This window comes from Acinetobacter sp. ANC 4470, assembly GCF_002135335.1.
Taxonomy (GTDB): Bacteria; Pseudomonadota; Gammaproteobacteria; order Pseudomonadales; family Moraxellaceae; genus Acinetobacter.
The window spans coordinates 1-115,343 of the sequence record NZ_NEGC01000007.1 but is presented as its reverse complement, the minus strand read 5'-3'; the positions used below and the strand labels follow the sequence as shown (position 1 = coordinate 115,343).

General features: G+C 39.6%; 115 protein-coding genes and 2 pseudogenes (1 of these 117 running past the window's edge). 85 read left to right on the top strand and 32 right to left on the bottom strand.

The window, feature by feature from the left end; all coding sequences use genetic code 11:
- Positions 1-662, top strand: the end of a protein-coding gene (locus tag B9T25_RS11560) for a hypothetical protein (protein ID WP_086188570.1). The gene continues 1,285 nt to the left of window position 1, outside the view; 662 of the gene's 1,947 nt are visible here — the last part of the coding sequence; its start codon lies beyond the left edge, outside the window; its stop codon occupies positions 660-662.
- Between the two features lie 81 nt (positions 663-743).
- On the opposite strand, the gene B9T25_RS11555 is transcribed toward B9T25_RS11560, so the two are convergent.
- Positions 744-1,292, bottom strand: coding sequence for an NUDIX hydrolase (locus tag B9T25_RS11555; RefSeq protein ID WP_086188569.1), 549 nt, complete (start codon positions 1,290-1,292; stop codon positions 744-746).
- Between the two features lie 125 nt (positions 1,293-1,417).
- Between B9T25_RS11555 and B9T25_RS11550 the strand changes: the two genes are divergently transcribed.
- From B9T25_RS11550 to fghA, 7 genes are all read left to right on the top strand, one after another.
- Positions 1,418-2,035, top strand: a complete 618-nt coding sequence (locus B9T25_RS11550; protein WP_086188568.1) for an NUDIX hydrolase — start codon at positions 1,418-1,420, stop codon at positions 2,033-2,035.
- Positions 2,036-2,052: 17 nt separating this feature from the next.
- On the top strand, positions 2,053-2,583 hold the full coding sequence (locus B9T25_RS11545; RefSeq protein ID WP_086188567.1) for a gamma carbonic anhydrase family protein: 531 nt from the start codon (positions 2,053-2,055) through the stop codon (positions 2,581-2,583).
- A 131-nt stretch (positions 2,584-2,714) separates the two neighbouring features.
- Positions 2,715-3,383 (top strand): tRNA (adenosine(37)-N6)-threonylcarbamoyltransferase complex dimerization subunit type 1 TsaB, encoded by a 669-nt coding sequence (tsaB, locus tag B9T25_RS11540; RefSeq protein WP_086188566.1) that lies wholly within the window; start codon positions 2,715-2,717, stop codon positions 3,381-3,383.
- A gap of 8 nt (positions 3,384-3,391) precedes the next feature.
- The gene (locus tag B9T25_RS11535; RefSeq protein WP_086188565.1) at positions 3,392-4,216 is read left to right on the top strand and encodes an undecaprenyl-diphosphate phosphatase; all 825 of its coding nucleotides are present in this window, start codon (positions 3,392-3,394) and stop codon (positions 4,214-4,216) included.
- Positions 4,210-5,028 carry a class I SAM-dependent methyltransferase gene (locus tag B9T25_RS11530; protein ID WP_086188564.1) on the top strand — a complete coding sequence of 273 codons (819 nt, stop codon included), beginning with the start codon at positions 4,210-4,212 and terminating at the stop codon, positions 5,026-5,028. The genes B9T25_RS11535 and B9T25_RS11530 overlap by 7 nt, the downstream gene beginning before the upstream one ends.
- Positions 5,029-5,150: 122 nt before the next feature.
- Positions 5,151-6,566 carry a C13 family peptidase gene (locus B9T25_RS11525; protein ID WP_086188563.1) on the top strand — a complete coding sequence of 472 codons (1,416 nt, stop codon included), beginning with the start codon at positions 5,151-5,153 and terminating at the stop codon, positions 6,564-6,566.
- A 13-nt stretch (positions 6,567-6,579) separates the two neighbouring features.
- The gene (fghA, locus tag B9T25_RS11520; RefSeq protein ID WP_086188562.1) at positions 6,580-7,416 is read left to right on the top strand and encodes an S-formylglutathione hydrolase; all 837 of its coding nucleotides are present in this window, start codon (positions 6,580-6,582) and stop codon (positions 7,414-7,416) included.
- Between the two features lie 68 nt (positions 7,417-7,484).
- Here fghA and B9T25_RS11515 read toward each other — a convergent pair whose 3' ends face one another.
- Positions 7,485-7,760: a DUF2218 domain-containing protein gene (locus B9T25_RS11515; RefSeq protein ID WP_086188561.1), complete on the bottom strand. Its 276-nt coding sequence runs from the start codon at positions 7,758-7,760 to the stop codon at positions 7,485-7,487.
- A gap of 189 nt (positions 7,761-7,949) precedes the next feature.
- On the opposite strand from B9T25_RS11515, the gene rpe reads away from it, so the two are divergent.
- The 7 genes from rpe to B9T25_RS11480 all read left to right on the top strand — a co-directional run bounded on the left by rpe (position 7,950) and on the right by B9T25_RS11480 (position 14,357).
- A complete protein-coding gene (gene rpe / locus B9T25_RS11510; RefSeq protein WP_086188560.1) occupies positions 7,950-8,636 on the top strand; it encodes a ribulose-phosphate 3-epimerase in 687 nt (228 codons plus the stop codon).
- A gap of 388 nt (positions 8,637-9,024) precedes the next feature.
- Positions 9,025-9,480, top strand: a complete 456-nt coding sequence (locus B9T25_RS11505; protein WP_086188559.1) for a hypothetical protein — start codon at positions 9,025-9,027, stop codon at positions 9,478-9,480.
- Positions 9,481-9,525: 45 nt separating this feature from the next.
- On the top strand, positions 9,526-11,337 hold the full coding sequence (locus B9T25_RS11500) for a copper resistance system multicopper oxidase (RefSeq protein WP_086188558.1): 1,812 nt from the start codon (positions 9,526-9,528) through the stop codon (positions 11,335-11,337).
- Complete coding sequence (locus B9T25_RS11495; RefSeq protein WP_086188557.1) at positions 11,324-12,250, top strand: copper resistance protein B; 927 nt, start codon at positions 11,324-11,326, stop codon at positions 12,248-12,250. Before B9T25_RS11500 ends, B9T25_RS11495 begins: the two co-directional genes overlap by 14 nt.
- A 231-nt stretch (positions 12,251-12,481) precedes the next feature.
- Positions 12,482-12,799 carry a quaternary ammonium compound efflux SMR transporter SugE gene (gene sugE, locus B9T25_RS11490; RefSeq protein ID WP_086188556.1) on the top strand — a complete coding sequence of 106 codons (318 nt, stop codon included), beginning with the start codon at positions 12,482-12,484 and terminating at the stop codon, positions 12,797-12,799.
- Between the two features lie 35 nt (positions 12,800-12,834).
- Positions 12,835-13,317, top strand: a complete 483-nt coding sequence (locus tag B9T25_RS11485) for a methylated-DNA--[protein]-cysteine S-methyltransferase (protein WP_086188555.1) — start codon at positions 12,835-12,837, stop codon at positions 13,315-13,317.
- A gap of 389 nt (positions 13,318-13,706) precedes the next feature.
- Entirely contained in the window at positions 13,707-14,357 is a 651-nt protein-coding gene (locus B9T25_RS11480) for a nuclease-related domain-containing protein (protein WP_086188554.1), read from the top strand.
- 63 nt (positions 14,358-14,420) lie between these two features.
- On the opposite strand, the gene B9T25_RS11475 is transcribed toward B9T25_RS11480, so the two are convergent.
- Positions 14,421-15,356 (bottom strand): tRNA dihydrouridine synthase, encoded by a 936-nt coding sequence (locus B9T25_RS11475; protein WP_213032995.1) that lies wholly within the window; start codon positions 15,354-15,356, stop codon positions 14,421-14,423.
- A gap of 232 nt (positions 15,357-15,588) precedes the next feature.
- On the opposite strand from B9T25_RS11475, the gene B9T25_RS11470 reads away from it, so the two are divergent.
- A complete protein-coding gene (locus tag B9T25_RS11470) occupies positions 15,589-16,269 on the top strand; it encodes a hypothetical protein (RefSeq protein WP_143222473.1) in 681 nt (226 codons plus the stop codon).
- 30 nt (positions 16,270-16,299) lie between these two features.
- Here B9T25_RS11470 and B9T25_RS11465 read toward each other — a convergent pair whose 3' ends face one another.
- Together B9T25_RS11465 and B9T25_RS11460 are read right to left on the bottom strand one after the other, a co-directional pair.
- Positions 16,300-16,611, bottom strand: coding sequence for a BrnA antitoxin family protein (locus tag B9T25_RS11465; RefSeq protein ID WP_086188552.1), 312 nt, complete (start codon positions 16,609-16,611; stop codon positions 16,300-16,302).
- Positions 16,598-16,886: pseudogene (locus tag B9T25_RS11460) on the bottom strand (BrnT family toxin). The gene B9T25_RS11465 and the pseudogene B9T25_RS11460 overlap by 14 nt, the downstream one beginning before the upstream one ends.
- A gap of 309 nt (positions 16,887-17,195) precedes the next feature.
- On the opposite strand from B9T25_RS11460, the gene B9T25_RS11455 reads away from it, so the two are divergent.
- Complete coding sequence (locus tag B9T25_RS11455; protein ID WP_086188589.1) at positions 17,196-17,507, top strand: 3-hydroxybutyryl-CoA dehydrogenase; 312 nt, start codon at positions 17,196-17,198, stop codon at positions 17,505-17,507.
- Between the two features lie 222 nt (positions 17,508-17,729).
- Positions 17,730-18,176 (top strand): hypothetical protein, encoded by a 447-nt coding sequence (locus tag B9T25_RS11450; RefSeq protein ID WP_086188550.1) that lies wholly within the window; start codon positions 17,730-17,732, stop codon positions 18,174-18,176.
- A 210-nt stretch (positions 18,177-18,386) separates the two neighbouring features.
- Here B9T25_RS11450 and B9T25_RS11445 read toward each other — a convergent pair whose 3' ends face one another.
- Positions 18,387-19,196: a cytochrome C assembly family protein gene (locus tag B9T25_RS11445; protein ID WP_086188549.1), complete on the bottom strand. Its 810-nt coding sequence runs from the start codon at positions 19,194-19,196 to the stop codon at positions 18,387-18,389.
- A gap of 138 nt (positions 19,197-19,334) precedes the next feature.
- Between B9T25_RS11445 and ffh the strand changes: the two genes are divergently transcribed.
- Positions 19,335-20,744 carry a signal recognition particle protein gene (gene ffh, locus B9T25_RS11440; protein WP_086188548.1) on the top strand — a complete coding sequence of 470 codons (1,410 nt, stop codon included), beginning with the start codon at positions 19,335-19,337 and terminating at the stop codon, positions 20,742-20,744.
- Positions 20,745-21,409: 665 nt separating this feature from the next.
- The gene (locus tag B9T25_RS14570) at positions 21,410-21,637 is read left to right on the top strand and encodes a hypothetical protein (protein WP_086188547.1); all 228 of its coding nucleotides are present in this window, start codon (positions 21,410-21,412) and stop codon (positions 21,635-21,637) included.
- A gap of 102 nt (positions 21,638-21,739) precedes the next feature.
- Here B9T25_RS14570 and B9T25_RS11430 read toward each other — a convergent pair whose 3' ends face one another.
- A complete protein-coding gene (locus tag B9T25_RS11430; RefSeq protein ID WP_086188546.1) occupies positions 21,740-22,486 on the bottom strand; it encodes a type III pantothenate kinase in 747 nt (248 codons plus the stop codon).
- 9 nt (positions 22,487-22,495) lie between these two features.
- A complete protein-coding gene (locus B9T25_RS11425) occupies positions 22,496-23,254 on the bottom strand; it encodes a biotin--[acetyl-CoA-carboxylase] ligase (protein ID WP_086188545.1) in 759 nt (252 codons plus the stop codon).
- Positions 23,255-23,284: 30 nt separating this feature from the next.
- Here B9T25_RS11425 and B9T25_RS11420 point away from each other — a divergent pair, with 30 nt between their 5' ends.
- The 5 genes from B9T25_RS11420 to ligA all read left to right on the top strand — a co-directional run bounded on the left by B9T25_RS11420 (position 23,285) and on the right by ligA (position 31,645).
- The gene (locus B9T25_RS11420) at positions 23,285-24,094 is read left to right on the top strand and encodes a sulfite exporter TauE/SafE family protein (protein WP_086188544.1); all 810 of its coding nucleotides are present in this window, start codon (positions 23,285-23,287) and stop codon (positions 24,092-24,094) included.
- 352 nt (positions 24,095-24,446) lie between these two features.
- Positions 24,447-25,142, top strand: a complete 696-nt coding sequence (locus tag B9T25_RS11415; RefSeq protein WP_086188543.1) for a GntR family transcriptional regulator — start codon at positions 24,447-24,449, stop codon at positions 25,140-25,142.
- Between the two features lie 10 nt (positions 25,143-25,152).
- Positions 25,153-28,605: a chromosome segregation protein SMC gene (gene smc / locus B9T25_RS11410; RefSeq protein WP_086188542.1), complete on the top strand. Its 3,453-nt coding sequence runs from the start codon at positions 25,153-25,155 to the stop codon at positions 28,603-28,605.
- Position 28,606: 1 nt separating this feature from the next.
- Complete coding sequence (locus B9T25_RS11405; RefSeq protein WP_086188541.1) at positions 28,607-29,521, top strand: cell division protein ZipA C-terminal FtsZ-binding domain-containing protein; 915 nt, start codon at positions 28,607-28,609, stop codon at positions 29,519-29,521.
- A 90-nt stretch (positions 29,522-29,611) separates the two neighbouring features.
- On the top strand, positions 29,612-31,645 hold the full coding sequence (gene ligA, locus B9T25_RS11400) for an NAD-dependent DNA ligase LigA (RefSeq protein WP_086188540.1): 2,034 nt from the start codon (positions 29,612-29,614) through the stop codon (positions 31,643-31,645).
- Between the two features lie 395 nt (positions 31,646-32,040).
- On the opposite strand, the gene B9T25_RS11395 is transcribed toward ligA, so the two are convergent.
- Entirely contained in the window at positions 32,041-33,105 is a 1,065-nt protein-coding gene (locus B9T25_RS11395; RefSeq protein ID WP_086188539.1) for an SDR family oxidoreductase, read from the bottom strand.
- A 337-nt stretch (positions 33,106-33,442) separates the two neighbouring features.
- On the opposite strand from B9T25_RS11395, the gene ftn reads away from it, so the two are divergent.
- Positions 33,443-33,907: a heteropolymeric bacterioferritin subunit Ftn gene (gene ftn, locus B9T25_RS11390; RefSeq protein ID WP_086188588.1), complete on the top strand. Its 465-nt coding sequence runs from the start codon at positions 33,443-33,445 to the stop codon at positions 33,905-33,907.
- Positions 33,908-34,041: 134 nt separating this feature from the next.
- Here ftn and B9T25_RS11385 read toward each other — a convergent pair whose 3' ends face one another.
- Complete coding sequence (locus B9T25_RS11385) at positions 34,042-34,614, bottom strand: peroxiredoxin (RefSeq protein ID WP_086188538.1); 573 nt, start codon at positions 34,612-34,614, stop codon at positions 34,042-34,044.
- Positions 34,615-34,748: 134 nt separating this feature from the next.
- On the opposite strand from B9T25_RS11385, the gene B9T25_RS11380 reads away from it, so the two are divergent.
- The 6 genes from B9T25_RS11380 to bioD all read left to right on the top strand — a co-directional run bounded on the left by B9T25_RS11380 (position 34,749) and on the right by bioD (position 39,815).
- Positions 34,749-35,072: a DUF6176 family protein gene (locus tag B9T25_RS11380; protein ID WP_086188537.1), complete on the top strand. Its 324-nt coding sequence runs from the start codon at positions 34,749-34,751 to the stop codon at positions 35,070-35,072.
- Between the two features lie 27 nt (positions 35,073-35,099).
- A complete protein-coding gene (locus B9T25_RS11375; protein WP_086188536.1) occupies positions 35,100-35,819 on the top strand; it encodes a hydrolase in 720 nt (239 codons plus the stop codon).
- A 95-nt stretch (positions 35,820-35,914) separates the two neighbouring features.
- On the top strand, positions 35,915-37,207 hold the full coding sequence (gene bioA / locus B9T25_RS11370) for an adenosylmethionine--8-amino-7-oxononanoate transaminase (RefSeq protein WP_086188535.1): 1,293 nt from the start codon (positions 35,915-35,917) through the stop codon (positions 37,205-37,207).
- Positions 37,204-38,373, top strand: coding sequence for an 8-amino-7-oxononanoate synthase (locus B9T25_RS11365; RefSeq protein ID WP_086188534.1), 1,170 nt, complete (start codon positions 37,204-37,206; stop codon positions 38,371-38,373). The genes bioA and B9T25_RS11365 overlap by 4 nt, the downstream gene beginning before the upstream one ends.
- A gap of 24 nt (positions 38,374-38,397) precedes the next feature.
- Positions 38,398-39,177, top strand: a complete 780-nt coding sequence (gene bioC / locus B9T25_RS11360; RefSeq protein WP_086188533.1) for a malonyl-ACP O-methyltransferase BioC — start codon at positions 38,398-38,400, stop codon at positions 39,175-39,177.
- On the top strand, positions 39,174-39,815 hold the full coding sequence (bioD, locus tag B9T25_RS11355) for a dethiobiotin synthase (protein ID WP_086188532.1): 642 nt from the start codon (positions 39,174-39,176) through the stop codon (positions 39,813-39,815). The genes bioC and bioD overlap by 4 nt, the downstream gene beginning before the upstream one ends.
- 731 nt (positions 39,816-40,546) lie before the next feature.
- Here the strand turns inward: bioD and rluB are convergent.
- From rluB to B9T25_RS11340, 3 genes and pseudogenes are all read right to left on the bottom strand, one after another.
- Positions 40,547-41,428, bottom strand: a pseudogene (gene rluB / locus B9T25_RS11350) (23S rRNA pseudouridine(2605) synthase RluB); the annotation flags it as partial.
- A gap of 41 nt (positions 41,429-41,469) precedes the next feature.
- Positions 41,470-42,060, bottom strand: a complete 591-nt coding sequence (gene scpB / locus B9T25_RS11345; RefSeq protein WP_086188530.1) for an SMC-Scp complex subunit ScpB — start codon at positions 42,058-42,060, stop codon at positions 41,470-41,472.
- Entirely contained in the window at positions 42,057-42,851 is a 795-nt protein-coding gene (locus B9T25_RS11340; protein WP_086188529.1) for a segregation and condensation protein A, read from the bottom strand. Before B9T25_RS11340 ends, scpB begins: the two co-directional genes overlap by 4 nt.
- A gap of 294 nt (positions 42,852-43,145) precedes the next feature.
- On the opposite strand from B9T25_RS11340, the gene B9T25_RS11335 reads away from it, so the two are divergent.
- Positions 43,146-43,874 carry a GNAT family N-acetyltransferase gene (locus tag B9T25_RS11335; RefSeq protein ID WP_086188528.1) on the top strand — a complete coding sequence of 243 codons (729 nt, stop codon included), beginning with the start codon at positions 43,146-43,148 and terminating at the stop codon, positions 43,872-43,874.
- Between the two features lie 458 nt (positions 43,875-44,332).
- Here B9T25_RS11335 and B9T25_RS11330 read toward each other — a convergent pair whose 3' ends face one another.
- From B9T25_RS11330 to B9T25_RS11320, 3 genes are all read right to left on the bottom strand, one after another.
- Complete coding sequence (locus B9T25_RS11330) at positions 44,333-44,599, bottom strand: hypothetical protein (protein WP_086188527.1); 267 nt, start codon at positions 44,597-44,599, stop codon at positions 44,333-44,335.
- A 34-nt stretch (positions 44,600-44,633) separates the two neighbouring features.
- The gene (locus B9T25_RS11325; protein WP_086188526.1) at positions 44,634-45,251 is read right to left on the bottom strand and encodes an L-threonylcarbamoyladenylate synthase; all 618 of its coding nucleotides are present in this window, start codon (positions 45,249-45,251) and stop codon (positions 44,634-44,636) included.
- An 84-nt stretch (positions 45,252-45,335) separates the two neighbouring features.
- Positions 45,336-45,998: an elongation factor P hydroxylase gene (locus tag B9T25_RS11320; RefSeq protein ID WP_086188525.1), complete on the bottom strand. Its 663-nt coding sequence runs from the start codon at positions 45,996-45,998 to the stop codon at positions 45,336-45,338.
- Between the two features lie 97 nt (positions 45,999-46,095).
- Between B9T25_RS11320 and B9T25_RS11315 the strand changes: the two genes are divergently transcribed.
- The 14 genes from B9T25_RS11315 (at position 46,096) to B9T25_RS14465 (ending at position 57,244) form a co-directional block, all read left to right on the top strand.
- Positions 46,096-46,653 (top strand): YceD family protein, encoded by a 558-nt coding sequence (locus B9T25_RS11315; RefSeq protein WP_086188524.1) that lies wholly within the window; start codon positions 46,096-46,098, stop codon positions 46,651-46,653.
- 77 nt (positions 46,654-46,730) lie between these two features.
- Positions 46,731-46,913 carry a 50S ribosomal protein L32 gene (gene rpmF / locus B9T25_RS11310; protein ID WP_086188523.1) on the top strand — a complete coding sequence of 61 codons (183 nt, stop codon included), beginning with the start codon at positions 46,731-46,733 and terminating at the stop codon, positions 46,911-46,913.
- A gap of 158 nt (positions 46,914-47,071) precedes the next feature.
- Positions 47,072-48,058 (top strand): ACP S-malonyltransferase, encoded by a 987-nt coding sequence (fabD, locus tag B9T25_RS11305; protein WP_086188522.1) that lies wholly within the window; start codon positions 47,072-47,074, stop codon positions 48,056-48,058.
- Positions 48,055-48,789 carry a 3-oxoacyl-ACP reductase FabG gene (gene fabG / locus B9T25_RS11300; protein WP_086188521.1) on the top strand — a complete coding sequence of 245 codons (735 nt, stop codon included), beginning with the start codon at positions 48,055-48,057 and terminating at the stop codon, positions 48,787-48,789. The genes fabD and fabG overlap by 4 nt, the downstream gene beginning before the upstream one ends.
- An 83-nt stretch (positions 48,790-48,872) precedes the next feature.
- Positions 48,873-49,109, top strand: a complete 237-nt coding sequence (acpP, locus tag B9T25_RS11295; protein WP_004651013.1) for an acyl carrier protein — start codon at positions 48,873-48,875, stop codon at positions 49,107-49,109.
- A gap of 202 nt (positions 49,110-49,311) precedes the next feature.
- Entirely contained in the window at positions 49,312-49,785 is a 474-nt protein-coding gene (lysM, locus tag B9T25_RS11290; protein WP_086188520.1) for a peptidoglycan-binding protein LysM, read from the top strand.
- 405 nt (positions 49,786-50,190) lie between these two features.
- Entirely contained in the window at positions 50,191-51,006 is an 816-nt protein-coding gene (rutD, locus tag B9T25_RS11285; protein WP_086188519.1) for a pyrimidine utilization protein D, read from the top strand.
- A gap of 373 nt (positions 51,007-51,379) precedes the next feature.
- A complete protein-coding gene (gene rutA, locus B9T25_RS11280; RefSeq protein WP_086188518.1) occupies positions 51,380-52,495 on the top strand; it encodes a pyrimidine utilization protein A in 1,116 nt (371 codons plus the stop codon).
- Entirely contained in the window at positions 52,492-53,253 is a 762-nt protein-coding gene (gene rutB / locus B9T25_RS11275) for a pyrimidine utilization protein B (protein WP_086188517.1), read from the top strand. The genes rutA and rutB overlap by 4 nt, the downstream gene beginning before the upstream one ends.
- A gap of 37 nt (positions 53,254-53,290) precedes the next feature.
- Positions 53,291-53,671: a pyrimidine utilization protein C gene (rutC, locus tag B9T25_RS11270; protein WP_086188516.1), complete on the top strand. Its 381-nt coding sequence runs from the start codon at positions 53,291-53,293 to the stop codon at positions 53,669-53,671.
- A gap of 107 nt (positions 53,672-53,778) precedes the next feature.
- Positions 53,779-54,354, top strand: coding sequence for an NADH-dependent FMN reductase RutF (rutF, locus tag B9T25_RS11265; RefSeq protein ID WP_143222472.1), 576 nt, complete (start codon positions 53,779-53,781; stop codon positions 54,352-54,354).
- A 33-nt stretch (positions 54,355-54,387) separates the two neighbouring features.
- Positions 54,388-55,743: a pyrimidine utilization transport protein G gene (gene rutG, locus B9T25_RS11260; protein WP_086188515.1), complete on the top strand. Its 1,356-nt coding sequence runs from the start codon at positions 54,388-54,390 to the stop codon at positions 55,741-55,743.
- A 9-nt stretch (positions 55,744-55,752) separates the two neighbouring features.
- Entirely contained in the window at positions 55,753-56,625 is an 873-nt protein-coding gene (locus B9T25_RS11255) for an NAD(P)-dependent oxidoreductase (protein ID WP_086188514.1), read from the top strand.
- A 205-nt stretch (positions 56,626-56,830) separates the two neighbouring features.
- Entirely contained in the window at positions 56,831-57,244 is a 414-nt protein-coding gene (locus B9T25_RS14465; protein ID WP_143222471.1) for a TM2 domain-containing protein, read from the top strand.
- Positions 57,245-57,299: 55 nt separating this feature from the next.
- Here the strand turns inward: B9T25_RS14465 and B9T25_RS11245 are convergent, their stop codons facing one another.
- The 4 genes from B9T25_RS11245 to B9T25_RS11230 all read right to left on the bottom strand — a co-directional run bounded on the left by B9T25_RS11245 (position 57,300) and on the right by B9T25_RS11230 (position 61,891).
- Complete coding sequence (locus tag B9T25_RS11245; RefSeq protein WP_086188513.1) at positions 57,300-57,908, bottom strand: DUF805 domain-containing protein; 609 nt, start codon at positions 57,906-57,908, stop codon at positions 57,300-57,302.
- A 464-nt stretch (positions 57,909-58,372) separates the two neighbouring features.
- Positions 58,373-59,323: an NAD(P)-dependent oxidoreductase gene (locus B9T25_RS11240; protein WP_086188512.1), complete on the bottom strand. Its 951-nt coding sequence runs from the start codon at positions 59,321-59,323 to the stop codon at positions 58,373-58,375.
- Between the two features lie 38 nt (positions 59,324-59,361).
- A complete protein-coding gene (locus tag B9T25_RS11235; RefSeq protein ID WP_086188511.1) occupies positions 59,362-60,078 on the bottom strand; it encodes a FadR/GntR family transcriptional regulator in 717 nt (238 codons plus the stop codon).
- 79 nt (positions 60,079-60,157) lie between these two features.
- Positions 60,158-61,891: an IlvD/Edd family dehydratase gene (locus B9T25_RS11230; RefSeq protein ID WP_086188510.1), complete on the bottom strand. Its 1,734-nt coding sequence runs from the start codon at positions 61,889-61,891 to the stop codon at positions 60,158-60,160.
- Positions 61,892-62,060: 169 nt separating this feature from the next.
- Between B9T25_RS11230 and B9T25_RS11225 the strand changes: the two genes are divergently transcribed.
- The 4 genes from B9T25_RS11225 to B9T25_RS11210 all read left to right on the top strand — a co-directional run bounded on the left by B9T25_RS11225 (position 62,061) and on the right by B9T25_RS11210 (position 66,476).
- Positions 62,061-63,365 carry an MFS transporter gene (locus tag B9T25_RS11225; protein WP_213032994.1) on the top strand — a complete coding sequence of 435 codons (1,305 nt, stop codon included), beginning with the start codon at positions 62,061-62,063 and terminating at the stop codon, positions 63,363-63,365.
- Between the two features lie 12 nt (positions 63,366-63,377).
- The gene (araD1, locus tag B9T25_RS11220; protein ID WP_086188509.1) at positions 63,378-64,376 is read left to right on the top strand and encodes an AraD1 family protein; all 999 of its coding nucleotides are present in this window, start codon (positions 63,378-63,380) and stop codon (positions 64,374-64,376) included.
- Between the two features lie 10 nt (positions 64,377-64,386).
- Complete coding sequence (locus tag B9T25_RS11215; protein ID WP_086188508.1) at positions 64,387-65,961, top strand: aldehyde dehydrogenase (NADP(+)); 1,575 nt, start codon at positions 64,387-64,389, stop codon at positions 65,959-65,961.
- A 224-nt stretch (positions 65,962-66,185) separates the two neighbouring features.
- Positions 66,186-66,476 carry a hypothetical protein gene (locus tag B9T25_RS11210; RefSeq protein WP_086188507.1) on the top strand — a complete coding sequence of 97 codons (291 nt, stop codon included), beginning with the start codon at positions 66,186-66,188 and terminating at the stop codon, positions 66,474-66,476.
- 117 nt (positions 66,477-66,593) lie between these two features.
- On the opposite strand, the gene B9T25_RS11205 is transcribed toward B9T25_RS11210, so the two are convergent.
- From B9T25_RS11205 to B9T25_RS11195, 3 genes are all read right to left on the bottom strand, one after another.
- A complete protein-coding gene (locus B9T25_RS11205; RefSeq protein WP_086188506.1) occupies positions 66,594-67,877 on the bottom strand; it encodes a ribonucleotide-diphosphate reductase subunit beta in 1,284 nt (427 codons plus the stop codon).
- A 141-nt stretch (positions 67,878-68,018) separates the two neighbouring features.
- Positions 68,019-68,147 (bottom strand): preprotein translocase subunit YajC, encoded by a 129-nt coding sequence (locus B9T25_RS11200; RefSeq protein WP_004651025.1) that lies wholly within the window; start codon positions 68,145-68,147, stop codon positions 68,019-68,021.
- A gap of 135 nt (positions 68,148-68,282) precedes the next feature.
- Positions 68,283-71,117 (bottom strand): ribonucleoside-diphosphate reductase subunit alpha, encoded by a 2,835-nt coding sequence (locus B9T25_RS11195; RefSeq protein WP_086188505.1) that lies wholly within the window; start codon positions 71,115-71,117, stop codon positions 68,283-68,285.
- A gap of 620 nt (positions 71,118-71,737) precedes the next feature.
- On the opposite strand from B9T25_RS11195, the gene bfmR reads away from it, so the two are divergent.
- Together bfmR and bfmS are read left to right on the top strand one after the other, a co-directional pair.
- Positions 71,738-72,454 carry a response regulator transcription factor BfmR gene (gene bfmR, locus B9T25_RS11190; RefSeq protein WP_086188504.1) on the top strand — a complete coding sequence of 239 codons (717 nt, stop codon included), beginning with the start codon at positions 71,738-71,740 and terminating at the stop codon, positions 72,452-72,454.
- A gap of 30 nt (positions 72,455-72,484) precedes the next feature.
- Entirely contained in the window at positions 72,485-74,143 is a 1,659-nt protein-coding gene (gene bfmS, locus B9T25_RS11185) for a sensor histidine kinase BfmS (RefSeq protein ID WP_086188503.1), read from the top strand.
- A 55-nt stretch (positions 74,144-74,198) separates the two neighbouring features.
- Here bfmS and B9T25_RS11180 read toward each other — a convergent pair whose 3' ends face one another.
- Positions 74,199-74,555: a hypothetical protein gene (locus B9T25_RS11180; protein ID WP_086188502.1), complete on the bottom strand. Its 357-nt coding sequence runs from the start codon at positions 74,553-74,555 to the stop codon at positions 74,199-74,201.
- Between the two features lie 622 nt (positions 74,556-75,177).
- Here B9T25_RS11180 and ndhC point away from each other — a divergent pair.
- From ndhC to B9T25_RS11100, 16 genes are all read left to right on the top strand, one after another.
- Positions 75,178-75,726, top strand: coding sequence for an NADH-quinone oxidoreductase subunit A (ndhC, locus tag B9T25_RS11175; protein ID WP_086188501.1), 549 nt, complete (start codon positions 75,178-75,180; stop codon positions 75,724-75,726).
- A 6-nt stretch (positions 75,727-75,732) separates the two neighbouring features.
- Complete coding sequence (locus B9T25_RS11170; RefSeq protein ID WP_086188500.1) at positions 75,733-76,410, top strand: NuoB/complex I 20 kDa subunit family protein; 678 nt, start codon at positions 75,733-75,735, stop codon at positions 76,408-76,410.
- An 87-nt stretch (positions 76,411-76,497) separates the two neighbouring features.
- Entirely contained in the window at positions 76,498-78,285 is a 1,788-nt protein-coding gene (nuoC, locus tag B9T25_RS11165; protein ID WP_086188499.1) for an NADH-quinone oxidoreductase subunit C/D, read from the top strand.
- A 12-nt stretch (positions 78,286-78,297) separates the two neighbouring features.
- Positions 78,298-78,807 carry an NADH-quinone oxidoreductase subunit NuoE gene (nuoE, locus tag B9T25_RS11160; RefSeq protein WP_086188498.1) on the top strand — a complete coding sequence of 170 codons (510 nt, stop codon included), beginning with the start codon at positions 78,298-78,300 and terminating at the stop codon, positions 78,805-78,807.
- Positions 78,804-80,132: an NADH-quinone oxidoreductase subunit NuoF gene (gene nuoF / locus B9T25_RS11155; RefSeq protein ID WP_086188497.1), complete on the top strand. Its 1,329-nt coding sequence runs from the start codon at positions 78,804-78,806 to the stop codon at positions 80,130-80,132. The genes nuoE and nuoF overlap by 4 nt, the downstream gene beginning before the upstream one ends.
- A gap of 11 nt (positions 80,133-80,143) precedes the next feature.
- On the top strand, positions 80,144-82,825 hold the full coding sequence (nuoG, locus tag B9T25_RS11150; RefSeq protein ID WP_086188496.1) for an NADH-quinone oxidoreductase subunit NuoG: 2,682 nt from the start codon (positions 80,144-80,146) through the stop codon (positions 82,823-82,825).
- 3 nt (positions 82,826-82,828) lie between these two features.
- Positions 82,829-83,845, top strand: a complete 1,017-nt coding sequence (gene nuoH / locus B9T25_RS11145; RefSeq protein WP_004651037.1) for an NADH-quinone oxidoreductase subunit NuoH — start codon at positions 82,829-82,831, stop codon at positions 83,843-83,845.
- Between the two features lie 18 nt (positions 83,846-83,863).
- Positions 83,864-84,406, top strand: coding sequence for an NADH-quinone oxidoreductase subunit NuoI (nuoI, locus tag B9T25_RS11140; RefSeq protein ID WP_086188495.1), 543 nt, complete (start codon positions 83,864-83,866; stop codon positions 84,404-84,406).
- Positions 84,406-84,924, top strand: coding sequence for an NADH-quinone oxidoreductase subunit J (nuoJ, locus tag B9T25_RS11135; protein ID WP_171262772.1), 519 nt, complete (start codon positions 84,406-84,408; stop codon positions 84,922-84,924). The genes nuoI and nuoJ overlap by 1 nt, the downstream gene beginning before the upstream one ends.
- Positions 84,924-85,232 carry an NADH-quinone oxidoreductase subunit NuoK gene (gene nuoK / locus B9T25_RS11130; protein WP_067726428.1) on the top strand — a complete coding sequence of 103 codons (309 nt, stop codon included), beginning with the start codon at positions 84,924-84,926 and terminating at the stop codon, positions 85,230-85,232. Before nuoJ ends, nuoK begins: the two co-directional genes overlap by 1 nt.
- Positions 85,229-87,118, top strand: coding sequence for an NADH-quinone oxidoreductase subunit L (gene nuoL, locus B9T25_RS11125; RefSeq protein WP_086188493.1), 1,890 nt, complete (start codon positions 85,229-85,231; stop codon positions 87,116-87,118). Before nuoK ends, nuoL begins: the two co-directional genes overlap by 4 nt.
- Before the next feature lie 7 nt (positions 87,119-87,125).
- Positions 87,126-88,733 (top strand): NADH-quinone oxidoreductase subunit M, encoded by a 1,608-nt coding sequence (nuoM, locus tag B9T25_RS11120; RefSeq protein WP_171262771.1) that lies wholly within the window; start codon positions 87,126-87,128, stop codon positions 88,731-88,733.
- 3 nt (positions 88,734-88,736) lie between these two features.
- Positions 88,737-90,233, top strand: a complete 1,497-nt coding sequence (gene nuoN / locus B9T25_RS11115) for an NADH-quinone oxidoreductase subunit NuoN (RefSeq protein ID WP_086188491.1) — start codon at positions 88,737-88,739, stop codon at positions 90,231-90,233.
- Between the two features lie 119 nt (positions 90,234-90,352).
- The gene (upp, locus tag B9T25_RS11110; RefSeq protein ID WP_086188490.1) at positions 90,353-90,988 is read left to right on the top strand and encodes a uracil phosphoribosyltransferase; all 636 of its coding nucleotides are present in this window, start codon (positions 90,353-90,355) and stop codon (positions 90,986-90,988) included.
- Between the two features lie 83 nt (positions 90,989-91,071).
- The gene (locus B9T25_RS11105; RefSeq protein ID WP_086188489.1) at positions 91,072-91,368 is read left to right on the top strand and encodes a cold shock domain-containing protein; all 297 of its coding nucleotides are present in this window, start codon (positions 91,072-91,074) and stop codon (positions 91,366-91,368) included.
- Positions 91,369-91,496: 128 nt separating this feature from the next.
- On the top strand, positions 91,497-92,219 hold the full coding sequence (locus B9T25_RS11100) for a cold shock domain-containing protein (protein WP_086188488.1): 723 nt from the start codon (positions 91,497-91,499) through the stop codon (positions 92,217-92,219).
- A 39-nt stretch (positions 92,220-92,258) separates the two neighbouring features.
- Here the strand turns inward: B9T25_RS11100 and gigC are convergent, their stop codons facing one another.
- Entirely contained in the window at positions 92,259-93,143 is an 885-nt protein-coding gene (gigC, locus tag B9T25_RS11095; protein ID WP_086188487.1) for a LysR family transcriptional regulator GigC, read from the bottom strand.
- Positions 93,144-93,228: 85 nt separating this feature from the next.
- On the opposite strand from gigC, the gene B9T25_RS11090 reads away from it, so the two are divergent.
- Positions 93,229-93,990, top strand: coding sequence for a ferredoxin--NADP reductase (locus B9T25_RS11090; RefSeq protein WP_086188486.1), 762 nt, complete (start codon positions 93,229-93,231; stop codon positions 93,988-93,990).
- Between the two features lie 50 nt (positions 93,991-94,040).
- Here B9T25_RS11090 and B9T25_RS11085 read toward each other — a convergent pair whose 3' ends face one another.
- Entirely contained in the window at positions 94,041-94,463 is a 423-nt protein-coding gene (locus B9T25_RS11085) for a hypothetical protein (RefSeq protein WP_086188584.1), read from the bottom strand.
- 306 nt (positions 94,464-94,769) lie between these two features.
- Here B9T25_RS11085 and B9T25_RS11080 point away from each other — a divergent pair, with 306 nt between their 5' ends.
- The 4 genes from B9T25_RS11080 (at position 94,770) to B9T25_RS14565 (ending at position 97,518) form a co-directional block, all read left to right on the top strand.
- Complete coding sequence (locus B9T25_RS11080) at positions 94,770-95,042, top strand: hypothetical protein (RefSeq protein ID WP_086188485.1); 273 nt, start codon at positions 94,770-94,772, stop codon at positions 95,040-95,042.
- A gap of 231 nt (positions 95,043-95,273) precedes the next feature.
- Entirely contained in the window at positions 95,274-96,971 is a 1,698-nt protein-coding gene (locus tag B9T25_RS11075; protein WP_086188484.1) for a mechanosensitive ion channel, read from the top strand.
- A gap of 74 nt (positions 96,972-97,045) precedes the next feature.
- A complete protein-coding gene (locus B9T25_RS11070) occupies positions 97,046-97,231 on the top strand; it encodes a hypothetical protein (RefSeq protein ID WP_086188583.1) in 186 nt (61 codons plus the stop codon).
- Positions 97,232-97,362: 131 nt separating this feature from the next.
- On the top strand, positions 97,363-97,518 hold the full coding sequence (locus B9T25_RS14565; RefSeq protein ID WP_171262767.1) for a hypothetical protein: 156 nt from the start codon (positions 97,363-97,365) through the stop codon (positions 97,516-97,518).
- Between the two features lie 11 nt (positions 97,519-97,529).
- Here B9T25_RS14565 and B9T25_RS11065 read toward each other — a convergent pair whose 3' ends face one another.
- The 3 genes from B9T25_RS11065 to B9T25_RS11055 form a co-directional block, all read right to left on the bottom strand.
- Positions 97,530-98,729 (bottom strand): NAD(P)/FAD-dependent oxidoreductase, encoded by a 1,200-nt coding sequence (locus tag B9T25_RS11065; RefSeq protein WP_086188483.1) that lies wholly within the window; start codon positions 98,727-98,729, stop codon positions 97,530-97,532.
- A 66-nt stretch (positions 98,730-98,795) separates the two neighbouring features.
- Positions 98,796-99,665, bottom strand: coding sequence for a 1-aminocyclopropane-1-carboxylate deaminase/D-cysteine desulfhydrase (locus B9T25_RS11060; RefSeq protein WP_086188482.1), 870 nt, complete (start codon positions 99,663-99,665; stop codon positions 98,796-98,798).
- A 441-nt stretch (positions 99,666-100,106) separates the two neighbouring features.
- Positions 100,107-100,874: a hydroxymethylpyrimidine/phosphomethylpyrimidine kinase gene (locus tag B9T25_RS11055; protein WP_086188582.1), complete on the bottom strand. Its 768-nt coding sequence runs from the start codon at positions 100,872-100,874 to the stop codon at positions 100,107-100,109.
- Positions 100,875-100,975: 101 nt separating this feature from the next.
- On the opposite strand from B9T25_RS11055, the gene B9T25_RS11050 reads away from it, so the two are divergent.
- Positions 100,976-101,626: an HAD-IA family hydrolase gene (locus tag B9T25_RS11050; RefSeq protein WP_086188481.1), complete on the top strand. Its 651-nt coding sequence runs from the start codon at positions 100,976-100,978 to the stop codon at positions 101,624-101,626.
- Between the two features lie 105 nt (positions 101,627-101,731).
- Here B9T25_RS11050 and B9T25_RS11045 read toward each other — a convergent pair whose 3' ends face one another.
- Positions 101,732-102,196 (bottom strand): Lrp/AsnC ligand binding domain-containing protein, encoded by a 465-nt coding sequence (locus B9T25_RS11045; RefSeq protein ID WP_086188480.1) that lies wholly within the window; start codon positions 102,194-102,196, stop codon positions 101,732-101,734.
- A gap of 138 nt (positions 102,197-102,334) precedes the next feature.
- Here B9T25_RS11045 and B9T25_RS11040 point away from each other — a divergent pair, with 138 nt between their 5' ends.
- The 5 genes from B9T25_RS11040 to B9T25_RS11020 all read left to right on the top strand — a co-directional run bounded on the left by B9T25_RS11040 (position 102,335) and on the right by B9T25_RS11020 (position 107,964).
- Positions 102,335-103,594, top strand: a complete 1,260-nt coding sequence (locus B9T25_RS11040) for a D-amino acid dehydrogenase (RefSeq protein WP_086188479.1) — start codon at positions 102,335-102,337, stop codon at positions 103,592-103,594.
- 35 nt (positions 103,595-103,629) lie between these two features.
- Positions 103,630-104,730: an alanine racemase gene (alr, locus tag B9T25_RS11035; RefSeq protein WP_086188478.1), complete on the top strand. Its 1,101-nt coding sequence runs from the start codon at positions 103,630-103,632 to the stop codon at positions 104,728-104,730.
- Positions 104,731-104,740: 10 nt separating this feature from the next.
- The gene (locus tag B9T25_RS11030) at positions 104,741-105,100 is read left to right on the top strand and encodes a RidA family protein (RefSeq protein WP_086188477.1); all 360 of its coding nucleotides are present in this window, start codon (positions 104,741-104,743) and stop codon (positions 105,098-105,100) included.
- 155 nt (positions 105,101-105,255) lie between these two features.
- Positions 105,256-106,686 (top strand): amino acid permease, encoded by a 1,431-nt coding sequence (locus B9T25_RS11025; RefSeq protein WP_086188476.1) that lies wholly within the window; start codon positions 105,256-105,258, stop codon positions 106,684-106,686.
- Positions 106,687-106,848: 162 nt separating this feature from the next.
- Entirely contained in the window at positions 106,849-107,964 is a 1,116-nt protein-coding gene (locus B9T25_RS11020; protein WP_086188475.1) for an acyltransferase family protein, read from the top strand.
- Between the two features lie 130 nt (positions 107,965-108,094).
- Here the strand turns inward: B9T25_RS11020 and B9T25_RS11015 are convergent, their stop codons facing one another.
- Positions 108,095-108,547: a CopD family protein gene (locus B9T25_RS11015; RefSeq protein ID WP_086188474.1), complete on the bottom strand. Its 453-nt coding sequence runs from the start codon at positions 108,545-108,547 to the stop codon at positions 108,095-108,097.
- Positions 108,548-108,566: 19 nt separating this feature from the next.
- Positions 108,567-109,796: a beta-ketoacyl synthase N-terminal-like domain-containing protein gene (locus B9T25_RS11010; protein WP_086188473.1), complete on the bottom strand. Its 1,230-nt coding sequence runs from the start codon at positions 109,794-109,796 to the stop codon at positions 108,567-108,569.
- 278 nt (positions 109,797-110,074) lie between these two features.
- On the opposite strand from B9T25_RS11010, the gene B9T25_RS11005 reads away from it, so the two are divergent.
- The 5 genes from B9T25_RS11005 to B9T25_RS10985 form a co-directional block, all read left to right on the top strand.
- Positions 110,075-111,508 (top strand): EcsC family protein, encoded by a 1,434-nt coding sequence (locus B9T25_RS11005; RefSeq protein WP_086188472.1) that lies wholly within the window; start codon positions 110,075-110,077, stop codon positions 111,506-111,508.
- A gap of 170 nt (positions 111,509-111,678) precedes the next feature.
- Positions 111,679-112,053 carry a 30S ribosomal protein S12 gene (gene rpsL, locus B9T25_RS11000; RefSeq protein ID WP_002050319.1) on the top strand — a complete coding sequence of 125 codons (375 nt, stop codon included), beginning with the start codon at positions 111,679-111,681 and terminating at the stop codon, positions 112,051-112,053.
- 177 nt (positions 112,054-112,230) lie between these two features.
- Positions 112,231-112,701 carry a 30S ribosomal protein S7 gene (gene rpsG, locus B9T25_RS10995; protein ID WP_086188471.1) on the top strand — a complete coding sequence of 157 codons (471 nt, stop codon included), beginning with the start codon at positions 112,231-112,233 and terminating at the stop codon, positions 112,699-112,701.
- A 127-nt stretch (positions 112,702-112,828) separates the two neighbouring features.
- Positions 112,829-114,967, top strand: a complete 2,139-nt coding sequence (gene fusA, locus B9T25_RS10990) for an elongation factor G (protein ID WP_086188470.1) — start codon at positions 112,829-112,831, stop codon at positions 114,965-114,967.
- 92 nt (positions 114,968-115,059) lie between these two features.
- Positions 115,060-115,343 (top strand): GTP-binding protein (locus B9T25_RS10985; protein WP_086188469.1); only part of this gene is annotated, 284 nt, incomplete at its 3' end.

Here is a 115,343-nt window from a genome sequence, read left to right as displayed (position 1 = left end):
AGGTTTTTAAATCTGTCAGTAATGTGAAATCTGGGGAAAAGTATATTTTTCCCATGTATGCAGATTTAACCTTTAAATTTACAGATACTTCCGTGCCTGCTGTTAAGTTAGGGATTGTGATCGATCAAAATGGTGATATTCGTTCTAATATCAAAGCAGGTTCTACTGAGACGGATATGTCTACATCAGATAATGCTTGTACTGAGGATTCATTTGATCCGAATACCTTTATTGATCAGCATGGTGTACAACAATATCGTTTAGGTACAATTTCACGTGCATTTACTGCGAATAAATTACTTTCTATACGTATGGTTTTAAGTCATGACAAATTTGTAAAAATTAATGGTGCTTTAGTTGGAATGAACTCTACCATTAAAACATCATCTGATTCATCGACGGAAAGCGTAGTCGTTGGTGGGGCACTGTTAGATGTAGCAAGTTTATTGGATCCAGCCGTAATAAGTGGACAAGCGCGTGTGACATTTACAGATTCAGCTAAGCAACCTGTAAGATGGGGGAACAGTTTAGCGAGTTTTCAACATGTTTATAATTTAGCGAACGCCAGTGCAGCAACTGATGCAGACAAAGCACTTGCTAAGTTAGCGGGGGGAACGCTAGATTTCACTTTAGCTCCATGTTATAGCGTTGCGATTAAGTAAAAATTACCATTAGAATAAAAACAGCCCATCGAGAGATGGGCTATTTTTATTTCTTAATTATTTAAAAATTATTTAGAAAAATTAGCCAGTATGATCTAAACGTGAACCCAAAGTTTCTAAATGCATATTGAATGAAGCGGTTTTACGATCTTCAAAATAATGTCTTAATGTTCGTTCTACGCTCGGGAAAGCCAGTTCAGACCAAGGGATTTCGTGTTCTTCAAATAAACGGGATTCAATGGTTTCTTCACCCGCACCGAACACGCCATTGACTAAATGGGCTTTGAATAAAACGTAAATCTGACCGATTCGAGGAATGTTATACATACAATAGAGCTGATCAATTTCAATTTCAGCCTCGGCTTCTTCGCGTGTTTCTCTTGCCGCACCTTGTTCCATAGTTTCAAACAATTCCATATAACCTGCTGGAAGTGTCCATAACCCATAACGTGGTTCAATTGCGCGTCGACAAAGTAAAACTTTATTTTCCCAGAGTACCAGCGCCCCACAAATGACCTTGGGATTGATGTAATGAATATTGCCACAATCTGTACAAACACGACGTAATTGATGATCGCCGAGTGGGATTTTTTCCGCTGTTTTATGTCCACAAATTACACAAAAATTCATATTCATCGTCAATGATCAAGGTGTGATCAGCATAACTGAAAAATTTAACTTTGGCATCATTTCTATCTTTTTGAATAAAAACTCAGCTATGATGAAACGAAGAAGAAATAAAGAGAGAGTCAAGTATGGATGACCATTCGTTAATTCACTCACTACAGCAAAGATTACGGTTTTCCACACGGGTAAAATCTGCACAAGCTGCTGTATTAATTGCGATTACAAATGAGTCTAATCCCAAAGTTTTGCTTACTCGCCGTTCACTTTATTTATCAAATCATGCTGGAGAGGTTTCCTTTCCTGGTGGCAAAAGAGATCCACAAGATACCAGTAATATTGTGGTGGCATTACGCGAAGCCTATGAAGAGACCGCATTAAATCCATTTGATGTGCAATTGATTGGTGATTTGCCGATGCAAAAAGCGCGCAATGGTATGCTGGTTAAACCTGTGGTTGGATTGATTCCGCCAGAAGTAAACTTGATTGCTCAACCGAGTGAAATTGATCGTATTTTTTTTGCATCACTGGATAGTTTAATTCATGCGCCACCTATCCCTTATGAAGTGCGTTATGCACATCAGTCTTTATATTTTCCTAGTATGCGGGTGGAAAATGAAATCGTCTGGGGTTTGACTGCACGTATGTTGGTTTCATTATTTCAGTATGGTTTGAATTATCAGAAAGAATGGCCTTTTTTATTAAATTCACCCGCTTTTTATGGCAGTAAGATTAAACGTGGTAAATAGTTCAAGGAAGATAAAACATGATGTATAAATTTAATGGCTATGCACCGCAAGCAATGCATCAACCTTGGGATGGTTGGGTGGCTGAAAATGCAACCGTGATTGGTCAAGTTGAAATGGGTAAGCAGGTCAGTGTTTGGTTTGGTGCGGTCATCCGTGGCGATAACAGTAAAATCAGTTTGGGTGATTTTACCAATGTTCAGGAAAATGCCGTTTTGCATACCGATGCTGGCATTGAGATGCATATTGGCAGCTATGTCACGATTGGACATCAAGCGATGTTGCATGGCTGTACGATTGGTGACAACAGCTTAATTGGGATTAATTCCGTTATTTTAAATCATGCTGTGATTGGTAAAAACTGCATCATTGGCGCGAATGCTTTAATCCCTGAAGGCAAGATCATTCCGGATAATTCGGTTGTGATGGGTTCACCGGGGAAAATTGTCAAGACTTTAGATCAGGCTGCTGAAGTTAAGCTCAAAATGAGCGCTTTACATTACGCTGAACATTTTAAGCATTTTCAAAATTTGGAAGCAGTTGAATTTTAATTTGCACAGATGTATTGAGCCAAGTTGTTACTTGGCTTTTTTGTATCCCTCAGATGTAACATCTCGCCTAGAGTGCATGAGTGGAGTATGATAGCACTCGTTTTTTATCGCCAAATAAATTAAGGTTGCGCATGAAATTGCTGGCATTGGAAACTGCCAATGAGCAGTGTTCCGTCTGTATTGTAGATGAAACCCAAGAATTATTTTTCCAATTAGATGCGCGAGCAAAAGCACAAACGCAAACGATTCTCCCAATGATAGATCAAGCATTTACTCAGCTTGCTCTATCGGCATCAGAATTAACTGCAATCGCATTTAGCCGTGGTCCAGGTTCTTTTAGTGGCGTGCGAATTAATGCCGCTGTCACTCAGGCATTGGCATGGGCAAATGATCTGCCAGTTGTTCCTGTTTCTAGCTTACAAGCTTTAGCGCAGGCAGCCTATCGTATTCACGGTTTAACCGCAGTTACTGCGGTACTCGATGCCCGGATGAAGGAAGTGTATATTGCGAGTTTTCAGCTGGATCAACAGGGCATTATGCAAGCTGTTGATGCAGAGCAATTGTTAAACTATAGCGAAGCCACTGAAATCGTTAAATTTGAATTGGTCGGTTCGGGTTCAGCTTTAATTCAGCCAGAACAAATACAATACCAAGACTTAAGTGCGACTGCACAAGATATTGCGACCATTGCGCGCGCAGAGGTTGAGCAAAAAAAATGGGTCAGTGCTGAACAGGCATTACCCGTGTATTTACGTGATAACGCTTGGAAAAAAATTCCAGAACAAGGCAAATCTAACTAGGATTTTCTATGGATCTTTTACTGCTGCTAAAAGCGGCAATTATGGGTATTGTTGAAGGTGTTACCGAATTTCTACCTATTTCCAGTACTGGGCATTTAATTCTTGCTTCAGAATTAATGAATTTCTGGACCAAAGAAAAAAGTGATGTATTTGTCATCGCCATTCAAATGGGCGCAATTGCCGCAGTCATCTATGAATATTGGGCTCGGCTTTGGGGGGCTGCCACTGGTATGTTTACGGGTGAGGAAAAAGGTCGTCATCTTGGTTTTAGCCTGATTATGGCCTCAATTCCAATTATACTGATTGGTCTCACCTTTGGACAAACGGTAAAAGCATTCTTATTTAATGATATTGCTGTGGCGATTGGTTTAATTGTCGGTGGTTTGATTATTATCTGGATTGAAAAGAATCCACGTAAAGTGAACGCTGAAGAAGTCGAGAATATGAGTTATAAAGAAGCCATTTGGATTGGTTTAATTCAAGTTCTGTCTTTAATTCCGGGTACTTCACGTTCTGGTGCAACCATTATTGGTGCCATGTTTTTGGGCATATCACGTAAAGCGGCGACTGAATTTTCTTTCTTCTTAGGAATTCCCGTGATTGTTGGTGCAGGCCTGTTAGACCTTTATCAAAGTTATGATGTATTTCAAGGCACTGAAGATTGGACTGTGCTTGCAACAGGGATTATTGTTTCCTTTGTTTCTGCATTGATTTTAATTCGTGTGTTAGTGGCTTATGTTGCAAAACGTGATTTCATGGTCTTTGCTTGGTATCGTATTGCTTCTGGTCTTTTAATTTTACTCTTTGCATTTACAGGCTGGAAATTATGGTAAGCGACATCCGCTTATTTGTAGAAGCAGAATTTCAACAGAAAGCACAGCAGTATTCTGCTGTGCTTTCTTCTCGTGGGGTTCAGGTAAATTTAGAAATTATTGAAAAACTCAATGCTCGCTTTTTGCGTTTGCATCCAGAGTTGGCGTTGTGTGTAGATGAATTGGGTCTTTGGCTGTGTGCCAATGGCATGAAGATGCAACCCGATTGGAAGGCTGAAGTTCCACGGCTAAAAAGAGCTTCACTCAAATCTGAAATGATTGCCCGAGCGTGTAATCTAGGCGAAAAACCTAGATTGATTGATGCCACAGCAGGCTTAGGTCATGATAGTTTACTGATGGCACATTTAGGTGCTGAAGTCACTTTGCTTGAACGACATCCTATTTTATTTACTTTGCTTGAAGACAGTAAACACAATGCTGAACATGATCCTTTTTTAAGTTCGGTCGTGGCACGGATTGATTTGATTTTTTCTGATTCTGCTGATTATTTAATCCAGCAAGCGGAACAGCATCATACGGTAGATGTGGTTTATTTAGACCCAATGTTTCCGCAACGTGATCAAAATCAGCAAGCCATTAAAAAACAAGCCCAAGTCAAAAAACAGATGCAATTATTACACATGTTATTACCTGAAGATGGTGAAATGGATTTGGGTGATAATTTACTAATTTTGGCACAAGAACTAGCAAAACGAGTGGTAGTGAAGCGCCCTCGTCTGGCGATCTATTTGGCAAATCAAGAACCTAATCATCAATGGCAAGGCGATGCTTGTCGTTTTGATGCTTACTTTCAGTATCATCTTATAGAGTAGATGGGTAATTGCTTCAATATTGTGCATTAATCTGTTATATAGTTAAAAACAGCATTGATAAAACTCTCATCAAGCATACACTTAGACTGTAAATCAGCGAGCTATAGCCAACCCGAAATCCTATGATCGACTTCAAACCCTCCATCAATTTTTGGCATGATTTTAAAAGTAACCAAACTGCAGGGATGTGGCTTTTTTTAGGGTCGCGTCGGTCTTTACAAATTGTTCACCCCTCAATTTTGCAATTGATCTTTTGGGGGATTTTAGGTGGCAGTGCCAATAGTTTATTTAGCTGGTTAAGTTCAGGTGAAGTAGGAGAGTTTAATCCTCAAGGTTTGATTAGTTATGCTTTATGGCCTTTTATTGCGCTAATTGTTGGGATTTTCCTTTCACAACGGATTAATAACCCACGCTTGATGTTAGTGCCAGCATTATTGTGGTTGGTACTTGACACGCATATCGCCTTATTACAAAGTTTTATTCAGTATTTAGGTTATATCGATATATTGCCTTATGTCTTCTATGACTATTTACCCATGGTATTCATGGTGCTGTTTGTTTGGCAAAGTTTGGCCGTTGTTTGGGTGTTCTCGCGTGAATTAAAGTGGCCATGGTGGGAGCGGGCACTGATTGTTGCTGCAACCTTGTTTACTCTTGTGGTTTGGCAAATGTCAGTCAAAAGCGAACCGATTTGGAAAGTAGAAGAAATAGCCCCTACTTTTGCTGAAGATGCCTTTTATGCTCAAAGTCAGGTACTGAATAAATCTCTAGATGCTGTGCAATATGGTGAATTTGCGCAATCTCATTGGTATTTTTTAGGCGTGGCAGGCGCAGGCTATCAAGACGTGTTTAAGTCGGAAGTTGAACGTATTAAAGAGCAGTTTGATACCCGTTTTGGAACTTTTGGTCGCTCAGTGGCCTTAATTAATAATCCAACAACACGAACTAAAGCTCCCATAGCGTCACGCACCAGTATGGATTTAGCGTTGCGTAGAATTGGACAGCAAATGAACCGAGAAAGTGATGTATTATTTTTATACATGACCTCTCATGGTTTGCCGAATCAGTTTGAAATGGAAAATGCACCAATAGATTTAAATGATGTTGATCCCAAATGGTTAAAAGATGCTTTAGATAAGTCTGGGATTCGCTGGCGTGTGATTGTCATTTCTGCATGTTATTCAGGCAGTTTTGTTCCAGCATTACAAGATGATAATACTTTAATTATTACTGCATCTGCTGCAGATCGCGCCTCTTTTGGTTGTTCAAATGAAGCGGATTATACTTATTTTGGACGTGCTTTTTTTGATCAGGCCATGCGAGAGCAGACCTCTGTAAGTGCAGCGTTTGAGCAAGCGAAAGCAACAGTGGCGCAGTGGGAGTCGGCTCAAGGTTTTGACGCTTCTGAACCACAATGGTCGATTGGTAAGAACATGGAATTTATGTTGCCACAATTAGAACAACGTTTATTTCCAGCGATGAGCAAGACCGAGATTAAAACCGCAGGAACGCCAGAATTAAGTGTTCAAACACAATAAAGGAAATACGCACATGGAATTAATCCAACATAATCGATGCTTTGATGGCGAACAGCGCATTTATGCTTTTAATTCTAAGGTGCTCAATGGTGAAGCAAAATTTGGTGTTTTTTTGCCACCGCAAGCTTTAATTGGGCAAGCTTGTCCGACACTTTTTTATTTAGCAGGTTTAACTTGTACAGAAGAAACTTTTGCCATTAAAGCACATGCTCAACGCTTAGCCGCACAGTTAGGTTTGATCTTGATTAGTCCTGATACATCACCAAGAGGTGAAAATGTCGCACAAGGTGATTCTTGGGATTTAGGTCAAGGGGCAGGATTTTATCTAAATGCAAGCCAAGCACCGTGGGCTGAACATTATCAAATGGAAAGTTTTATTGTTGATGAACTCTATGAGCTGGTGAATCTTAATTTTCCAATTCAAACGCATAAAGTCGGCATCTTTGGGCATTCTATGGGAGGGCATGGTGCGTTGACCCTTGCATTTAAATATCCAGAAAAATTTAAATCGGTTTCTGCTTTTGCACCGATTTGTGCCCCGAGCCAATGTCCATGGGGTGAAAAAGCATTTTCTCATTATTTAGGTGCAGATCAAGCGGAATGGAAAAAACATGATGCCACTGCTTTAGTTCAAGCAAAGGGAGCTATGTTTAAAGAGATTTTGATTGATCAAGGACGAGAAGATCAATTTTATGCACAATTAAATCCGGCATTATTTCAACAGGCTTGCGCGCAAGTGGGGCAGCATTTAACTTTGCGTGAACATGCAGGCTATGACCACGGTTATTATTTTATTCAAAGTTTTATCGATGAGCATTTACAGTTTCATGCGGTGCAACTCGATGCATAGTTTTATACGTAGTTATGCTGTCTAAGTGTGTTGAAAATAAAGGGAGAATGTGATTCTCCCTTTATTATTTATTGATGTTGCCATGTTGCAGTAAATTCTTGTTGTGCCATACGGCTTAAATGATCTAGAACCACTTGTTCTAAACGGCTTAGGTCTTCGAGCGTGCTGTCAATAGAGACCAATAGTGCATCGGATTGTGGCATAAGTTGAATCGTGGCATCGGGCATGAAAATAGTGAAATCAGCTTCAGTTTCAGCAACTTCAAATTTATGTTTCCAATGATTGAGTACGCGTTTGGCGATGCGAGCGGCTTCAGTAGTGCTGATTTTTGTATGGCTTTTCATTTGTCTTTACCTTGTGATGGTATGTCAAAGTAACAGATCCAGAGAATTGCTACAGTAAAAAAATAGAACAGAATATTGCATATTTAGAACACTGAATAAATCGAATCGGATCAGGATTGAATCACTGTATTCAGGTTCAATTTGTTATAATGTGAAAAATCAATTTGCATACATAGCCAGGTTTTCCTCATGTCCAAGCCATATTTAATTGCACCATCAATTTTATCTGCTGATTTTGCTCGCTTAGGTGAAGAAGTCGACAATGTACTTCTTGCTGGTGCAGATGTTGTGCATTTTGATGTGATGGATAACCATTACGTACCGAATCTGACTTTTGGTGCAGGTGTATGTAAGGCACTGAAAAAATATGGTATTCAAGCACCGATTGACGTGCATCTTATGGTTTCACCGGTCGATCGCATGATTGGTGATTTTCTAGATGCTGGTGCAGACATTATTACTTTCCACCCCGAAGCAACCCAGCATATTGACCGTTCTTTACAGTTGATTAAAGCAGGTGGTGCGAAAGCTGGTTTGGTCTTTAACCCTGCAACACCATTACATTATCTGGATTATGTTTTGGATAAAGTAGATCAAGTATTATTGATGAGCGTAAACCCTGGATTTGGTGGACAAAAATTCATTCCAATGACTTTAGATAAACTTCGTCAAGCACGCAAAATGATTGATGCCTCAGGTCGTGATATTCGCCTTGAAGTCGATGGTGGTGTTACACCTGCAAATATCCGTGAAATTGCAGAAGCCGGTGCAGATATGTTTGTTGCAGGTTCTGCAATTTTTGGTCAAGCTGATTATAAAGCTGTGATTGATGAAATGCGTTCAGAGCTTGCAAAAGTGGGTGCTGTGAATATCTAATTATTTTTATTAATTGTGACTATGCTGTTGATGGAGTTGTGGATAACTGTATGGATATCTATGTAGATAACTGTATGGATAACTTGATTGTTTTATAAACGATTAATGATCAATGGTTTAATAATTAGACATAAAATGTATAAAAATGACTCGATTGAGTCCTTTTTTACATGGTTAAGACATTGGAAAGTATGGTTGTTTATTCAGCTCTGCTTAAAAATAGATCTGTTTAAAAAATAACTGTATTGTTTTAATGCGCATAAAATATAGAATGTTGTGTAGTTGAGTATAAATTTAAAAAATTGTGTATAACTGTATTGTTGGTTATGCTAGTAATATAGAGGACAATATTCATTGTTGATCTTCGACCGCGTTAAAGGAAGGATCTGTGCTGACTCAATTACGCAAACAAGCTTGGTTTGTGTTCCTAATGGCTTTTGTCATTGGGTGGAGTAGTGCCGCCTTGGCTTCAGCCAAACCTATGCATCAGCAAATGATGAGTGAATTGAGTGTTCATCAAGGTCACAGTGCAGGAATGCAGGCAATGTCCAATTGTCATGAAGCCCAGACCTTACAAGCACATGTAAAACACGATGCTTCGCAGCATGTTCAAATGCAGCTTGATCAAGATTGTTATAATTCAGCTCAGGATCAAACAGAGCATTTGAGTTGTAATGATTGTGCGCAATTGTATTGTCAGAGTTTAAGCACTTGGTTAAATGTACAAACTGTAGAATTATTCGATATAGAAGATACTCAACAGTTGCAACAGCTCAATTTTGATTATTCAGCCCAGCATTTAAGCGGTTTCTGGCAGCAAATTTTACGTCCTCCTAAAGCTTAATTTTGATTTAAAAAACATTTTCATTTTTAAATTACAGGTTAAGTCATGTCTATCAAATTAAGTCAAAGCCTCCTTGTGGGCGTATGTCTGGTTTCATCATCTTGGGCGTTTGCCGCAGTTAAAGAATATCATCTCAATATTGATGAACAGACAGTCAATATTACAGGCAAGCCGTTAAAGCGTATTACTGTGAATGGTCAATTTCCTGCCCCCCTTTTAGAGTTTGAAGAGGGTGATGATGCTGTTATTCATGTGCACAATAATCTAAAAAATAAAGATTCTTCCATCCACTGGCATGGTTTATTGCTGCCCGGTTTAATGGATGGTGTACCTGGTTTTAACCAATTTAAAGGGATTAAGCCGAAAAGCGATTTTATCTATCGATTTAAAGTACGTCAGAATGGCACGTATTGGTATCATGCCCATTCAAAAGGGCAAGAGCAGGACGGTTTATATGGTGCTTTGGTGATTTATCCTAAAGATAAAAAGCCTGTTGCAGCACATGAACAAACAGATCGTGATTATGTGGTGATGCTGTCCGATTTTCATGAATCGACCAGCGATCAGATTATGAAAAATCTGAAGAAATCAGCCGAGTACTATCAAAATGAACGTGAAACGGTAGTCGATGTTTTAAAGCAGGTGAAACGTGATGGTTTAAAAAGCACATGGCAAGATCGTTCCATGTGGAATCAAATGCGTATGCTAAAAACAGATTTGTCTGATGTTACTGGTTATACCTTTCTGATTAACGGTAAAACGCCTGAACAAAACTGGACGGGTATGTTTAAACCGAATGAAAAAGTCAGACTGCGTTTTGTGAATGCCTCCGCTATGTCATTTTATGATGTCAGTATTCCAAATTTAAAAATGACGGTGGTGAGTGCCGATGGTCAACCTGTTAAACCCGTTGCTGTGGATGAATTTCGTATAGGGACTGCGGAAACCTATGATGTTGTGGTTGAACCGAAAGCCAATCATTATCAAATTGAAGCAGAATCCATTGACCGCAGTGGGTTTGCAATTGGTACCTTGCATAATGAAGAAAGCGCACAGACACATGCGATTCATATGCCGAAAGCACGTCCACGTGCCTTGCTGACCATGGAAGATATGGGGCATGGTTCCTCATCGGGCGATCATGAAAAAATGGATCATTCCATGATGAAACATGAGCCTGAGTTAATGGATCATTCGAAAATGGATCATTCTAAGGTAAATGACCACTCACAACACCAAGCCAAGTCTGATTCTGAGCAGAAGCCGCAGATGGATCATTCAGCACACGTAGCAGTGAAGCCAACAGTGGATGACAAGGAACAGCCAGTCTATGGTTGGGCAAATGCATCAACACCAGCAGGTCATAAAGCACTGCAATACAGTGATTTAAAATCGTTAACACCACAAAAGGATACCCGTCCAGCAGAACGAGAACTCGAGGTTCGTTTAGGTGGAACAATGGAGCGCTATATTTGGACCATTAATGGCAAAAAATTCACTGAAGTAGAGCCTTTACAAGTGAAATATGGTGAACGCATCCGGTTGAAATTTATCAATGACAGTATGATGGCGCATCCGATGCATTTACATGGCATGTTTATGCAGCTAGAAAATGGGCAAAGCAGCAGTGATATGCCGAATAAACATACTTTGATTGTGCCACCGGGTAAAACCGTGACTGCGATGTTGACTGCTGATGAGTTAGGAGAGTGGGCAATTCATTGTCATCTGCTTTACCATATGTCTTCAGGCATGATGAGTAAATTGATTGTAGCGAATGTAGATAACAATCAAGCAGCAACGGCACCATCTATCTCAACTCCAGTACAGCAAGGAGACTCACATGCGCATCATTAATTTATTGACGATGAGCACATTGAGTGCTTCATTACTGGCGCTGAGCGGACAGAGTTTTGCTCACGAAGAACATCATGCCATGTCGATGTCTGAACCGCAGACTCAGCCAACAGAAGAAACTTCTGTGGATCATTCACAGCATCAAAAAATGTCCACAGCATCTCAAATTCTTACTGAAGAAAAGCAAGTACAACCTGTACAGCAGAGACATTCAGACTCAGATGACCTTGATTATAAATATGATCATGCAGCTCATTTAAAAGAACATGGTGGACAGATTTATCAACAAACAACGCTGGAAAGTAAATGGCTGCGTAATGATGATAGCAAGGGGGCGTTAAAGTCAGAGCTTGAAACACGAATCGGGACGGATGAAAATAAAATTTTTATTAAAGTTCACGCCGATAAAGTCGAATTACAGCAAGCTGAATATGATGCCAAACTGTTGTATAGCCGAAATGTTGCTGACTTTTGGGATGTACAGGTGGGTATCCGTTATCGCAATGACCAAAATCGTGAAGTTGATCAAGACCAAGTCGATGCTGTATTTGGTCTTCATGGCATGGCGCCGTATTTTTTTGAAACGGATGCTTATTTATATCTAGGACAAGACCGTCAGGTTTCTTTTAATTTAGAAACTGAACGTGATCTGTTACTCACGCAAAAACTGATTGTTCAGCCTTATTTGGATATGAATATCGTGTTAAGTGATGATTCAAGCTATGCCAAAAAGACTGGTTTAAACTCAGTACAACTGGGTTTGGAAACCCGTTATGAAATCACAAAAAAGGTTATGCCTTTTATTGATGTGGCATACGGATATAACAAAGGTGTTAAAGAAACGGCTTGGCAGAAATCATCTTCTTCTGAAAATGAGTTGTTCTACGGTGCAGGTATTCGTTTTAAATTTTAGATAAGTTTTTTGTAATTAAGAAAATACGATTGGTAAATGCCAGTCGTATTTTTATTTGGGCATTTAAACGTAATAAATGGGGCGAAAAATGTAAAATTTGTCCCATTTTCAATCAATCATTTATATAATCATTATTCATAGGAGGAACGACCTCCCTTGGTGTGTTTTTTATATTTACCCAAGATAATTCGTCAGGACGACCTGACTCTAATGAACTGGAGCATAGTCGTCATGGCTTGGATTTTATTGATACTTGCGGGACTTTTTGAAATTGTGTGGGCATACGCCATGAAACTTTCCGAAGGTTTCACACGTCTCACACCTAGCATTATTACCATTATTTTTATGATTTTGAGTTTTGCTTTGCTGGCTTATGCAATGCGGACTTTACCGCTCGGTACAGCGTATACTATTTGGACAGGTATAGGTGCAGTCGGTTCATTTCTGGTCGGAATTTTTATATTGGGTGAGCCTGCATCTGCTATGCGTATGTTGGCTGCCATTTTGATTGTTTCTGGATTAGTATTGATGAAAATGTCATCATCATAAAATCTCTATTATTTATTTCACCGTAGGAGAAGACAATGCAACTCGCTTTTATGGAAATGCCTTCTCCTGTTGGTATTTTAAAACTAGTGGCAACAGAAAATGCTTTAGTTGCGGTACTTTGGGAAAATGAAAATCCGAAACGTGTTCGCCTAGCAGAATTGATCGAACAAGTGGATCATCCCATTTTGTTAGCAACGCAAAAGCAATTGAGTGAGTATTTTGCTGGAACTAGGCAACAATTTGATTTGCCTTTAGATTTTGAAGGTACGATGTTTCAAAAGAAAGTGTGGCAAGCATTGCTGAGTATTCCTTTTGGTGAAACCCGAAGTTATCGTGATATTGCTGAGCAAGTGGGGAATATCAAAGCGGTTCGTGCAGTCGGTGCAGCCAATGGTAAAAATCCAATTTCAATTATTGCGCCGTGCCATCGTGTGGTGGGGGTGAATGGAAAATTGGTCGGCTTTGCAGGTGGTTTGAATAACAAAGAAATTTTACTTGGTTTAGAAAAACAAGAATAGATAATTTGCATAAAGCAAAAAATACTCAATATTCGATTCTTTAAAATCAGCACTGCCTCATTTAATTGATTAAATTTTTATGCTTTTGCGTAGGCATTATCTCTACTTTTGAAAGGTCAAAATGAGGATCCTCAAAATATATTTTGAGTCTGCAAGAAAAACCTTTTGTTTCCCATACACGACATCCTGAGCCAGTTTTAAGGCACTGCTTTAAAACGCAGTGCAAGGATGGAAAACGTGTGGCATCCATGCCACACTCATGAATCCAATATCTGCTAAATTATATTTTTACGAACTACTTATATTGATTAAAAAAGACTTATGAAAGAAGTCTAATTAAATAAAAAAAACAGCTATTATTCTGTCTAAAATTGAAGACATTAAAAAATATGGAAACAATATTCGGTCAATTAGTTTCAACTTTTGGGTGGGTGATTCTACTTTTTGTTGGGCTAGGCATTTTTAAAGCCTGCAAGCCTTTTCTAAAAGGAAAGTTTGGTGAGTTTGCTGTAAGCGTACATGTAAAAAAATATTTAACTGAAGAATATATCTTGTTGAATAATTGTACTTTGCCCGATGAACAATCGGGTACAACCCAAATTGATCATATTTTACTGAGTCCGTATGGCATTTTTATTATCGAAACCAAAAATTATAAAGGCTGGATTTTTGGCGGTGAGCGCCAGAAAATGTGGACACAAAAGATCTTTAAAAATAGTTATAAATTTCAAAATCCTCTGCATCAAAATTATAAACATCAAAAGGTTTTAGAAGCAGTCCTGAGCGATATTGTTGCCGCTGAATATTTACATTCTGTGATTGTCTTTATGCCCGATTGTGAATTTAAGACAGCAATGCCTGCGAATGTATTTAGAGGAAAGGCGTGGACTGAATATGTCAAAGGTTTTAAAGAAGAGGTTATTCCAGCAATGAAACTGAAACGGATTCAGCTACGGATTGAAAAAGAAATTTTGGAAAAATCTTGGAAAACAGACCGCTTACATGTCGCCAATTTACAAGAACACAAAGGAAAAAATTGATTGTTAGAGGATTTATCTAGCCTATTTTGAAATCTTTAAATAATAGTATCTAGGAATATTTGATTAAGTTGAAGTAGTTTGAAGCTTCTCGATAATTTCATTCAGTTGCTTTACTCGTTTAACTTCATTCCACAACATTTTTGCTTCAGGATAATGCTTGGACATCATCCCAAGCCATTGTTTATAGCGTCCCACCATATTAATTTCTTTTTTATAAGGGCCATGTAAGAAACGAATTTGTAGAGCTAAAAGCTCATCCCATGTGATGAGTGGGTCATCTAAATTTTGGCGGATACATTGGGTTAAATCGGGGGTGGTGACTGCGCCACGACCAAGCATTAAATCTTCACAACCCGACTCTAAACGACATTGTTTGGCATCGCTATTGGTCCAAATTTCACCATTGGCAATCACATTAATTTTCAGTGCTTCACGAATAGGGCTTAATTGATCCCAAAATGCAGGGGGCGTATAACCTTCGGCTTTAGTACGAGCATGTACAGTCACCCAAGCAGCACCTGCATCTTCAATCGCATGCGCATTTTCTAAAGTAAAGTTTCTGTCCATATAGCCTAAACGCATTTTTGCAGATACTGGAATATGGCTAGGTACAGCATTGCGAACGGCTTTCACCAGTTGATGTACCACTTCAGGTTCATCTAACAGCACTGAACCACCACGGTGACGGTTGACTGTTTTGGCAGGGCAGCCAAAGTTCATATCAATAGCAGGTGCGCCAAGTTCTACGGCACGTACTGCATTGGCTGCCAGCATTTTAGGATCATTACCTAGAAATTGTACATGTACGGGAGTACCTGCCGCAGTTTTACCTTCGGTCAGTAATTCAGGACAATAACTATGATAAACGTGGTCAGGTAAGACCGAATTGGTAACACGAATAAACTCAGTGACACACCAGTCAAAGCTGCCGATATGCGTCAGTACATCACGCATAATAGGATCGGTTAAGCCTTCCATGGGTGCAAGAATGAGTTTCACAGCGGTGTCACCAGTCGAATTGAAAAACGGTGTTATACGTTTTTTTGTGTGGGTTGTCTAGGAAAAGGTCTTTGAAATATTGTAGAGTGGTAGAGGCTTGAGTACTTATATTTCGTATAAGAGATTTTATGTTAAATTAATATTTTAAGAAGAATGTGTATCAGATAAATCAATATTAGATTTTTATGTAATTATAAAAGAATAAATAAATTTTTAATCTTAGGTTTTTTAGATGAAATATAGAACAACATTAACTTTATCTATTCTAACGGTAACTCTTATGGGATGCCAAATGGTAGGCGAATACGCATTGATGGGAGGGAAGCAAGCGCTTGACTCTAGCAATACTTATTCAATAAAAAATGATTTAAATTCAATGGTTGATATAAGCCCTGATGGGATGAAGTCTAAAAAGGAAATGGTTGGCAAATATATTGTAAATAAACAATGGACTAGAATTATTAGATGGGATGTTAGTACTGTAGATATTCACCTAGATGATGGGAGTGTTGTTGTTGACCTTATTAGTAAAGGGAAAGAAAAACCATTTTATGGATTTAAAGCTGGAAGCTGTTCTACTTTAGAAAAGCCACAAGGAAAAGATGGTATTTTAATTGCTTCAATTATTAAAAAACGAACAACCCCGTTATCTTATGACATAAAACAATGTGGTAAATTTTATAAAAAATCAGATTTTACTCCGATAATTGAAATGACAACTGTAAAAAAGGGGTATGAATTAAACGTTAATTCAACTTCAAATATTGTTGAATGGGATACAAAGAATAAATTTATTGTTCCAGAAGATGGTTACATTTTAACTGTAAATTATGATGAATTTTCATCTAGTGGATTTGCCCAAAGTCCAGGTACTGCTTATATCACTATGTATTTAAAAAAATTACCTAAGTAAAAATAATGGGAGCCAATGCTCCCATCTTTATTAATGATTTTTTAAATCTTTTAACATCGCTTCTCTTAAAATTTTATTCATTCGTGTCTGATAGCCTTTCCCTTGTGTTTTTAACCAAGCGAGTACATCAGCATCAAGACGGACTGATGTTTGCTGTTTCACTGGACGATAAAATTGCCCATGACGAATTGCATTACTCCAGTCGGTAATTTCAGGAATATCAGACAAGTCTAATTGCTCATCAGGAACAGTTCCTTTAGCAAGCAAGCGTTTAATTTCAGCATCTTGCTTGTCACTGAAATTTTCATTCAGTTCTTTGCGTGTATATCTAACCATGCTCATATTGATTTCGCTCCGCTTTGGTGACTTCCCATTGCACTAATGATTCTTACAATTTCACACTCATCTTCATCAAAGATGGTGTGAGCAACTAACAACATCAGTACACCTTTGACCATGCCAATGGTTTGCCAACGTTCCTCACCACTAGTATGTCTATCTTGGATTGAGATCCTTAACGGATCATCAAAAATAAGGCTTGCTGTTTCAAAAGATACATCATGTTTTTTCTGATTCTTTTGGTTCTTCGCCTCATCCCATTCGAAATACAGTTCCATAAAAAACATTCAAATTTGTATATACAACAATGTGTCATACATTTGTATTTTATAAGATAAAAAGCGTAAATTTTGCTCAAAATTATTGGCAATATATTCCAGAGTTGTACATAAAAAAGCCGACTTGTTTCCGAGTCGGTTTTTTTGTGGTTTTTTGAATTTTTAAAAACCAGTTAAGTTATTGAAATTATTATCTTAAATAAAACGCGTTTCGTATAACGACCATTATGTTAAATGAAATAAAATTCTGTGGATTTTAATATCCATAGAAATCTTTTAGTATTCATTTTTAAAATGAAATTTCCCATTATGAAAAAACCAATAATTTTCTCGATATTATCATTAACTTGTTCCTTTTCATATGCGGAGGACAATGAACAATGTGATGGAATTGCATATGCAGCAGACACTTTGATGACTTTTCATCAAATGGGTTCAGACGTAGAAAAAGCTAAAAGTATTTATAGTAACCTCTTCAAAGAGGAAGGTGAAATTTTCAATCAGATAGTAGATGAAGTAAAGATATCACCTGTTTATACCAAAGAGGAAGAAGCAGAAAAAGCTATAGAAGACTTTAAAAATAAATGGAAAGACTATTGTATAGAAAACAATATAAAGTGATTCGTAATTGGATTGATTATCTGTAAAGATTTCCTGAAATTAACAAAATACGCCTTATAAGAAATCAAAAATGGGAGTCTTAAGCTGCCATTTTTACTGTATTTTTTGAAAATTTTGCATAAGCGCTATTATGTTAAATAGAGTTTTTTAGGCTATCGAAACTAGCCATTAGGATTTAATATCTAAATCAATAGGTGCATATTAGATATAGGATTTAGTCTTATGGAAATAAAAGGTTTTCTTTTAAACCAAAATCCAATCTTTTTTGAGGAAAATGCAGATATTTTCAAAAATTCTCCCACGATAAAAATAGAAAAACTCTGGAGTATGTGTAATAGAAATTTTAGTGATGTTACTAACAAAAACTATCCTGAAATAATTCAATCCGTTTTTTCTAAATATAAAGTGAAAGAACAGACATGCTCACTTGAGTCCACGGGGAGAATATTAGAGTTTGATATTTCATGCTCTATGTATGACTGTTTGGCATATGAAGAAACCAATGGATTCTTCGATGAGTGTGATTGTCCGCCCCCAGAATTTTGGATTGCTTATATTGACGATAAATTATTTGCTTATATTCCAAAAGAACACTTAGATATAGCAAATTTAGGTGTCGAAATATCTATGAGCGGAAGCTTGCAATGGATCCAAACATTAGTAGATTAAATTTTTATTCGTTTATAAGATTTTCTAAAATTAACATAATACACGTTATACGAAATGCTCTCGATTATTTGTTTGAAATCAATAAATTATTGATCAACTAAAAAACCCAGTTTATACAAACTGGGTTTTTTAGTTGAATTGTCACGTTCCAATCATGATATTTACGTAACGCTCCATATTTTTTAATAAGTAAAACTAAATAAAAAGACTTTACCTACCCAAAACCATTTCTAAAATAAACTTAGAACCAATAAAACCAATGGCAAGTAGCATAAAACCAATTAAAGTAAAACGAATGGCTTTTTGACCACGCCAGCCAAATTTGTAATGACCAATTAAGAGTGAGCCATAGACAAACCATGAAATAATGCTAAAGGCCGTTTTATGGGCTAAATGTTGGGCAAAAAAGTCATCAATGGTAAAGAAGCCGAAACCTAAAGCAATGGTCAGTAAAATAAAACCAGTGATGATTAAGTCAAATAACAAGGATTCCATTGCTTGAAAAGAGGGCAGTAAATTGACCCAAAAGCGTTTTTTCTGTTTGTTCTTTAATTCACGATCTTGGAACCATAAAATTACGGCTTGTATGGTTGCCATGAGTAAAACAGCATAGGCAGATAAAGACAAAATAATATGCACGTCTAAACCAAATGAATGTTGTTCAATAAATTGATTTTGTTTACTTAAGGCAAAACCTAAGATTAAGCCTGTCGCGGCAACAGGGATGCCGATTAAATTAAGCGCGAGAATTGGACGGAAGGCACTGAAAATAAAGCTGAGTAACAACATGAGCCCAGATGTAAATGACAGTAAGACAAATACGTCATAATTTACACCTAAGGGCGTCAACATATCGTTATATAGAACGCCTGCATGTAACAGTAATCCTAAGCCCAGTACCAGCCTGACAAACCAATGGTTTGGATCACGTTTTGACATTAAGTGGATAAACAAATACCAAAAAGATGTGGTATAAGCGATTAATGCTAAGATCGTGTAAACCAAGGGGAGACTGATCATGTCAAACCTTTTTCAGGATGATGAATATTCATTTATATAAATTCTATGCGAACTACAGTATCCTATAGCATCTTATGCATAAATTTTCTATTTTAAGAAAGATTTTTTTGCAACTAGCAATTTTAAGCGGATTTTGCAATGTTTGATACCTTAACAGAACGACTCACGCAGAGTTTAAGAAATGTTACTGGCTCAGGGCAGCTAACCGAAGACAATATTAAAGATACGTTACGTGAAGTACGTATGGCACTTCTTGAAGCCGATGTTGCGTTACCTGTAACTCGTGAATTTATCGCGAAAGTTAAGGAAGAAGCATTGGGTCAACAAGTGATGACTCAGTTATCACCGGGGCAAGCTTTCGTAAAAATCGTCCATGACGAATTAACAAAAATGATGGGCGCGGCGAATGAAAGCCTCGACCTTGCGGCAAAGCCACCGGTTGTGATCTTATTAGCTGGTTTACAAGGTGCGGGTAAAACCACGACTGCGGCTAAACTTGCACGCTTCTTACAAGAACGCCAAAAGAAAAAAGTAGCGATGGTTTCTGCCGACGTTTATCGTCCAGCAGCCATTAAACAGCTAGAAACTGTGGCTGGTGAAGTTGGTGCACATTTCATTGCATCTACTGCCGATGAAAAGCCAATTACCATCGTTACGCGTGCGATCGAACAAGCCAAAATTCAGTTTGCTGATGTTTTAATTGTCGATACCGCAGGTCGTTTACATGTCGATGAAGACATGATGGACGAAATTAAAGAGCTTCACGCGGCCATTAATCCAACTGAAACTTTGTTCGTGGTCGATGCCATGACGGGGCAAGATGCGGCAAATACTGCAAAAGCCTTTAATGATGCCTTACCACTCACAGGTGTAATTTTAACCAAAACTGATGGTGATGCCCGCGGTGGTGCAGCGCTTTCTGTTCGCGCCATTACTGGTAAGCCAATCAAATTCTTGGGTATGGGCGAAAAGCTCGATGCTCTAGAGCCATTCCATCCTGAGCGTATTGCACAACGTATCTTGGGTATGGGTGACGTACTTTCTTTAGTCGAAGAAGTTGAACGTAAAATCGACAAAGAAAAAGCCGAAAAAATGGCGAAAAAATTGCAAAAAGGCGGTAATTTCAATTTTGAAGATATGCTGATGCAATTTGAACAAATGAATAAAATGGGCGGCATGATGGGCTTCTTGGATAAGTTGCCTGGCATGAGTAATTCAGGTATTCAAGATGCGATTGCGCAAGCGAACCCTGAAAAACAAGTGAAAAAGATGGAAGCGATTATTCAATCGATGACTGTCAAAGAGCGCCGTAACCCAGACTTGATGAACCCAAGCCGTAAAAAACGGATTGCAGCAGGCTGTGGTATGGATGTAGTTGAAGTCAATAAATTGATTAAACAGCATGCGCAAATGGCGAAAATGATGAAGAAATTTGCCAATCCGTCAGGCATGGCAAAAATGATGAAATCACTGAGTGGTATGCAAAAACAATTCGGCGGTGGTGGCGGTATGGGACCATTGTTCGGTGGCAATGATCAGAAGAAATAATCTTTTGATTTATGCAAAGAAAGGCGCTTAATGCGTAAAGCCAGTCAGTTAAGAAATTGACTGGCTTTTTTATTTTAAATTCATGATGTTATTCGATATGTGGAAACGTCATCGCATCTTGCGCTGGAAAATAAAGCATCGCTTTATTTTGAGGCTTCTCATTTGGGCTTATCCAAAATAATACCAATTTTCATAAATATCTCAATATTCTAAAAATCTCCCCTAATAATCGTATTTTGACCCAACTCACGAATTTGCATGTGTAGTGCCTGTTGCCAATGCTGAAATTCAGGTCGATTGGATGCAGGTAATACGATACGTTTAGAAATATGCCCTGCCTGTTGTATCTTCCGACTTAACCACGGAAATCAATGGTCATTGCTGGAAGCCTGATAACCACAAATAATATAAATTTTTTTGCTACATATCTATAAGCAATTATTTTTATTATTAAAATATTAAAATAATGGACTTTTTTAACCACAAAAACATGAGCATTTTGTAACTCTACCCTTTTCTAAATGATCATCTTTCATCAGCTAAAATCCCTCCTAACCTCCCTTTGAAAAAGGGAGGAGTGACACAAATTCAAATACTGATCTGATTCGTGATATTCCCCTCTTTAGTAAAGAGGGGTTGTCGCACACGGTTTAGGTGGTATCAGTGTGTCGCATTATCTAAATCAACATTTTAAAAATAAAGGTCAGAAAATTAAGATGGGAATCTTTGTCTATGGATTGAAGTCCAAGCTACCAAGTCGACCTGAGTTAGATGAGTTAGATGAGTTAGATGAGTTAGATGAGTTAGATGAGTTAGATGAGTTAGATGAGTTAGATGAGTTTATCGCACAAGCATGCTTGGATAGTGGTTTGTTACAGACCAAATGCCTTTGAGTTTACAGTTGTTGTCCAGTGATGATCCTTATATTCCATCGCCACTGGCATGACAATTTGGGTATTTTAGGTTACCGAATTTCCGCAATTATGGACATTACTTCAGCCACTATTGGTTTCGGGGTGATGTTGAATAAAAGTCTGTAAGCCTTTAAGCAACAAATCTGGTTCAATGTGTGGTTGATACTGTACAAGAAATTTGGCAAATAAAGCAGCATCGCCACCAGTTAAGATTAATTTTCGGGGTGATTGTTGCAACACTTTTTCGATTGCACTGACCAATCCTAAAACAATACCGTGATGCACTGCATTAATGGTATTGCGCCCTGGTGTGAGCTCATCAAAAGCAGCATCAGGAATTTTAATACCTTTGGTATTTTGAATCAGGGAATCTCGTTGTAAATATAGATTTGGTAAAATATAACCACCTAAATGCTGTAAACCATCCGCAAGGTCAATGGTCAAAGCTGTGCCACAACTGATGATGCAATAATTTTGCGTTGGGTCATTTGCGACTGCTAAAACTTGCAGCCAACGATCAATGCCCAGTTGAGTAGTATCATTATAACCGCAACTTAAACCTGCATATTCGGCATGAACTTTGGCAAAGACCACAGGAATGTTGAGACTTTTTAAAATACGTTGAATACGGTCATTATTCTTTTTATCTTGTACCGAAGACACGCCTACATTATGCAGTTTAAGTGCTTTAAAGTGTTGAATCAGGCCTAAAAGTAAATCTGCCGGAGACTGCAAATGCATTTCTGCAGCATGTTCAATCACTTGATTATTATCGGTAATCCAATATTTGAGCCGCGTATTCCCAATATCCAACCATAAGTTTTTCATTATATTTCTCTAAAGAGCAGTTTCTAAGCGACGTAAGCGCCCTTGATAAAATTGTTTTAAACCTTCGCTGGTTTCAATGCTCACCGCACCATCATCTTGAATACCCATAAATATACCTGAGCAAAGCCCTGAGTAATGTTCAAACTCAACAGCTTGATTTTTAAATGCAGCATAATGGTTAAAACGGGCAGCAAGGTTGTAACAATGATGATCAAACCATTCACTGGCCTGTTGAATCGCTATATACAACTCAGCAATCAACTGCATACGAGAAATAGGGGTTAATCCTAATTCACTTAAGGATGTTGCATGCTGGTCAATATTTGCTTTGGGAATGGGTTCCAGATTGATACCAACACCGACAATCACTTGATGCGGAGAAAGTGGTTCAACTAAAATTCCGCCCCATTTACCTTGTGCACTATAAAGATCATTCGGCCATTTGACTTGTAGGTCTAAAGTTTTCAGACTCGGCATTTGCAAAATATTTAATGCAATTTCAAGGGCAAGCCGCCCATCAATGGCTGTTCGTGTATTGAGCAATGTGCTTAAATAGATATTCCCTTCAGGCGATACCCACTGTCGTTGACGTTGTCCACGACCTTGAGTTTGCTTTGTGCTACAGACTAAAACGCTGTGAATGCCTTTGAGGGCAATTTCACGGACATCATCATTGGTTGAAGTTGTGACTGGTTTCAGTATTAATACTTCTGGGCGCTGATGAGCGTCGTCGAGGATTTTTTGCAGTTGTCGAGTCTCTAAATCCATTTAAATCTAAGAAGCAGTGGAATGTGAATCATGGAGTTAATCATATATTTGTTAATTGGCGCAATGGCGGGTTTTGCTGCTGGCCTATTTGGCGTTGGTGGCGGTCTAATTATTGTCCCTATTTTATATATTGTGTTCACACAGCTGCATTATGATCCTTCAGTGATTATGCATTTGGCTGTTGGTACGTCCTTAGCCACGATTATTGTGACCTCCATCAGCTCTATTTCAGCACATCATAAACGTGGTGCTGTGATGTGGGATGTATTTCGTAATTTAGCACCCGGTCTGGCTTTAGGTTCATTTCTAGGTGCGGGGATTGCGGATTATATATCAGGTCAGGGTTTACAATTGCTGATCGGTTTTTTTGCGATTTGGGTGGGATATGGCATGTTTAATGGTGCAAGTAAGCCGGTTAATCCTTCCCACCATTTACCTACCAAAGGCATGCAAATGCTTGCAGGCGGTGGCATTGGTGTTGCGTCAGCTATATTTGGCATTGGTGGTGGCAGCCTTACAGTACCTTATTTAAATCGTCATGGTGTGGTCATTCAAAAAGCCGTGGCAACTTCGGCAGCAGGAGGGCTACCTATTGCAATTGCGGGTGCATTAGGCTTTATGTGGTTTGGTTCGAATTCAGCCGTTGAAGTGCCGCATAGTATTGGTTATGTACATGTGTATGCCTTTATTGGCATTAGCGTGATGAGTTTTATTACAGCTAAACTCGGGGCTAAAGTGGCACATAAGTTATCGCCAGCCATGCTCAAAAGATGCTTTGCCTGTCTTTTAACTATCGTCGGTTTATATTTCATTTACCAAGGCTTTTCGAGCTATTTTTAATGGGGTAAATTAAAATAGATGGATTGAGTTGCGCTATGATGAAGTTGTTCGCATCTTTTTTCTATATTTTAGGATGTTATATCGCTGAATTTTTTGATCGATATACTTTTTCATTCAATCGTCAAAAAAGGAATGAACCACTAAAAAATAGAATTTAGGTTTATTTTTTAGTGGTGAACGGGCTTCTCATTTATGTGAATGATTTAATTTTTTTTCAGATTGGCTGTATAGACTTAAAAATTGTCTGACAATGTCATTTTTTTTATGATGACAAGTGAGGTAAAAGAGAATATCAGTCAGCGTTTATGCTAATTTTTTCGATTGCATCTTATAAAAACAAAATAGGAATAGTATGCAAGAACAGGGGAAAGAGAGTTTGTCCGAACAAATTGCTAAACATATTAGTGAGCAAATTATTCGTGGTGAACTGGTAGAAGGTGAGCGCATTCAAGAGTTGCGAATTTCGGCTGAACTCGATGTCAGCCGTGGTTCTGTACGCGAAGCATTATTACTGTTAGAACGAACACAGCTGATTGAAATTTATCCACGTCGTGGTGCAGTTGTGTCAGAAATGTCTGCACAACAAGTACGTGCTTTATTTGATGTAAGTGCCTTGCTGTTGGGGCAAATTGTGCAGCGTATGGCAGAAGCTTGGCGCACACATGAAGCTGAAAAAATTCAAGCATTATTGGCACAGTTGCATGAAGAAACACGCCAAGGGCATACTGAAAAATTCTATGATTTAATCTTTCAAGGTTTGGCTCGTCAGCAGGAAATGGTGGGGAATCCCTATTTAATCAAGTTCTATCAAGAGTTACTGCCATCATTACGTCGTAGTTATTTTTTAACCTTAAACATCTCTCGTCGTGAGTTACAGGAATCATTTGACTTGTTTAAGTTGGTGACTGATGCAGTTTTGATCCGAAAATCACAACAAGCTACTTTATTTATGGATGATTTTTGTCGACACTTGCGTAACCTTGTGTTGGAATCTCTAACACGGATGAAACAAATCGAACTTGCATGGGCAAGACGTTCACGACGTTGATCAGGACATTATGCGTTTAAGCAGCTTAAAACTTTCCGGCTTTAAATCTTTTGCCGATAGTACGACTTTACACTTTAAGGCGAATCGTACCGCTGTGGTTGGGCCAAATGGCTGTGGTAAATCCAATGTGATTGATGCCATTCGTTGGGTCATGGGGGAATCAAGTGCACGGCAACTGCGTGGCGGTAGCATGCAGGATGTCATTTTCACAGGGACGGTCAAACGTAAACCTGTGGGCATGGCAACTGTTGAACTGCGCTTTGATAATACCTATGGCAAGCTTGGTGGTACATATAACGCCTACAATGAGTTGGCAGTGCGTCGTCAGGTTAACCGTGATGGCAAGTCTGAATATTTCTTAAATGGCACTAAATGCCGTCGTCGTGATATTACCGATATTTTCCTTGGTACAGGTCTAGGGCCACGTTCATATTCCATTATTGAACAAGGTATGATTAACCGTTTGGTCGATGCCAAACCAGATGAAATGCGCGTGTTCATTGAAGAAGCTGCTGGTGTTTCACGTTATCAAGCCCGCCGTCGTGAAACTTTATTGCATTTAGATCACACTACGCAAAATTTATCGCGTCTGGAAGACATTAATTTGGAACTCAAGTCACAGCTAAAAACGCTAAAACGTCAGTCTGAAACAGCTGTGCAATATAAAGAACTTGAAACCCAGATTCGAACCATCAAAGTTGAAGTATTGTCATTTCAATGTGAGCAAAGCAGTCATTTACAGCAAGAATATACCTTGCAGATGAATGCTTTAGGGGAAACCTTTAAGTTGGTTCGCTCTGAACTGAGTACTTTAGAACATGACTTAACTGCAACCAGTGAGTTATTTCAACGCCTGATTCAACAGTCCACGCCTTTGCAAAATGAATGGCAACAGGCGGAGAAAAAACTGTCTGAATTGAAAATGACGCTGGAACAAAAACAGTCTTTATTGCAGCAAAATACTGCAACTTTAACTCAATTGGAACAACAAAAATTACAAACCAAAGAACGACTACAGCTGATTGAACTGCAAATTGAAACCTTGCAAGCACAATACGAACAGCAGACCGAGCAATTGCAACAGCAAGAAAGTCAGAGTCAAGGTCAAACCCAAAGTATGGGTGATTTAAAAACACAGCAACAACAAGTGCAACAGCAGTTTGAATTGGTCAAAATTCAGGTTGAGAAACAGCAACAGCAAAAGCTGCAAATGTTGGCGCAAAGTGAACAATTAGCCAAAAATATTGTTCGGATAGAACAGCAAAAGCAAACCTTGCAACAGCAAACGGCTCAAATCCAAAACCAAAATCAGTTGGGTGATATTGAACAGCTAGAGCAGGAAAAAGTTCAATTTACGCAGCAGATTGAGCAGTTAGAACAAAATATTCAAATGCAGAAACAAACTTTAGAACTTGAACAGACGCAATATACGCAACAGAAAAATGATGCTGCAAGTTTGAAGTCAGCGATTCAAGTGTTGCAATCAGAACAAAAAAATCTGAATCAATTACTGATTAAAAACAGCCCAAAAGCTCGGAATGATGCTGTGCAGTTGATGCAGGTATTAAAGCTGAAAGATCAAGCTAAACCACATGCTAATTTAATTGAAAAGTTTTTGGCAAAATGGCTTTCTGCGCAAGTATTAGATGTGAATGCTAATTTCGCTGAAAGTACTGCCCGTCAGCTTAAAAGCAATCTTTTGCAAAATCGGATTCAGTTAGCTGATTTAGAGTGTTTAGCCGACTGGATTGAGTCACCACAGCATTCCATTTGGCAGCAGGTGGCTGTGGCAGACACGCTAACTCGGGTCTTGTCTTTGCAAAGCCAATTGAATTTAGGGCAGTCCATCTTAACTTTGGACGGTTATCATGTCGGTCTAGATTGGGTGATTGGTTTATTTTACGATGAAGCCAGTCAGGCTGGACAAGGGGCGTTAAGCCATCGCATTCGTTTAGATGAAATTGAAAGTGCACTGGCACAGCAGTTACCACAGCTAGAAGTCGTTGAACAACAATTACCAGAAGTCGTGCAACACATTCAAACTTTGCAAAAAAACATTCAAGGTCAGCAAGAGACGTTAAAGCAGCAACAAAAGGCATTGCAACAACTCGATGTCAAAATAGCGCAACTACAAAGTACCGTTCAGGCATTTTCAATGCAAAAGCAACAATTGCAAAATCAGTTACAACAACTGGATGAGCAGTTGGAAGAAGATGCTATGCAAAAAGATGATTTGGAAATTGATTTGCATGCCTTAAATTTGAAATTGGAACAGGCTTTACCGCATTATAAAACCATGCAATTTCAAGTTGAGGAACTCACCGAGCAGCTTGAAAATACTCAGCAGACTTGGCAGCAGGCACAGCAGGAATTGGAATTGCTGCGTCGTCAGAGCGCACAAACGGGACAGCAAACTGAACTCTTGGAAAAAGATGCTTCATTCTTAAAAGCGCAATATCAACAAATTATGCTGCAAATGGCACAGGCGAAAAATTTTGTTGATCCTGTGCAATTGGAGTTACCTGTACTAGAGTCACAATTTAATCAACAAGCTCAAGTGACAGAGAAATTGCAAAAGACTTGGCATGAATGGCAAGTTGAACTGAATAATCTACAAGAAAAACAGCAGTCTTTAACTGAAAAGCGTCATCAACAGCAACAACAAGATGAAAAATTACGTGGTCAATTGGAAGAAAAACGTCTGGCTTGGCAAGTGGCGAAATCTGACTTACAGCATTATTCAGAACAGTTGGCTGCTTTAAATAGTGAAGTTATTACAGGTTTAAGCATTGATTTGGTGGCACATCAACAACAGCTTGAGAGAGCACAACAACGCTTTGATAAGTTGGGGGCGGTGAATTTAGCCGCCTCGGAAGAATATGAAGAAGTGTCGAAGCGTTTTGCCGAACTGAGTCACCAAATTGAAGACTTGGAAAAAACGGTCGATCAATTAAAAAATGCCATGAAAAGTATTGATCAAGAAACCCGTAAATTGTTTATGACCACCTTCGATCAGGTCAATCTCGAGCTACAAGATTTGTTTCCTAAAGTATTTAATGGTGGGGAAGCGAGTTTAAGTCTTGAAGATGATTGGCAATCGGGTGTAAAACTAATAGCTCGACCACCAGGTAAACGTAACAGTTCTTTGGCATTGTTATCGGGTGGTGAAAAAGCACTCACGGCATTGGCATTGGTATTTGCAATCTTCCGTTTAAATCCCGCACCGTTCTGTGTTTTAGATGAAGTGGATGCGCCTTTGGATGATGCCAATGTGGGAAGATTTTGTAATTTGGTAAAAGAGCTTTCTGAACACGTGCAATTCATTTACATTACTCATAATAAAGTTGCAATGACGATGGCAACTGATTTGTTAGGTGTTACCATGCCAGAACCTGGTACATCAAAATTAGTCACTGTCGATTTGGAACAAGCAAAAGAATATGGTTTAGTCGCGGAGTCATAATATGGAAGTCACAACCGTTGTTGGTATTGTTATCGCCGTTATCATTATGTTATTCGGTTTAAGAATACTGTTTAAAAAACCTGCTGATGCAGCACCTTCATTAGATTCAGAACTGCATGTCGACTCAGACAGTCAGCAGCCTGTGATTCCTCGCCATGTACGTGATCAATTACAAAGTGCCACAGAAACTGCAAGTGTTGAACGCGTTGAACCTACGTTAAAAACTGAAAATGCTGAGGTTAACGCAGCAGAAACCAGCAGTCATACTGAATTAGCAGCAGATTCGCTTGAACCTATATTGGCTAAAGAAGTCGATGTTGTAACAGAACAATCTCTTTCTGTGGAAAAAACAGAAGCAAAAGAGTCCGCAGAATTTAACCTGAATGCCAATATCGCCAAAGCTGAAATTTCAGAGTTTGAAGAAGAAAGCAGCATTTTGGATGAACATTTACATGAACAGCAACGCGTTGATGAGGAAAGTGCTTTATCCACCGCGGTTGAATTCATTGCGTTAAATATTTATCCAGAACGTCGTGTGCTTTCAGGTGAAAAAACCTTAAAAGTGTTGCTTAAATATGGTCTACGTTTTGGTGAAATGGCGTGTTTCCATCGTTATAGTCAAGATGATAGCAAATTACTCTTTTCTGTTTTACAAATCACCGATGAAGGTGCGGCAGGCTTTGACCTTGAAACCTTGTCCACTGAAGAAGTGAAAGGTTTGGCATTTTTCTTAGCGTTACCGCATAGTGACGTACAAAATGCTTTTGACACCATGGACAGTATTTCGCGCTTAATTGCCCGTGAAATTGATGGCACAGTTTACGATCAAAATAATCAGGAGTTTACTCCGCAGTTGCGTGAGCAATGGCGTCATCAAGCGATTGACTATCGTTCAGGACATGTAGCAGAAGTTTAGTTTGAAACTAAACGGCTCGATTTCTATAATAGCGAGTAGATAAAATTTTTTAAGGGCGGAAAATAGACCGCCCTTTTTTATGGTGAAGAAATGACTCAAGATTCAACTATCAAAGCGCAAATGCGTCAATTGATCCAAATTTTAGCCAAGCATAATCATGCTTATTATGTAATGGATCAACCGACCATTGAAGATAGTGAATATGATCAACTGTTTCATCAACTGAAAGCTTTAGAACAGCAATATCCAGAATATATACAAGCCGATACACCAACTCATAAGGTAGGCGGTAAAGCACTACCTAAATTTGAAAGTATTACCCATGTTGTGCCAATGCTGTCATTGGGTAATGTATTTAATCAAGAAGATCTGTTTGCATTTGCACGTCGTATTGAAGAACGCTTGCCGAATCAAAAAATTCAATATGATGTTGAGTTAAAATTTGATGGCTTAGCAATTTCACTTTGGTATGAAAACGGGATATTGATTCGTGGTGTGACTCGCGGCGATGGTGAAACGGGTGAAGACATTACTCAAAATGTTAAAACCATTCGTAACTTACCGAAAGTCCTTTCATCCGCTAAAGTTGCTGTTCCTGCATTGTTAGAAGTACGTGGTGAAGTGCTCATGCCTAAAGCAGGCTTTGAGAAACTGAATGCCGAGAATGAAGCCAAAGGTGAAAAAACTTTTGCTAATCCACGTAATGCGGCGGCAGGCAGTTTACGTCAGTTAGACCTAGCGATAGCGGCTTCACGTCCTTTGGCCTTTTATGCCTATGGTATTGCACAATGTGAGCCAAATCATGGTTTAACGTCGATGTCAGAAAGCTTACAGTGGTTAACCAATTTTGGTTTTGCTGTCGGTGAGCGCCATTTTCTTTGCGATAGCATTCAAGAAGTTCAAGAAAAATATGAACAGATTAATGTAGAGCGTCCAAATTTAAGCGTTGAAATTGATGGCATGGTGGTTAAGGTTGATGATCTAAAACAGCAACAACAGTTGGGTTTTCTAAGTCGTGAGCCACGTTGGGCAACTGCCTATAAATTTCCAGCCGTTGCTGCGTTAACCACGGTTGAAAATATTGATTGGCAAGTGGGTCGGACGGGAACTTTAACCCCTGTAGCGCGTTTAAATCCAGTTGCTGTGGGCGGAGTCACGGTATCCAATGTGACATTGCACAACATTGGTGAAATCCATCGTTTAGATGTTCGTATTGGCGATACCGTTAGTGTATATCGTAGTGGTGATGTGATTCCGAAAGTTGAAAAAGTTTGGCCCGAATTTCGTCCTGATCATACAGTAGAAGTTCATTTACCAGAAAATTGTCCAGTCTGTGAGTCACCAGTGGTGATGCCAGAAGGTGAAGCACTGGCGCGTTGTTCGGGTGGATTATATTGTGCAGCCCAACGTATTGAAGCGATTCGTCATTTTGTTTCACGTAAAGCACTAGATATTGAAGGTCTGGGGGATCGTTGGGTGGAATCTTTATTACACCTCAACCTGTTAAAAAATGTCGCTGATATTTACAGTTTACATGAGCATCGTGAGCAATTACTAACGATTGAAAAAATGGGCGAGAAATCTGTTCAAAACTTATTTGATGCAATTGAAAATAGTAAAAAAACCACTCTTGCTGCTTTTATTTATGCCTTAGGCATTCGCGGTGTAGGTGAAACGACAGCACGTATGTTAGCCAATACTTTTCAAACTTTGGAAGCCTTACAAAATGCCGATATTGAAACTTTAAAGAAAACACCTGATGTCGGTGACATTACCGCAGAATGGATTATTGATTTTTTCCAAGCGCCGCATAATTTGGAAGTGGTTCAACGTTTAATTGATGCAGGTATCCATTGGGATGCGCCAATTGCACCGACACGTCAGCCATTTAATGGCGAAAGTTGGGTGATTACAGGCACGCTCAGTCAAATGGGACGTGATGAAGCAACACAAATGTTGCAAGCTTTAGGGGCTCGGGTGAGTGGTAGTATTTCTAGTAAAACTAAATGTCTGGTTGCTGGTGAAAAGGCAGGCTCTAAACTCGAAAAAGCTGAAAAGTTAGGTGTGAAAGTGATGAATGAACAAGAGTTTATTGCCTTAATGACAGACTATGGGCAAATCTAAGCTGTATTGAATCTATAAAAAAGCCACCAAATTGGTCATGTCAGTCAGTTAATAAATTGACTGACTTTTTTTATTTTAAACTCATGATATTATTTGATACGCGGAAACGTTATCCGCAACTTGAGCAATAAATAAAGCACGGCTTTATTTTGCAGCGCAAGGAAAAAACACTTTGAAAATTAAGGTTTCTGCGATGAATTGATCAATAAAAGGTATTTGACGAGTTTTGCGGATGACAAATGCTTTTGGTTCTTTTGGCGTAACAAAGAACAAACGAGCTCCAAGTATTTGATTTAAAAATATAAGACTCCGTCATGAATAACTAAAAAGCTAAGGAGTTAATTGTAAACCCCTTAACTGATTAGTATTACACCGAATTGGTGGCTTTTTTGAGCTTAAAGGTATTTTTTCACCACACCATCATCAAGCAGTTGTTGAAAATGTTCAACCAAACTGGTTTCAATATTACGATATTCGATGTCAAACTCTTGCTTGCTTTTATCTGCATTGAAGTAAATTGGATAGCCCATATTCAGCTCGACAAAGTCTTTAGAAAACCCAGCCAATGGACCAAAAATTTTAAAAGCAACTTTCGGTAAATGATTACGAGGGAACGGGAATTTATGGCCAAAGTTTTGACGTAAAATTTTGCCCATTTCTAATAAGCTAAGTGTGCCACCGCTAATAATATAACGACCTTGAGCATCGGCTTTAAATGCAGCATGGATATGGGCATCGGCAACATCACGTACATCAACAATACCATTCCACATTGGCGGTACGCCTAAAAGCGTCATACCATTGGTAAATTGTTGCAAGACTTCGACACTGCCTGATTGTGTATTTGGCGTTAGAGAAGGGCCAAGAACCAAAGCAGGATTAATACAGATTAAATCCCAACGGTTTTGTGCCTTTTGCATGTCCCAAGCTTTACGCTCTGCCATGACTTTAGAGTATGGATAAGGTTGATGGGTTTCAGAACTGCTGGTATTCCAATGTGATTCATCAAAGCTATTATTTGCAGTTTGTTGAATGTCGATTGCATCACCATAAGTGGAAGCAATACTTGACGTCACCACCACACGTTTTACCGATTCAGTTTTATTGACACTGTTAAGTACATTTTCTGTGCCTAAAATAGCAGGTTCAATAATGTCTTTGACAGCATCTTTAAAGTTGGTGACCACAAAAGGAGAAGCCATATGTAAAACGATTTCACAGCTTTGCATCGCTTCATCAAAAGAATTTGCTTCAAGTAAATTGGCTTTAAAGAGTTTTAGCGTGCCTGTACTTTGTGCTGCAATTTTTTCTAAATGGGCAAAACTCGTTTTCTTATTTAGATCACGTACGGTGGCATGCACCTGATGACCTTGTTCGAGCAGTTTTTGAATGACCCAGCTGGCAATATAACCTGTTGCACCAGTCACTAAAATTGGAGCTGTATTCTGAGGAGATGTCATTTTTAAGCCATTGTTATTTTCACGTATACGTATGATAGTCAGAAAAAAGTGGCTTGTCTCGGGCTGAAGATGAAACTTCACAGTCAGAAAAGACAAATCAGTATAATTATGGATTTGTTACAAAAAACTATATTTAGAAGTTGGAGAAAAAATGACGCGGATTTGAGTCATAAAACCTGCAACAGCTTGTTTTCTAAATAGGTATTTGATGATTTTAAGTGCAAATGCGTATGTTTCTCATTTTTATTTTATAAAAATCATAAACTTACATAATTTTTACTTTGCATTGATGCTCAGTTTTGCTCATAATGTTAAAAAAGGGTATGGAGTATTGGAAATGCGTGGCAATCCAGAAGTTGTAGATTTTCTTAATATGTTGATCGGTGGTGAACTGGCTGCTCGTGATCAATATTTAATCCATTCTCGTATGTATGAAGATTGGGGTTTAACCAAAATTTTTGCACGTATTGATCATGAAATGCAAGAAGAAGCAGCGCATGCCGATTCGATTATTCGCCGTGTCTTATTTTTAGAAGGCACACCAAATATGAATCGTGATGATATCGAAACAGGCGAAGATGTGGTCAGCTGCTTAAAAGCAGATTTAAAACTTGAATATCATGTTCGTGAAAAACTGGCTCAAGGTGTGAAACTTTGCGAAGAAAAAGGCGATTACGTGACTCGTGATATGCTTCGTCAACAAATGTCGGATACTGAAGAAGATCATACTTATTGGTTGGAAAAACAAATTCGTTTGATTGAATTGATTGGTTTGCAAAACTATATTCAATCACAAATGTAAGATTTTGGTTTTACATAAAAAAGCTCAGTGAATACTGAGCTTTTTTATTGGTGCTCTAAATACTTTTAAGTGATGAGTCATCTAAAAGATTGCTATTAAACAATGTATATCGTCTGAATGGATATAGGCTAAAATTATTTTTTAGAAAACTTTTGAATATCTGCTAAAACCTGAGCGGCATGGGACTGCGCATTTACACTGTTATAGTGATAAACAATGGTTCCTTTGGGATCAATTAAAAAGCTTTCCCGCTTTGCTATTTTAGTCACACCTAAATTTCGTACAATACCGAATTGATTGGCTAATTGATGATTATTGTCTGCCAAAATAGGAAAAGGTAAGCCTAATTTTTCAGAAAATTTTTGATGAGATTGCACATCATCTAAGCTGACCCCAAGAACAACGGCATTACTTTTTAAAAACTGTGGATACAGTGCTTTAAATTGATTGGCTTCTTGAGTGCAGCCGGGTGAATTATCTTTTGGGTAAAAATAAAGCACCACCCATTTGCCTTTATATTGGCTCAATTCATGCCATTTTTTATTTTGATCTTGTAACTTAAACATGGGGGCAGGTTTGCCAACCCATTGCTTTTGTTGAGTATCAGTTTTGGTGAAAATAGAATTTTCCGCATGGCTTAAGGTGGAAAATCCAACAGATGTGCTGATACAAACCAAGCCAATGCCAAAGAATTTTGTATAGTTCATATCGTTGACTTTTTATTAGGAGTGAACTCAGTTTAGCAGAATTTAGAATTTTGCAGTGCTGGAAATTGTTCAGGTTTTTGCATGGAAAGCGTATGTTGTAAAGATGGATAAAAATTATAAAATAAGAGCAATCTATGGATGTTGGCGCGGTATTAATCAAATTAAAGCCTGATACTTTGGATCATGTTGAAGCGTGGAAAAAAGAACTGAATGAGCGTAAAGATGAAGCGATAGAAACACTTCGGGCAGAAGGTGCGCATGTGGAATCATGGTTTCACTTGGGGCTAGAAAGTCAAGATTATTTGTTAGCCTATATGCGGGCAGATGATATTGAACAAGCTCAGCACATAGGTAGAAATAGCCATTTGCCGATTGATCAGGTGCATAAACAATTTAAAAATAATTGGGCAAAGGTTTTTCCTGCAAAGTTATTGCTAGATTTGGAAAATAATGCTTAGTTTATATTTTTTAATTTGGGGCTGATTGTGAAAGAACGTATTTTACTGATTACAGGCTGGGGTGGGGGGACGAAACTCCTTTATTCATTACAACAGGCTCTGCAACAACAGGGTCATCAAGTTGAGCTGATCAATATTTTTAATGCTTTTGATCAAGATATTTTGCAACACAAGGCTGAATGGGCGCGTCAATTTGATGTGATTATCGGTTGGTCTTTAGGCGGACAGCTTGCCAGTCTTTTGGTGGATGAAATTGAACAACACTATGCTGAACAAAAGATTTTAATCACTTTGGCATCCAATCCGTGTTTTGTCGCCAATGACACATGGCAAACAGCTATGCCACCACAGACCTTTCAAGTTTTTAAACAATCCTTTGAACAGGATGCGCTTGCGACACTGAAGAAATTTGGCTATATGGTTTGTCAGGGTATAGAAGGTAGCAAAAAAGACTTCATCACCTTACAAAGTTTAATTCAGCCGCAACAGTTTGATCTGCTTAAACAGGGTTTAGACTTGCTGGAAAATTTAAATATTGTCGATATCTTAAAGAATTATCAGGGTAAGCAGTATCATATTTTTGCCGAGCAGGATGTCTTAGTTGATTGCAAAGTTGTTCAAAATTTCCAACAATTCGACGCAAAATTTTTGCAGGTGGAGTTCATTCAAGGTTCACATGGTTGTCCTGTCTTTAAAGCTGAACTCATAACTGACAAAATCTGCCAATATTTACAGAAAATGAATTAAACATCTTGATAAGTGGCAAATATCGCAATTTATTTTTTATCTGTGCAGGTTTAAGATCGACAAAATAGATTTTTGCTGTAACAGTGGAGTTAAGGATGACCAAATTAAATGATCTGCAATTTGATCTTGAACACATCTGGCATCCCTATACCTCCATGACCAAGCCTTTACCTGTCTTTAAGGTAAAGCAGGCTTATGGTGCAATTATTGAATTAGATGATGGTCGTCAGTTGATTGATGGCATGTCATCTTGGTGGTGTGCCATTCACGGTTATAACCATCCAGAATTGAATCAGGCGGTAACGGATCAATTACAGAAGATGTCGCATATCATGTTTGGTGGTTTCACTCATGAACCTGCCATTGAACTGGGTAAACTTCTGCTCCAAATTACCCCGCCCAGTTTAGATAAAATTTTCTATGCCGATTCAGGCTCTGTAGCGGTAGAAGTTGCCTTGAAAATGGCGGTACAGTATTGGTCATCGCAAGGGAAAAAAGAGAAGAGCAACTTTGTTACACCACGTTCGGGCTACCACGGGGATACGTGGAATGCCATGTCAGTCTGCGACCCTGTGACAGGTATGCATCAAATTTTTGGTTCAAGTTTACCGAATCGTATTTTTGTGCCTGCACCGCAAGTCGGTTTTTATGATGAGTGGGATCAGGCAGATATTGCCGAACTGGAACAGACTTTGGCTGAGCATCATCAAAGTATTGCTGGACTCATTTTAGAGCCGATTGTGCAAGGTGCAGGAGGCATGCGGTTTTACCATCCTGAATATTTGCGTCAAGCCAAATTACTCTGTGAAAAATATAATATTTTGCTGATTTTTGATGAAATTGCTACAGGTTTTGGGCGCACAGGTAAAATGTTTGCGTGGGAACATGCTCAAGTTGAACCTGACATTATGTGTATCGGTAAGGGCTTAACGGGCGGTTATATGACATTGTCTGCCACCTTAACCAGTAAAAAAGTCGCGGGAACCATTAGTCAGGGCGAGGCAGGTGTATTTATGCATGGCCCCACTTTTATGGCGAATCCTCTGGCATGTGCTGTCGCAGTCAAAAGTACCCAAGTCTTATTGGCACAAGACTGGCAAGCCAATATTCAACGTATCAAACAACAATTATCAGTGCATTTACAGCCATTGTCACAACTTGAATATGTGCAGGATGTCCGTATTTTGGGGGCAATTGGTGTGGTGGAACTGACCTTTAATGTCGATATGAAAACCTTACAACAAGAATTCGTGCGTCGTGGTATTTGGATCCGTCCATTCGGAAAATTGGTCTATGTAATGCCACCGTACATCATCACGGAAAATGAACTTAAAACTTTATTGCAACAATTGGTCGAAGTGGTTGAACAGATGGAGCATTCGGCATGAGTCAACTTGAGCAACATCTGGATCATTATTCAGCGCAACTTGAGCAATTAAAACAACAAGGTAATTTACGTCAATTTACGTCGAATATTCAGCACGGTCGCACGATTCAAATTAACGGTCATAGCATGCTGAATCTTAGCTCGAATGATTATTTAGGCTTAGCTTCAGATCTTCATTTACGTGAACAATTTTTCGATCAAACACCGAATGATTTACGTATTATGAGCTCATCATCCTCTCGTTTATTGACAGGAAACTTTCCTGAATATGAACAGTTTGAAGCAAGTTTAACTCAGGCATTTCATGGACGGTCAGCGCTGTTATTTAACAGTGGTTATCACATGAATATTGGTATTTTGCCTGCACTGAGTGATGCAAAAACCTTAATCCTTGCAGATAAACTCATTCATGCCAGCATGATTGATGGCATCCGTTTGTCGTCGGCTAAATATGTGCGGTATCATCATAATGACTTGAATCATTTAAGCCAACTTTTACAAAAATATCATGCCGATGAAAGCTTTGATCGCATTATTGTGGTGACTGAATCCATCTTTAGTATGGATGGTGATGAGACAGATTTAGCTGAATTGGTGCGGATTAAACAGCAATTTAGCAAAGTCATGCTTTATGTCGATGAAGCGCATGCGATAGGTGTACGTGGCGAGCAAGGTTTGGGCTGTGCGCAACAATATGGTGTGATCGATGAGATTGATTTTTTGGTTGGCACTTTTGGTAAAGCCTTAGCTTCTGTCGGTGGCTATTTGATTTGTCATGCCATCATTTGTGATTATTTGATTAATAGCATGCGACCTCTTATTTTTAGTACGGCACAACCACCAGTCTGTATGGCGTGGACAAATTTTATTTTCCAAAAAGTTTTAGAATTAAATCAACAGCGTCAGCATTTACAACAAATTAGTCAGTATTTACAACAAGCAGTGCAAAGCAAAGGTTTTGATTGCCCATCGACTTCGCATATTGTGCCTGTCATTATTGGTGAGTCACAAAAAACAGTGAATAAAGCCAAAGCCTTACAACAGCAAGGTTTTTACATTATGCCTGTACGGCCACCGACAGTGCCGCAGCATGGTTCACGGTTGCGGATTTGCTTAACTTCGCAAATGAATCAGGCTGATTTGGCTCAGTTGGTTGCATTGTTGTGAGTATTTTGCTGTGAGTGATGCATTGTGAAAAATCTCAATATTGATAAAGCCCAAGTCGCTCAGCGTTTTGAAAAGGCGGGGAAAAGCTATACGCAGCATGCCGTGGTGCAAAAGCAGATTTGTCAGCATTTATTGGAATTGATGCAGAATTACTTGCCCAAAACAAAGGTTGATCGTGTTTTTGAAATAGGTTGTGGCTCGGGCAATTTAAGTCATTTGTTGGTGCGGAATTTTAAGTTTAATCAATTGATATTGAATGATTTATACCCTGAAGTTCAGCAGCATTTTTCTGAATCGAAGCAACTGCAATGGCTGATCGGTGATATTGAACAGCTGCAATTTCCCCAAGGTTTAGATCTGATCGTTTCAAGTTCCGCATTGCAGTGGCTATTTGATTTAGATGCGATTTTTAACCAATGTGCAAATGCTTTAATTGCTGAAGGTTATTTATGTTTTTCGACCTTTGGACAGCAAAACCTCAAAGAGATTAAAGCATTAACGGGGCAAGGTTTGGATTATCTTAATCTTGCAACTATTCAGGAAAAACTGATTGCTCAGGGCTTTGATATTATTCATTTATCTGAAAATATTGAAATTTTAGATTTTGAGCATCCAAAACAAGTGTTACAGCATTTAAAAGCCACGGGTGTCACGGCAACAGCGTCTAAGCATCGTTGGAGCAAACAGTCGTTACAACAATTTTATTTAGATTATCAACAGTTTTCAAATGTGGATCAGTCAGGTCAAGCAAGCTATCGCCTGAGCTATCATCCTATTTATTGTATTGCACGGAGAAAGCCATGAGCGCACCTGTATATTTTATCAGTGGTATTGATACAGGGATTGGCAAGACCTATACGACGGGTTATTTGGCAAAGTTATGGAACGAGCAGGGGCAAAAAACCATTACCCAAAAGCTGATTCAAACGGGTAATGTTGATATTTCTGAAGATATTGAACAGCACCGTGAAATTATGGGGATGGGCTGGTTGCCTGAGGATTACAGCAAACTGACCATGCCTGAGATTTTTACTTATCCTGCATCGCCCCATTTAGCCACGAAGATTGATGGTCGTGAAATTGATTTTCACAAAATTGCCGATGCAACCCAACAGCTCGCTGAAAAATATGATCTGGTGTTGCTTGAAGGTGCTGGTGGTTTGATGGTGCCTTTAACCACAGATCTACTGACTATTGATTATATTGTGGAGAAAAAATTCCCTGTCATTTTGGTCAGTTCAGGGCGTTTAGGCAGTATTAACCATACGCTTTTAAGTTTGGAAGCCCTTAAAATCCGTGGTTTAGAACTGTATGCTTTGGCCTATAATTTAAATGATGAATCGCAAGATGCACTGATTTCCCAAGATACAGCCGCCTATTTAAAGGCATATTTGGCGAAGCATTTTCCCAAAGCACTGTGGATTGATATTCCAGTCCTTTAAAAAAATTCTTCTTTTTTCAGCTGTAAAAAAGCCATTCAAATTAGTTAATGCTGATCAGTTAAAGGATTTTACAATCAACTCCTTAGCTTTTTAGTGATTCACGACGGAGTCTTATGTTTATTAAATTAAATACTTAGAGCTCATCTGTTACTTTGGATAAGCCCAAATGAGAAGCCTCAAAATATATTTTGAGTTCGCAAGAAAGGCATCTTGCGGCGCAGTGCGCCTCACCGCAAAACTCGTCAAATACCTTTTATTGATCAATTCATCGCAGAAATCTTAATTTTCAAAGTGTTTTTTCCTTGCGCTGCAAAATAAAGCCGTGCTTTATTTATTGCTCAAGTTGCGGATGACATTTCCGCGTATCGAATAACATTATGAATTTAAAATAAAAAAAGCCAGTCAAGCTCTTAGCTGACCGGCTTTTATTTAAAGCAATTTAAGTATTAAAACTTCTTAAAGCCTTTATTGATACCAAAAGGTTTGCGTGGAGCAAATTTGTTTTCATTACGGTTTTCGTTATCCATAGTGTTACCGTTACGATCATTGTTAACACGATTGCCACGGTTGTCATTACGCGGTTCTGAACGATCAGTGCGCTGCTCTGAACGGTCATTGCGGCTGTTAAAACGGTTGTCGCCATTAGCTTCGGTACGAACAGGGCGACTATTGAAACGGTTGTCACTGCGGTTATCTGGACGCGCATTTTCAGTGCCAGTTTGGCGCTGGTCACGACGCTGGTCGGGTTGTTGTACTTCACCTTCGCTATCGCGGCGTTGTTGGCGTAGGTAGCCACCACGACGTGCAGCTAGTGGTTTGTCTTGCATACGTTCGTTACGGCGTTTTGCCATACCGAAAAGACCCGTACCCTGACGTGGTTTTAACTCAACAGATTTGGTTAAGTTGTCGATATCGTTTTTATCAAGTTCAATCCAACGGCCGGTACGCAGTTCACGCGGTAAAATCACGCTACCGTAACGGGTACGCAATAAACGACTGACTTTCAAACCTTGAGATTCGAAAATACGACGTACTTCGCGGTTACGTCCTTCTTTAACCACCACTTGATACCAACGGTTAATACCTTCACCGCCAATTTCAGAGAATGACTCGAATTTTGCTGGACCATCATCAAGCACAACACCATTGGTCATGTTGTTTCTGATTTGTGGAGTGACTTCACCCATCACACGTACAGCATATTCACGTTCAATTTCATTTGAAGGATGCATTAAACGATTGGCCAATTCACCATCATTGGTGAACATTAATAAACCGCTTGAGTTGATGTCTAGACGCCCCACCATCACCCAACGATCACCCGGAATAGCTGGTAATTGTTCAAATACTGTCGGACGTGACTCAGGGTCACTGCGTGAACAGATTTCACCTTCTGGTTTGTAGTAAATGATCACACGACGACGAATTTCGTCTTCAATTTGGAACTGGACTTTACGACCATCGATGCGAAGCTCATCAGTTGGTTCAATACGTTCACCGACTTGGGCAACACGTCCATTGATACTGACACGACCCGCGGCAATGACTTCTTCCATATAACGGCGAGAACCCAAACCAACGCGTGCAAGCACCTTTTGTAATTTTTCACTCATGACAGCATAACCTTAGAAATTATCATCAACAGTTCACCTATCTATGACTTCGCTGCGTGAGCATCGAGCGCCATAAAAGCTTCCTTGGCATCCTGTAGGGGAGGCAACTGACCTAAAGATGCTAGGCCAAATGCATTTAAAAATTGTGGCGTTGTAACTAACAACGCGGGTCTTCCCGGGAGTTCTCTGAAACCAGATTCTTTAATCCAGTTCCAATCAAACAATGATCTTAATATTTGACTATTGTTTGAAACTCCACGAATTTGTTCAATATCTGCTCGAGTTACAGGTTGGTGATAAGCAATCACAGCCATGGTTTCGAGTAGGGTTGGTGACAAACGAGTAGGTCGCTCTGGCCAAACTTGGGTAATGATATTGCGATATTTGGCACGAACCTGAAAACGGAAACCTTCAGCGGTTTCTACCAGTTCGATAGATCTGCCATGTTGTAGCATAGCAAGTTGTTGTAAGAGTTGACGCAATTCTTGTTTAGTATACTGATTTTGCAATGCTTCTTTTAAGCGAGCAAGCGATACAGCAGCTTCACTGGCAAAAATAATCGCTTCGAGTTGCATTAAAACTTCATGTTGATTATCGGCAACCGACAGCGGCATGGTTTGAGAATCAATCATGCCCGCACTCCTTGAATCGCCAAAGGGGCTTCAATACCTGTAGCAATAATATTGACTTTTTGTTGGCGTGTCAGTTCAAGAATCGCCATAAATGTCACGACCATACCCATACGACCTTGGCTTGGTTTAAGTAAAGCACCAAAATGCAAGACTTCACCAGAGCGTAATTTATATTCAATAAAAGCGATACGTTCTTCTAGCAGTACAGGTTCTTGTTGAATTTTGTGAATCACAGGTTCTGGTCGATTAAACACACAAAATAAAGCATCACGTAACAGATCGGAATTATAGCCTTCGTTGTTTTGTACCATTTGACCAAGACTTACATGGGCTGGAAACGTATCACGTTCTAAAACTGGTAGTTGACCCAGACGTTCAGCTGCTTGTTTAACGCGTAAATAGGTTTCAAGGCGGTCAATCAGTTCTTGTTTGGGGTCTTTCTCAACAACAAAGGATGAACTTACTTTTGGCAGTAATAGGCGAGATTTAAGATCGGCTAATAATGCTGCCATCACCATATAATCTGCTGTGAGTTCAATGTTGAGTGACTTCATTGCATTCATGTAGGATAAATATTGTGCTGCAATTGGGGCGATATCAAGTTGTAATAGGTCGAAACCACTTTTTTGAATCAGGTAAATTAAAAAGTCGAGTGGTCCTTCAAAATGCTCTAAAAGAATTTCAAATGCAGCAGGAGGAATGTATAAATCCTCAGGAATCGATTCTTGCCACTCATCCAGAACACGGATGTGTGAAGTTTGCTCCATAGCATCATGGATGGGTTGATTCATTGCAGTTATAGGCCACGCGAATTTTCAAAGGCATGCAGGAGGCTTTCAATTCGATCTCACATCGAAAGAAAAAGCACGTAATAAGTAGGCACTAGTGTAATGGAAATTTGACTTCAAATAAATTAATTAAGTGACCAAATACAAAAAAACCTGAAAATAAATAGGGAATATTTATTTAAATGCTTATCTAAGATGATAATCACGAACATGATGTCATTGTTAGATATGTATTTTTACTGGCGTAAAAGAAATTTTTTGTGCAATATAAAATCAAGAAAAACGTTGTGATTACATATGAAAAATGATCAAAAAGTACAAGAAAATGAATATGGCCAGATTGTCGGGATTCCTGTATCCAATCCTTTAGCAGTCCATCTTTTAGTAGAAAATTTATATGGAAAAAGTGTCACATTACATTATTTTTCTGCAACGACGCTGAGTGAAGATCGTGTTAAACAAATTTGGCAATGTGTAAAAACTGAAGTAGATCGCAGTTGTTGGACTTATTTACCTTATTCAGGTTTTGAGAGCGCAGATGAATTACGAATCGCTTTAGAGGGGTGTTTTGGCTTTAAGGGAACAACACATTATTTAATTGAAGTGAACCATACGATTGTGGGATGGGTGGGGTTAATTAATCAACGTCCTGTAGATCATGTCATTGAAATAGGAAATGTTTATTTTTCACATCAAATGAAGCAGTCTACTGCATCAACAGAAGTGATCTATTTATTATTACAGCTTTGTTTTAAGCAAGGCTTTCGCCGTGTGGAATGGAAGTGTGATGAATTGAATCAACCTTCAAAACGTGCAGCTTTACGTTTTGGCTTTCAGTATGAAGGAACTTTTCGTCAAGACCGTATAGCGAAAGGTCGAAATCGCAATACCGCATGGTTTTCAATTTTGGATGAAGAGTGGATTCATCTGCAAAAGGCATATCAGGCTTGGTTAGCAACAGATAATTTTGATGCAGATGGGCAACAAAAAATTCGATTAAAAGACTTTATTGATCTATATAAATAAGTAAGTGCTGGGCTTATTTCTGCTACATGTTATTAGACTTCTTTGATAAGTCGCTTTTTGATTAACACAAGTAGTTCTTAAAGCCAATATTAAAAAATAAACTTTAGGAAATCTTGAATTCATGAGTGTGGCATGGATGCCACACGTTTCCCAGCACGACAGGGATGTCGTGTATGGGAAACAAAAGGTTTTCCTTGCGGACTCAAAATATATTTTGAGCTCCTCATTTTGACCTTTCAAAAGTAGGGATAGTGCCTACGCAAAGGCATAAAAACTGAAGCAATAAAATGAGGCAGTGCTGATTTTAAAAACTCGAATATTGAACGTTTTTTGATTTATGCAAGTTATCTATTGAGAAATTATTGATCTGGTGGAATAAAGAGAAGTTCTGAATAGAATAAGATTAAAGATTTATTCTATTTGATCATTATTTTATTAAATCAAATAGAAAAGTATTTTTAGGCATTATTTAAAGCAAATTCAACGATACGTTGGCATGTATCTCGAAGGCATAAATTTTGATTCGCAAATTGAGCAAACAATTCATCGATAACAGAAACATCTAGAAAGTATTCGAAAACTTTATTTTCGATATTTATGTTTTTTGCATCATTAGAATGAAAGATGACTTGAACTTCAGATTCAAGAGTCCAAGGGCGTTCTACATATAGTGTTTTATCTTCACTGCAATTATTGATATTGAGTAATACATAGAATAAATCCATTTGGTTATTCTCGACACTTAATCAAAAGTACTTTTTATTCAAAAGCGCTTACATCTCCAACACCACGACGAATCACTTCAGGATAATCGCCAGATAAATCAATAATACTGGTGGTGTTTAAAATACCTAAACCGCCATCAATAAACACATCAATACGTTTATCTAACGCCATTTCAATATCATAAGGATCATCTAAAGGGTCTTCATGATTGGGAAGAATGAGAGTACTGGTTAAAAGCGGTTCACCTAGTTCTTTTAATAACATCTGGCAAATGGGGTTGCTTGGAATACGCAGCCCAATGGTTTTCTTTTTGGGATGCATTAAGCGGCGTGGAACTTCACTGGTTGCAGGTAAAATAAAGGTGGTGACAGCAGGGGTATTACTTTTCAGTAAGCGATACATGGCATTGTCCACTTTTGCATAGGTGGCAATATCGGATAAATCAGCGCAGATAATCGCATATTGGTGTTTTGGACCTAAACCACGAATTTGAGAAATACGTTCCATGGCACTTTTGTTACCAATTTGGCAACCAATGGCATAAGCCGCATCGGTGGGATAAACCACGACATCGCCCGCTCGAATGCGTTCTACCGCTTGGCTAATCAAACGTGGTTGAGGGTTATCAGGATGTACTCTTAAATGAAGCATAGTTATTTTCCCCCGACTTATTTTTAGATATTATCTGTTGAAGTTACAAAGTCTTGCAATCAAGCTTTGATGGGTTTATGTAATTTAGTCTAACATTTCTCTTTGAAACTCATCACTTTGTAATGTTTTGCCACTTCTAACACAGGCGCAGATGCAGTCAATAAAGTGTGCTGCATCGCGTGGCAGTTTAGCTTCACCAGTAAAATATTGTTGCACTTGAGCATAAACATGATCTTTAAATGCTGCGCCATTACCGCCATCACCAGTTAAATTATCTAAAGACACTCGAAATTTACGTCCAAATGCCTTGGAAAATAACCATTCAATCGCTTGTGGTTTAATTTCGACCTGCTCAAATAATGTTTGTTGTTCAGCTGTTCGACCATCGGGCGCATACCAATATCCGAGGTCTGGCAATAAGCGTCTTTGCTGGCCTGCAATGCTCCAATGGCTGATTTCATGCAGTGCACTATTAAAGAAACCATGGGCAAATTGAATCCGCGCAGCTTCAATTTCAGTCGCAGGGAAGTATTCTGGTTCAAAATCTCCACGTACAAGCGTCACATTTAGGTGGGAAAACCAATGATTAAAGTGTAAGATAAGCCAATCGACCTGTTGAACTTCTGTATGTAAATTCACCCACTGTATACGTTGCACAGGGATTGAATTTTCAGCAAAAGCTAAAGTTGAATGAGTGTTGAACTGTAATGAAGTTGTGACTTCAGGTTGCGGCTGCAACTGATGCATGACTTGTATTACCCAAATGATCTGTCTAAATAAGTGCAAAATTGTATCTTAATCTTTGACAGAGTACCCATGAATTTGTAGAATTGCCGCCTTAATTATGTCAGCAAATACCTTTCCGGCACAGATTGAGCCGTTTAAATGGGCTGAACAAGGTTATGCATGGTCAGGTACCCTGCCATTGTCTCGCTTTGTTCGAATTTCCCGTGAAGCTGTTGGATCAATTGAACATCAATTGATTAACATAGACTGTAAGCTATCAATGGATGCGTATCATCGTATTGTATGGCTAAATGGTCATGTTGAAACGAAAGTCCCAATGGAATGTCAGCGTTGTCTGAATACTGTTGAAATTGCTCTCGTTTCAGATTTTCATTTAGCGCTTGTGGATGATGAATCACTGATAGAGCGCTTGGATGAGGATGCTGATTTCATCGTTTTAGGTGAGAGTGACGCAACGACAAAAGGTAGCATTGATGCGCCTGCGTTGGTTGATTTACTCGCGCTGATAGAAGATGAATTGTTATTGTTGATACCTTTGTCTCCTAAACATGATGTTTGTGAGCATAAGCATCAACCCGCCAATGATGACGTTGTCGAAGAAAAACGGGATAATCCGTTTGATATTTTGGCAGGTTTGAAGGGCAAACTTAACTAATTTTTGTGTTATACTGCTAAGTATAAGACAACTGAATTTGTTCTGATCCATTTTTTCGATCTTTGTAAGGAGCCATCATGGCCGTTCAGCAAAACCGTAAAAGTCGCTCTCGCCGTGACATGCGCCGTTCACATGACGCTTTAACCGAGAATGCATTAACTGTAGACCAAACATCTGGTGAAATTCACCGTCGTCACCACGTGACTAAAGATGGTATCTACCGTGGTCGTCAATTATTCGCTAAAGCATCTGCTGAATAATTGATGATGTATTAAGCGTTAAGCTTAGTAGAAAAAATGGGAGCGAAAGCTCCCTTTTTTTGTTGCTGTTTTTTGTTGTATTTGGCAATTACCAAAACAAAAATTAAGTGTTAAATTTCGCTCCATAAACGAACTTAGGTTCATGAAAGGATTTTTATATGTCTGTTAAACCACTCGAGCAAGCAGCTCAAGCGACAAAAACTGCATTTGTTTTTCCTGGTCAGGGTTCACAAAAAGTTGGTATGTTAGCCGACCTTGCAGAACAGTTTAGTGGTGTGATTGATACTTTTACTGAGGCTTCAGACGCGATTGGTTTTGATTTGTGGCACATTGCACAAAGTGGTGAAGGCTTAAATCAAACAGAATTTACCCAGCCTGTGTTGCTGACTGCAAGTATCGCCTTATGGCGCGTGTGGTTGGAATTAGGCGGTGTTGCACCAAAATATCTAGCAGGTCATTCACTGGGTGAATACAGTGCATTGGTTGCTGCTGGGGCAATGAGCCTTGGTGATGCCGTTAAACTGGTCAACTTACGTGGTAAACTCATGCAAGATGCTGTCCCTCAAGGGCAGGGTGCAATGGCAGCAATCTTAGGATTAGATGATGCCCAAGTACTTGAGTTATGTGCTCAAGTCAATGCGCAAGGTATAGGCTCAGTAGAAGCAGCTAATTATAATGCTCAAGGTCAGGTTGTGATTGCTGGCGATAAAGCAGCTGTAGAAGCCGTTATGGTTATTGCAAAAGAACAATCAGGTAAAGCCATTGCACTTCCAGTTTCAGTGCCATCACATTGTTCATTGATGAAACCTGCTGCGGAAAAGTTTGCGGCAGCTTTGGAACAAACTGCCATTGAGCTACCGAACCTTCCTGTATTACAAAATGTCAACGCAGAAATTGCGACAGACGTGACGCAATTACGTCAGGCATTAACCGCGCAGTTGTATCAACCTGTGCAATGGACCAAGACCATGCAATACCTTCAAGATCAAGGTGTGCAATATGTGGTTGAATGTGGTCCGGGAAATGTGCTTGCTAATCTTGCGAAGCGTTTACCAAATATTGAAAAAGCATTTCCGCTCGATAGTAAAAGTCGTTTGGAGGATGCACTAAATGCCATTTTGGTGGCTGAAGGGAAAATTGCATGACACAAGAACGTAAAGTCGCACTGGTCACAGGTGCGAGCAGAGGGATTGGTGCAGCCATTGCTCAGCAACTTATTTTAGACGGTTATTTTGTGGTAGGTACGGCAACTTCTGAAGCAGGCGCAGAAAAATTATCTGCAAGTTTTGCTGAAAATGGTGCAGGTCAAGTACTGGATGTACGCGATGCGACAGCCATTGATGCCTTAGTTACAGATATTGAACAAAAATATGGTCCTGTTCTTATACTGGTAAATAATGCAGGCATCACCAAAGATAATTTGTTATTGCGTATGTCTGAAGATGATTGGGATGATATTCTTAATATTCATTTGAAAGCCGTTTACCGTCTATCTAAGCGTGTTTTAAAAGGCATGACTAAAGCACGTTTTGGACGCATTATTAACATTAGTTCTGTAGTTGCACACTTTGCAAATCCGGGACAAGCCAACTATTCTGCGGCAAAGGCAGGTATAGAGGCGTTCGGTCGTAGTCTTGCAAAAGAAATGGGTAGTCGCCAAATTACAGTGAATGCTGTTGCCCCAGGTTTCATTGCAACAGAAATGACTGAACAATTAAGTGAAGAAATTCGTAAGAAAATGATTGATCAAGTGGCATTAAACCGTTTAGGTGATCCACAAGATATCGCGAATGCAGTGAGCTTTTTAGCTAGCGAGAAAGCAAGTTATATCACTGGTACTGTTTTACATGTGAATGGTGGTCTATACATGAGCTAAGCTCAAGTATAAACTTTCCAAAAATTAGATATTCAATTAAACTAACGGCATTAAAAACGCCACAAGCAATGAGGAGAATTCCTGTGAGCGATATCGAACTACGTATCAAACAAGCGGTTGCAGAACAACTTGGTCTTAAAGCTGAAGAGATTAAAAACGAAGCATCTTTTATGGATGACTTAGGTGCTGACTCTTTGGACTTAGTTGAGCTTGTTATGTCTTTCGAAAATGATTTTGACATCACTATCCCTGATGAAGATTCTAACGAAATCACAACTGTTCAATCTGCAATTGACTATGTTTCTAAGAAACTAGGTTAATTGTTGTTTCAGCGTAGCTGAAAATTAAAGCCACCTTCTGAGGTGGCTTTTTTATTGGGAAATTAAAATGGCTATTACACAACTTTGATTACATATTTTTACATTTGATTTACCAAAGACAACCTTTTTATATAAAAAATTTAGGTATAAAAACAGAAGACTATTTTTTAAATAGCATAAATAACAATTACGGAGAAATACAATGGGTCTTTTTGATTTTGTAAAAGGTATCGGTAAAAAGAATACAGCACCAGCAGAGCAACAAGCAGCTCCGGCAACACCAGCAGAGCCGTCAGCACAAGAAATTGCCAATAAGCTTCTAGGTCATATCAAAGCATTAGGTTTGCCTGTAACGGGTCTATCCGTCAGTTATAACGGTGCTTCTGACTTAGCAACCATTAAGGGGCAAGTACAAAGCCAAGCTGACCGTGAAAAAATTATATTAGCGGTTGGGAATATTGATCATGTAGCACAGGTCGATGATCAAATGACAGTGGCAACTCCTGCACCAGAAAGTAAGTTTTATACCGTTAAATCAGGCGATAACCTTTCTAGAATTTCAAAAGAGTCTTATGGCGATGCAAATCAATATAATAAAATTTTTGAAGCAAATCGCCCATTGCTGAAAAATGCTGATGATATTTTTCCAGGACAGGTTCTTCGTATTCCAGCTTAATTTTAGAGATGTAGAAAGGCGCGTACTGCGCCTTTTTGTCGTTATGTATTTAAGCTAAATATATTTAAAAAATAAAAAACCTATAGCAAGGATGAATACAAAGATAATAATTTTACACAGTGCTTTTTTGTTTGCGAATGCTTTGATCTAAATAATCAGTTTCAAGACCAAGACATTACCTGAAGATAAATAAACACGAATTATTTGGGTATACGCTGCATCTATTGCAAGTTTTTTAAATGCTCAGGTTCTATTTCTGTTAATCCGTGTTCAGCTTAATTATATAATTTGAATAACCGTAAGTTGGGTCAAGCTCTCTGTGTACCTAGTATCAATTTCTATTTGATAATTTTTAGGCACAAATCTTGCTGTTTATCATTAAATTTATTTTAATGAATGGTAAAAATGAGCTATCAAATTCATCGTTGTACAGAAAACTTAAATGCTGATTTTTTGATTTTATCTTCAGGCTTGGGCGGTCATGCCAGTTTTTGGCAACCTCAGATTACAGTATTAACCCAGTATTTTCATGTTTTAAGTTATGACCAAGAAGGTTGCCATGCCGATTCAATGGCTTTATCAGAACAATATTCAATGACTGATTTAGCCAAGCAATTATTGCAAATTTTAACGCAAGAAAAAATTCAGCATTTTCATTTTATTGGGCATGCGATTGGTGGATTTATTGGGGTAGAATTGGCTGTTTTAATGAAAGCATCTGAAAATAGATGCTTAAGTTTAACCTGTATTAATGCATGGAATGAGCTAGATCCACATACAAGGAAATGTTTTGAAGCTCGAATTCACTTATTAAAATCAGTAGGTTCAGAGGCTTACGTCAGAGCACAGGGGTTGTTTCTGTATCCGCCCGCATGGATTTCAAAAAATCATGAACATTTAAATACAGTAGAAAATATTCAACTTAAAGATTTTCCACCAACTCAAAATGTTCTTAGGCGCATTGATGCTGCACAAAAATTTAGGATCAATGAACAGCACATACAGGCATTGCAGCATAGTCGACTGCATTTCATTACAAATCAGGATGATTTTTTAGTGCCCGTACAAAAATCTAGTGATTTACAGCAACAGTTTGGACATGGACAATTGACTGTGCTTGAAACAGGAGCACATGCTTCAACAGTGACCATGCCAGAGTTATTGAATAAAACCATACTGCAATTTTTTCAGCCACATTTGATGCAAATGACGGGTTCATAGTCTTTAGTTAGTGAATCTACAGACAGCACTTGTATTTTTAGAAGTGTGAATAAGCTGGTTTTTAGTTTGTTTGATTAAACCGTGATTTTAAGATCACGGTTTTTTTATTTATGCTGTTAAAGATGTTCATAGTTTATAAAAAATAGTGACTGGTTTTTTTAAATTGTGCATTTTTTTAGAGCGATTGCAACTATAACAGTGCATCTTATTGGTTGGTTATTTTACTGTTTGATAAAATAAATAAATTATAAGAATATGATTTATATTAAAAAATAATATTTGGCATGCCATTTGCTAAATACTTTGCATAAGTAAGAAAGTGGAATGCCTGAAGGGTATTTTTAAACAAATGGTAAAAAACAGGTGCTCAAAAATGAAAATCGGTGTCTTTTGTCCAATTGGAAATAATGGCTGGTTGCTGTCTGAAAATGCACCACAATATAAACCTAGCTTTGAAATGAACAAACAGATCGTGCAACGTGCGGAACATTACGGATTTGATTTTGCACTATCGATGATCAAACTGCGTGGCTTCGGCGGAAAAACGGAATTCTGGGATCATAACCTTGAAACCTTTACTTTAATGGCTGGGCTGGCAGCAGTTACAAGTAAAATTCAAATTTATGCCACTGCTGCAACCTTAGTCATGCCACCTGCAATTGTGGCACGTATGGCATCGACCATTGATTCTATTTCGAATGGGCGTTTTGGTTTAAATGTGGTTACTGGTTGGCAAGCACCTGAATATAAACAAATGGGCATGTGGCCAGGGGATGAATATTTCGCGAAACGTTATGATTATTTGTCGGAATATGTAGAAATTTTACGTGAGCTTTGGGCGACAGGAAAATCAGATTTTAAAGGCGAACATTTCCAAATGGATGATTGTCGGGTCAGTCCTCGTCCACAAGCAGACATGAAAATTATTTGTGCAGGACAATCCGATACAGGTTTGGAGTTCTCGGCTAAATATGCCGACTATAATTTTGTCTTTGGTAAAGGTTTAAATACACCTAAAGCCTATGCCGATATTAATGACCGCTTAAAAGCGCAAACTGATAAAACAGGACGTGATGTTTCTACCTATGTTTTATTCATGCTGATTGCTGCTGAAACGGATGATGAAGCTTTTGCGAAATGGCAAAGCTATAACGATGGGGCGGATGTAGAAGCGATTAACTGGTTATTAAATCAGGGTGGTAAAGACACTAAATCGGGTACAGATACCAATATTCGTCAAATGGCTTCTAGTGTATCTCCAGTAAATATCAATATGGGAACGCTTGTTGGCTCTTATGAAAATGTTGCCAAAATGCTGGATGAAATTGGTGAAATTAAAGGTACTGAAGGCATTCTTTTAACCTTTGATGATTTTATTCAGGGGGTGGAAGACTTTGGTCAAAAAATTCAACCGTTAATGAAATGTCGTGAACATATTGTGGTTGAGGGCGAAGCGACTCAAATCCCTGTTTTGGAGAAGTCAGCATGAATAGCAATACATCATTTGAAAATGTGGTTTGTGCAGGATTTACCCAAGCCGCAGGAACTGGAAAAATTTTAAAAGCAGAACCAGAAGCGATTCAACTCGCACCTGAGCAAACGGCATTAATCGTGATTGATATGCAAAATGCCTATACCTCAAAAGGTGGCTATTTGGATTTAGCCGGTTTTGATGTCTCGACCACCCAGCCTGTAGTGGAGAACATTAAAAAAGCGGTCGCTGCTGCACATGCCGCGGGCATTCAAGTGATTTATTTCAAAAATGGCTGGGATGACCAGTATGTTGAAGCAGGTGGTGTAAATTCACCGAATTTTCATAAATCCAATGCCTTAAAAACCATGCGTAAGCAACCTGAACTGCAAGGAAAATTGCTTGCAAAAGGGGGCTGGGACTTTGAACTGATTGATGAGTTACAACCTTTAGCACAAGACATTGTGATTGAAAAACCACGTTATAGCGGTTTCTTTAATACAGCACTGGATAGCATGTTGCGCAGTAAGGGTATTCGTAACTTGGTTTTTGTCGGTATTGCGACCAATGTGTGTGTGGAATCGACGTTAAGAGATGGCTTTTTTCTTGAGTATTTTGGCGTAGCACTGGGTGATGCATGTCATCAGGCTGGGCCAGCAGAAGCACAGCAAGCCAGCCTGTATAACATTAAAACATTCTTTGGCTGGGTGTCGGATACGCAGGAATTTACGAAAACTTTTCAGTTAAATCCGCAACATTTTGACAAAACAGCTTAAGTAAACCCGTTGAATAAAATGATCAGAGAATAAACCTATGCCTAAAAAAATCATCCTTCCAGAGGGAACAGGAAAGCCATTAGCGCCTTATGTTCCAGCAACACAAGCTGACAATATTGTTTATGTTTCTGGCACTTTAGCCTTTGATGAAAATAACAATGTCGTACATGTTGGTGACGCTGCGGCACAGACCCGACATATTTTAGAAACCATTAAAAAAGTGATTGCAACCGCAGGCGGCAGCATGGATGACGTGACATTTAATCACGTCTTTGTCAAAGACTGGGCTGATTATGCTGCGATCAATACGGTCTATGCAGAATATTTTCCGGGAGATAAACCTGCACGCTATTGCGTACAAACTGGGTTAGTCAAACCAGATGCTTTGGTTGAAATTGCTTCAATCGCGCATGTTTAAGTTGCCACAGTTTTTAACAACAAGCCTATTTAGCTTTGATATTAATAAAGGATAGCGCTGAAATTCAGATGAGATATTAAGCACTGAATTTCAGTGAGGAGATCGCGATGAACAGCAAAATAATGTCAGTTGAGTCGAGCCATGCTGTAGCACAACAGGCTCAAAGTTTTCAAATCACTGCGGATGAAAAACATATAGAAATTGATCAGGCTACTTTTCGACAAGGGATGTCTAATTTGGGCGCGGCAGTGAATGTGATTACCACTCATGGCGAGGCAGGGCAAGCTGGTTTTACGGCTTCTGCTGTGTGTAGTGTTACGGACTCACCGCCAACGTTATTGGTTTGTTTAAATCGTTCTGCATCCGTATTTGAAACCTTTAAAACCAACAAAGTACTTTGTGTAAATACTTTGGCGGCACATCAAACTGAACTATCTAATATTTTTGGTGGAAAAACACCCATGTCAGAACGATTCTTGCGTGGAACATGGTCAACCTTAAGCACACAAGCACCTGTGCTGGATGATGCTTTGGTTTCTTTTGACTGTGAAGTGGTGCAAAGCATGTCTGTGGGTAGTCATGATGTACTGATTTGTCAGGTTAAAGCCATGAGAAAGAATGAAGGTCAGAATGCACTGATGTACTTCAACCGCACCTATTGCGAGCCACAACCGATGTACTAATCCAATATTCCTAATTTGAGGGAGGGGAAACCCATGCAAGCTAAAGAACCGTGGTTTCCGAAATTTAAGCCTTATCAAGGCGACTTAGATGTAACACCTGTACAGGTGGATGAATATTTACCTGCGGGTAAAAGTATTGTTTTAGGTTTGCAACATGCTTTTGCGATGTTTGGTGCAACGGTACTTGCACCCTTGTTGATGGGATTTGATCCAAATCTCACCATCTTTATTACAGGAATAGGTACGATTTTATTTTTCCTCATGACTGGCGGTCGAATGCCCAGTTATTTGGGGTCAAGTTTTGCATTTATTGGCGCGATTGCCGCAGCAACGGGCTATGCAGGTGTGGGGTCAAATCCGAATATGGGTCTTGCATTGGGGGGAACCATGGCCTGCGGTCTGGTTTATGCGGCTATTGGTTTAATTGTCATGAAAACGGGAACAGGCTGGATTGAAAAACTCATGCCACCGCTTGTAACCGGTGTCATTGTCATGATTATTGGTTTGAATTTAGCACCGATTACCATTAAAGGTGTCTCGGCAAATAGTTTTGACACATGGATGGCCGTGGTCACAATTTTATGTATCAGTGTTGTGGCGGTCTTTACTCGCGGCATGGTACGTCGTTTGTTACTGTTAGTCGGTTTGTGTAGTGCCTATTTTGTCTATTTCTTGCTGGCTAATGTCATGGGTTTTGGTAAACCGATTGATTTTTCTTTGATCTCAAATGCAGCTTGGTTTGGTCTGCCAACATTCCATAGTCCAGTTTTTAATGCCAATGCTATGTTGTTGATTGCACCTGTGGCGATTATTTTGGTGGCAGAAAATTTGGGGCACTTTAAAGCAGTTTCTGCCATGACGGGTAAAGATTTATCGCCTTATATGGGGCGTGCATTTTTTGCCGATGGTATCTGTACCACAATGTCGGCATCGGTAGGTGGTACAGGGATGACCACTTATGCTGAAAATATTGGCGTGATGGCAGTGACGAAAGTCTATTCAACCACGATCTTTGTGGTGGCAGGTTTGTTTGCCATTTTACTGGGATTATCACCAAAATTTGGAGCAGTCATTAGTACCATTCCAGTGGCTTTATTGGGCGGTGCATCAATCGTAGTTTTTGGTTTGATTACTGTGGCTGGTGCTAAAATTTGGGTAGATAACAAAATTGATTTTACCAAAAACAGTACTTTAATTATTGCTGCGGTCAGCCTGATTATGGGTGCAGGCAATTTCAGTTTACATATTGGTGCATTTGATTTAGGTGGAATTGGTACGGCAACTTTAGCAGCCATTGTACTGAATCTATTTTTAAATCGGGGTGAGGAAGCGACCAGTTCAGTGAGTGAAAATGCCGAAAATTCTGAAACACCCGTAGTGCATCATTAGGAGTTTATTTTGAGTCAGACAATTTCATTTATCGGACTTGGTGCAATGGGTTGGCATATGGCCTCCCATCTTCCTAAACTTGGACATGAGGTTTGGGTGTGGAACAGAACGCAGGCCAAGGCAGATCATCACTCTATTTGTTTTGAAACTCAATCGGTTTCATTACAGAAAGCGTTACAGGCAGATTTTATTTTTAGCTGTTTACCCACCAGTGCCGATGTCGAACAGTTGATAGCAGCACATCTGCCAGAACAAGGCAGCATCTGGATTGATTGCACTAGTGGTGTGCCTGAGTCAGCAAAAAAACTTAGTCAACATCTGAACAAACTAGGCGTTGAATATTTGGATGCACCCGTTTCAGGGCAAACCATAGGTGCTGAACGGGGCATGTTAACGGTGATGATTGGCGGCGATGCTCATGCTTTTGCAAAAGCTAAACCCATTATTTCAGCATTTTCAGCTTTAATTGAATATGTTGGAGAAAGTGGATCGGGTTTTGCGGTAAAAGCCATTAATAATACTTTAATGGCAACGCATTTATGGGCTTTAGCTGAAGGGCTGACTGTGCTGAAATCTAAAGGTGTAAATTTAACCGCTGCTTTGAATTGTATTAATCATTCCAGTGGTAAAAGTAGCATCTCTGAAAATATTATGGAGCAGCGGGTATTGAATCGTAGTTTTGATAAAACTTTTGCACTGGATTTATTGCAAAAAGATATTGGCATTGCAGTCGATTTGATCCAGCAAGAGTCATTAACGCTTCCAAGTATGCATCTCATTCAGCAACAGTTTGCCCGTATTGAGAAAAAACAGGCGAGTCAGTTGGATTTTTCTGCTGCGGTACAAAGTTTAGAGCAGATGAATCAAATTGAATTGCGATAGTTATGGATGGTTGTTAAATGACTTATTTGATTAAGTATTCGAGCTAAGACGTTTTAGACAGACGTTTTTTCAAACTGGTTTTATCTTTATTTTTGGAAATTTAAAAGGCGCTTCATGCGCCTTTTCTGTTTAAAAAAATTATATATAAAAAATACCGTAGCATATAAACTGAATAAGTCGTTGATAAAAAATAATTAGGTTAAAAATGAAAGGACAAATATTAGACTATTCTGTTCAGAATAATGCGGGTTTTATTAGTGGCGATGACCAGAGACGTTATGCATTTACAGGTGCAGAATGGCGAGGGCAAATCGTTCCGAGCCGTGGTCAGCTTGTTGATTTTGAAATAGCTCCATCAGGGCAGGCACTGAATGTTTATGTCCTGAGTCATCCTTTAGCATTTTCGGGACAAGTAGGTTCAAAAAATCGAATTGTTGCCGCAATTCTTGCATTCTTTTTAGGTGGCTTTGGCGTACACAAATTTTATTTAGGTCAAATTGGCTGGGGGATTATTTATTTGCTTTTCTGTTGGACGTTTATTCCTGCATTGGTCGCTTTTATTGAATTCATTATTTATTTATGTACTTCGGATAAAGATTTTGCGCGTAAATATGGCTAGTTTATTTAAGATAGAGGGCTTTCAAAACCCTCTATCTTTATGTATTGAACAATGCTTATTTAGCTGGCTGCCCCCATTGATTAGGCTCTTGTTTGGTATCGCTTGCCAACCAATAAATAACAATGAGACCGACTAATGGGATTAAAGATAAAAGTATAAACCAGCCTGATCGACCGATATCATGCATACGTCGAACAGCTGCAGAAAGTGAAGGAATGAATAGAGCTAAAGCCGTTAGAGTATAAAAAATGGAAGGGCCATTGAAAAGAATTGCATCTATGATTGAAGCAATAATGATTAGACCAATTTGTACGAGAAAAAAGGACCAGTATTCTTTACGACGAGCACGCCCAGAAAAGTTTGCATAATTTTTTAGACATTTAACAAACCAATCAATCATGTTGAATTGTTCTTCAGCTTTATTCTGATCAGAAAGTTTGTCTAGTTGATTGGAAATATTTTGCACAGGGTTGCTGTGACCTAGTGCTGTAAAAATTTGAATCGCGTTACCTGTATTATCGACATCAAAATCCACACGATCACCCCGAGCAGGTGGGCGTTGTCCACGCCATTCTGCACCAATAAAATTGTAGCGGTTTTGATCCTCACCGCTGATAATGCCTGTATTGGTTTGGATTGAAAAATCTAATATCTGGCCTTTCATTTTTAACCTCTGTGATTTTATGCTTATTAAGTTATAAATTTAATGTTGTTATTCACTTTTATAGTAGCAGAATTGTTTAAAATTTAAACTAATTATCCGTTCTTGGGTTGCTGCACTTCTATTGTTTTTTATAGATTTTTTATCTTTTAATAAAAAATCCCGCATGATGCGGGATTTTTTGGGATCTCGTCACGCGGCACATAAGTTGTCATTTGCAATTGCAGAAATTCAAAAGCTTAGAAATTCTTGCGACACATAATGACAATTATTGAGGACACAACCAATGACATTTTAAGGATAAAACGACGCAACTGATGTCATTTTGCTAAAATTGAAAAATTTTAGAGGCATATTTTAACTAGTGGTATGGTTTGATAATTTTGAAAGTTATAGCGTTTAATTTATCAGCTATCTACAGTGTTCATCTAAGGATAATCAAATCTATCTCGAAGATTAGTCGTTGCTCATACTAAATTTTGTTCTATACCTAAAATGTTTTTATTTACATTATCTTCTAAGATAGAAAATAAGCGATCTTGAGCTTCATTCGTTGCCCATGCTATATGCGCAGTAATCATGACATTTGGATGATTTGTTTTCAGTAATATATGGTCTTTAGTTGGCGGTTCTTGATCTAGAACATCGGCTCCAAATCCAGCAATTTGGTTGTTTTCTAAAGCATGAACAACATCATGATTATTTACCAAACCACCACGGCCCACATTAATCAAAATACTGTCTTTTTTCATTTTGTTTAGGACATTTTGATCAATCATTTCACGGGTTTCATCATTCAAGGCACAATGTAATGAAAGAATATCAGCCTGTTCGATTGCTTGATCGAAGGCAACATAACCTTCACGACAATTTTGGGCATTTTTACGTTCACTAAAAATGACATTCATACCAAAGGCTTGTGCCTTAAGTGCTAATGCTGTCCCAATTTCACCTTTACCCACGATTGCTAAAGTTTTACCTTTTAATTCGCGTATTGGTGATGCTAAGTAAAAAGAAACTGAACCTTCAGACCATGCGCCATTTTGCACAGCATTAAGTTGGGCGCCAAAATTTTTGATTAAATTCATCATAAGAATGAATGCATGTTCTGCGACAGCATCGCCCGCATAACCACGAATATTACAAACTTTAATATTCTTGGATTTAAGTAAATCGAGATTGACATGGTCATAGCCCGTAGAACATAAGGCCAATAATTTAAGATTTGGATTATTCGCTAGAATTTGTTCATCTATTTTTAAATCACTGATGATGATGACATCTTGGTCATGTACTTGAGTGTAAAAATCTTGTTGGCTAAGCTGTTCATATTCTTTGTATTCCACAGGAAAATCAAAGTTAAATGCTTTGTTGATTAGCACACCTTTTTCAGCACAAGTGATTTTTAAAGTTTTCATAAATCCATATTTAAATTAAAGTGAAAGGGATGAATAACTTATTTTTTGATTAAGTTGTAAGCCATTTTGGTATCGTCCAATTGCACTAAAGAAGCGTGTCTGGCAGACAACGGATCTTTATTTTCAATGGCCGTTAAAATAGCTTTATGTCTGGGTAAGGAATGACCTTGTAAATTGGGGCGAAGGCTGGTGACTTGAATTGATTGTTGTAAAGGCAAGACCAACATTTTTGACATATATGCGAGTAGATCATTATGCGTTGCTTTGGCAATGGCAAGATGAAAATCTATGTCAGGCTGCATAAAGTCTTCAATTGTGGTTGCTTTTTCCATGCCATCGTATGCTTTTTTAATTTGTACGATATCTTCTTCAGTCGCTGTACTGGCTGCAATATAAGCTAACTCTGGTTCTAAAACACGTCGAACAGTTGAAAGCGTTTTAAAGAACTCATTTTCAGGTGTTGATTGAATGAGCCAGAAAAGTACATCGGGGTCTAATAAGTACCATTCATCTTTAGGGCGAACCACAGTTCCAATTTTAGGACGTGAATAAGTTAGACCTTTAGCATTTAGCACCCGTATTGCTTCACGAAAAACTGGACGACTAACCTGAAACTCCTCGCATAATTCAGCTTCAGATGGTAATTTTTCATTTTCAGGAATTTCACCAGAAACGATTTTTAGACCCAATTGTTGAACAATGAGGGCATGCTGGCTTTTACTCGGAACAGGGTTTTTATAGTCGGCGTTACTCATATTCTGCAATTAATCATATTTGACCTTAGTATGGTATAGATGACCCTGTAAATTAACAAGATCATCTATTTTGAGTAACTTAGTGCGAATGACGTGGAACTTCAGAACCGCGACAGCCCACAAGAAAGTCAAAGTCACAACCTTCATCTGCTTGAAGGACATGATTGACATAAAGCTGACGATATCCACCAATGAAGTTTGGTTTTGGTGGTTCTTCTAAATTCGCCAGGCGATGTTGTAACTCTGCATCGCTGATGTCTAAATGTAATTTACCTGCATAAGCATCAAGTTCAATAAAGTCACCATTTTGAACTGCGCCCAATGGACCACCTGCCATGGCTTCAGGTGCAACATGTAGCACAACGGTACCGTAAGCTGTGCCACTCATACGAGCATCTGAAATACGCACCATATCAGTGATCCCTTTTTCAAGAATCTTCGGTGGTAAACCCATATTGCCGACTTCTGCCATACCTGGATAACCTTTTGGCCCCGCATTTTTGAGTACAAGGATGCAGGTTTCGTCCACATCCAGATCTGGGTCGGCAATACGTGCTTTATAGTCATCAAAATTTTCAAATACTACAGCGCGACCACGATGTTTCATCAATTCTGGTGACGCTGCCGATGGTTTTAATACTGCACCTTTAGGAGCAAGATTACCGCGTAAAATACACATTCCACCATCTTTACGTAGGGGGTTATCAATTTGACGGATGACTTCGTCATTATAAATTGGCGATTTTTGACAGTTATCCCAAATGCTTTCACCATTGACTGTTAACGCATTCGGATGTGGCAATAAATTATGTTCACCCATACGGCGGATCACTGCAGGTAAACCGCCACTATAATAAAACTCTTCCATCAAGAAGCGACCAGAAGGTTGTAAATCTACAATCGTTGGCATACCACGACCGACACGATTCCAATCATCTAACTCTAAATCTACACCAATACGACCTGCAATGGCTTTTAAATGAATTACAGCATTGGTTGAACCACCAATAGCTGCATTCACTTTAATGGCATTTTCAAACGCTTCTTTGGTTAATACTTTTGATAGTGTCAAATCTTCTTTGACCATATCCACAATACGCATACCCGATAAATGAGCCAGAACATAGCGACGTGAGTCAACGGCTGGAATAGCGGCATTATGCGGTAATGATGTACCTAAGGCTTCAGCCATACATGCCATTGTGGATGCAGTGCCCATTGTATTACACGTACCTGCTGAACGAGACATACCTGCTTCAGCAGAGAGGAACTCATTTAAATCAATTTTGCCTGCTTTTAATTCTTCATGCATTTGCCAGACAATGGTTCCAGCACCAATGTCTTTGCCTTTATGCTTACCATTCAGCATTGGGCCACCTGTTACTACAATTGCAGGAACGTCACAACTTGCGGCTCCCATCAGCAGCGCAGGGGTGGTCTTATCACAACCTGTAAGCAACACCACGCCATCCATAGGATTACCGCGAATGGCTTCTTCTACATCCATACTGGCCAAATTACGCGTTAACATTGCCGTAGGGCGTAAGTTGGATTCGCCATTTGAAAAAACAGGGAATTCGACAGGATAACCACCGGCCTCTAAAATTCCTTTTTTTACATGTTCTGCAATTTTACGAAAATGGGCATTACATGGTGTGAGTTCTGACCATGTATTACAGATACCAATAATCGGGCGACCATCAAATGCATGATCTGGAATCCCTTGGTTTTTCATCCAACTACGATACATAAATCCATTTTTATCTGTCGTTCCAAACCAAGCTGTTGACCGTAAAGGTTTCTTTTCTGACATCTCTATATCCTTATATAGTATTACTATTTAAATAATATTTAGCAAAATACACTAAAAAAATTCTTTTTAAAAGAGTTTGAAATTTAAATAGTAATACTATATTTTATTTTATAGAGATTTTCCTTTAGCATGATGCTTAAGAATAAATATATGGAAGGTGGAGTCGAATATGGATTTCGAAAAGGATGTTATACGGACAGTGACTTATAAACTGATCCCTGCATTAGTCATACTTTATCTTGTTGCCTATATCGATCGTGCAGCAGTTGGTTTTGCTCATTTACATATGGGTGCAGATGTCGGGATTGGTGATGCTGCCTATGGACTAGGTGCCGGTCTATTTTTTATTGGTTATTTTCTGTTTGAAATTCCAAGTAACTTACTTTTAGATAAATTTGGTGCGCGTAAGTGGTTCACTCGAATTTTATTGACATGGGGTTTAATCACCATGGCTATGGCGCTGATCGAAGGTCCTAAAAGTTTTTATGCTCTCAGATTCTTGTTGGGTGTGGCTGAAGCAGGTTTCTTTCCCGGTGTTTTATATTTAATTACCCAATGGTATCCAGTACGTCACCGTGGAAAAATCATGGGCATGTTTGTGCTGTCTCAGCCCCTTGCGATGATGGTTGCAGGTCCATTGGCTGGCGCATTACTTGGTATGGATGGCGTGGCGAATATGCATGGATGGCAATGGTTATTTATTGCGGTGGGTTTACCTGCGGTTCTTCTTGCCTTACCCACCTATTTATACTTACCAGATAATATTAATAAAGTTAAATGGTTAACAGATCAGCAAAAAAACTGGTTGAAAAATGAATTGGTTAAAGATGAATCTGAATACGAGCAAACACGGCATGCCAATCCTTTACTCGCTTTAAAAGATAAACGTGTCTTAACTCTTGCACTTTATTACCTTCCCGTCACCTTAAGTATTTACGGTTTAAATTTATGGCTTCCAACCATTATTAAACAATTTGGTGGCGGAACTGATCTGCAAGTTGGCTTTTTGTCCAGTATTCCTTATGTGTTTGGGATTATCGGTCTATTGATTATTCCACGCAGTACTGATCGTTTAAATGACCGTTATGGACATTTAGCTTTTCTTTATGCATTAGGCGCTTGTGCCATGTTCTTGAGTGCTTGGCTAAATTCACCTGTTTTGCAGTTGGCTGCATTGTCAGCGGTTGCTTTTTGTTTATTTTCAACAACTGCAGTTTTTTGGACTTTACCAGGTCGGTTTTTAACAGGTGCAAGTGCAGCAGCAGGTATTGCATTAATAAATTCAGTCGGAAATTTAGGTGGTTATCTTGGGCCGTATGGGATTGGATTATTAAAAGAATATACAGGCAACATGGCAGCTGGTCTGTATTTTCTCTCTATCGTTATGGTTCTCGGTTTAATTTTGACTTACTTCGTTTATTCAAAATTAGAAAGAAACAAATCTCAAAAATTAAATGTAAGTGAACAAGCGTAAAAGGAATTTGTAATGAATGTAATTCAGTTTGAAATTAAAGATAATCAGCGCGCTGTTGGTGTTGTGGAAAAGAATATGGTTAAACGTGTGAATAACGTAAGGAGCGTTCGCGATTTAGCATTAATGGCCATTCAGAATCAGTTAAGTCTGGAACAACAAGTTCAACAGCTAGGGTATAGCGATGACAGCTATGACTATCAATCTTTACTAGCAGAATTAAAAGTTCTTCCGCCTTTGGATCATCCAGATACTGCTCACTGCTTTATATCTGGTACAGGTTTAACCCATTTAGGTTCAGCATCTACGCGTGACAAAATGCATCAACAAAATTTAAATGATGCTGCATCAGTGACAGATACCATGCGCATGTTCCAATGGGGAGTGGAAAAAGGCAAACCCATTGTTGGTGATGTTGGTGCACAACCTGAATGGTTTTATAAAGGGGATGGCTCTATCGTGGTTCGTCCCGGTACAGATTTGCCTTTACCTCCTTTTGCAGAAGATGGTGGAGAGGAGCCTGAAATTGCAGGCTTATATGTGATAGGTCCAGATTCAAAACCGTATCGAATTGGTTTTGCATTAGGCAATGAATATTCTGATCACATTATGGAACGTCGTAATTACTTATATCTTGCGCATTCTAAATTACGTTCTTGCAGTTATGGGCCTGAACTACGTACAGGTGAGCTTCCAAAACATTTAGTCGGTACTAGTCGTTTACGTCGTGATGGTGAAGTAATTTGGGAAAAAGAATTTTTATCAGGTGAGGACAATATGTGTCATAGCCTAAGTAATTTGGAATATCACCATTTTAAATATCAGCAATTTTTAAAACCGGGGGATGTACATGTTCATTACTTTGGTACAGCAACTTTGTCATTTGCAGATGGAATGCAAGCACAAGTGGGTGATGAGTTTGAGATTGAAATGAAAGAATTTGGTCATCCTCTGAAAAATAAACTTGCACATACCCATGCTGAATTGCCGATTGGCGCAGTTATTACACTTTAAGGAACCCGCTATGAGCATTGGACAAAACTTTATTGCAGGTCAACGCAGTGCATTGGGGCATGAAATTTTACACAGCGTCAATGCAACGACTGGTGAAGCTTTGGCTTATGAGTTTCATCAGGCCACTGAACAAGAAGTCAATCAGGCCTGTGAAGTTGCGAGCCAAGCTTTTAAACGCTACCGTCACACATCACCTGAACAACGTGCTCAGTTTCTAGAGGCGATAGCCGATGAATTAGATGCACTGGGACAAGATTTTCTTGAGATTGTTTCTCAGGAAACGGCCTTACCGATTGCCCGTCTACAAGGTGAACGAGGCAGAACCAGTGGTCAAATGCGTTTATTTGCCAAAGTCTTACGTCGTGGTGATTTCCTTGGTGCACGTATTGATACCGCATTGCCTGATCGTCAACCGATGCCTCGTGTAGATTTACGTCAAATTAAAATTGGTGTAGGTCCAATTGCCGTCTTTGGTGCAAGCAACTTCCCATTGGCATTTTCAACAGCGGGCGGTGATACCGCTTCGGCTTTAGCCGCAGGTTGTCCTGTGGTGGTGAAAGCCCACAGTGGTCATATGGCAACGGCAGATTTAGTGGCTCAAGCCATTGAACGGGCTGTAAAGAAAACCAATATGCCGAAAGGTGTATTTAATATGGTCTATGGTAACGGTGTGGGCGCAACGCTGGTGAAACATCCATTGATTCAAGCTGTCGGTTTTACAGGATCATTGAAAGGTGGTCGTGCATTGTGCGATATGGCCGCAGCTCGCCCACAACCAATTCCCGTATTTGCAGAAATGAGCAGTATCAACCCGATGTTAATACTACCTGCGGCACTGAAAAGCCGTGGTACTCAGATTGCTCAGGAGTTGGCAGATTCTGTGGTGATGGGATGTGGTCAATTCTGTACAAGCCCAGGTTTGATCATTGGGATTAAATCACCTGAATATAGTCAGATGATTGAGACATTAACGGACATCATCAATGCTAAGCCAGCACAGACCATGCTAAATGCAGGCACATTGAAAAGTTACTCATCAGGTCTGGAACATTTAACTGTACATCAAGGCATTCAGCATTTAGCCGGTCAAGTGCAACAAGGAAATCAGGCTCAGCCTCAGCTTTTTAAAGCAGATGTACAGTTACTGCTGGCAGCAGATCAATTGCTACAAGAAGAGATCTTTGGTCCAACGACCATTGTGATTGAAGTTGAAGACAAGGCCCAGTTGATTCAAGCCATCAGTAGCATGAATGGCCAATTGACGGCATCCCTAATTGCAGATGAAGCCGATTTAGCTGAATTTGCAGCAGTGGTGCCGATATTAGAAGAAAAAGCTGGAAGGTTATTATTAAACGGTTATCCAACGGGTGTAGAAGTGTGTGATGCAATGGTACATGGGGGTCCTTATCCGGCAACGTCGGATGCACGCGGTACGTCTGTTGGCACATTGGCCATTGAACGTTATCTACGTCCTGTATGTTATCAAAACTATCCGCAAAGTTTATTGCCGGAAGCATTACGTGATGAGAACCCACTCAATTTGCTGAGATTGATCAATGGCGAAATGACCCGAAATCAAATATAAAAATATAAAAAAGAGACCTGAAATAGGTCTCTTTTTTATTATAAAGATGAATAACCACCAATTTTGTAGACACTTTTTAGTTAAATTGGATTGCCAGCAGGAATTTTTTCATTTTCCAAAATAAAAAGCACAAATCCAATATATTAATTATATGATTCTACACAAAATTTGTCATTTAGCTGAATATAATTATAGGGGATGTTTTTTACTTTTAAGCTTAATTATTGACGGGGAGGGTTACCACACCATCTACAGATCAAAATTGGAATAACTTTGAAAAAGAATATAAGAAATATGGCTCATATTTTTTAAGTTTCGGAGCATTTTTTAATAATCAATTTTATCCATATCCAGAATTTGACAAATTTTCAATTAAGAAAAAAGAACTTGTAATAAAAAATGCTTGGGAGATTGGTTTTAATGATATTGAGAGAATAGTATTAAAGCATGATGATAAGCCTTTAATTCCAGAAGAAGTTGAATATATTCCCTTTTTTGAACTTTTTGAAAAGTAAAAAAATAGAGCCTTAAGGCTCTATTTTTTTTATTTAACTAGTAATATGAATTTGTAACAATCTCGAAATATGTGTCAAAAATCTCACATCCACTGTCATTCAGCGTGAATCTTTAAATTACCAGCTTAACGCGCCACCAGTTTGGTAGTCAGTTACGCGAGTTTCAAAGAAATTCTTCTCTTTACGTAAGTCCATCATTTCAGACATCCACTGGAATGGGTTATTCACACCAGCAAATTGTTCAGGCAAGCCCAGTTGTGCTAAACGACGGTTTGCAATGAACTTTAAGTATTCTTCCATCATGGCAGCATTCATACCCAATACACCGCGTGGCATAGTGTCACGTGCATATTCAATTTCTAGCATGGTTCCTTCAAGAATCATTTGAATGATTTCTTCTTGGAATTCAGCTGTCCAAAGTGTAGGGTTTTCATTCTTGATTTGGTTAATCATGTCGATACCAAAGTTCAAGTGCATAGATTCATCACGTAAGATGTACTGGAATTGCTCAGCAACACCATTCATTTTATTACGACGACCCATAGACAGAATTTGGCTGAAACCACAGTAGAAGAAAATGCCTTCAAGGACACAGTAGAATGCGATCAAGTTGCGAAGCAAGATTTGGTCGTTCTCAGGTGTACCTGTTTGGAAAGTTGGGTCACATAAAGATTGGGTGTATTTTAAGCCCCAAGCTGCTTTACGTGCGACCGATGGTACTTCACGGTACATATTGAAGACTTCGCCTTCATCCATACCCAAAGATTCGATACAGTATTGGTAAGCATGTGTATGAATTGCTTCTTCAAATGCTTGACGCAAAATATATTGACGGCATTCAGGGTTAGTAATGTGGCGGTAAATCGCCAATACCAAGTTGTTTGCAACCAATGAATCGGCAGTCGAGAAGAAACCAAGAGAGCGCATAACAATGGTGCGTTCATCTTCAGTTAAGCCATTTTCAGACTTCCAAAGCGCGATGTCATGGTTCATGTTGACTTCTTGCGGCATCCAGTGGTTTGCACAACCGTCTAGATATTTCTGCCAAGCCCATTCGTATTTGAAGGGTACAAGTTGGTTTAAGTCAGCACGACAGTTGATCATGGCTTTATCATCAACTTGTACACGCTGCGCACCCATTTCAAGCTCTTCTAAGCCTGGGGTAACATCCAGTGTTTCTAAGGCAGCAGATGCTCTTGCCAGCGAATCGGTTGAATGTTTTGTTCCACCTTTACGGGTTGCAGCGGGTTGTGCAGTTGCCACATCCGACGATGTGTTGAGTGCATCAGATACCATCTGCGTATTAACCGCTTTTTGCGGGTCGATGGACGCAGACTTGCGTTCAGGTGCAGCCGGTTTTTGCGAATCATCTTCGAAATCGTCCCAACTTAGGATAGACATATTAATTCTCTCTTCGATGCTTATATCTGTTTTCTGACATCTCATAAGCGAGGATGTCTTACTATACGCTCATTATGAATAAGCAAAATTAAGTTTTGCCAATGAAAGCACTAAACTTGTTCGATAGAGCAGATATCCACACTACTTATTTTGCTTACGCTGTTGCCGCCGAATGGCTAAAAATGCATAGCCCATAGGTACATAAAATACAATAAAGGCAAAGACCAGAACTGCGAGTCCTAACATGTAGTTATGAGTCATATGTTGCATGGTCTTTTCCTTTGTTTGTATTTTTAATCTCCCTAAATCCCTCTTTGAGAAAGAGGGACTTTTCCTTCGTTTAAATATCGAAAGTGCCATCCTTTTTAAAGGAGGGCTAGGGAGGATTATTAGAAATTCACCAAATTATTGGCAAGCTTCACAATCAGGATTGTCGATTGAACATGCAAGTGGTACTGGTGCTGCTTGAGCAAAGTCATCTTCAGCTATTGCTTCAGGTTTTTTCGCCACTTCAGCAACAGGTGCGCTAGTCACTACAGGAGCACCTATGTTCGATTTAACTGCGTTCAATGCACCGGTATTAATGGTTGATTTCTCAGCAGAAGTCGCACCCAATGCACGAAGGTAATACGTGGTTTTAAGACCGCGTAACCATGCCATTTTGTACGTCATGTCCAATTTCTTACCGTTTGCACCAGAGATGTAAAGGTTCAGAGATTGTGCTTGATCGATCCATTTTTGACGACGTGATGCAGCATCCACAATCCAACGTGGCTCAACTTCAAACGCAGTCGCGAAGATAGCTTTAAGTTCTTCAGGAATACGTGAAATCTTTTGCACAGAACCTTCAAAATGTTTCAGGTCGTTCACCATCACAGAGTCCCAAAGACCGCGATCTTTTAACGCATGGACTAAGTACGGGTTAATCACTGTGAATTCGCCAGAAAGGTTAGATTTCACATAAAGATTTTGGAACGTTGGTTCGATTGATTGTGAAACGCCACAAATGTTCGAAATGGTTGCTGTTGGAGCAATCGCCATAACATTCGAGTTACGCATACCGTCTTTTTGAACTTTGTTACGTAAAGTATCCCAATCCAAGCGCGTGGTGCGGTCTACTTCAAACATACGTTCTGGGCGTGATTTCGCAACCAAATCTAAAGAGTCGATTGGTAGGATACCTTGATCCCAAAGTGATCCTTTAAACGTTTCGTAAGCACCACGTTCAACCGCTAAATCACTAGAAGTTGTAATCGCGTAGTAGCTAATCACTTCCATTGATTCATCAGCAAAATCAACCGCAGCATCTGAACCATACGCCAAGTTCATTTCATATAAAGCATCTTGAAAACCCATGATGCCCATGCCGACTGGACGGTGTTTCAAGTTTGAAGTACGTGCTTGAGGAACAGCGTAGTAGTTGATGTCAATTACGTTGTCGAGCATGCGAACAGCAGTTTTTACTGTGCGAGCAAGTTTTTCGCGGTCAAGTACACCACCTTTAACGTGTTGTACAAGGTTGATTGAACCTAAGTTACACACCGCAATTTCATCTTCATTGGTGTTTAATGTAATTTCTGTACACAAGTTAGATGAATGCACGACACCAACGTGTTGTTGTGGTGAACGTAAGTTACATACGTCTTTGAATGTGATCCACGGGTGACCTGTTTCAAACAACATAGACAGCATTTTACGCCACAAATCTTTTGCACGAATCACTTTGTGCAACATGTTTGTTTCTTTAGCAATGCCTTCATAGTAAGCATAGCGTGCAGCGAATTCTACGCCCATCAAATCGTGAAGATCTGGTGTTTCAGAAGGTGTGAATAGTGTCCATTCAGCATCTTCAAATACACGTTGCATGAACAAATCTGGAACCCAGTTTGCTGTGTTCATGTCATGTGTACGACGACGGTCATCACCTGTGTTCTTACGTAGCTCTAGGAATTCTTCAATGTCCAAATGCCAAGTTTCAAGGTAAGCACACACAGCACCTTTACGTTTACCACCTTGGTTTACAGCAACAGCAGTATCGTTGGCAACTTTAAGGAACGGTACAACACCTTGTGATTTACCATTTGTGCCTTTGATGTATGAGTTCAAGGCACGAACGGGTGTCCAGTCATTGCCCAAACCGCCTGCCCATTTAGACAGCATTGCGTTATCACGCATTGCGCCATAAATGTTGTACAGGTCATCACCAATGGTGGTTAAGTAGCAGCTCGACAATTGTGGACGAAGCGTACCTGAGTTAAACAGGGTTGGTGTCGATGCCATGTAGTCGAAGCTAGACAATAAGTTGTAGAACTCAATCGCACGGTCTTCACGGTTTTCTTCATTCAGTGTTAAACCCATGGATACGCGCATGAAGAACAATTGTGGTAGTTCAAAACGTACGCCATCTGAATGGATAAAGTAACGGTCAAATAAAGTTTGTAAGCCTAAATAGGTAAATTGGTTTGAGCGTTCTGGTTGAATCGCTGCTGCCAATTTAACAAGGTCAAAGTTCAGTAGTTCAGGTGATAAAAGATCAAGCTCGATGCCTTTCTTCAAGAAAGTTTCTAAAGCCGCATTTTCTAAAGTATCGCTAGATAAACCTAAAAACTCTAAACCTGTTGCAACCAAGTTGTCACGTAGCAAACGTGCAGTCACATAAGTATAGTTTGGTTCTTGTTCAATACGGGTACGCGTTGCCATCATCATCGTCGTTGAGATGTCAGACTCTTTTACACCGTTATATAAGTTCTTGATGGTTTCATCGATGATTGCTTGAACATCAATACCTTCTAAACCTTCAGCCGCTTTTTCTATATGTGCTTGTAACGCACCTAAGTCAAGGGGTTGAAGCTGACCATTTGCAGCAGTCACTTGTAATGTTGGGTGATGATGTGCACCCGTTTGTTTACGTGCTTCAGAACGTTGCTCACGATAGATGACATACGCACGGGCAACTTTTTGTTCACCAGTACGCATAAGCGCAAGTTCAACTTGATCCTGAACTTCTTCAATGTGAATCGTGCCGCCTGATGGTAAACGACGGTTAAAAGTATTCATGACCATTTCAGTCAATTGTTCTATACGATCATGAATACGGCTTGAATCAGCGCTTTGTTGACCTTCTACAGCCAAAAAAGCTTTACCTATCGCAACAGAAATTTTTTCTGCATCAAAAGCAGCAACATCACCGGTGCGTTTAATCACCTGAAGTTGACCAGGAATTGAAGTGATTACGCTCATGTTGGCATAGCTCCATTGTCATCTATTGTTGTGTGTATGGACCATTTGAACTGGGCGATAGGTCGCCTCAGTGTTTGAGGGTTAAACACAAGAACTAGTGGTTTAAAATCGAATTGAACACAAGATACGGGAAAATTCAGGGTAGATCAATATTGACATTTTAGTAAAAATTTTTCTAATGCCTTGCAATATTTCTTTGCAAAAAAATCCCTATTTTTATGTTTCGGGTATAAGTCTTATGAGACAAGGATATAGCATAGCAAAGCTAAAAAAATGTGCTTATAGATAACATTGTGGATAACTTAAAAAGATCAATATTAATAAGGTTAATCAGTCATATTCTGAACAAAAGGTGAAATTGTACAGAAAAAAGTCATTTTGTAACAAAATATATTGATGATTGGGCTGTGGTGTTAACAGATTTTAAAAACCCCAATCAATTCAATACATAATAAAAATATAACAAAAAACTACTTTGATGTATCAGTTTGGTGAATGCTATCTTGTTTACAATGTAAACGTGTGTATATTGCTGGATATGTTTATGTATATTGCTGGATATGTTGAAGCGTATTCTTTGGATTTTTAAGGATACCTTAATCCATATAAAGGGGCATTTTATGAGCCAAGAAGAAAAGTTACCAAAAATTTTAATCGTTGAAGACGATGAGCGTCTCGCACGTTTGACTCAAGAATACCTTATCCGTAATGGATTGGAAGTTGGGGTCGAGCCTGATGGTAATCGTGCAATCCGTCGTATCATTGCAGAACAACCCGATATGGTTGTGCTTGACGTGATGCTTCCTGGTGCTGATGGTTTGACCATTTGTCGTGAAGTTCGTCCACATTACCATCAGCCTATTTTGATGTTGACTGCACGTACTGAAGATATGGACCAAGTTTTAGGTCTAGAAATGGGTGCAGATGACTATGTGGCAAAACCTGTTCAGCCGCGTGTTCTTTTAGCACGTATTCGTGCCTTACTGCGTCGTACAGATAAAACACCTGAAGATGAAGTGGCACAACGCATTGAATTTGATGACCTTGTTATTGATAATGGTGGTCGTTCAGTGACCTTGAGTGGTGAGTTGGTTGACTTTACCAGTGCTGAATATGATTTATTATGGTTGTTGGCTTCAAATGCGGGTCGAATTTTGTCTCGTGAAGATATTTTTGAGCGTCTACGCGGTATTGAATATGATGGTCAAGACCGTTCAATTGATGTGCGTATTTCACGTATTCGTCCAAAAATTGGTGATGACCCTGAAAACCCAAAACGTATTAAAACAGTACGTAGCAAAGGTTATTTATTTGTTAAAGAGACCAATGGTCTTTAATGTTTGCCCTTAATTTTATAGGACAGCTGCGTGTTTAAACACAGTATATTCTTGCGTATTTATGCCGGGTTAGTGGTTTTGGTGGCATTGGTTGCTGTATTTGGCTACCTACTGGTACAAATTATCAACTATCAGCGTGCACAAGAATATCGTGAATCTTTAACCGATGGTGTGTCTTATATCATTAGTGAGGGAATCTCAAGACAGCCCAATGAGCAGCAGAAACGAGATTGGATTTCTGATGCGTCAGCTTTACTTGAACTGCCTATTTATTATGTGGATTCAAGTAAAGTTGATTTGTCGCGTGCTGAGCAAAAAAGAATTGACAATCGTAAAGCAGCAGTGCGTTATGATGCAGAGAATTCGATTGCTTATATTATTATTGGGTTGCGAGATGATCCAAAACATTTGCTTTATATTAAAGTAGATAAAATAGGGGAGCGCCAAATGAAGGCGTTACCTATTTTTATTTTAGATTATCTGGTGTATTACCCAGGACAAGAAAAAGAATATCTGGCAAAAATTCAGTCGAACTTCTCTTATCCTATTCAAATTGAAAAAGTTCAAAACTTACCCCTTGATTCTGAGCAAATGGGTCGTTTAAGACTCGATCACAGTATTATTTTATACCGTGACAATGCCTCTGTGCGCGGTACCACCATTTCTATTGTTTCACCAATGCCAAGTTCACCCTCTGAGGTGCTGGTTTTAGGTCCTGTGCCGCTATTTAATTGGATGCCTTTCCAGCTTGCTGCTGGTATTACCTTACTCAGCTTATTTGTGTTGAGTTTGGGGGTGTATGGTTTGCTGGTGCCTATGCAACGTCGTTTACGTGAAGTGAACTATGCCTTATATCGGATGAAATCAGGTGATATGACTTTACGTTTACCTGTGGATGGTACGGATGAAATGGCGAGTTTAGCGATCAATTACAATAGTATGTCGGATCATATTCAGCGGTTGATTGAAGCACAGCGTGAATTAATGCGAGCAGTTTCGCATGAGCTTAGAACACCTGTGGCACGCATTCGTTTTGGTATGGAAATGTTGGCGGAAGAGGATGATTACGACTACCGTTTACAGCAAGTTGATATGATTGATAAAGATATTGAAGCACTCAATACTTTGATTGATGAGATCATGACTTATGCAAAACTAGAGCAGGGCACACCTTCTTTAGACTTTGAAAAAATTGTTTTATTTGAAGTGTTAGATCAAGTGGTTGTTGAAACTGAAGCGCTTAAGACACAAAAAGAAATTGAATTATATGCACCCTCAATTAATGTGGTAGTTGATGCAGAAAGGCGTTACCTTCATCGTGTAGTGCAAAATTTGGTGGGGAATGCAGTTCGCTACTGCGATCATAAAGTGATTGTGAGTGGTGGTATTGATGATGCTGGATTTGCCTATGTTCAGGTTGAAGATGATGGTGCTGGTATACCAGAAGAAGAGCGTCAGCGGATTTTTGAGGCTTTTGCTCGTTTAGATGATAGCCGAACTCGAGCATCGGGTGGTTATGGTTTAGGTCTATCTATTGTGAGTCGAATTGCTTATTGGTTTGGCGGTAAAATAGAGGTCGATCAAAGTCCTATTTTGGGTGGTGCTCGTTTTACCATGTCATGGCCTGCACAAAGGTTTAGTCGATCTAAAAATAAAATCAATGTGACGAAAAATGATATAGAGCCTTAGGTATAGCGTCTTGAATAAGCAAAAAGCACCGATTTCGGTGCTTTTTTATATCGTATTATTCGTGACTGGTTGGGTCGGGTTCAATAAGTTTTTTTCCTTGTTTGAGGTTTTCTAGGGCATCAGTATTAAAGTCTAGAAGCAAAGAATTATTTTTAGGGTCTATAGAGTAACGACTAATCAATTTTTGATCGCCATTTAATGTTTCTACTTTATATTCGTCTGCAATATTTAGAATAGCATTTAGATTGGTGGTTGTAGAAGCAAAGTCTTGGCGGAAAAGTTCATAAATATCACGAAGGTCAAAAATGGCATTCTGAGCATCTGGATGTTTTTCAATATAGCCTTGCACATGATGCACCAATAATTGTGCAAAGAAAAAATAATCAGGTTGATGTGTATATTCTAAGTTCATGTGTTTGTTCCTTATTCTTTGTTCTAGGATTGTGTATAGGAATAGCATAAATAGGGGGAGGAGGGCATTAGTAGATGCATTTGAGTTGCAAAAAAACACACAAAATATGTATTGGGAAATCTGGGTTATGGCTTTTATATAACTCGGGGGTTTAAAAAGTCACACTAAAAGCATTTCTATGTTTTTTTGAAAATAATGATCAGAATTTTGCTGTTATAAAAAGTATATAATAAAAATGATTTGGATTGGTGCGGACTATTCTTCGGCACAATGTATAAATATTGGGTCATTTTCGCTCAGTGATAAAGCGTATTGTATAAATGAGGGATACGGTGATTTAATTTTACTGAAAAAGAGAAAGGTCGATTTAATGGATTTGAAAAAAATAATCACTTTTCTTTTTTTGATTTGATAAAGCGATTGTTTGGGAAATAATAGGGCTTAAGCTTTGAAAAAAATGCAAAATGACTAAAATATCATCCAAAAGACTAAGGCTTATAAACTAGCAAGTGAAATCATAAATCAGGTACAATTGGCGGGATTAATTTTGTGTTTGGTGTATTTGAAGGCCAATACATACATTCTTTGTTAATAAATTAGGCCTGCCAGGAGTTATCCCCGCATGAGTGCCATTACTCCATACGATTGGGCAATTATTGCCTTCGTGATCGGCGTTACATTTCTTTGCGTCTTTATGCTCACAGTTCCTTTACTCCTTGGGGGTAAATCATGGGGCCGTGCGAAGCAAGAGCAATTTGAGTCAGGTGTGGTAGGTGCTGGCGGAGCACGCATCCGCTTGTCTGCTAAGTTTTATTTAGTTGCAATTTTCTTTGTGGTTTTCGACTTAGAAGCACTTTACTTATATGCATGGGCGACATCTGTGCGTGAGGTAGGTTGGATTGGTTTTGCAACTGCTGCTGTATTTATTTTAGTTTTACTCGTTGGCTTGATTTATGAGTTATCAACTGGAGCACTGAATTGGGCACCATCTGATAAGCGTAAAGCAGTAGGGATTAAACCTAAAATTGGTTCACCAAATATGAATCTTGCAGATATTACTCGCTTTAACTCTATCGAAGAGTTGGTGATCGACCCTACAGGTCAAATTCCAGCTCAATCTTCTGGTCGTGTGAAAGCAAAAACACCGGCTACATCATCTATTAAGGAGTAACTCGGGATGAAATACACATTAACCCGTGCGAATCCGGATGCTGATCAATATCCACTTCAAGAGCGTCAGGTCGTTGCCGATCCGCTTGAAGATGAAGTGAATAAAAATGTATTCATGACTCGTTTAGAGGACGTGGTACATACAGCTGTGAACTGGGGCCGTAAAAATTCGGTATGGCCTTTTAACTTTGGTACATCGTGCTGTTACGTAGAATATGCAACAACCTTAACGGGTGTGCATGATATGTCACGTTTCGGTGCCGAAGTAATTCGTGCTTCGCCGCGTCAGGCAGATTTAATGATTGTTGCAGGGACTTGCTTTGTAAAAATGGCACCTGTAATTCAGCGTTTATATGAGCAAATGTTAGAGCCTAAATGGGTGATTTCAATGGGTGCTTGTGCAAACTCTGGTGGTATGTATGACATTTATTCAGTAGTACAAGGTGTGGATAAAATCATTCCTGTCGATGTGTACATCCCAGGTTGCCCGCCGCGTCCTGAAGCATTATTGCAAGCATTAATGTTGTTGCAAGACCAAATTCAACTTGAGCGCCGTCCACTTTCAGCGGTGATTGGTGATGATCTTCAGCCAGTATACAAGCCAAAGATGCAGCCAGAACGTGACCGTAAGAATGCTGAACGTATTGCAGTGAAAAACTTACGCTCTATGGATGAAATTAAATAATTTTAACGATGAAATATTGATGCACCCGATCTGGGTGTAATTGTCGTTAAAGTTGACTGAATTTGTATTAAATAGGAAGCCAAGCCAATGGCTGAAACTGACATTGCTATGCCAGAGTCAACTCCAGTTGATTCACGCCCAGCATTTGCAATTGTAGAAGAGCTCAAAGCCAAATTTGGTGAGAACTTCTATGTGCAAGCGACTTTTGAAGATTTTCCAACGGTCTGGGTTGAGCGCGCGCGTGTACAAGATGTTTTAATGTTCTTGCGTACGGTATCACGTCCATACGTGATGTTATTCGACTTGTCTGCGGTAGATGAACGTTTACGTACCTATCGTGACGGTTTGCCTGCGTCAGACTTCACCGTGTTTTATCATTTGTTGTCGCTAGAGCGTAACAGTGATATTCGTATTAAAGTTGCATTGAGTGAGAGTGATCTCAATATTCAAACAGCAACCAACATTTGGCCAAATGCCAACTGGTACGAACGTGAAGCTTACGATATGTTCGGGATCAATTTCGAAGGGCATCCAATGCTCCGTCGTATTTTGTTGCCAACCTATTGGGAAGGTCATCCACTGCGTAAAGAATACTCTGCACGTGCCACTGAATATACGCCGTATATGCAGAACCAAGCGAAGCAAGATTTCGAACAAGAACACTTACGTTTTGTTCCAGAAGACTGGGGTCTATCACGCGGTAATGCCGATGAAGATTTCATGTTCTTGAACTTAGGTCCGAACCATCCATCTGCGCATGGTGCATTCCGTATCATTCTTCAGCTTGATGGTGAAGAAGTAAAAGATTGTGTGCCTGATATCGGTTATCACCATCGTGGTGTGGAAAAGATGGCTGAACGTCAAACTTGGCATTCATTCATTCCTTATACCGACCGTGTCGACTACTTGGGTGGTTGTGCGCAAAACATGCCTTATGTGATGGGTGTGGAGCAAATGGCGGGAATTACTGTTCCTGACCGTGCACAATGTATCCGTGTCATGATGTCTGAATTGTTCCGTATCAATAACCACTTGTTGTTCATTGGTACTGCGATTCAAGATGCCGGCGGTATGACACCAGTCTTCTATATGTTTGCCGATCGTCAAAAGATCTATGATGCGATTGAAGCCATTACAGGCTACCGTATGCATCCAGCATGGTTCCGTATTGGCGGTACTGCACACGACCTTCCAAACAACTGGCAACATCTCATTCGTGAAATTCTCGAATGGATGCCTAGGCGTATGAATGAATACTACACAGCTGCGCTACGCAACTCAGTATTTATTGGTCGTACCCGTAATGTTGCGCAATACGATGCAAAATCTGCATTGGCTTGGGGTGTAACAGGTACAGGTCTACGCGCGACAGGTATTGACTTCGATGTACGTAAATACCGTCCTTATAGTGGTTATGAAAATTACGACTTTGAAGTGCCTTTAGAGTACGAAGGTGATGCTTACGCTCGTGTGATGGTGCATTTCCATGAAATTAATGAATCATTAAAGATTGTTAAACAGTGCTTGGATAACATGCCTTCTGGTCCATATAAAGCAGATCATCCATTGGCTGTTCCACCGCCAAAAGATAAGACATTACAAGATATTGAAACTTTGATTACGCACTTTTTGAGCGTGTCATGGGGTCCTGTGATGCCTGCAGGTGAGGCTTCTGTTATGGCAGAAGTGGTGAAAGGTGCATCGAACTACTACTTGACTTCAGATAAGTCAACCATGAGTTACCGTACTCGTATTCGTACACCAACTTTCACGCACTTACAGCAAATGCCTTCTGTGATTAATGGCAGCTTAATGTCTGACTTAATCATTTATTTAGCGACAATTGACGTCGTAATGGCTGACGTGGATCGCTAGGGGAAACGCATTATGATGATTTTGACTGATAAAAAGCCACGTGTGAATGTTGAAGGGATTTTGACTGCGGATGAAATCCACGAAATTGAACATCACATTGGTCACTATCCATACCCACGTGCAGCATCACTGGATGCTTTAAAGTGCGTACAACGCCGTAATGGCTGGGTAGATGACGCACAGATGAATGCAGTTGCGCAGCTTTTGACAATCAGTGTTGCTGATTTAGAAGGTGTTGCAACTTTCTATAACCGTATTTACCGCCAACCTGTTGGTCGTCACGTGATTTTACTCTGTGACTCAATTGCTTGCTTCTTGATGGGTGCGGAAACTTTGGCAGAAGCATTCCAGCGCGAACTTGGAGTCCAGTTTGGTCAAACGACTGCGGATGGTCGTTTTACTTTACTGCCAATTTGCTGCTTAGGGAACTGTGACAAAGGTCCAACCTTAATGATTGATGAAGACACTCATGGATTGGTTGAAGTGACTTCAGTTAAACAGTTATTGGAGAAGTATGTATGAATACTGAACCAAAACCAATTTATGGTGACGGTAACCCAGAAACTCATCCATTGACTTGGCGTTTGAGTCAGCGTGACGAAGTTCGTAATGCTGATGATTACGAAGTACTTGAAGGTTATGCAGGTTTTAAAAAGGCGATTGAACTGAAACCTGCTGAAGTGCTTGATGTCATTAAAGCTGCGACGGTAAAAGGTCGTGGTGGTGCAGGTTTCCCAGCAGGGATTAAATGGTCATTGATGGCACCGAATGACGGTGGCCCTCGCTACCTAATTTGTAATGCTGATGAAATGGAACCAGGTACTTTCAAAGATCGTTTGTTGATGGAAAAGCTTCCACATCAATTGATCGAAGGTATGTTGATTGCTGCTTATACCTTAGAAGCAACGCAAGGTTATATCTTCATCCGTGGTGAGTACATCGAAGCTGCTGGTTTCTTGAATGAAGCTTTAGAGCAAATTCGTGCCAAAGGTTACTTGGGTGAAAACATCTTAGGTACAGGTTGGAACTTTGATTTACACGTACATACTGGTGCGGGTCGTTATATTTGTGGTGAAGAAACCGCATTGATTAACTCGCTTGAAGGTCGCCGTGCAAATCCACGGACTAAACCACCGTTTCCACAAGTTGCAGGTGCTTGGGGACGTCCTACGATTGTCAATAACGTAGAGACTTTCAATAACTTACCAGCCATTATTTTACGTGGTCCTGAATGGTATGTCGGTTTATCTGCGGGTAAATCGAAAGATCCAGGTACTAAAATTTACGGTGCATCAGGTAAAGTGAAGTTCCCCGGTTTATGGGAGCTTCCATTTGGTACCACTGCGCGTGAAGTGATTGAAGACCATGCAGGCGGTATGCGCGATGGTTTAACCCTTAAAGCTTGGTTACCAGGCGGTGCATCGACTGACTTCTTGGCTGCTGAACACATTGATTTGCCTATGGATGCAGAAAGCATCATGAAGGCGGGTTCACGTTTAGGCACCTGTTTGTTGATGGTTGTGGATGAAACTCAATGTATGGTTTCAGCAACCCGTAACTTAGAAGAATTCTTTGCACGTGAGTCATGCGGTTTCTGTACCCCATGTCGTGATGGTTTACCTTGGGCGGTTAAAGCACTGAAAGCATTGGAAGATGGTACAGGTAAGAAAGAAGATATCGATCACTTACAAGAGCTTACTCGTAAGCTTTGGATTGGTAAAACTTTCTGTGCCCACGCACCAGGTGCAATGGAACCACTCATGGGTGCACTCAAATATTTCCGCGGCGAATTTGAAGCAAAAGTAGTGAATGCTGCTGCTCAAGTTAGTCACGTAGAACCAGCTTAAGGAATTCGACTATGGCTACAATTCATGTCGATGGAAAATCGTATGAAGTCAACGGCTCGGAAAACTTGCTGCAAGCATGTTTGAGTCTGGGCATCGACATCCCATATTTTTGTTGGCATCCATCCTTAGGTTCTGTCGGTTCTTGCCGTCAATGTGCTGTCACACAATATGCAAACGCTGATGATACGCGTGGACGTTTGGTGATGTCATGTATGACTCCTGCATCTGACAATACCTATATCTCGATTGAAGACAAAGAAGCGAAAGATTTTCGTGCCTCTATTGTTGAATTCTTGATGACCAATCACCCACACGACTGTCCAGTATGTGAAGAGGGTGGTCACTGTCATTTACAAGATATGACCGTGATGACACAGCATGACCGTCGTCGTTATCGTTTTACCAAACGTACGCATTACAACCAAGAGCTAGGCTCATTCATTTCACATGAAATGAACCGTTGTATCGCATGTTACCGTTGTGTTCGTTATTACAATGACTATGCGGGTGGAACGGACTTTGGCGTATATGCGAGTGCATCCCGTGTTTACTTCGGTCGTCCAGAATCAGGCACTTTAGAATCTGAATTCTCGGGTAACTTGACTGAAGTCTGTCCAACAGGTGTATTCACCGACAAAACTCACTCTGAACGTTATAACCGTAAGTGGGACATGCAGTATGCGCCAAGCGTATGCCAAGGCTGTTCTTCAGGTTGTAATATTTCTCCGGGTGAACGTTATGGTGAACTGCGCCGTGTCGAAAACCGTTTCAATGGTGACGTGAACCAATACTTCCTTTGTGATAAAGGTCGCTTTGGCACAGGTTATGTGAACCGTGCAGATCGTCCGCGTCAACCACAATTCCGTGATGGTGCAAACGTGGCAACTGTTTCAGTTGATCAAGCACTGGATAGCGTGATTGCAAATATCCAAGACAAAAAAGTATTGGGTATTGGCTCGCCACGTGCAAGTTTAGAATCAAACTTTGCGCTGCGTGAGTTGGTGGGACACGAGAACTTCTCTACAGGTCTTTCTCAGAAAGAGCAAAACTTGGTTGAGTTGGCTGCATCTATCATGCAAACCGAGGGTGTTTATAACCCAAGTATGCGTGAAATTGAAAGTTATGATGCGGTACTTATCTTAGGTGAAGACTTAACTCAAACTGCACCACGTATGGCATTGTCTGTTCGCCAAGCTGCGAAAAACAAAGCCAAAGAAATGGCAGCAGAGCGTCGTACGCAAGAGTGGTTGGCTGAACCAGTACAACGTATTGCTCAAGATGAAAAATCTCCGATTTACATTTTGGCTGCAACACAAACGCGTCTTGCTGATGTTGCAACGGGTGAAGTGGTTGCTTCTCCAAACGACATTGCACGTTTAGGTTTTGCAATTGCTGCTGGTGTAAATGGTGAAGCAATTACTGGTTTAGATGAAGATGCCAAAGCATTTGCGCAAACCATTGCGGATACATTAAAAGCTGCGAAAAAACCGCTGATCATTTCGGGTACAAGCTTACAAGATCCTGCGATCATGGAAGCGGCAGCGCAAGTTGCGCAAAACTTGGGTGCAAATGCAGGTTTGACATTGACTGTTCCTGAAGTGAACTCAATGGGCTTAGCGATTTTCGGTGGTCAAAGTTTAGAGCAAGCATTTGCGCAAGATTATGATGCCATCATCGTGGTTGAAAATGACTTATACCGTCGTCTGCCGTCTGCTCAAATTGACGCTGCGCTTTCAGGCAAAGATGTGATCGTGCTTGATCATGCTGAAACTGAAACGGTGAAGAAGGCCTCTGTGGTACTTTCTGCGGCAAGTTTTGCCGAAGGTGATGGTACTGTAGTCAGCCAAGAAGGCCGTGCACAACGGTTCTATCAAGTCTATGATCCGAGCTACCACAAACCAGAATATGCGATTAAAGAATCATGGCGTTGGTTGCATGCCCTTGAAACAGGTCTTAAAGGTAAGGCCATTTCTTGGACATTGTTAGATGACGTGATTGAATCTATTGCCAAGAATGTTCCAGCATTGGAAGGCATTCAAGATGTCGCACCAGATGCCGGCTACCGTATTCATGGTCTGAAAATCGCGCGTGAACCACGTCGTTATTCAGGTCGTACTGCAATGCGTGCGCCGTTATCTGTGCATGAGCCAAAACAACCAATCGATATCGATTCTGCATTAACATTCTCTATGGAAGGTTATGTGGGCGATAAAACACCAGCAGCGTTAGTACCATTTGCATGGTCTGCGGGTTGGAACTCTCCACAAGCTTGGAATAAATTCCAAGACAACGTGGGTGGTCACTTAAAAGGTGGTGATTCGGGCATTCGTTTATTCGACCGTCTGAAAAAGCGTCCTGCACGTACTTTCGTTGCCCCAATCCCTGTTGTTGCAAATGCAGACAGCTTCCGTTTAGTACCGATGCATCACATCTTTGCTTCTGGTGAATTCACCATTAAAACACCCGCGATGGAATCTCGTATTCCAAATGCGATGTTTGCAGTGGGTGAACAAGATGCTGCACGTTTAAATGTACAAAATGGTCAAAAAATTACTGTGAAAGCAGGTGAGGCAACCATTAGCCTTCCAGTTCAAGTGATTGAATATTTACCGACAGGTTATATTGGTTATCCAATTGGTCTTGCACCAACGGTTTCACTTGCAGAGCCTGTATCAGTCGCGGTAGGAGTGTAATTCATGAATCAAGAAATTATACGTCAAACACCGCTTTGGGCTGAGAACTGGCCAATCGCTTATTCGGTTATTCAAGCGATTGTGATCTTGCTTGTGGTGGTGCTTGTCGCTGCGTTGATGTCATTCGTCGAACGTCGTTTACTGGCATTATGGCAAGACCGTTACGGTCCAAACCGTGTTGGTCCTGGGGGGATGTTCCAAATCGTTGCTGACATGCTAAAAATCATGTTTAAAGAAGATTGGACACCGAAGTTTGCGGACAAACTCACTTTCCGTTTAGCACCAGCAGTTGCCATGGCAACTGCGGTACTGTCATTCATGGTGATTCCTGTAAGCCCAACGCTTGGCGTTGCGGACATGAGCATTGGCTTATTGTTCTTTATGGCAATGGCAGGGATTGCAGTGTATGCGGTACTGTTTGGTGGTTGGGCGTCTAATAACAAATATGCGTTATTGGGTGGTCTACGTTCTGCAGCGCAAACCATTTCTTATGAAGTGTTCTTGGGTATTTCACTAATGGGTGTGGTTGCAATTGCGGGTTCATTCAACATGCGTGAAATTGTAGAAGCACAACGTGATGTGTGGTTCGTGATTCCTCAATTTTTAGGTTTCCTCATCTTTGTGGTAGCAGGTGTTGCGGTAACGCATCGTCACCCATTTGACCAACCCGAAGCTGAACAAGAATTGGCAGAAGGGTATCATGTTGAATACGGTGGTATGAAATGGGGAATGTTCTTCGTTGCAGAATATGTCAACGTGGTTCTTATTTCGGCACTGATCGTTACTTTATTCTTCGGTGGATGGCTCGCACCATTCAACTTAGAAATTCCATTTATTCCACCCGTATTCTGGTTCATTATTAAAACAGCATTCTTTGTAATGATGTTTGTCTTGGCTCGTGGTTCGTTAATGCGTCCACGTTATGACCAAGTGATGAACTTTGGTTGGAAGATTTGTTTGCCATTGGCGTTGGTCAACTTGTTGGTGACTGGTGCTGTGATTCTGATGAATCAGGCCTAGGACAGCAAGGAGTACAAAATGTATAAAATTCTAGCTGGATTCGGGTCAATTGTACGTTCATTGTGGATGGTTTTTAGCCACGTGACACGTAAACGTGACACCATTTTATATCCAGAAGTGCCAGCTGAACAAATTGTTCCGCCGCGTTTCCGTGGTCGTATTGTATTGACTCGTGATCCAGATGGTGAAGAGCGCTGCGTTGCATGTAACCTATGTGCGGTTGCATGTCCTGTCGGTTGTATCTCTTTACAAAAAGCTGAAAAAGAAGATGGTCGTTGGTATCCGGAGTTTTTCCGTATCAACTTCTCGCGTTGTATTTTCTGCGGTATGTGCGAAGAAGCATGTCCAACGACTGCAATTCAGATGACACCTGATTTCGAGTTAGGTGAATACGTTCGTCAAGATTTAGTTTATGAGAAAGAACACTTACTCATTTCAGGTCCTGGTAAATATCCTGACTATAACTTTTACCGTGTAGCGGGTATGGCTGTTACAGGTAAAGAGAAAGGTCAAGCACAACGTGAAAGTGCGCCTGTTGACGTACGGAGTTTATTACCATGATGTGGCCATTTTATTTGATGGCACTTGTGGCCATTATCTCTACGGTTCGTGTTGTCACCAATGCGAATCCTGTACATGCATTGCTGAGCTTGATCGTGTCACTGCTTGCAGTCGCGGGAATGTTTATGATCGTGGGTGCACCATTCGCTGCTGCGCTTGAAATTATTGTTTATGCAGGCGCGATCATGGTGTTGTTCGTGTTTGTGGTGATGATGCTGAATCTGGGTCAACATACTGTTGAGCAAGAACGTAAGTGGCTCACTTCATCTGCATGGGCGTATCCAGCGTTAATGAGTTTCCTTATGGGCTTAGTGCTGGTATGGATGCTGGGTTCAGATTACACCACGGCTGGTCCTGTGATGGGCACTGACGTTGTTGGACCTAAAGCAGTTGGTCAAGCGCTCTTTACTCACTATGTACTCTTGGTAGAAGTTGCCGCGATGTTATTGCTTGCAGCCCTTGTTGCAGGCTTCCATTTAGGCAAACGTGAACCAAGTGCAGAAAAGGAAAAAGAATAATGGGCAACATCCCTTTAGAACATGGTTTGATCGTTGCAACCATTCTTTTTGCACTTGGTTTTTACGGTGTAATGGTGCGACGCAACCTATTATTTATGTTAATGAGCCTTGAAGTGATGATGAACGCAGCTGCACTTGCGTTTGTTTTAGCGGGCAGTGCTTGGTTACAACCAGATGGACAAATTATGTTTATCTTGATTTTAACCCTTGCTGCTGCTGAGGCATGTATTGGTCTTGCGATCGTTCTTCAGTTCTACCATCGCTTTCATCATTTGGATGTGGATGCTGCTAGTGAGATGCGCGGATGAGTTATTTATATTTAACAGTATTATTCCCGCTCATTGGTTTTATCCTTTTAGCGGCAGGGCGTAATAAACTTCCTGAAAATATTGCAGCCATTATTGGGGTAGGGTCAGTCGGTTTATCTGCGCTATTTGCACTGATTGCTGGCATAAGCTTTGTAAATAATGGTTCGGTTGCACAAGTTCAATATCTTTGGACTTGGTTCAGTGTTGGTGGTTTTGCACCAGGCATGAGCTTACATTTAGATGGTTTATCATTACTCATGATGGGTATGGTGACGGGGGTTGGTTTCCTCATCCACATCTTTGCATCATGGTATATGCACGCTGATGAAGACTTTGCGCGTTTCTTCTCTTATTTCAACCTATTCGTAGCAAGCATGTTGCTATTGGTATTGGGCGATAACTTAGCGTTATTGTTCTTGGGTTGGGAAGGCGTAGGTCTGTGTTCATATTTGTTGATTGGTTACTACTACCAAAAACCTGAAAATGGTTTTGCAGCAATCAAAGCCTTTACCGTAACGCGTATCGGTGACGTATTCTTGCTGATTGCATTGTTCTTGCTTTACCAACAATTTGGTACTTTGCATATTGGGACAATCGTTGCCAATGCATCTCAAGTATTAGCGGGTGATCATTCACTGGCAATCTGGACATCTTTAATGTTGTTCTTGGGTGCTGCGGGTAAATCTGCTCAAATCCCATTACAAACATGGCTTGCCGATGCAATGGCAGGTCCTACACCTGTTTCTGCATTGATCCATGCTGCAACAATGGTAACTGCGGGTATTTACCTGTGCTGCCGTATGTTCGCTGTGTTGGAAATGACCCCTGAAGTGATGATGTTTATCTCGATCACGGGTGCGGTAACGTTAATTGTGGCTGGTTTTGCTGCATTGGTTCAAACAGATATTAAACGTATTTTGGCTTACTCAACCATGAGTCAGCTCGGTTATATGTTTATGGCTGTGGGCGCGGAAGCATACCAAGCAGGTTTGTTCCACATGCTTTCACATGCATTCTTCAAGGCATTATTATTCTTGTCTTCTGGTGCGGTGATCATGGCTTACCACCATGAACAAAACATCTTCAAAATGGGTGGCTTGTTCAAACATAATAAATTCTTGTTTGCCTGCTTTGCCATTGGTGGCGGTGCATTGGCTGCGATTCCATTCTTAACCATCGGCTTCTTCTCAAAAGATGCGATTTTGGGTGCAGTATGGGTTCAAGGTCAGTCAATCGCTGTTTATGATTGCTTGTACTGGACAGGTGTTGCTGGTGCATTCTTAACCTCAATTTATACATTCCGTTTAATTTGGGTTGTATTCTTTGGTCAAGAAAAGACGCCATATCATGAAATTAAAGGCGCAACCTATTGGGCTCCTTTGGCTGTTTTAGCAGTGCTTTCAACTGGTTTAGCTTACTTCTTAAAAGCACCAGTAGAATCAATTTTAAATGCTGCAAAAATTCCAGCATTTGCGGTTGAAGAACATCTAGTTCATGGTATGCACAGCGCTGAATACACAGCAGTCGGTATTGCACTAGTTGGTCTTGTGGTTGGCGTGATCTTATTTGTATTTGCTTATAATGCAGTGAAAGGTTTTGCTCAAACTTCATTTGGCGCTGGTCTGGTCAATATCTGCCGTAATGCACTTGGTTTCGATGCTTTGTATAACATCGTATTTGTGAAACCATATTTGCTGATTGCAAAAATTCTAGGTCGTGACCCGATTGATAGTTTGTGGTTAGTGCTTCCTGCCATTGTTAAAAGTGGTCATAGCTTCACAAGTTCGCGTCAAACAGGTTCATTACGTGAATACGCATCAAGTATGTCACTTGGTGTCGTAGTATTACTGATGATCTTGATCGTGATTCAGGTCGTGGGGAAATAAGATGGAAATCACAAACAATTGGATTTTACCCGCGCTGATCCTTGTACCGTTCATTGCAGGTTTTATTTGCTGGCTGGTTGATAAATTTGACCAGTCTTTGCCACGCTATATTGCATTATTCGGTATGCTCATTACTTTGGGCTTAACCGTTGTACTTTGGCAAACAGGTACATTTACGTATGAATTAGGCGCTAAAGTTCCGACTTGGTCTGCCGAATTCATGTTGCCTTGGATTCAAACCCTCGGCATTAATATTCACTTAGCGGTGGATGGTCTTTCATTACTTATGGTTGGTTTAACTGCATTACTGGGTGTACTTGCAGTTGGCTGTTCATGGGGTGAAATTCAAAAGAATGTTGGCTTCTTCCACCTGAACCTTTTATGGTCGTTAGGTGGTGTGATCGGTGTATTCTTAGCGATTGATTTGTTCTTGTTCTTCTTCTTCTGGGAGATGATGCTGGTTCCAATCTATTTCTTGATTGCACTTTGGGGTCATAAAGGTGCAGATGGTAAATCTCGTGTTTATGCTGCAACCAAATTCTTCATCTATACCCAAGTCGCTGGTTTAATCATGCTGATCGGTATCCTAGGCCTTGTGGTTTACGGTTACATGATGACAGGCATGATTGGATTCGATTACAACCACTTGTTAGGTGTAGCGAATACGCTTGATGCACAATTACCATCAGTGGCGTATGCCTTGATGCTGTGTATGTTCATTGGTTTCGCTGTGAAACTTCCAGTGTTCCCATTGCATGGCTGGTTACCAGATGCGCACGCTCAAGCACCAACAGCAGGTTCTGTTGACTTGGCGGGTATTTTGATTAAGACCGCTGCATACGGTTTACTACGTTTTGTTATCCCGTTCTTCCCAGCGGCTTCTGCACAATTTGCAGACATCGCGGTTATTTTGGGTTTAATTGGTGTTTTCTACGGTGCTTGGTGTGCTTTCCAGCAAACCGATATGAAACGCTTACTTGCTTACACTTCTATTTCGCACATGGGCTTTGTTTTACTTGCGCTTTACGCAGGTAATATTCTGACGTTCCAAGGCTTAATGATTATGATGTTGGCACATGGTTTATCCTCTGCTGCATTGTTCATTATGTGTGGTCAAGTGTATGAACGTTTACATACACGTGACTTACGTCAAATGGGCGGTATTCGTGGTCAATTCCAATACCTTTCATTCTTCCTCATGTTCTTTGTCGCTGCGCTTGTTGGTATTCCAGGCTTAGGTAACTTTATTGGTGAATTCCTTATTTTGATGGGTTCATTCGGTAAATTCCCAATCTTTACAATTTTGGCTGCAATCAGCTTAGTATTAGCAGGTCTTTATGGCTTAATCCTAATTCACAAAGCATTGTTTGGTACGCCAAATGAAGAGCAAAAACAGCATTATACAAATCCATTGAAAGACTTAAATGCACGTGAAATTGTTATTTTGCTCATTTGTGCTTTTGGTCTACTCTGGCTTGGTATCTTCCCACAAAGCTTCCTTGATATTTCAAATTCAAGCATGGTGTGGTTGGCAAATAGCTATATTCCAGTTCAAGAGACAGTTGAGGTTGTACAACAAGCAACCACTCAACTCGAAAATGTGGAGATCCAATAAGCCATGAACTTCACAATGTCATTTTCTGAGCTTATGCCATTAGCTCCTGTGATGATCGTGGCTTTAACTGCGATCGTTGTGATGATTCTCACTTCAATTAAACGTAACCACGATTTAATTGCAACAGCATCTGTGGTGGGGTTAAACCTTGCTGCGGCTTATGTCCTTATTGGTATGTTTGGTGGTGCATTTGCACCAGCGCACGTGATGGGCATGTTTATGGTTGATCCATTTAGCATGCTTTATCAATTGGTGATTTTAGTTGCAGCACTTGCTTGCTGTACTTTGTCGCATGCTTATATTGAAAGCTACAAAGATAACCGTGAAGAACTTTACATCTTAATGTTGTGTTCTGTTGCGGGTGCGATGTTAATGGTTTCAAGCTCTCACTATGCATCATTCTTCATTAGCCTTGAGTTAATGTCGATTCCTGTATACGGTTTGTTGGCATATACGCATCAACGTTCACAATCTTTAGAAGCGGGTATTAAATACCTTGTTCTTTCAGCTACTGCTTCAGCGATGTTGTTGATGGGCATGGCATATATCTATGCTTATACGGGTTCTTTGTCTTTCTATGACAATGTTCAAGCGTTAATGCAAGCGATTCAACAACCAATGGTGATTCTAGGTTTAGGCTTAATCATCTGTGCTGTGGCATTTAAATTATCTCTTGCGCCATTCCATAAATGGACACCAGATGTTTATGCTGGTGCACCAGCGCCAATTGCAACATTCCTTGCGACGGTTGCAAAAGTAGCAACCATTGGTTTGTTTGTACGTTATTTATTAACGTCAGGTGCAATCTTGGTCGATTCCATCGTCACTATCATCACGATTCTTGCGGTGCTTTCAATCTTGGTGGGTAACTTCCTTGCAGTACGTCAAGTCAACTTAAAACGTATTTTGGGTTACTCTTCAATTGCACACTTTGGTTATTTGTTGATTGGTTTAATCAGCATGACTTATGCAAGTCTTGGTAATGTAACGGTGTATGTGATTACTTATGTACTTACAACTATCGGTGCTTTCGGTGCTGTAGCCTTAATGTCGAGTCCATATAACAATGTGGATGAGGCACAAAGCTTAGCGGATTACCGTGGTTTGTTCTGGCGTCGTCCAGTACTTACCGCAACGTTGACTGTGATGATGTTGTCTCTTGCAGGTATTCCATTGACTGCGGGCTTCATTGGTAAGTTCTTGGTGGTAATGGCTGCTGTCACAACGCAACATTGGTTCCTTGCTGCAATGATCGTTGTTGGTTCTGGTATCGGTTTGTACTATTACCTTCGTGTAATGGTGGTGATGTACATGACCGCACCAGAAACACCACGTATTGATGCTGATAAACATTGGGGTCAGAAAGTGGGTGGTATTATGGTACTTGCTGCTGCATTGGCTGTATTGGTGATCGGTATTTATCCAGATCCAATCATCAAATTAGCGCTTCAAGCAGAGATTTTATCTCCACTGCATTTCATGCTGTCTCAGCAACAGTAATTCAAAAAAACGATTATTTATTAAAAAGCCTCCTTACTTAGGGGGCTTTTTGGTTTATAAGCACGATAAAAAACATTTATAATAGGATAAATTTTATTTCATCTTCTAGGTGTTCTCCCATGGCTATTCATGAAATCCGACATCCGCTTATTCGACATAAACTTGGTTTACTACGCCGTGCAGAGATTAGTACAAAAAACTTCCGCGAATTAGCTCAAGAAGTCACCATGCTTCTAACGTATGAAGCCACCAAAGATTTACCGGTCTGTGACCATGAAATTGATGGTTGGAATGGTACAGTGACTGTAGACCGTATTGTGGGTAAAAAAATTACTGTTGTGCCAATTCTACGTGCCGGTATTGGGATGTTAGATGGTTTTTTAAACTTGATTCCAAGTGCCAAAGTATCTGTATTGGGGCTAGAGCGTGACGAAAAAACCTTAGAAGCACGTACATACTATAAAAAATTAGTTCCAGATGTGCAAAACCGTCTTGCGATGATTATCGATCCAATGTTAGCCACAGGTTCATCACTGGTTGCCGCGATTGATGTATTAAAAGCAAGTGGCTGTAAAGATATTCGTGTGATGGTATTGGTTGCTGCACCTGAAGGTATTAAACGTGTTGAAACAGCACATCCAGATGTCATCATCTTTACTGCATCCATTGATGAGGGTTTGAATGAACATGGTTATATCGTTCCGGGTCTGGGTGATGCGGGTGATAAAATTTTTGGTTCAGTGCAAAAAGATTAATTTTTGAATTTGATCAGAAAGGAGGCTTTATAGCCTCTTTTTCAATATACTGATGATAGCGTTTACAAAGTAGAGCAAAGCTAATGAAGTTAGAATTTCAATACGGAAAAGTAATGACATACAATCCTGAAAAGGGATTTGGTTTTATTTCAATGGCGGGTGAAGATGTATTTTTTCACGTTTCAGATTTTCCGGCAGCACTTGAAGTTGAGCCAAAAAGAAATGAAAAAGTAAAATTTATCATTGAAGAGAATGGCGATAAACTCAAAGCAACCCGTGTCGAGCGATTAGATCCTAATCCTGCGAAAACCAAGCAAAAAAAGATCCTTGAACACAATGAGTCGATCACAACTGATTTGTTATCCAAATTTTTACGCTGATTGCTTTGATCAGTAGAGTTGCATTTTAATCTAGATTAATTTGGTTCTACACCAAATAAAAAAAAGCGCCGTAAGGTGCTTTTTTTATTATAATTATCGGCATAAGATTTAAAGAATAAGAGATTAATATGTTTACTGAGGGAAAAATTAAAAGCTACATCACAGAGCGTGGCTTTGGATTTATTAGCATTCAAGGGGAGTCGAAAGATTTATTTTTTCATATCAAGGATTTTCCCAATAAAAGTGTCGAACCTAAAATAGGCGAGAACTTAAAGTTTCGTATTGTTGAAGATAATGGCAAATTAAAAGCTGATCAGATTGTTCGTTTAGATTTGAAACAGAACACAGCAGATTTGGAAGCTCATCCACAACAAAGCTCTTATCGTAATAACAGCGCTTCTCCTCGTTTTCATGAACGTAGCCCTAAAGGTCGTATTTTCACGATTGTTGGGTTAATTATTATCGCTGTTCTAGCAATGTTGGTTTATTACAAATATCAAGATTATAGACAGGCCCAGCAATTGAAAGCGCAACAACTCATGCAACAACAGGCGCAGATTGTGGAACAGCAGCGTAAAGCTTTGGGAGATTTACCAGATCGAGTACTTTCAGAACAAGGTCAAAGGCATCTAGACAACACATCTAGTCAATCATTGAGAGCTGAAGTAATAAACGGTGCAGAAAATACTCAAGCTCAAGTAACAACATCACAATTTAAGTGTGATGGACGTATTCATTGTTCACAAATGCGTTCTTATGAAGAAGCTGTATTTTTTTTAAGAAACTGTCCGGGAACTCAAATGGATGGTAATAATGATGGAGAACCTTGCGAGCGCCAATTTAGACGCTAAAAAAGCGCCATCTAGGCGCTTTCTTTAAATCAAAAATTTTTATTTTTCACAGAATTTCATAAAGGCTTTTAAACCCGGGCCTTGGTATTTTTGGCGATGCACTAACATAAATAAAGGACGAGCTAACTGCCAAAAAGGCGTTTCTAAAATAACCAATTGACCTTTTTCAAGTAAAGGTTCAATGGCAAGTTTAGAAATACAGGACATGCCAATGCCACCCGCGACAATTTTTAGAATCGCTTCATTATGACCAAGGGTTAAACGGATATTGGCATCGGGTAAATCTTTCAGAATCGCATTATCAAAAACTTCACGCGTACCTGAACCTTCTTCACGTAAAATCCACTGTATAGCCACAGATTCAAAGTCAGCAGGGGTCAGTGGACGTCCGAGTTGTGCCAGTGGATGATTGGGTGAACAACACACCGCAAGTTCATCATCGCGCCAGTGAATACATTGCAACTGAGGTAAATGGCATGAACCTTCAATCAGTGCTAAATCCAACTGGAATTGATTCACCGCTTCAATCATTTGGCGAGTATTGCCGACTTGAAGTTGTAAATGTGCTTGTGGTTGAACCTGTAAGAAGTCAGCCATCAGATCAGGCATTAGGTAATCACTGATGGTCAGCGTTGCACCCAATCTTAAGTCAATGCTTTGTAACTCGCCTTTAGCTGCTTGTTCAAAAGCATCACAACGGCCTAAAATTTCTAACGCTTGTGGCAGTAGAAAACGTCCTAAGTCATTGAGTTGTAGACGCTTACCCAAACGGTCAAACAGCGGAGCACCTAAACCATCTTCTAAGTCTGCTAAAGCCATACTTGCAGCACTTTGAGTGAGTCTTACGGCATCACTGGCTTTGGTTACTGTGCCTTCTTGGGCGACTGCTACAAAAACAGCCAACTGGCGTAAAGTCATGCGCATGAATAGAGCCTTAACATTTAAAAAATATTAATAAATTATGTTGGCATGCTACCATGAGCGCAGTCTTTCATGCCACGTTGAAATCATGTCAATTGAAAAATTTAGCTTAGAAAAAGTCTTATCTGTACATCGTTGGACCAATACCTTATTCAGTTTTACCATGACACGACCTGCACATTTTAAATTTACCGCAGGGCAGTTTGCGCGTATTGGTTTAAAAGTGGGAGACGAATTGGTGGTTCGTGCTTATTCAGTGGTGTCATCACCTTTCGATGAAACCTTGGAATTCTTTTCAATTGTAGTGCCTGATGGTGCATTCACCTCGAATTTGCAACACTTACAGGTTGGCGATGAACTGTACTTAGAAAAAATTCCATATGGATTTTTAACACTGGCGCGTTATCAATTGCCTTTACCGCATGATTTATGGTTGTTGGCGACAGGTACAGGCTTAGCGCCTTTTATTTCAATGCTGCAAGACTTTGACACGTGGTCAAAATATAAAAAAATCAATTTGGTTTATAGTGTCCGTACTGCATCCGAACTGGCTTATGCAACACGTATTGAGGAAATTGCAGCAACTTTTGGTGAAGGGCATAGCGGCTTTAAATTTGTGCCGATTATCACCCGTGATCCCGATGCACAACTACATGACCGCTTACCTGTGCTGATTGAAAATGGTGAATTAGAAAAAGCAGTCGGATTAGAGTTAAATATAGAAAGCAGTCATGTGATGCTGTGTGGTAATCCGCAAATGGTGGAAGATACCAAAGAAGCCTTGAAAGCTCGCGGTTTAATTATGAACCGACGTGGTGAAGGTAATATTTCTGTTGAAAATTATTGGTAAAATTTTAACCAAAAAAATCCCTCTAATAATGAGGGATTTTTTATTTACTTTTAATGCACGAACATATCGATATATTCACGAATTTCTTGAATTGCCGTTTCGACATCGGCTGTAAGCCATGTTGGTTCAAATAGTCCTGAATAATGTTCAAGACGATCTTGTGGAACCACCAAACGAATTGGACATTCTTCTTCTAATAAGCGCCAAGGAATAATGGGTACCTCATTGTCTAAAAAGGGTGCGATATTACGAATATCAATTACCATTGCATTAATGCATTCGGGAAAAGGCATCACTGAAAATTCTTCAGTACGGCGGCGTAAATATTCTATGTCACCCCATTTAAGTACATAGCTTGGTTTGTTAAATTCAATAATACCAATTAGATGTTCATCACGAGTGTAATGCAAGCAACATTGATGAGTGACATCAGTGTCCAAATCAAGCGTTACAGATTGTTGACGATACGCCATAAAGTTAAGCAGCATGAAAAACAAGGTGCATAATTATAGCTCATTTTAGCTTTTTCAGCAGCAAAAGCATTATTCATCTTTATTCCTTATAAAAAATCAGCCTTTCCTTGATTTATTTTTCTGAGAACAGAGTCTAAAAGTATTTTTTAATATGGTTTTTAAATGCGAGTAGGGTTTATCTTCTCTCCTAAATGCTAAAAAATTACATGTATTCACCATCTCACTATGCTTTTATACAAAACAAAGTAATAATTATTGTTAGCATAAAAATATGGAAGAGAATATTAAAAATAGAGGGGAAAACTGATGACTCATGATTTTAATAAACCGCCCCATATCATTAGTGCAGAAGAAAAAACGCATAAGAAAAGAGTGCCTGTATATATTTTAATTCTTATCGGTATTTTCTTTATTGCATTACTTGCCTATATGTTTGCAGATAGAAAACCCGATGCCAGTGATGCACCTCCGGGACATCCTAATCCTTCTGCTCAACCGGCAACACCGAATAATACGACTACAGGTACGTCCGATGATGAAGCCATTGCTACCGATAAGGGTACAGCAACAGGCTATTAACTTACTGGCAACTTATTTATCTTTTTATTAAAGCCCTAATCTGCAAAGACTAGGGCTTTTTGCAATCTAATGTACCATTTTGTTGTATTTGTGATGGTTAGTGTTGATTAAAAAACATTCAAAACCTAATGTGTTTTGAATTGTATTATTTTAGGTTGAGTTCAATCAAGAGAACTACATGATTGATGCACAGTAAAACTTTAATAAGTAATAATAAGAGGACGTGACAACATGAATGAATATTTTTCTGGAGGCGCTAGAGGTACAGAGTTTGATGCCATGTACTATTGGAATCAATTTCATCCCATTCTAGCAGCTGTTGCTATTTTATTGATTGGTTGGATTATTGCACTTGTTATTACAGCAGGTGTAAAGAAGGTTTTAGAGAAACTGGGAACAAACCAAAAGCTTTCAACGGCCACTGGGCATCGTTCAAATGTAGAAAGTATTGTTTCACGTGTGGTCTTTTGGCTCGTGATGATCATTGCTGTTATTGGTGCATTGAATGTCCTGAATCTCACTGGGGTCAGTGGTCCATTTAGTAATATGCTTCAACAATTTTTGCTCTTTATTCCTCAGCTTTTAGCTGCTTTGGTTGTTGGGTTGATTGGTTGGATTTTGGCGAATTTGGTCAAAGTTGGCTTGCAAAAGTTACTCGATCGAACACAGCTAGATGAAAAACTCAGTGCTGATGCTGGCGTCAGTCCAATTAGCCAAAATATTAGCGATATTGTGTATTGGCTTATTTTGTTGTTGTTCCTACCGATTGTTTTGTCTATTTTGGGCTTAAACGGATTGTTGTTCCCAATCCAAAATATGCTGGGTGAAATGGTTTCATTCTTACCTAATATTTTTATTGCTGCTGTTATTGTTTTTGTGGGTTATATCTTGGCAAAAATTGTACGCGGTATTATTGAAGGCTTAGTGAGTAGTTTAAATTTACAACAACAAGCACAGAAAATTGGTCTATTTAAAAACTCCAATTTGCCGCAAGTGCTCGGTTCATTTGTCTTTGCAATGATCATTATTACCGCGTTGATTATTGCGTTTGAAACCTTAGGCATTGAAGCAATTTCACAACCCGCTACAGCGATGTTGTATGAAATTATGAATGCAATACCGCATATTATTGCGGCAGGACTAATTTTAATTTTGGCTTATGTGGTTTCACGTTTTGTCGCCAATCTGGTGGTCGAAGTGATCTCTGGAACCGGTGTCGATGAAATACCCGCTAAGTTAGATGTACAGCGCTTTTTAGGTACCACTAAAGTGTCTTGCATGGTCGGTTACTTGATTGTCTTCTTTACCATGCTGTTTGCAGTTTCTGAAGCGGCAAACCGACTGGGCTTTGAACAAGTCAGTGGACTGATTTCCATGTTTATCCAATTCGGTGCCAATATTCTATTGGGTGCAGTTATTTTATTGGTCGGTTTTTGGCTTGCCAATATGGTGGCGAAAGTTATTGGGCGCGGTGAATATAATAGTTCACGCTGGTTAGCCAATTTAGTGCGCATACTGATTATGGGCTTAGTGGTGGCTATGGGCTTACGTGCCATGGGTATTGCAGATTCCATTGTTAATTTGGCATTTGGTTTAACGCTAGGTGCAGTTGCAGTCGCATTTGCTTTAGCATTTGGTTTAGGCGGTCGTCAACCTGCGGAGCGTTTACTTTCGGATTTAATGGATAACGCTAAAAAACAAGCCTGCAAACCAAATCCGCTACATGATTCCTCTAAACAAGAAGAACACGTTGCTCCTTTGGCAGAACAGGTCGATTCAAGCGTGGTGGCAGATGAATACCAAAGAGCAGATGTCTCATCTACACAAGCAGATGTAGATCCAGCACATAAACCCTTAAATAAACCTTTTGGCTCTACAGGAGAGGCTGAAGCAGATATTGATCTTCATCCTAAAGATGATCCGAAATAAGATTTAAATTTTACTCGGGATCGATCACATTTATGTGGTTGGTCTTTGATTTTATGCTCAATGAGGAAATGGTGATGTCAAAAAAAGAACCCAATAAATTTATAGCACCGATTGTAATTGCCGGAATTACAGCAGGCTTCTTTATCAGTGCATATAAATTTGTATTTGCTAAACCGAAGCAGCCAACGGATCAGATAGAATATGATTATTCAGTAGATCAATCAGCAGAGACTCAAGATGAAAGAATAGTGAATAAATGATCGTTTTTTAAAGTATTTTATGCTATTTATAAATGACTATTTCATAAAAAATAAACATTTAGATTAATGTTGGTGAAATACGTATAAATCATATTGGGATGAGTGATGGGCAATAATAAAAGGGAAAAACTATGTTATTGAATAAAATTTTAAAGTCGTTTTCGATGATACGAGATGCCAATAAACCTTCTCATATAGCTGAAGCAATGGTTAAAATGGAGATCACCATTGCTCGCTTACAGCAGACTAAACAGGTTGATTTATTGCGTACCGATTATTTGGAATAATTCAGTATTTATTAAACATATTGCGATGCGGCATGTGCAGACGCCCATGCCCATTGAAAATTAAAGCCACCTAAATGTCCTGAAACATCTAAAATTTCACCGATAAAGTACAAACCTTTTTGCTTCTTACTTTCCATTGTTTTAGAGGATACTTCTGTAGTATCGACACCGCCCAAGGTCACTTCCGCAGTACGATAGCCTTCAGTTCCAGATGGTTTGACTTCAAAAGCATGTAAACGATTGGCAATTTGTTCTAATTTATCATCGCTCAAATTACCAATAGCCATATCGGCTGATTCAGCCCAAATTAGGCTTTGTAATTCTAAAACGACACTTTTCGGTAAATGTTCAATCAATAAAGTACGCAGCAGAACTTTTGGTTGGCTTTGTTTCTTCACTTTAAAGAAGTCGAGTAAATCTAGATAAGGCAGGAAGTTGATTTTAAAGCTTTGACCGACATCCCAATAGTTCGAAAGTTGCAAAGAACTTGGCCCACTTAAACCACGATGGGTGAATAACAATGCTTCGGTAAAGCTGTTTAAGTCATTAGATAATGTTGCATCGACAGCATTACCACTTAAACGTGTGGTAACTTCCTTAAACTGATCGGAAAAGGTAAATGGAACTAAGCCAGCCCGAGTCTGGTGAATATGATGCCCAAATTGCTTAGCGATGTCATAACCAATGCCTGAACCGCCTAAGGTCGGAACAGATAAACCACCTGATGCGACCACGACTGATTCAGCTTTAAACTGACCGAGTGTAGTTGTTACCTGAAAATCTTGATCGGCGATTGAGGTTACCGCTTTGACTTCACAACTGGTTTTAATCTCGACTAAGCCTGTTTTATCGCATTCAGCTAACAGCATGGCTAAAATTTCTTTGGCACCATTTAGGGTGAAAAGCTGACCATGCTTGCGTTCTTCGTATGCAATGCCATGTTGGCAGACCAAACCAATAAAGTCCCAATTGGTATAGCGTGTCAGGGCAGAAATGACAAAATGCGGATTGTGTGAAATAAAATTTTCAGGTTCGACATACAGGTTGGTGAAGTTACATTTACCGCCACCAGACATGAGAATTTTTTTACCTACTTTATTGGCTTTTTCAAGTACCAGAACTTTACGACCACGTTCGGCAGCCATATAGGCGGTCATCAAACCTGACGCACCTGCACCTAAAACAATGACATCATATTGATTTGAAGACATGAAAAACTCACGGGAGATAAAAGCAGGGCATTATAGACAATTTTGCAGTCAATTTCAGGTTTGATCTTATTTGAAGGTTCTGCCTTGCAAACCACCGCTATGAATGATCAAAATTCTTGTATTTAGGGGGAAGTATTTTTTTTGAATTAAATCAAAAACACCATAGAACATTTTTCCGGTATAGACCTGTTCCAAAGGAATAGCAAAATCCTGTTCAAATTTTTCGATAAATTGCATAAGTTCTACAGGCGCTTTTGCATAACCGCCAAAACAATAATCATCCGTGATGTTCCAGTTTTTTTTGACCGTATATTGGGCAACCTCATGCGATAAAAAATCACCTTTTAACGCAGAAAAACCCAAAATTCTTTGATGCGCTGCACTTGCTTCAATCAGTCCTGAAATAGTGCCGCCAGTTCCAACTGCACAGCAAATTACATCATAATTTTGTCGATCATCTGCGCTTAATATTTCCTGACAGCCTTGGATTGCAAGCGCATTGGTTCCACCTTCAGGAATAATATAATGTTCAGGAAACTGTTGTTTCAATTCTGGTAAATATTCAGGCTGATCTTTTTGTCGATAGTGTTCACGTGAGACAAAATGCAGTTGCATGCCGAAGTGTTGCGCCGTGCTTAATGTTGAATTAAGTACTTTATTACTCAGTTCTTCACCGCGAATGATTCCAACACTTTTTAGACCAAATAGGTGTGCTGCATAGGCAGTGGCAGCAATATGATTGGAATAAGCTCCACCAAAGGTTAGTACTTTCTCAAAGCCTTGTTTTTGTGCTTCAAGGAAGTTGTATTTCAGTTTAAAAAATTTATTGCCCGAAATTTGCGGATGAATTTGATCCAGCCGTTTAATGCTCAGACTGACTGAGACATCAAGCGTTAATTTTTGATAAGCGATGGTTTGGGCAATACTGTCGAACATGGATGAATCTAAATCAATAAGTTCAACAGTATTGTACCCATAGTTTTAGAGAGTAATAAAATTAAAGCTGTTTAAATGAGTCAGTTTCGGTATTGACCGAATGAACTACAGATATATTTGAGTGTAAATTGGGTTTGGCGTTTGAATTTTACTGACTCGCTATTTGTTGTACAGTAAATATCAACAGACCTTAGACTAAATTAATATTTACACCAAAGTATGTGTTAACACATACTTTTTTATGAATCAATGAATCAATGAATCAATGAATCAATGAATCAATGAATCAATGAATCAATGAATCAATGAATCAATGAATCAATGAATCAATGAATCAATGAATCAATGAATCAATGAAACATCTATTACAGCTGTAATGGGGTAAAACCTGATTTCAAAGCTAAAAAAGTATTGATGATCAGGTTTGAATCCATTGGAAAATTAAAAGCGTTTAGGAATTCTCTGTCCATTCGGCACAGGTATTTCAGCTTTTTTAAGTACACCAAATAACCATGTTTCCGCATGGTTCACCGCTTGTTTTAAATCATCGCCCTGCGCTAAACGACCTGCAATAAAACTTGCCAATGAGCAACCTGAACCGTGATATTCCCCTTCAAGACGAGGGCATCGAGTTTCGGAAACCAATTGACCATGGATGTATAAAGCATTGCGAATATAGTCAGTGGTGTCTTCATGTCCGCCTTTGATTAAAACGGCTTGAGCACCCATGGCAAAGAGTTTCGCTGTGGCTTGCTCGATGTCTTGAATACCCGTTAATGCACGTAGTTCTACGGTATTAGGAGTGAGTATTGTGGCCAGTGGAATGAGCTCGATAAATGCTTTGACTAACGTTTCTTGATCACCGAGTGAACCACCACTATTGGCAACGAGTACAGGGTCGAGTACATAAAGATAATCAGGATGCTCACGTAGAAACTCAGCCAAAGCCGCAATATTATCAGTCGTGCCTAGCATGCCAGACTTCACACACTGAATTGGTAAATCACCAACTACAGCATGGGCTTGAGCAAGCAAAAGCTCTTTAGCTGTCGCTTCAAAACCAAACACTTGTTGTGAGTTTTGAATGGTAATGGCAGTACAAGCAATGGCTGCATGTGCACCACTTTGACCAATCGCTTCAATATCAGCCTGTAAGCCAGCTCCGCCTGATGGATCTAAACCAGAAAAGCAAAGTACAGTAGGGCGCACCATGATATCCTTCTTGACAAAATTTGCCTTAGTATAGGCAAATTTGAGCCAAGTCTCGATAGTATTTATTTTGTAAAAATTTAAGTTAAAAGGGTCAGTCTGTGATTAAAAATATTTTAATTGATTTAGATGGGACACTCACTGATCCCAAAGTGGGGATTACCACTAGCGCACGTTATGGTTTAAATAAAATTGGTCATCCCATTGCTGATGATGTCAATATTGATTGGATTATTGGGCCGCCATTAAAAGCATCTTTGGCAAAAATTTTAAATGTCGATGTGCATGATGTTTTGGCTGAACAGGCTTTAATGGGGTATCGCGAACGATTTGCCACCACAGGCTTATATGAAAACCACGTTTTTCCTCAAGTGGCTGAAACCTTAAAAACATTGCAAGAACAAGGCTATCGTCTATTTTTAGCCACGGCAAAACCTGAAGTGTATGCTAAACAAATTTTAGAGCATTTTGATTTATTGCAATATTTTGAATATCCCTATGGCAGTGAATTAAATGGTGAACGTACCAATAAAGGCGATTTGATTGAATATATTCTTAAACAAGAACAGTTAAATTCTACTGAATGTCTGATGATTGGTGACCGTGAGCATGATATTTTTGGTGCGCGTCGTCATGGAATTGAAACCATTGCTGTGGAATATGGTTATGGTTCAAAAACAGAATTAGATGCGGCAGAACCCAAAGCCCGAATTCAACAATTCTCAGAAGTCTTAAGTCATTTAGGGCATTAACCCTGATCAAGCTATTTCGTGATTTTTGACGCGTAAATAGCTTTCTTTACCGCAAAGTCTTGCTAGAATTTATATTTAAGACGATCAGAAGTATCGTCTTAAATTTTATCTCAAATCTAGATACAGTGTTTCTTTCACTTCTTCCATTACGATATAGCTATGTGATGATGCTGATGATGGCAACTTTTTCAGTAAGTCACCCAATAAGCGACGATATGCACTCATTTCTTTTAGTCGTGCTTTGACCAAATAATCGAATTCACCTGAAATAAGGTGACATTCCAATACTTCTGGAATTTCAATTAGGTCTCGGGCAACCTGATCAAATACATCGCCAGATTTAGCCGATAATTTAATTTCTAGAAAAACCAATAAATTACGATTCACCAGTTCAGGGTTAAGCCGAGCATAGTAGCCCATGATAATGCCATCACGTTCTAAACGCTTCACGCGTTCAGAACAGGGTGTGGTGGATAAGTTAATCCGAGATGCCAACTCACTAATTGCAATCCGCCCATCACGTTGCAAGATCTCTAAAATTTGATGATCAATTCGATCTAATTTACGCATCAGTTTTTTCCTTTTTTTAGAGTTATTTCACCCTAAATTTATTAATTTAACTACATTATAGTGCTTAAAACAGTGAAAAAAACTATTTATTGCGAAATATACTAGTTAAATAAACTAAATATACGTAAAGGAAGAGCGATGCGTGTAATTGTCTTAGGTAGTGGTGTTATTGGTGTTGCAAGTGCGTATTACCTAGCGCAGCAGGGAGCAACCGTAACTGTTTTAGACCGCCAATCTGGTCCAGCAGAAGAAACCAGTTTTGGTAATGCAGGACAAATTTCACCTGGATATTCTACACCTTGGGCTGCACCAGGGATTCCTTTTAAAGCTGTAAAATGGATGTTCCAACATCATGCGCCACTTGCCATTAATATTGATGGCAGTATTTGGCAATTGAATTGGATGGCGCAAATGCTTAAAAACTGCAATCCAAATAGTTATGCCATTAATAAAGAGCGTATGACGCGTGTTGCAGAATATAGTCGTGATTGTTTAAGAGAGCTGCGAAAAGAGACTGGAATCAGTTACGAACATCGTTCTAAAGGCACACTACAAGTATTCCGTAATGAAGCTCAGCTTGATGCGGTACAACGTGATATTCAAGTACTTAAAGAGTGTGGTGTGGATTATGAACTTTTGCTTAAAGATGAACTTGCAAAAGTAGAGCCTGCTTTAGAACATGCCAAAGATAAATTGGTCGGTGGTTTGCATTTGCCAAATGATGAAACAGGTGACTGTTATTTATTTACCAATGCCTTAGCAAATTTAGCCAAAGATTTAGGTGTCGATTTCAAATTTAATCAAAATGTTGAAAGACTTGTGGTTGAAGGCGATGAAATTAAAGGTGTTGTGGTTGATGGTCAAGTCCTGACTGCGGATCGTTACGTCTTGGCATTTGGTAGCTACTCGCGTGACTTCCTTAAACCACTCAATTTAAATTTACCTGTGTATCCCGTGAAAGGCTATTCACTCACAATTCCTATTGTTGATCCTGCTTTTGCACCGCAATCGACTGTTCTGGATGAAACCTACAAAATTGCGATTACACGTTTTGATCAACGTATTCGTGTTGGTGGTATGGCGGAATTGAGTGGATTTAATCATGGTCTAAATACAGACCGCCGTGCAACCTTAGAAATGGTCACCCAAGACTTATTTCCAGGTGGTGACTTAGCACAGGCTTCTTTCTGGACCGGTTTGCGTCCAATGACGCCTGATAGCACACCAATCATTGGTGCAACAGCTTATAAGAATTTGTTCTTAAATACTGGTCATGGCACGTTAGGTTGGACCATGGCATGTGGTTCAGGCAAGTTAATTAGTGATCTGGTCATGAATCATAAGCCAGATATTAGTACGGATGGCTTGTCTATTCAGCGCTATCCACATGCTGCATAAAATCATTTAAAATTGATTATTCAAGGAAGAATAAAATGCCACGCCCAATTACTGCAATCATTCATCGTGAGGCATTGCAGCATAATTTGAATATTGCAAAACAACACATGCCAAATAGTAAAGTCTTTGCTGTGGTCAAAGCGAATGCTTATGGTCATGGTATCGAAAATGTCTATTCGTCATTTAAAACGGCAGATGGTTTTGCATTATTGGATATCGCAGAAGCTAGACGATTACGTGAGCTAGGCTGGGCAGGCGAAATTTTATTATTGGAAGGTATTTTCTCAGCACAGGATTTACAGGATTGTCTTGATTTAAATTTGAGTTTTACCATTCATAGTGAACATCAAATCAGTTGGATTGAGCAATTTCATCAAGTTGCTCATTTTGATGTTTATTTAAAAATGAATAGTGGAATGAACCGTTTAGGTTTCAATCCTGAACATTATCAACATGCTTGGCAAAGACTCAATCAACTTGCTCAAATTCAAACCATCACTCATATGATGCATTTTTCGGATGCAGACAGTGATCGTTTTGGTGAGTCTGGTATTGACTATCAATTCAGCATTTTTGAAGAAACGATTCGCGATTTACCTGGTGAAAGAACGGTGTGTAATAGTGCTGCGATTCTCAGACATTCAGCCCTACATTCAGACACTGTACGCAGTGGTATTATGCTTTATGGTAGCTCCCCAGATTATCCAGCACATACCATTCAAGATTGGAATTTACAGCCAAGCATGAGCTTGCGCAGTGAAATTATTGCCATTCAACACATCCAAAATCAGGACAGCGTGGGCTATGGCTCGACTTTTATTGCAGAGCAAGCGATGAAAATCGGCATTGTGGCCTGTGGTTATGCCGATGGATATCAACGCATTTCACCAACGGGAACGCCTGTACTGGTGAATTCAATTCAAACCACAATTATTGGGCGTATCAGTATGGATATGCTCGCAGTAGATATTTCAAATATTAAAGATGCGGATGTCGGGAGCGAGGTTGTGCTTTGGGGGAAATCGTCCAATGGAACGATTCTTCCAATCGATGAAGTCGCTGCAAGTTCAGGAACAATCGGCTATGAACTGATGTGTGCGGTCACCGCGCGTGTCAATTTTATCAATCAAAAATAAGGACATAAGCATGTCAAACAATGATATTCAAAAGATCAACAGCAACGAAGTAATGAGTGCTGTAACCGTGTTTAATCAGGTGGTGTATTTATCAGGCCAAGTGCCAAAAAATACTGATGCAGATGTTGCTGGACAAACGCGTGAAATCTTAGCGACCATTGATGAATTACTGGCATTGGCCAATACAGATAAGACACGTTTATTGTCTGTTCAAATTTATTTAAAAAACTTAGCAGATTTTTCCACAGTAAATGCAATTTGGATTGACTGGCTTCAAGGTTGTGTGGCACCTTCGCGCGCAACAATTCAAGCCGATTTAGTTAATCCAAATTGGCTGATTGAAATCGCAGTAACAGCAGCACAAAAGTAATGTGATGTTGTTGAGAAACAAATGAAACACTCAGAATGAAGCTGAAATGTAATCCATTTCGTTTCATTCTTGGACGGGTAAATCAAATTGAGTAGAAAGCTCAAGTGCCAAAAGCATGATTTACCCGTTGAGGGATATGTTAAAAAGGATATTTTATGACCACTTCAAGCCAACATGAAGACGCACAATCGTCGCCCCATGAGCTGCAGCGAAAATTATCGAACCGCCATTTACAGCTTATTGCTATTGGTGGAGCGATAGGAACAGGACTCTTTATGGGTTCGGGGAAAACCATTTCTCTAGCAGGACCTTCAATTCTGATCATTTATATGATTATTGGTGGGATGTTCTTTTTCCTGATGCGTGCATTAGGTGAAATATTACTATCAAATTTGCACTATAAATCATTTATTGATATGGCTCATGATTTAATCGGGCCAGGGGCAGGTTACTATATTGGATGGTCATATTGGTTAGGCTGGATTTTAGTCGGTATTGCCGATTTAGCCGCTATTATTAACTATTTAGGCTTTTGGTTGCCTCCAGACATGACTTTCACCCCAATGGGACAGGCACTGATTAGCGCAGGCTGTGTGCTCTTTGTTTTAGGGATTAATCTACTTACAGTCAAATTATTTGGTGAAATTGAATTTTGGTTTGCCCTGATTAAAATTTTAGCCATTATTGGTTTGATTTTTATTGGTGGGTTTATGGTGTTCAGTCACTATCAAGCACCAAGTGGTTCAATCGCGAGTTTTAGTAATGTCTGGTCTCATGGCGGGATGTTCCCTAAAGGTGGGGATGGTTTCTTGGCTGGTTTCCAAATCGCACTATTTGCCTTTGTTGGTGTCGAGTTGATAGGTACGATGGCTGCTGAAACAAAAGATCCTGAAAAGAATCTACCGAAAGCGGTCAATGCAATTCCAACACGAATTATCTTATTTTATGTTCTCGCATTATTCATCGTGATGTCTGTTACGCCATGGATAGAAATTCCAGCAGATCAAAGCCCATTTGTGTCATTGTTCTTGCACGCAGGCATTCCAACTTCAGCCATCATCATGAACTTGGTTGTATTATCTTCAGTGTTATCTTCAATGAATAGCGGTGTGTTTTCAACCAGTCGTATGTTATTTGGTTTAGCCAAAGAAGGGCAAGCACCAACTAAATTAGCAGAACTTTCTGCACGTGCGGTTCCTGCGAAAGGCCTTATTTTTTCTTGCGCTTTTATTATGAGTGGCGCGGCATTACAGTATTTTGTTCCGAACACCATAGAAGCATTTACCTTGGCCAGTTCTCTGTGTGTAATTTTGTTTATTAGTATTTGGAGCTTGATTATGGTGTGTTATTTACGCTATAGAAAGTTAAATCCAGAGCTACATACAAAATCAACATTTAAAATGCCAGGTGGTATATGGATGTCCTATATTGTTTTGGCATTCCTATTGTTTACGCTAGTGATCTTAAGCTTAGAGCCAGATACGCTAAAAGCATTAATTATTAGCCCATTGTGGTTAATTATTTTGGTTGTGACCTACCGACTCATGTATAAACCAAGAATGAAGAAGCTGAACAAAAAGCTTTAAAGACTATTTGATTTGAACTTTTAAAAAGGGCTGATGTTGAGACACCAGCCCTTTTTTATTTAGCAACGATAAAATAATGCTTCTTCATTCTTATCAAAAATAAAATGCAATTATATGATCATTATTATTTAATAGAACTCTTTGAAAATAAGAACAGTTTGGATGCGAAATTATAAAATTGATGTACTACGTGGAATCTCCATACTTTTAGTTTTACTCCACCATTTTAATATTCCTTATAAACTGCATGATACATTTTTAGGCGTACATCTTTTTGGAGAAAGCTTGAGTACTTTAATTGCCCGCAATGGTAATTATGGCGTAACCATGTTCTTTGTTATTTCAGGTTTTTTAATTACCCAGCACACATTACAACGCAGTGCTTCACTTGCTCAAATCAATCTCAAAGACTTCTACATTCGCCGTATTGCTCGAATAATGCCATGTTTGGTTTTATTGGTAGCAATGGTGACCATGCTCGGGAGTTTGGGTTTAAAGCCATTTTTGAATCAAGCACCGAATGATATTGAAGTGTCTTATGGTCTAACCGTTTTCTCAGCTTTTACCTTTTGGATGAATATCCTGATTATTAAATATGGCTGGGTGAATTATGCACTTGGTGTGCTGTGGTCATTATCGGTAGAAGAAGTTTTTTATTTGGTTTTTCCAATGCTTTGTTTAATGTTGGGGCGTGGTAAAGGTTTTATTTTATTTTTACTGGCTGTGATTTGTTATGCAGCATATTTCCGTTCATTGCATTTCGGTGAGCAAAGTGGGGCATATCTGTATCATTATTTTTCCAGTTTTGATGGGATCGCAATAGGCTGTTTAACCGCGTTGATTGCACAGAAATTTCAATTGAATGGAAAAATTAACAAGTCTCTCATTCTTTTTATTGGGTTACTGATGATTGGTCTTTATTTATATGCAGCCATTAAAGAGGTGAGCACTTGGGGAATCAGTATTTTTGCACTGTTATCCGCAGTATTAATTTTCTGTTTTGCACAAAATCCTCAAGCAGAAGCTCAATCGAAAATGTCTAAAGTTCTAGTTTGGATCGGGCAACGCAGTTATGAAATGTATTTGTTTCATTTAATTGTTTTGGGATTGTTGAAAGTTTTCTATTTTCCAAAAGAAACATTGCCAACCGAAAAATTAATTTTATTCCCCGTCTTTTTTATCGCGACTTTTATTCTGAGTTGGGCAATTGAAAAATATTATTCAGCACCATTGAGTTTAAAAATTCGAACAACATTGATTAAATCTGAACGTAGATAAAAATTTGCCTGTGATTTTGTAAGGAAACAATCAGCAGTAGGGTATTTTTTCTGTTTGAAGATAAAACGAGAGATAATAAAAAAGCCCCGAATCATTCGAGGCTTTTAAAAATATTCAGGATTAAACAGGATTAAAACTGCGGTTTAACCACCACTAAAATGATCACTGCAAATAAAATCAGGGTTGGCATTTCATTAAAGAAACGCCAGAACTTATGTGATTTGTAATGCGCATTGCCAATCAATTTTTTACGGTAATAGCCACAAACAAAGTGGTAAATTACCAACAGTCCAACCAAGCCAACTTTGAGGTAAAACCATAACGCTTCATGATAGTGACGCGTTGCGTCGCCCCATTCCACCAAAAAGTGCGCCGTGATGAGTGTGGCAATCATAGATGGCCACATAATACCGCGGTACAACTTACGTTCCATGACTTCGAAACGTTGATGGCTGACAGCATCATCACTCATGGCATGGTAAACATATAAACGTGGTAAGTAGAACAAAGCAGCGAACCAGCAGACCACAGCAATAATATGTAATGCTTTTACCCACAAAAAAGCATCGGAAGGTGCATCCATCGATAATCCTATTTAGGGATTATGCATCCCATTTCTTGAAAATGAGGCAGGCGTTTACACCGCCAAAGCCAAAACTGTTACTCATGACAGTATTCAATTTTGCGTCACGTTTTTCAAGTACGATGTCATAACCTTTTGTACCTTCATCAAGTTCAGTGACGTTGATATTTGGTGCAATAAAGTCATTTTGCATCATCAGGATAGAATAAATTGCTTCTTGTACACCCGCAGCACCTAAGCTATGACCTGTCATAGATTTAGTTGAACTGAGTGGTGGTACATGACCTTCACCAAAGGCACGACCCATGGCTTGAAGTTCCGTAATATCACCTGCAGGGGTAGACGTACCATGGGTATTTACATAGTCAATGGTATCTACACCATGTTGTTTTGCTTCTTCTAATGCCATAAGGATACAACGTGTTGCACCTTCACCACTTGGCGCAACCATATCAGCACCATCACTATTGGCAGCATAGCCAACGACTTCAGCCAAGATATTTGCACCACGAGCTTGAGCATGTTCAAGTGATTCAAGCACCACAAAACCACCACCACCAGCAATCACAAAACCATCACGGTCAGCAGAATAAGGGCGAGAAGCTTTTTCTGGTGTGTCATTGTATTTAGAACAAAGCGCGCCCATTGCATCAAACAGTAAGCTTTGTGACCAGTGATCTTCTTCGCCACCACCAGCGAGCATTAAATCTTGTTTGCCCATTTGAATTAGATTGTAAGCATAGCCAATGGCATCAGCAGAAGTTGCGCAAGCACTGGTAATCGAATGCGCTACACCTTGCAACTTAAATGCTACACCCACGTTTGCAGTAATGGTGTTAGACATATTACGCGGTACAAAGAATGGCCCGACTTTACGTGCACCTTTAGTATCTAACAGTTCTTTCATTTCAATGACAGAGGCTGTTGAACCACCACCAGAACCACCCGCGATTCCGTAACGAGGATTGCCAGCTAAATCGTCGACCTGTAAACCGGCATGTTCTACAGCTGCAACTGCAGCGTTATAGGCATACATCGCACAAACACCCATGAAGCGTTTTAATTTACGGTCGATATTGTCAAACTGTTGTTCTGCTGCTGCACTCACGTGGCTTTTAAGATTGAGTTCAGCATAAGTTGGGTTAAAACGTGTCCCAGAAATACCATTTTGCAAAGAATTTGTTACTTCTTCTAAAGAATTACCGATACATGAGTTAATCCCCATGCCAGTGATTACAACACGTTTCATTTACAGATCCCTTATATGGTAATGTTTGAGCAAATGCAGCTAAATAAATCTTTTGCCTCAAGCAAAAACAAGCGCGTTACTCATGTATTTCAATTACATTCATAATAGCAGAAAGATTTTTGAATTCTTATGGCAAATATTATGCCTATTTTCCTGTCTGGGTATTTGTGAAATTCCCACAAAGCAATTAACTAAAACACACACATTAATATTGAGATAAACTTAGACTATACCTAGTATTTATCAATAATTGTAAGAATCGAAAATGAGGATAAAGAATGACTGATAGCAATAATAAACATTCGCATAGTTTCTTCTCAAATGCCTTTGGAGTGGCTAAAAAGATCAGTGCAACTGGAATGAGTGTACTGAATCATGTCGCTTCAGACAGTGTGACGAAGGCGATGCAACCCTCAAAAAATGGTCAGGTGTTTGAGGGGAGTGCTCGTCATATGGGTCCATTTGAATCGCCAAAATACGATAATCCTCAACAAATGCTGCGCGAGTATTTGCCCAATGTTTCTAAACAATTATTGGGTCGTCAATATAGTAAAGTGAATCGTGTTGCAAATTTTGTTTCCCCACAATTTTCAGATAAATTATCAGACTATTTTTTTGATCATCTGAATCAATTTAGCTCGGATTTAAGCTCTGTAGATTTTGTGCTTGATCAAGCAGGCGCACGAGATTTAGAAGAACTGACTCAAGACGTGGATCGTTCCAAGCGAATTAGCCAAGCATTGGCAGAACAAAATAAATGGATTGCATCGGTGCAAGGTGCTGTAGCAGGTGCGACAGGGGTAATAGGCTCAGCGATTGATGTTCCTTTATCTTTGGTGATGTCGTTACGCATGATTTATCAAGTCGGACGCGCTTATGGTTTTGAACTGAATAAAGAGACAGAACAAGATATCGTGCAGTTTGTTTTTAAACAAATTGATTTAGGCATGATTGCAGAGAAACAAAGTGTATTGATGGCGCTAAAAGCTTTGTCCAATATGTTGCAAACACATGATATTTCCCAATTCCAACAAATGCTGGGTTCAAGTAATGATATTGAATCGCTGAAAAAATGGTTGGTGAATGAAAATGGTGAAATGAAATGGGATTGGTTAAGTCACATTCCTAAAGTTTCACTGCTGGGTAAATTGACACCCGTGGTAGGTGCGGGCATTGGTGCTGCATATAGTTGGAAATTGGTTGAAGATGTGAATCAGAAAGCACAACAAATATTTTCACATGCACGAAGTTATTTACAGCAGCATCAGGGCGTAGAATTGTCGGCTATTGCAGCCTACGAAAAATCATTAGAATTATTGGCGCAAGCAACGCCAAAATTGTTAGATCATTTTTCTAAAGTGGATATGGCTGCGAGTGAAATTAAATTAGATCAGGAAATTAAGCTCGATAACCATCAGACCATTTCTAAAGTAACCATTCAGAAAAAAACAGATGCTCTAAAAGTAGATGAAACTGAAAAAGGTCAAAAAGTTCAACAAGGTTTAGAGCAATTGGCTGCACAAATGCTTGAGCAACACGAATATGTAGAACCTCAAAAACCGGCAATCTCTGCAGAAGAATTTGACTTGGATGAATATGCAGCGGACGATAATAGTGTAGAAGAGGGCATTGATCAGTCTGCTCTCATTCAACCTCAAGCAAATGATAAACCTGTTGCTGTAAAGAAAAAAGTTACAAAAAAGAAATCATAAAAGCACGAGATGAAGTCTGGTAAATGCTTTCAAACGGTCTAAATACAAGGAAATGGTCAATATTTGACATCACCTCGAATATTGACCATTTTTCTATCTTCGCTTACAATTGCGTGCCCTCGAAAAGTAGTATTTTTTTTGAGGCTTTTTATTAACGGGAGATTTGCCAAATGGCAACAACAAATCAGTTGATCCGTAAGGGTCGTACGACTTTGGTTGAAAAATCAAAAGTTCCTGCGTTGAAGGCTTGTCCACAACGTCGTGGTGTTTGTACACGTGTTTACACAACTACACCTAAAAAACCTAACTCAGCAATGCGTAAAGTTTGCCGTGTTCGCTTAACTTCAGGTTTTGAAGTTTCTAGCTATATCGGTGGTGAAGGCCATAACCTACAAGAGCACAGTGTTGTTCTTATCCGTGGTGGTCGTGTTAAAGACTTACCAGGTGTACGTTACCATACCGTTCGTGGTTCTTTAGACTGCGCTGGTGTTAAAGATCGTAACCAGTCTCGTTCTAAATACGGTACTAAACGTCCTAAGAAATAATCTTTTAAGATTATTTTTAAGAACGTAGAACCGCAATCCTTTATCGTCTCGCTTGTCTGATTTCTGCATTTAATTTTGTGAAATTCAAGCGACGTGTAGTAAGGCCAGCGAACAGTACATGACACTTTGTACTCATGCTGGATAAACCTGAAGTGTCATATTTATAGGTGTATTAAAATGCCAAGACGTCGCGTAGTCGCTGCCCGTGAAATCCTTCCGGATCCTAAGTTCGGCAGCCAAACAATCGCTAAATTCATGAACCACGTAATGCAAGATGGTAAAAAATCTATTGCTGAAAGTATCGTTTACGGTGCTTTAGATCGCGTTCAAGAAAAAAGCAAAGTAGACCCAGTTGAATTTTTCGAGACTACTCTTGAAAAAGTTCGTCCTATGGTCGAAGTAAAAGCACGCCGTGTTGGTGGTGCTACTTATCAAGTGCCTATGGAAGTACGCCCATCCCGTCGTACTGCCCTAGCTATGCGTTGGTTAGTAGAAGCTGCTGCTAAGCGTTCTGAAAAAACAATGGCTTTACGTCTTGCTGGTGAGTTGCTTGATGCAGCTGAAGGTAAAGGTTCAGCGATTAAGAAACGTGAAGATGTGCATCGTATGGCTGAAGCCAACAAAGCCTTCTCTCACTACCGTTTCTAATAGGTTTAAAGACCTTAATCAGGGTGAGGATAGATCAGTTTTATTGAACTGTCGTCAAAACGCTTTAAGTTGCTATGCAGCTTAAAGCGTCCTGTTTTAAACAACAAATTTAGGAATGCAAGAAATCATGGCTCGTCAAACCCCAATTTCTCGTTACCGTAACATTGGTATTTCAGCGCATATTGATGCTGGTAAAACCACGACTACTGAACGTATTTTGTTCTACACAGGTGTATCTCACAAAATTGGTGAAGTACATGATGGTGCAGCAACAATGGACTGGATGGAACAAGAGCAAGAACGTGGTATTACCATTACTTCTGCTGCTACAACTTGTTTCTGGTCTGGTATGGGTAAACAATTCCCAGAACACCGTATTAACGTAATTGACACCCCGGGACACGTTGACTTCACAATTGAAGTTGAGCGTTCTATGCGTGTTCTTGACGGTGCGTGCATGGTTTACTGTGCTGTAGGTGGTGTTCAACCTCAGTCTGAAACTGTATGGCGTCAAGCAAATAAATATAAAGTGCCTCGTTTAGCATTCGTGAACAAGATGGACCGTACTGGTGCAAACTTCTTCCGTGTTGTTGAACAAATGCGTACACGTTTAGGTGCTCATCCTGTACCTGTAGTAATTCCAATTGGTGCTGAAGAAAATTTCCAGGGTGTTGTTGACCTGATCGAAATGAAAGCAATCATTTGGGATGAAAAATCTCAAGGTATGGAATTCGAATACGGTGATATTCCTGCTGATCTTCAAGCATCTGCTGAAGAATGGCGTACCAACATGGTTGAAGCTGCGGCTGAAGCTAATGAAGAGTTGATGGATAAATACCTAGAAGAAGGTGAGCTTTCTAAAGAAGACATCATTGCTGGTATTCGTGCACAGACTTTGGCTGGTCTAATCCAACCAATGCTTTGTGGTACTGCATTCAAAAACAAAGGTGTTCAACGTATGTTGGATGCTGTGATTGAATTCTTACCATCACCGACTGAAGTTAAGCCAATCGAAGGTATTCTTGACGACAAAGCTGAAACTAAAGCTATTCGTGAAGCATCTGACGAAGCGCCGTTCTCTGCACTTGCATTCAAAATTATGAATGACAAATTCGTAGGTAACTTAACTTTCGTACGTGTTTATTCTGGTGTGCTTAAACAAGGTGACCCAGTATATAACCCAGTTAAATCTAAGCGTGAACGTATTGGCCGTATCGTGCAAATGCACGCGAACGATCGTCAAGATGTTGAAGAAATCCGCGCTGGTGATATCGCTGCATGTGTAGGTCTTAAAGACGTAACTACTGGTGATACACTATGTGATGAGAAAAACATCATCACTCTAGAGCGTATGGAATTCCCAGAGCCAGTAATTTCTTTAGCTGTAGAGCCTAAGACAAAAGCTGACCAAGAAAAAATGTCTATCGCTTTAGGTCGTTTGGCTAAAGAAGATCCATCGTTCCGTGTTCGCACAGACGAAGAATCTGGTCAGACTATTATTGCTGGTATGGGTGAGCTTCACCTTGACATCCTTGTTGATCGTATGAAACGCGAATTTGGTGTTGAAGCGAACATTGGTAAACCAATGGTTGCTTACCGCGAAACAATCAAAAAGACTGTTGAGCAAGAAGGCAAATTCGTACGTCAAACAGGTGGTAAAGGTAAATTTGGTCATGTATATGTTCGTTTAGAGCCTATGAATGTCGAAGAAGCTGGTAAAGAATACCAATTCGTTGAAGAAGTTGTAGGTGGTGTTGTACCTAAAGAATTCTTCGGCGCAGTTGATAAAGGTATTCAAGAACGTATGAAGAATGGTGTATTGGCTGGTTACCCTGTTGTGGGTATCAAAGCGACATTATTCGACGGTTCTTACCATGATGTCGATTCTGACGAATTATCGTTCAAAATGGCAGGTTCTTATGCTTTCCGTGATGGTTTCATGAAAGCGGATCCTATCCTTCTTGAACCGATCATGAAAGTTGAAGTAGAAACTCCAGAAGACTACATGGGCGATATCATGGGTGACTTAAACCGTCGTCGTGGTATGGTTCAGGGTATGGAAGATTTACCTGGTGGTACTAAAGCAATTAAAGCTGAAGTTCCATTGGCTGAGATGTTTGGTTACGCAACTTCTATGCGTTCTATGTCTCAAGGTCGTGCGACCTACTCTATGGAATTTGCTAAATATGCTGAAACTCCACGTAACGTGGCTGAAGGCATCATTTCTAAGTTCCAAACTGGCGGTAAAAAAGGTGACGACGAGTAATCTTTCGATTACTATAAGCCCAAACTAATTCATAGTTAAAAACCAAGTGCTCATGGGTTAACCCCCATGAGTAGTTTAAAAAGGAAGATCTCATGGCTAAGGCTAAGTTTGAACGTAATAAGCCACACGTAAACGTGGGCACAATTGGTCACGTTGACCATGGTAAAACAACTTTAACTGCTGCGATTGCAACAATTTGTGCAAAAACCTACGGCGGTGAAGCTAAAGACTACGCAGCAATTGACTCTGCACCAGAAGAAAAAGCACGTGGTATTACCATTAATACTTCACACGTAGAATACGATTCTGCAGTTCGTCACTACGCTCACGTAGACTGCCCAGGTCACGCCGATTATGTTAAAAACATGATCACTGG

Bases quoted from the DNA above. Each gene is read 5' to 3' on its own strand.
- B9T25_RS11555 (WP_086188569.1), bottom strand. From the start codon at position 1,292: ATGAATTTTTGTGTAATTTGTGGACATAAAACAGCGGAAAAAATCCCA.
- B9T25_RS11550 (WP_086188568.1), top strand. From the start codon at position 1,418: ATGGATGACCATTCGTTAATTCACTCACTACAGCAAAGATTACGGTTT.
- B9T25_RS11545 (WP_086188567.1), top strand. From the start codon at position 2,053: ATGATGTATAAATTTAATGGCTATGCACCGCAAGCAATGCATCAACCT.
- tsaB (WP_086188566.1), top strand. From the start codon at position 2,715: ATGAAATTGCTGGCATTGGAAACTGCCAATGAGCAGTGTTCCGTCTGT.
- B9T25_RS11535 (WP_086188565.1), top strand. From the start codon at position 3,392: ATGGATCTTTTACTGCTGCTAAAAGCGGCAATTATGGGTATTGTTGAA.
- B9T25_RS11530 (WP_086188564.1), top strand. From the start codon at position 4,210: ATGGTAAGCGACATCCGCTTATTTGTAGAAGCAGAATTTCAACAGAAA.
- B9T25_RS11525 (WP_086188563.1), top strand. From the start codon at position 5,151: ATGATCGACTTCAAACCCTCCATCAATTTTTGGCATGATTTTAAAAGT.
- fghA (WP_086188562.1), top strand. From the start codon at position 6,580: ATGGAATTAATCCAACATAATCGATGCTTTGATGGCGAACAGCGCATT.
- B9T25_RS11515 (WP_086188561.1), bottom strand. From the start codon at position 7,760: ATGAAAAGCCATACAAAAATCAGCACTACTGAAGCCGCTCGCATCGCC.
- rpe (WP_086188560.1), top strand. From the start codon at position 7,950: ATGTCCAAGCCATATTTAATTGCACCATCAATTTTATCTGCTGATTTT.
- B9T25_RS11500 (WP_086188558.1), top strand. From the start codon at position 9,526: ATGTCTATCAAATTAAGTCAAAGCCTCCTTGTGGGCGTATGTCTGGTT.
- B9T25_RS11495 (WP_086188557.1), top strand. From the start codon at position 11,324: ATGCGCATCATTAATTTATTGACGATGAGCACATTGAGTGCTTCATTA.
- sugE (WP_086188556.1), top strand. From the start codon at position 12,482: ATGGCTTGGATTTTATTGATACTTGCGGGACTTTTTGAAATTGTGTGG.
- B9T25_RS11485 (WP_086188555.1), top strand. From the start codon at position 12,835: ATGCAACTCGCTTTTATGGAAATGCCTTCTCCTGTTGGTATTTTAAAA.
- B9T25_RS11480 (WP_086188554.1), top strand. From the start codon at position 13,707: ATGGAAACAATATTCGGTCAATTAGTTTCAACTTTTGGGTGGGTGATT.
- B9T25_RS11470 (WP_143222473.1), top strand. From the start codon at position 15,589: ATGAAATATAGAACAACATTAACTTTATCTATTCTAACGGTAACTCTT.
- B9T25_RS11465 (WP_086188552.1), bottom strand. From the start codon at position 16,611: ATGAGCATGGTTAGATATACACGCAAAGAACTGAATGAAAATTTCAGT.
- B9T25_RS11455 (WP_086188589.1), top strand. From the start codon at position 17,196: ATGAAAAAACCAATAATTTTCTCGATATTATCATTAACTTGTTCCTTT.
- B9T25_RS11450 (WP_086188550.1), top strand. From the start codon at position 17,730: ATGGAAATAAAAGGTTTTCTTTTAAACCAAAATCCAATCTTTTTTGAG.
- B9T25_RS11445 (WP_086188549.1), bottom strand. From the start codon at position 19,196: ATGATCAGTCTCCCCTTGGTTTACACGATCTTAGCATTAATCGCTTAT.
- ffh (WP_086188548.1), top strand. From the start codon at position 19,335: ATGTTTGATACCTTAACAGAACGACTCACGCAGAGTTTAAGAAATGTT.
- B9T25_RS11430 (WP_086188546.1), bottom strand. From the start codon at position 22,486: ATGAAAAACTTATGGTTGGATATTGGGAATACGCGGCTCAAATATTGG.
- B9T25_RS11425 (WP_086188545.1), bottom strand. From the start codon at position 23,254: ATGGATTTAGAGACTCGACAACTGCAAAAAATCCTCGACGACGCTCAT.
- B9T25_RS11420 (WP_086188544.1), top strand. From the start codon at position 23,285: ATGGAGTTAATCATATATTTGTTAATTGGCGCAATGGCGGGTTTTGCT.
- B9T25_RS11415 (WP_086188543.1), top strand. From the start codon at position 24,447: ATGCAAGAACAGGGGAAAGAGAGTTTGTCCGAACAAATTGCTAAACAT.
- smc (WP_086188542.1), top strand. From the start codon at position 25,153: ATGCGTTTAAGCAGCTTAAAACTTTCCGGCTTTAAATCTTTTGCCGAT.
- B9T25_RS11405 (WP_086188541.1), top strand. From the start codon at position 28,607: ATGGAAGTCACAACCGTTGTTGGTATTGTTATCGCCGTTATCATTATG.
- ligA (WP_086188540.1), top strand. From the start codon at position 29,612: ATGACTCAAGATTCAACTATCAAAGCGCAAATGCGTCAATTGATCCAA.
- B9T25_RS11395 (WP_086188539.1), bottom strand. From the start codon at position 33,105: ATGACATCTCCTCAGAATACAGCTCCAATTTTAGTGACTGGTGCAACA.
- ftn (WP_086188588.1), top strand. From the start codon at position 33,443: ATGCGTGGCAATCCAGAAGTTGTAGATTTTCTTAATATGTTGATCGGT.
- B9T25_RS11385 (WP_086188538.1), bottom strand. From the start codon at position 34,614: ATGAACTATACAAAATTCTTTGGCATTGGCTTGGTTTGTATCAGCACA.
- B9T25_RS11380 (WP_086188537.1), top strand. From the start codon at position 34,749: ATGGATGTTGGCGCGGTATTAATCAAATTAAAGCCTGATACTTTGGAT.
- bioA (WP_086188535.1), top strand. From the start codon at position 35,915: ATGACCAAATTAAATGATCTGCAATTTGATCTTGAACACATCTGGCAT.
- B9T25_RS11365 (WP_086188534.1), top strand. From the start codon at position 37,204: ATGAGTCAACTTGAGCAACATCTGGATCATTATTCAGCGCAACTTGAG.
- bioD (WP_086188532.1), top strand. From the start codon at position 39,174: ATGAGCGCACCTGTATATTTTATCAGTGGTATTGATACAGGGATTGGC.
- scpB (WP_086188530.1), bottom strand. From the start codon at position 42,060: ATGATTGATTCTCAAACCATGCCGCTGTCGGTTGCCGATAATCAACAT.
- B9T25_RS11340 (WP_086188529.1), bottom strand. From the start codon at position 42,851: ATGAATCAACCCATCCATGATGCTATGGAGCAAACTTCACACATCCGT.
- B9T25_RS11335 (WP_086188528.1), top strand. From the start codon at position 43,146: ATGAAAAATGATCAAAAAGTACAAGAAAATGAATATGGCCAGATTGTC.
- B9T25_RS11330 (WP_086188527.1), bottom strand. From the start codon at position 44,599: ATGGATTTATTCTATGTATTACTCAATATCAATAATTGCAGTGAAGAT.
- B9T25_RS11325 (WP_086188526.1), bottom strand. From the start codon at position 45,251: ATGCTTCATTTAAGAGTACATCCTGATAACCCTCAACCACGTTTGATT.
- B9T25_RS11320 (WP_086188525.1), bottom strand. From the start codon at position 45,998: ATGCATCAGTTGCAGCCGCAACCTGAAGTCACAACTTCATTACAGTTC.
- B9T25_RS11315 (WP_086188524.1), top strand. From the start codon at position 46,096: ATGTCAGCAAATACCTTTCCGGCACAGATTGAGCCGTTTAAATGGGCT.
- rpmF (WP_086188523.1), top strand. From the start codon at position 46,731: ATGGCCGTTCAGCAAAACCGTAAAAGTCGCTCTCGCCGTGACATGCGC.
- fabD (WP_086188522.1), top strand. From the start codon at position 47,072: ATGTCTGTTAAACCACTCGAGCAAGCAGCTCAAGCGACAAAAACTGCA.
- fabG (WP_086188521.1), top strand. From the start codon at position 48,055: ATGACACAAGAACGTAAAGTCGCACTGGTCACAGGTGCGAGCAGAGGG.
- lysM (WP_086188520.1), top strand. From the start codon at position 49,312: ATGGGTCTTTTTGATTTTGTAAAAGGTATCGGTAAAAAGAATACAGCA.
- rutD (WP_086188519.1), top strand. From the start codon at position 50,191: ATGAGCTATCAAATTCATCGTTGTACAGAAAACTTAAATGCTGATTTT.
- rutA (WP_086188518.1), top strand. From the start codon at position 51,380: ATGAAAATCGGTGTCTTTTGTCCAATTGGAAATAATGGCTGGTTGCTG.
- rutB (WP_086188517.1), top strand. From the start codon at position 52,492: ATGAATAGCAATACATCATTTGAAAATGTGGTTTGTGCAGGATTTACC.
- rutC (WP_086188516.1), top strand. From the start codon at position 53,291: ATGCCTAAAAAAATCATCCTTCCAGAGGGAACAGGAAAGCCATTAGCG.
- rutF (WP_143222472.1), top strand. From the start codon at position 53,779: ATGAACAGCAAAATAATGTCAGTTGAGTCGAGCCATGCTGTAGCACAA.
- rutG (WP_086188515.1), top strand. From the start codon at position 54,388: ATGCAAGCTAAAGAACCGTGGTTTCCGAAATTTAAGCCTTATCAAGGC.
- B9T25_RS14465 (WP_143222471.1), top strand. From the start codon at position 56,831: ATGAAAGGACAAATATTAGACTATTCTGTTCAGAATAATGCGGGTTTT.
- B9T25_RS11245 (WP_086188513.1), bottom strand. From the start codon at position 57,908: ATGAAAGGCCAGATATTAGATTTTTCAATCCAAACCAATACAGGCATT.
- B9T25_RS11240 (WP_086188512.1), bottom strand. From the start codon at position 59,323: ATGAAAACTTTAAAAATCACTTGTGCTGAAAAAGGTGTGCTAATCAAC.
- B9T25_RS11235 (WP_086188511.1), bottom strand. From the start codon at position 60,078: ATGAGTAACGCCGACTATAAAAACCCTGTTCCGAGTAAAAGCCAGCAT.
- B9T25_RS11230 (WP_086188510.1), bottom strand. From the start codon at position 61,891: ATGTCAGAAAAGAAACCTTTACGGTCAACAGCTTGGTTTGGAACGACA.
- B9T25_RS11225 (WP_213032994.1), top strand. From the start codon at position 62,061: ATGGATTTCGAAAAGGATGTTATACGGACAGTGACTTATAAACTGATC.
- araD1 (WP_086188509.1), top strand. From the start codon at position 63,378: ATGAATGTAATTCAGTTTGAAATTAAAGATAATCAGCGCGCTGTTGGT.
- B9T25_RS11215 (WP_086188508.1), top strand. From the start codon at position 64,387: ATGAGCATTGGACAAAACTTTATTGCAGGTCAACGCAGTGCATTGGGG.
- B9T25_RS11205 (WP_086188506.1), bottom strand. From the start codon at position 67,877: ATGTCTATCCTAAGTTGGGACGATTTCGAAGATGATTCGCAAAAACCG.
- B9T25_RS11200 (WP_004651025.1), bottom strand. From the start codon at position 68,147: ATGCAACATATGACTCATAACTACATGTTAGGACTCGCAGTTCTGGTC.
- B9T25_RS11195 (WP_086188505.1), bottom strand. From the start codon at position 71,117: ATGAGCGTAATCACTTCAATTCCTGGTCAACTTCAGGTGATTAAACGC.
- bfmR (WP_086188504.1), top strand. From the start codon at position 71,738: ATGAGCCAAGAAGAAAAGTTACCAAAAATTTTAATCGTTGAAGACGAT.
- B9T25_RS11180 (WP_086188502.1), bottom strand. From the start codon at position 74,555: ATGAACTTAGAATATACACATCAACCTGATTATTTTTTCTTTGCACAA.
- ndhC (WP_086188501.1), top strand. From the start codon at position 75,178: ATGAGTGCCATTACTCCATACGATTGGGCAATTATTGCCTTCGTGATC.
- B9T25_RS11170 (WP_086188500.1), top strand. From the start codon at position 75,733: ATGAAATACACATTAACCCGTGCGAATCCGGATGCTGATCAATATCCA.
- nuoC (WP_086188499.1), top strand. From the start codon at position 76,498: ATGGCTGAAACTGACATTGCTATGCCAGAGTCAACTCCAGTTGATTCA.
- nuoE (WP_086188498.1), top strand. From the start codon at position 78,298: ATGATGATTTTGACTGATAAAAAGCCACGTGTGAATGTTGAAGGGATT.
- nuoF (WP_086188497.1), top strand. From the start codon at position 78,804: ATGAATACTGAACCAAAACCAATTTATGGTGACGGTAACCCAGAAACT.
- nuoG (WP_086188496.1), top strand. From the start codon at position 80,144: ATGGCTACAATTCATGTCGATGGAAAATCGTATGAAGTCAACGGCTCG.
- nuoH (WP_004651037.1), top strand. From the start codon at position 82,829: ATGAATCAAGAAATTATACGTCAAACACCGCTTTGGGCTGAGAACTGG.
- nuoI (WP_086188495.1), top strand. From the start codon at position 83,864: ATGTATAAAATTCTAGCTGGATTCGGGTCAATTGTACGTTCATTGTGG.
- nuoJ (WP_171262772.1), top strand. From the start codon at position 84,406: ATGTGGCCATTTTATTTGATGGCACTTGTGGCCATTATCTCTACGGTT.
- nuoK (WP_067726428.1), top strand. From the start codon at position 84,924: ATGGGCAACATCCCTTTAGAACATGGTTTGATCGTTGCAACCATTCTT.
- nuoL (WP_086188493.1), top strand. From the start codon at position 85,229: ATGAGTTATTTATATTTAACAGTATTATTCCCGCTCATTGGTTTTATC.
- nuoN (WP_086188491.1), top strand. From the start codon at position 88,737: ATGAACTTCACAATGTCATTTTCTGAGCTTATGCCATTAGCTCCTGTG.
- upp (WP_086188490.1), top strand. From the start codon at position 90,353: ATGGCTATTCATGAAATCCGACATCCGCTTATTCGACATAAACTTGGT.
- B9T25_RS11105 (WP_086188489.1), top strand. From the start codon at position 91,072: ATGAAGTTAGAATTTCAATACGGAAAAGTAATGACATACAATCCTGAA.
- B9T25_RS11100 (WP_086188488.1), top strand. From the start codon at position 91,497: ATGTTTACTGAGGGAAAAATTAAAAGCTACATCACAGAGCGTGGCTTT.
- gigC (WP_086188487.1), bottom strand. From the start codon at position 93,143: ATGCGCATGACTTTACGCCAGTTGGCTGTTTTTGTAGCAGTCGCCCAA.
- B9T25_RS11090 (WP_086188486.1), top strand. From the start codon at position 93,229: ATGTCAATTGAAAAATTTAGCTTAGAAAAAGTCTTATCTGTACATCGT.
- B9T25_RS11085 (WP_086188584.1), bottom strand. From the start codon at position 94,463: ATGGCGTATCGTCAACAATCTGTAACGCTTGATTTGGACACTGATGTC.
- B9T25_RS11080 (WP_086188485.1), top strand. From the start codon at position 94,770: ATGACTCATGATTTTAATAAACCGCCCCATATCATTAGTGCAGAAGAA.
- B9T25_RS11075 (WP_086188484.1), top strand. From the start codon at position 95,274: ATGAATGAATATTTTTCTGGAGGCGCTAGAGGTACAGAGTTTGATGCC.
- B9T25_RS11070 (WP_086188583.1), top strand. From the start codon at position 97,046: ATGTCAAAAAAAGAACCCAATAAATTTATAGCACCGATTGTAATTGCC.
- B9T25_RS14565 (WP_171262767.1), top strand. From the start codon at position 97,363: ATGTTATTGAATAAAATTTTAAAGTCGTTTTCGATGATACGAGATGCC.
- B9T25_RS11065 (WP_086188483.1), bottom strand. From the start codon at position 98,729: ATGTCTTCAAATCAATATGATGTCATTGTTTTAGGTGCAGGTGCGTCA.
- B9T25_RS11060 (WP_086188482.1), bottom strand. From the start codon at position 99,665: ATGTTCGACAGTATTGCCCAAACCATCGCTTATCAAAAATTAACGCTT.
- B9T25_RS11045 (WP_086188480.1), bottom strand. From the start codon at position 102,196: ATGCGTAAATTAGATCGAATTGATCATCAAATTTTAGAGATCTTGCAA.
- B9T25_RS11040 (WP_086188479.1), top strand. From the start codon at position 102,335: ATGCGTGTAATTGTCTTAGGTAGTGGTGTTATTGGTGTTGCAAGTGCG.
- alr (WP_086188478.1), top strand. From the start codon at position 103,630: ATGCCACGCCCAATTACTGCAATCATTCATCGTGAGGCATTGCAGCAT.
- B9T25_RS11030 (WP_086188477.1), top strand. From the start codon at position 104,741: ATGTCAAACAATGATATTCAAAAGATCAACAGCAACGAAGTAATGAGT.
- B9T25_RS11025 (WP_086188476.1), top strand. From the start codon at position 105,256: ATGACCACTTCAAGCCAACATGAAGACGCACAATCGTCGCCCCATGAG.
- B9T25_RS11020 (WP_086188475.1), top strand. From the start codon at position 106,849: ATGCGAAATTATAAAATTGATGTACTACGTGGAATCTCCATACTTTTA.
- B9T25_RS11015 (WP_086188474.1), bottom strand. From the start codon at position 108,547: ATGGATGCACCTTCCGATGCTTTTTTGTGGGTAAAAGCATTACATATT.
- B9T25_RS11010 (WP_086188473.1), bottom strand. From the start codon at position 109,796: ATGAAACGTGTTGTAATCACTGGCATGGGGATTAACTCATGTATCGGT.
- B9T25_RS11005 (WP_086188472.1), top strand. From the start codon at position 110,075: ATGACTGATAGCAATAATAAACATTCGCATAGTTTCTTCTCAAATGCC.
- rpsL (WP_002050319.1), top strand. From the start codon at position 111,679: ATGGCAACAACAAATCAGTTGATCCGTAAGGGTCGTACGACTTTGGTT.
- rpsG (WP_086188471.1), top strand. From the start codon at position 112,231: ATGCCAAGACGTCGCGTAGTCGCTGCCCGTGAAATCCTTCCGGATCCT.
- fusA (WP_086188470.1), top strand. From the start codon at position 112,829: ATGGCTCGTCAAACCCCAATTTCTCGTTACCGTAACATTGGTATTTCA.